This window comes from Mycolicibacterium lacusdiani, from assembly GCF_021916785.1.
In the GTDB taxonomy this organism is placed as follows: Bacteria; Actinomycetota; Actinomycetes; order Mycobacteriales; family Mycobacteriaceae; genus Mycobacterium; species Mycobacterium lacusdiani.
The window spans coordinates 172,207-286,084 of the sequence record NZ_JAKCFC010000006.1; the positions used below are offsets into that span (position 1 = coordinate 172,207).

113 protein-coding genes and 1 tRNA gene (2 of these 114 running past the window's edge) are annotated in these 113,878 nt (G+C 68.2%); 61 read left to right on the plus strand and 53 right to left on the minus strand.

Features of this window, described 5'->3' with window-relative positions; translation table 11 throughout:
* Both LOK44_RS19185 and LOK44_RS19190 read left to right on the plus strand, forming a co-directional pair.
* On the plus strand, window positions 1-214 hold the end of the coding sequence (locus LOK44_RS19185) for a PP2C family protein-serine/threonine phosphatase (protein ID WP_237571701.1). The gene continues 965 nt to the left of window position 1, outside the view; only the last 214 of its 1,179 coding nucleotides appear in the window; its start codon lies off the left edge, out of view; its stop codon occupies window positions 212-214.
* Window positions 215-332: 118 nt separating this feature from the next.
* Window positions 333-986, plus strand: coding sequence for a GAF domain-containing protein (locus LOK44_RS19190; protein WP_237571702.1), 654 nt, complete (start codon window positions 333-335; stop codon window positions 984-986).
* A gap of 154 nt (window positions 987-1,140) precedes the next feature.
* On the opposite strand, the gene LOK44_RS19195 is transcribed toward LOK44_RS19190, so the two are convergent.
* The 5 genes from LOK44_RS19195 to LOK44_RS19215 form a co-directional block, all read right to left on the minus strand.
* Window positions 1,141-1,554 (minus strand): hypothetical protein, encoded by a 414-nt coding sequence (locus LOK44_RS19195; RefSeq protein ID WP_237571703.1) that lies wholly within the window; start codon window positions 1,552-1,554, stop codon window positions 1,141-1,143.
* Between the two features lie 210 nt (window positions 1,555-1,764).
* The gene (locus tag LOK44_RS19200) at window positions 1,765-2,178 is read right to left on the minus strand and encodes a hypothetical protein (RefSeq protein ID WP_237571704.1); all 414 of its coding nucleotides are present in this window, start codon (window positions 2,176-2,178) and stop codon (window positions 1,765-1,767) included.
* Window positions 2,179-2,187: 9 nt separating this feature from the next.
* Window positions 2,188-4,602, minus strand: a complete 2,415-nt coding sequence (locus LOK44_RS19205; protein WP_237571705.1) for a WXG100-like domain-containing protein — start codon at window positions 4,600-4,602, stop codon at window positions 2,188-2,190.
* Between the two features lie 34 nt (window positions 4,603-4,636).
* The gene (locus LOK44_RS19210; protein ID WP_237571706.1) at window positions 4,637-4,918 is read right to left on the minus strand and encodes a WXG100 family type VII secretion target; all 282 of its coding nucleotides are present in this window, start codon (window positions 4,916-4,918) and stop codon (window positions 4,637-4,639) included.
* A gap of 2 nt (window positions 4,919-4,920) precedes the next feature.
* Window positions 4,921-5,280: a WXG100 family type VII secretion target gene (locus tag LOK44_RS19215; RefSeq protein WP_237571707.1), complete on the minus strand. Its 360-nt coding sequence runs from the start codon at window positions 5,278-5,280 to the stop codon at window positions 4,921-4,923.
* A gap of 141 nt (window positions 5,281-5,421) precedes the next feature.
* Here LOK44_RS19215 and LOK44_RS19220 point away from each other — a divergent pair, with 141 nt between their 5' ends.
* The 4 genes from LOK44_RS19220 to lpqB all read left to right on the plus strand — a co-directional run bounded on the left by LOK44_RS19220 (window position 5,422) and on the right by lpqB (window position 10,225).
* On the plus strand, window positions 5,422-6,051 hold the full coding sequence (locus tag LOK44_RS19220) for a dTMP kinase (RefSeq protein ID WP_237571708.1): 630 nt from the start codon (window positions 5,422-5,424) through the stop codon (window positions 6,049-6,051).
* A gap of 75 nt (window positions 6,052-6,126) precedes the next feature.
* Window positions 6,127-6,813 carry a two-component system response regulator MtrA gene (mtrA, locus tag LOK44_RS19225; RefSeq protein WP_163918640.1) on the plus strand — a complete coding sequence of 229 codons (687 nt, stop codon included), beginning with the start codon at window positions 6,127-6,129 and terminating at the stop codon, window positions 6,811-6,813.
* Window positions 6,810-8,462 carry an MtrAB system histidine kinase MtrB gene (mtrB, locus tag LOK44_RS19230; RefSeq protein WP_163918639.1) on the plus strand — a complete coding sequence of 551 codons (1,653 nt, stop codon included), beginning with the start codon at window positions 6,810-6,812 and terminating at the stop codon, window positions 8,460-8,462. Before mtrA ends, mtrB begins: the two co-directional genes overlap by 4 nt.
* Before the next feature lie 17 nt (window positions 8,463-8,479).
* Window positions 8,480-10,225 carry an MtrAB system accessory lipoprotein LpqB gene (lpqB, locus tag LOK44_RS19235; RefSeq protein WP_237571838.1) on the plus strand — a complete coding sequence of 582 codons (1,746 nt, stop codon included), beginning with the start codon at window positions 8,480-8,482 and terminating at the stop codon, window positions 10,223-10,225.
* On the opposite strand, the gene LOK44_RS19240 is transcribed toward lpqB, so the two are convergent.
* On the minus strand, window positions 10,214-10,999 hold the full coding sequence (locus tag LOK44_RS19240; protein WP_372481274.1) for an SDR family NAD(P)-dependent oxidoreductase: 786 nt from the start codon (window positions 10,997-10,999) through the stop codon (window positions 10,214-10,216). The two genes, lpqB and LOK44_RS19240, sit on opposite strands and share 12 nt — an antisense overlap.
* A 68-nt stretch (window positions 11,000-11,067) precedes the next feature.
* Entirely contained in the window at window positions 11,068-11,844 is a 777-nt protein-coding gene (locus LOK44_RS19245) for an SDR family NAD(P)-dependent oxidoreductase (RefSeq protein WP_237571710.1), read from the minus strand.
* 105 nt (window positions 11,845-11,949) lie between these two features.
* Here LOK44_RS19245 and LOK44_RS19250 point away from each other — a divergent pair, with 105 nt between their 5' ends.
* The 3 genes from LOK44_RS19250 (at window position 11,950) to secA (ending at window position 16,528) form a co-directional block, all read left to right on the plus strand.
* The gene (locus LOK44_RS19250) at window positions 11,950-12,573 is read left to right on the plus strand and encodes a ComF family protein (RefSeq protein WP_237571839.1); all 624 of its coding nucleotides are present in this window, start codon (window positions 11,950-11,952) and stop codon (window positions 12,571-12,573) included.
* 286 nt (window positions 12,574-12,859) lie between these two features.
* Window positions 12,860-13,540, plus strand: a complete 681-nt coding sequence (hpf, locus tag LOK44_RS19255; RefSeq protein ID WP_237571711.1) for a ribosome hibernation-promoting factor, HPF/YfiA family — start codon at window positions 12,860-12,862, stop codon at window positions 13,538-13,540.
* Between the two features lie 141 nt (window positions 13,541-13,681).
* Window positions 13,682-16,528: a preprotein translocase subunit SecA gene (gene secA, locus LOK44_RS19260; protein ID WP_237571712.1), complete on the plus strand. Its 2,847-nt coding sequence runs from the start codon at window positions 13,682-13,684 to the stop codon at window positions 16,526-16,528.
* A 21-nt stretch (window positions 16,529-16,549) separates the two neighbouring features.
* Here secA and LOK44_RS19265 read toward each other — a convergent pair whose 3' ends face one another.
* Complete coding sequence (locus LOK44_RS19265) at window positions 16,550-17,050, minus strand: Rv3235 family protein (RefSeq protein WP_237571713.1); 501 nt, start codon at window positions 17,048-17,050, stop codon at window positions 16,550-16,552.
* A 183-nt stretch (window positions 17,051-17,233) separates the two neighbouring features.
* On the opposite strand from LOK44_RS19265, the gene LOK44_RS19270 reads away from it, so the two are divergent.
* From LOK44_RS19270 to LOK44_RS19285, 4 genes are all read left to right on the plus strand, one after another.
* A complete protein-coding gene (locus LOK44_RS19270; RefSeq protein ID WP_237571714.1) occupies window positions 17,234-18,643 on the plus strand; it encodes a WS/DGAT/MGAT family O-acyltransferase in 1,410 nt (469 codons plus the stop codon).
* A 17-nt stretch (window positions 18,644-18,660) separates the two neighbouring features.
* On the plus strand, window positions 18,661-19,161 hold the full coding sequence (locus LOK44_RS19275; protein ID WP_372481270.1) for a DUF6912 family protein: 501 nt from the start codon (window positions 18,661-18,663) through the stop codon (window positions 19,159-19,161).
* Window positions 19,162-19,252: 91 nt separating this feature from the next.
* Window positions 19,253-20,476: a ferredoxin reductase gene (locus LOK44_RS19280; RefSeq protein WP_237571715.1), complete on the plus strand. Its 1,224-nt coding sequence runs from the start codon at window positions 19,253-19,255 to the stop codon at window positions 20,474-20,476.
* 66 nt (window positions 20,477-20,542) lie between these two features.
* A complete protein-coding gene (locus LOK44_RS19285; RefSeq protein ID WP_237571716.1) occupies window positions 20,543-21,775 on the plus strand; it encodes a fatty acid desaturase family protein in 1,233 nt (410 codons plus the stop codon).
* Between the two features lie 87 nt (window positions 21,776-21,862).
* On the opposite strand, the gene LOK44_RS19290 is transcribed toward LOK44_RS19285, so the two are convergent.
* From LOK44_RS19290 to aroA, 4 genes are read right to left on the minus strand one after another with little or no spacing between them, the layout of a single operon-like run.
* Window positions 21,863-22,726 (minus strand): aldo/keto reductase, encoded by an 864-nt coding sequence (locus tag LOK44_RS19290; protein WP_237571717.1) that lies wholly within the window; start codon window positions 22,724-22,726, stop codon window positions 21,863-21,865.
* A 38-nt stretch (window positions 22,727-22,764) separates the two neighbouring features.
* Entirely contained in the window at window positions 22,765-23,421 is a 657-nt protein-coding gene (locus tag LOK44_RS19295) for a class I SAM-dependent DNA methyltransferase (RefSeq protein WP_237571718.1), read from the minus strand.
* A gap of 1 nt (window position 23,422) precedes the next feature.
* Window positions 23,423-24,403, minus strand: a complete 981-nt coding sequence (gene rsgA / locus LOK44_RS19300) for a ribosome small subunit-dependent GTPase A (RefSeq protein ID WP_237571719.1) — start codon at window positions 24,401-24,403, stop codon at window positions 23,423-23,425.
* Complete coding sequence (gene aroA / locus LOK44_RS19305; protein ID WP_372481271.1) at window positions 24,400-25,713, minus strand: 3-phosphoshikimate 1-carboxyvinyltransferase; 1,314 nt, start codon at window positions 25,711-25,713, stop codon at window positions 24,400-24,402. The genes rsgA and aroA overlap by 4 nt, the downstream gene beginning before the upstream one ends.
* A gap of 44 nt (window positions 25,714-25,757) precedes the next feature.
* Between aroA and LOK44_RS19310 the strand changes: the two genes are divergently transcribed.
* Both LOK44_RS19310 and LOK44_RS19315 read left to right on the plus strand, forming a co-directional pair.
* Entirely contained in the window at window positions 25,758-26,510 is a 753-nt protein-coding gene (locus tag LOK44_RS19310) for an SOS response-associated peptidase (RefSeq protein WP_237571721.1), read from the plus strand.
* Complete coding sequence (locus LOK44_RS19315; protein WP_237571722.1) at window positions 26,507-28,024, plus strand: DUF7782 domain-containing protein; 1,518 nt, start codon at window positions 26,507-26,509, stop codon at window positions 28,022-28,024. The genes LOK44_RS19310 and LOK44_RS19315 overlap by 4 nt, the downstream gene beginning before the upstream one ends.
* A gap of 1 nt (window position 28,025) precedes the next feature.
* Here the strand turns inward: LOK44_RS19315 and LOK44_RS19320 are convergent, their stop codons facing one another.
* Genes LOK44_RS19320 through LOK44_RS19330 form a run of 3 tightly spaced genes read right to left on the minus strand, consistent with a single transcriptional unit; the run spans window position 28,026 to window position 30,180 of the window.
* Complete coding sequence (locus LOK44_RS19320) at window positions 28,026-28,802, minus strand: methyltransferase domain-containing protein (protein ID WP_237571723.1); 777 nt, start codon at window positions 28,800-28,802, stop codon at window positions 28,026-28,028.
* Between the two features lie 5 nt (window positions 28,803-28,807).
* Window positions 28,808-29,650, minus strand: coding sequence for an SDR family oxidoreductase (locus LOK44_RS19325; RefSeq protein WP_237571724.1), 843 nt, complete (start codon window positions 29,648-29,650; stop codon window positions 28,808-28,810).
* A 35-nt stretch (window positions 29,651-29,685) separates the two neighbouring features.
* The gene (locus LOK44_RS19330; RefSeq protein WP_237571725.1) at window positions 29,686-30,180 is read right to left on the minus strand and encodes a YbaK/EbsC family protein; all 495 of its coding nucleotides are present in this window, start codon (window positions 30,178-30,180) and stop codon (window positions 29,686-29,688) included.
* 226 nt (window positions 30,181-30,406) lie between these two features.
* On the opposite strand from LOK44_RS19330, the gene LOK44_RS19335 reads away from it, so the two are divergent.
* Both LOK44_RS19335 and rsrA read left to right on the plus strand, forming a co-directional pair.
* On the plus strand, window positions 30,407-31,075 hold the full coding sequence (locus LOK44_RS19335) for a sigma-70 family RNA polymerase sigma factor (protein ID WP_249783792.1): 669 nt from the start codon (window positions 30,407-30,409) through the stop codon (window positions 31,073-31,075).
* A complete protein-coding gene (rsrA, locus tag LOK44_RS19340) occupies window positions 31,072-31,383 on the plus strand; it encodes a mycothiol system anti-sigma-R factor (RefSeq protein WP_237571726.1) in 312 nt (103 codons plus the stop codon). Before LOK44_RS19335 ends, rsrA begins: the two co-directional genes overlap by 4 nt.
* Before the next feature lie 50 nt (window positions 31,384-31,433).
* Here the strand turns inward: rsrA and LOK44_RS30135 are convergent, their stop codons facing one another.
* Window positions 31,434-31,508: a 50S ribosomal protein bL37 gene (locus tag LOK44_RS30135; RefSeq protein WP_011728008.1), complete on the minus strand. Its 75-nt coding sequence runs from the start codon at window positions 31,506-31,508 to the stop codon at window positions 31,434-31,436.
* 167 nt (window positions 31,509-31,675) lie between these two features.
* Between LOK44_RS30135 and LOK44_RS19345 the strand changes: the two genes are divergently transcribed.
* Entirely contained in the window at window positions 31,676-31,891 is a 216-nt protein-coding gene (locus LOK44_RS19345) for a biotin/lipoyl-binding carrier protein (RefSeq protein WP_163918619.1), read from the plus strand.
* Between the two features lie 23 nt (window positions 31,892-31,914).
* Window positions 31,915-33,414, plus strand: a complete 1,500-nt coding sequence (locus LOK44_RS19350) for a two-component system sensor histidine kinase PdtaS (protein WP_237571727.1) — start codon at window positions 31,915-31,917, stop codon at window positions 33,412-33,414.
* A gap of 156 nt (window positions 33,415-33,570) precedes the next feature.
* On the opposite strand, the gene whiB1 is transcribed toward LOK44_RS19350, so the two are convergent.
* Together whiB1 and LOK44_RS19360 are read right to left on the minus strand one after the other, a co-directional pair.
* Window positions 33,571-33,825: a transcriptional regulator WhiB1 gene (whiB1, locus tag LOK44_RS19355; RefSeq protein WP_059165613.1), complete on the minus strand. Its 255-nt coding sequence runs from the start codon at window positions 33,823-33,825 to the stop codon at window positions 33,571-33,573.
* A gap of 269 nt (window positions 33,826-34,094) precedes the next feature.
* Window positions 34,095-35,063, minus strand: coding sequence for a diacylglycerol/lipid kinase family protein (locus LOK44_RS19360; RefSeq protein ID WP_237571728.1), 969 nt, complete (start codon window positions 35,061-35,063; stop codon window positions 34,095-34,097).
* A 74-nt stretch (window positions 35,064-35,137) separates the two neighbouring features.
* On the opposite strand from LOK44_RS19360, the gene LOK44_RS19365 reads away from it, so the two are divergent.
* Window positions 35,138-35,566 carry a hypothetical protein gene (locus LOK44_RS19365; RefSeq protein ID WP_237571729.1) on the plus strand — a complete coding sequence of 143 codons (429 nt, stop codon included), beginning with the start codon at window positions 35,138-35,140 and terminating at the stop codon, window positions 35,564-35,566.
* On the opposite strand, the gene LOK44_RS19370 is transcribed toward LOK44_RS19365, so the two are convergent.
* The 3 genes from LOK44_RS19370 to LOK44_RS19380 are packed head-to-tail and all read right to left on the minus strand — an operon-like array spanning window position 35,518 to window position 37,699.
* Window positions 35,518-36,000, minus strand: a complete 483-nt coding sequence (locus LOK44_RS19370) for a GNAT family N-acetyltransferase (protein ID WP_237571730.1) — start codon at window positions 35,998-36,000, stop codon at window positions 35,518-35,520. The two genes, LOK44_RS19365 and LOK44_RS19370, sit on opposite strands and share 49 nt — an antisense overlap.
* Entirely contained in the window at window positions 35,997-37,103 is a 1,107-nt protein-coding gene (locus LOK44_RS19375) for an isochorismate synthase (RefSeq protein WP_372481272.1), read from the minus strand. Before LOK44_RS19375 ends, LOK44_RS19370 begins: the two co-directional genes overlap by 4 nt.
* The gene (locus LOK44_RS19380) at window positions 37,088-37,699 is read right to left on the minus strand and encodes an acid phosphatase (RefSeq protein ID WP_237571731.1); all 612 of its coding nucleotides are present in this window, start codon (window positions 37,697-37,699) and stop codon (window positions 37,088-37,090) included. The genes LOK44_RS19375 and LOK44_RS19380 overlap by 16 nt, the downstream gene beginning before the upstream one ends.
* A gap of 53 nt (window positions 37,700-37,752) precedes the next feature.
* On the opposite strand from LOK44_RS19380, the gene LOK44_RS19385 reads away from it, so the two are divergent.
* Window positions 37,753-38,547, plus strand: a complete 795-nt coding sequence (locus tag LOK44_RS19385; RefSeq protein WP_237571732.1) for a ParA family protein — start codon at window positions 37,753-37,755, stop codon at window positions 38,545-38,547.
* 101 nt (window positions 38,548-38,648) lie between these two features.
* Here LOK44_RS19385 and LOK44_RS19390 read toward each other — a convergent pair whose 3' ends face one another.
* Together LOK44_RS19390 and LOK44_RS19395 are read right to left on the minus strand one after the other, a co-directional pair.
* Window positions 38,649-39,866: an Rv3212 family protein gene (locus LOK44_RS19390; protein ID WP_237571733.1), complete on the minus strand. Its 1,218-nt coding sequence runs from the start codon at window positions 39,864-39,866 to the stop codon at window positions 38,649-38,651.
* Between the two features lie 18 nt (window positions 39,867-39,884).
* On the minus strand, window positions 39,885-41,474 hold the full coding sequence (locus tag LOK44_RS19395; protein ID WP_237571734.1) for a DEAD/DEAH box helicase: 1,590 nt from the start codon (window positions 41,472-41,474) through the stop codon (window positions 39,885-39,887).
* Between the two features lie 232 nt (window positions 41,475-41,706).
* Between LOK44_RS19395 and LOK44_RS19400 the strand changes: the two genes are divergently transcribed.
* Window positions 41,707-42,408, plus strand: coding sequence for a ferritin-like fold-containing protein (locus LOK44_RS19400; protein WP_237571735.1), 702 nt, complete (start codon window positions 41,707-41,709; stop codon window positions 42,406-42,408).
* Window positions 42,409-42,411: 3 nt separating this feature from the next.
* On the opposite strand, the gene LOK44_RS19405 is transcribed toward LOK44_RS19400, so the two are convergent.
* Window positions 42,412-43,104, minus strand: a complete 693-nt coding sequence (locus LOK44_RS19405) for a hypothetical protein (RefSeq protein WP_237571842.1) — start codon at window positions 43,102-43,104, stop codon at window positions 42,412-42,414.
* Window positions 43,105-43,639: 535 nt separating this feature from the next.
* Between LOK44_RS19405 and LOK44_RS19410 the strand changes: the two genes are divergently transcribed.
* Entirely contained in the window at window positions 43,640-43,897 is a 258-nt protein-coding gene (locus LOK44_RS19410; RefSeq protein ID WP_163918608.1) for a DUF3107 domain-containing protein, read from the plus strand.
* On the opposite strand, the gene fasR is transcribed toward LOK44_RS19410, so the two are convergent.
* Window positions 43,884-44,567: an HTH-type transcriptional activator FasR gene (gene fasR / locus LOK44_RS19415; protein WP_163918607.1), complete on the minus strand. Its 684-nt coding sequence runs from the start codon at window positions 44,565-44,567 to the stop codon at window positions 43,884-43,886. The two genes, LOK44_RS19410 and fasR, sit on opposite strands and share 14 nt — an antisense overlap.
* A gap of 185 nt (window positions 44,568-44,752) precedes the next feature.
* Between fasR and LOK44_RS19420 the strand changes: the two genes are divergently transcribed.
* The 3 genes from LOK44_RS19420 to LOK44_RS19430 all read left to right on the plus strand — a co-directional run bounded on the left by LOK44_RS19420 (window position 44,753) and on the right by LOK44_RS19430 (window position 48,077).
* Window positions 44,753-45,814, plus strand: a complete 1,062-nt coding sequence (locus LOK44_RS19420; RefSeq protein ID WP_372481273.1) for a DUF3152 domain-containing protein — start codon at window positions 44,753-44,755, stop codon at window positions 45,812-45,814.
* A gap of 205 nt (window positions 45,815-46,019) precedes the next feature.
* The gene (moeZ, locus tag LOK44_RS19425) at window positions 46,020-47,186 is read left to right on the plus strand and encodes an adenylyltransferase/sulfurtransferase MoeZ (protein WP_237571843.1); all 1,167 of its coding nucleotides are present in this window, start codon (window positions 46,020-46,022) and stop codon (window positions 47,184-47,186) included.
* A 36-nt stretch (window positions 47,187-47,222) separates the two neighbouring features.
* Window positions 47,223-48,077: a TIGR02569 family protein gene (locus LOK44_RS19430; RefSeq protein ID WP_237571737.1), complete on the plus strand. Its 855-nt coding sequence runs from the start codon at window positions 47,223-47,225 to the stop codon at window positions 48,075-48,077.
* On the opposite strand, the gene LOK44_RS19435 is transcribed toward LOK44_RS19430, so the two are convergent.
* Entirely contained in the window at window positions 48,074-48,370 is a 297-nt protein-coding gene (locus LOK44_RS19435) for an MGMT family protein (protein WP_237571738.1), read from the minus strand. The two genes, LOK44_RS19430 and LOK44_RS19435, sit on opposite strands and share 4 nt — an antisense overlap.
* A gap of 2 nt (window positions 48,371-48,372) precedes the next feature.
* Entirely contained in the window at window positions 48,373-49,149 is a 777-nt protein-coding gene (locus LOK44_RS19440; RefSeq protein WP_237571739.1) for an alpha/beta hydrolase, read from the minus strand.
* A gap of 62 nt (window positions 49,150-49,211) precedes the next feature.
* On the opposite strand from LOK44_RS19440, the gene LOK44_RS19445 reads away from it, so the two are divergent.
* Both LOK44_RS19445 and LOK44_RS19450 read left to right on the plus strand, forming a co-directional pair.
* Window positions 49,212-52,346 (plus strand): ATP-dependent DNA helicase, encoded by a 3,135-nt coding sequence (locus LOK44_RS19445; RefSeq protein WP_237571740.1) that lies wholly within the window; start codon window positions 49,212-49,214, stop codon window positions 52,344-52,346.
* Window positions 52,343-55,612 (plus strand): ATP-dependent helicase, encoded by a 3,270-nt coding sequence (locus tag LOK44_RS19450; protein ID WP_237571741.1) that lies wholly within the window; start codon window positions 52,343-52,345, stop codon window positions 55,610-55,612. The genes LOK44_RS19445 and LOK44_RS19450 overlap by 4 nt, the downstream gene beginning before the upstream one ends.
* Here the strand turns inward: LOK44_RS19450 and LOK44_RS19455 are convergent.
* Window positions 55,609-56,010 carry a DoxX family protein gene (locus LOK44_RS19455; protein ID WP_237571742.1) on the minus strand — a complete coding sequence of 134 codons (402 nt, stop codon included), beginning with the start codon at window positions 56,008-56,010 and terminating at the stop codon, window positions 55,609-55,611. The genes LOK44_RS19450 and LOK44_RS19455 overlap by 4 nt on opposite strands.
* A 45-nt stretch (window positions 56,011-56,055) precedes the next feature.
* Between LOK44_RS19455 and LOK44_RS19460 the strand changes: the two genes are divergently transcribed.
* Both LOK44_RS19460 and nudC read left to right on the plus strand, forming a co-directional pair.
* Window positions 56,056-57,153, plus strand: a complete 1,098-nt coding sequence (locus LOK44_RS19460) for a potassium channel family protein (RefSeq protein ID WP_237571743.1) — start codon at window positions 56,056-56,058, stop codon at window positions 57,151-57,153.
* 7 nt (window positions 57,154-57,160) lie between these two features.
* Entirely contained in the window at window positions 57,161-58,087 is a 927-nt protein-coding gene (nudC, locus tag LOK44_RS19465; protein WP_237571744.1) for an NAD(+) diphosphatase, read from the plus strand.
* Between the two features lie 14 nt (window positions 58,088-58,101).
* On the opposite strand, the gene LOK44_RS19470 is transcribed toward nudC, so the two are convergent.
* Entirely contained in the window at window positions 58,102-58,356 is a 255-nt protein-coding gene (locus LOK44_RS19470; protein WP_237571745.1) for a mycoredoxin, read from the minus strand.
* A gap of 67 nt (window positions 58,357-58,423) precedes the next feature.
* On the opposite strand from LOK44_RS19470, the gene LOK44_RS19475 reads away from it, so the two are divergent.
* The 3 genes from LOK44_RS19475 (at window position 58,424) to LOK44_RS19485 (ending at window position 61,295) form a co-directional block, all read left to right on the plus strand.
* Complete coding sequence (locus LOK44_RS19475; RefSeq protein ID WP_237571844.1) at window positions 58,424-60,547, plus strand: ATP-dependent DNA helicase UvrD2; 2,124 nt, start codon at window positions 58,424-58,426, stop codon at window positions 60,545-60,547.
* 136 nt (window positions 60,548-60,683) lie between these two features.
* A complete protein-coding gene (locus tag LOK44_RS19480) occupies window positions 60,684-60,881 on the plus strand; it encodes a hypothetical protein (protein ID WP_237571746.1) in 198 nt (65 codons plus the stop codon).
* A 138-nt stretch (window positions 60,882-61,019) separates the two neighbouring features.
* Entirely contained in the window at window positions 61,020-61,295 is a 276-nt protein-coding gene (locus tag LOK44_RS19485) for a WhiB family transcriptional regulator (RefSeq protein WP_163918596.1), read from the plus strand.
* Window positions 61,296-61,354: 59 nt separating this feature from the next.
* Here the strand turns inward: LOK44_RS19485 and LOK44_RS19490 are convergent, their stop codons facing one another.
* From LOK44_RS19490 to LOK44_RS19500, 3 genes are read right to left on the minus strand one after another with little or no spacing between them, the layout of a single operon-like run.
* Complete coding sequence (locus LOK44_RS19490; protein ID WP_237571747.1) at window positions 61,355-62,680, minus strand: macrolide-binding ATPase MABP-1; 1,326 nt, start codon at window positions 62,678-62,680, stop codon at window positions 61,355-61,357.
* A gap of 58 nt (window positions 62,681-62,738) precedes the next feature.
* Window positions 62,739-63,581, minus strand: a complete 843-nt coding sequence (locus tag LOK44_RS19495; RefSeq protein ID WP_237571748.1) for a bacteriocin biosynthesis cyclodehydratase domain-containing protein — start codon at window positions 63,579-63,581, stop codon at window positions 62,739-62,741.
* Window positions 63,582-63,616: 35 nt separating this feature from the next.
* A complete protein-coding gene (locus LOK44_RS19500; protein WP_237571749.1) occupies window positions 63,617-64,981 on the minus strand; it encodes a zinc-dependent metalloprotease in 1,365 nt (454 codons plus the stop codon).
* Between the two features lie 88 nt (window positions 64,982-65,069).
* On the opposite strand from LOK44_RS19500, the gene LOK44_RS19505 reads away from it, so the two are divergent.
* From LOK44_RS19505 to LOK44_RS19515, 3 genes are all read left to right on the plus strand, one after another.
* The gene (locus LOK44_RS19505) at window positions 65,070-66,092 is read left to right on the plus strand and encodes a YlbL family protein (RefSeq protein WP_237571750.1); all 1,023 of its coding nucleotides are present in this window, start codon (window positions 65,070-65,072) and stop codon (window positions 66,090-66,092) included.
* Between the two features lie 88 nt (window positions 66,093-66,180).
* Window positions 66,181-69,210 (plus strand): UPF0182 family protein, encoded by a 3,030-nt coding sequence (locus LOK44_RS19510; RefSeq protein WP_237571751.1) that lies wholly within the window; start codon window positions 66,181-66,183, stop codon window positions 69,208-69,210.
* A gap of 319 nt (window positions 69,211-69,529) precedes the next feature.
* Window positions 69,530-69,603, plus strand: a tRNA-Met gene (locus tag LOK44_RS19515).
* Window positions 69,604-70,561: 958 nt separating this feature from the next.
* Here the strand turns inward: LOK44_RS19515 and LOK44_RS19520 are convergent.
* The gene (locus LOK44_RS19520; protein WP_237571752.1) at window positions 70,562-71,590 is read right to left on the minus strand and encodes an aldo/keto reductase; all 1,029 of its coding nucleotides are present in this window, start codon (window positions 71,588-71,590) and stop codon (window positions 70,562-70,564) included.
* A gap of 91 nt (window positions 71,591-71,681) precedes the next feature.
* Between LOK44_RS19520 and LOK44_RS19525 the strand changes: the two genes are divergently transcribed.
* Window positions 71,682-72,620, plus strand: a complete 939-nt coding sequence (locus tag LOK44_RS19525; protein ID WP_237571753.1) for an AraC family transcriptional regulator — start codon at window positions 71,682-71,684, stop codon at window positions 72,618-72,620.
* 605 nt (window positions 72,621-73,225) lie between these two features.
* Here the strand turns inward: LOK44_RS19525 and LOK44_RS19530 are convergent.
* Complete coding sequence (locus LOK44_RS19530) at window positions 73,226-73,861, minus strand: nitroreductase (protein ID WP_237571845.1); 636 nt, start codon at window positions 73,859-73,861, stop codon at window positions 73,226-73,228.
* Window positions 73,862-74,047: 186 nt separating this feature from the next.
* Complete coding sequence (locus LOK44_RS19535; protein ID WP_237571754.1) at window positions 74,048-74,887, minus strand: NAD-dependent epimerase/dehydratase family protein; 840 nt, start codon at window positions 74,885-74,887, stop codon at window positions 74,048-74,050.
* Between LOK44_RS19535 and LOK44_RS19540 the strand changes: the two genes are divergently transcribed.
* The 4 genes from LOK44_RS19540 (at window position 74,886) to LOK44_RS19555 (ending at window position 78,136) form a co-directional block, all read left to right on the plus strand.
* Window positions 74,886-75,833, plus strand: coding sequence for an alpha/beta hydrolase (locus LOK44_RS19540; protein WP_237571755.1), 948 nt, complete (start codon window positions 74,886-74,888; stop codon window positions 75,831-75,833). The genes LOK44_RS19535 and LOK44_RS19540 overlap by 2 nt on opposite strands.
* Window positions 75,830-76,033 (plus strand): hypothetical protein, encoded by a 204-nt coding sequence (locus LOK44_RS19545; RefSeq protein ID WP_237571756.1) that lies wholly within the window; start codon window positions 75,830-75,832, stop codon window positions 76,031-76,033. The genes LOK44_RS19540 and LOK44_RS19545 overlap by 4 nt, the downstream gene beginning before the upstream one ends.
* A complete protein-coding gene (locus LOK44_RS19550) occupies window positions 76,030-76,755 on the plus strand; it encodes an SDR family NAD(P)-dependent oxidoreductase (protein ID WP_237571757.1) in 726 nt (241 codons plus the stop codon). The genes LOK44_RS19545 and LOK44_RS19550 overlap by 4 nt, the downstream gene beginning before the upstream one ends.
* A gap of 355 nt (window positions 76,756-77,110) precedes the next feature.
* Window positions 77,111-78,136, plus strand: coding sequence for an NAD-dependent epimerase/dehydratase family protein (locus tag LOK44_RS19555; protein WP_237571758.1), 1,026 nt, complete (start codon window positions 77,111-77,113; stop codon window positions 78,134-78,136).
* A 295-nt stretch (window positions 78,137-78,431) separates the two neighbouring features.
* Here LOK44_RS19555 and LOK44_RS19560 read toward each other — a convergent pair whose 3' ends face one another.
* Window positions 78,432-81,206 (minus strand): helix-turn-helix transcriptional regulator, encoded by a 2,775-nt coding sequence (locus tag LOK44_RS19560; protein WP_237571759.1) that lies wholly within the window; start codon window positions 81,204-81,206, stop codon window positions 78,432-78,434.
* A gap of 214 nt (window positions 81,207-81,420) precedes the next feature.
* Between LOK44_RS19560 and LOK44_RS19565 the strand changes: the two genes are divergently transcribed.
* Entirely contained in the window at window positions 81,421-82,119 is a 699-nt protein-coding gene (locus LOK44_RS19565) for an SDR family NAD(P)-dependent oxidoreductase (protein WP_237571760.1), read from the plus strand.
* Window positions 82,120-82,325: 206 nt separating this feature from the next.
* Here the strand turns inward: LOK44_RS19565 and LOK44_RS19570 are convergent, their stop codons facing one another.
* From LOK44_RS19570 to LOK44_RS19605, 8 genes are all read right to left on the minus strand, one after another.
* Window positions 82,326-82,973 carry an FMN-dependent NADH-azoreductase gene (locus tag LOK44_RS19570; protein ID WP_237571761.1) on the minus strand — a complete coding sequence of 216 codons (648 nt, stop codon included), beginning with the start codon at window positions 82,971-82,973 and terminating at the stop codon, window positions 82,326-82,328.
* Window positions 82,974-83,001: 28 nt separating this feature from the next.
* The gene (locus LOK44_RS19575; RefSeq protein ID WP_237571762.1) at window positions 83,002-83,511 is read right to left on the minus strand and encodes a cupin domain-containing protein; all 510 of its coding nucleotides are present in this window, start codon (window positions 83,509-83,511) and stop codon (window positions 83,002-83,004) included.
* A 134-nt stretch (window positions 83,512-83,645) separates the two neighbouring features.
* Window positions 83,646-84,326 carry a cutinase family protein gene (locus LOK44_RS19580; protein ID WP_237571763.1) on the minus strand — a complete coding sequence of 227 codons (681 nt, stop codon included), beginning with the start codon at window positions 84,324-84,326 and terminating at the stop codon, window positions 83,646-83,648.
* On the minus strand, window positions 84,326-84,514 hold the full coding sequence (locus LOK44_RS19585; protein ID WP_237571764.1) for a hypothetical protein: 189 nt from the start codon (window positions 84,512-84,514) through the stop codon (window positions 84,326-84,328). The genes LOK44_RS19580 and LOK44_RS19585 overlap by 1 nt, the downstream gene beginning before the upstream one ends.
* 295 nt (window positions 84,515-84,809) lie before the next feature.
* Window positions 84,810-85,553, minus strand: coding sequence for an SDR family oxidoreductase (locus LOK44_RS19590; RefSeq protein WP_237571765.1), 744 nt, complete (start codon window positions 85,551-85,553; stop codon window positions 84,810-84,812).
* Window positions 85,554-85,564: 11 nt separating this feature from the next.
* A complete protein-coding gene (locus LOK44_RS19595; protein WP_237571766.1) occupies window positions 85,565-85,972 on the minus strand; it encodes a cupin domain-containing protein in 408 nt (135 codons plus the stop codon).
* Window positions 85,973-85,983: 11 nt separating this feature from the next.
* Window positions 85,984-87,144, minus strand: a complete 1,161-nt coding sequence (locus LOK44_RS19600; RefSeq protein WP_237571767.1) for an NAD(P)/FAD-dependent oxidoreductase — start codon at window positions 87,142-87,144, stop codon at window positions 85,984-85,986.
* 96 nt (window positions 87,145-87,240) lie between these two features.
* On the minus strand, window positions 87,241-87,405 hold the full coding sequence (locus LOK44_RS19605; protein WP_237571768.1) for a hypothetical protein: 165 nt from the start codon (window positions 87,403-87,405) through the stop codon (window positions 87,241-87,243).
* Window positions 87,406-87,664: 259 nt separating this feature from the next.
* Here LOK44_RS19605 and LOK44_RS19610 point away from each other — a divergent pair, with 259 nt between their 5' ends.
* Both LOK44_RS19610 and LOK44_RS19615 read left to right on the plus strand, forming a co-directional pair.
* A complete protein-coding gene (locus LOK44_RS19610; protein ID WP_237571769.1) occupies window positions 87,665-88,432 on the plus strand; it encodes an isocitrate lyase/PEP mutase family protein in 768 nt (255 codons plus the stop codon).
* Window positions 88,433-88,613: 181 nt separating this feature from the next.
* Window positions 88,614-88,754 (plus strand): hypothetical protein, encoded by a 141-nt coding sequence (locus LOK44_RS19615; protein ID WP_237571770.1) that lies wholly within the window; start codon window positions 88,614-88,616, stop codon window positions 88,752-88,754.
* Between the two features lie 477 nt (window positions 88,755-89,231).
* On the opposite strand, the gene LOK44_RS19620 is transcribed toward LOK44_RS19615, so the two are convergent.
* Window positions 89,232-89,936, minus strand: coding sequence for a TetR/AcrR family transcriptional regulator (locus LOK44_RS19620; RefSeq protein ID WP_237571771.1), 705 nt, complete (start codon window positions 89,934-89,936; stop codon window positions 89,232-89,234).
* A gap of 11 nt (window positions 89,937-89,947) precedes the next feature.
* Complete coding sequence (locus tag LOK44_RS19625) at window positions 89,948-91,231, minus strand: FAD-dependent monooxygenase (protein WP_237571772.1); 1,284 nt, start codon at window positions 91,229-91,231, stop codon at window positions 89,948-89,950.
* Window positions 91,232-91,326: 95 nt separating this feature from the next.
* Between LOK44_RS19625 and LOK44_RS19630 the strand changes: the two genes are divergently transcribed.
* From LOK44_RS19630 to LOK44_RS19650, 5 genes are all read left to right on the plus strand, one after another.
* Window positions 91,327-91,899, plus strand: a complete 573-nt coding sequence (locus tag LOK44_RS19630) for a DUF4334 domain-containing protein (protein ID WP_237571773.1) — start codon at window positions 91,327-91,329, stop codon at window positions 91,897-91,899.
* A 168-nt stretch (window positions 91,900-92,067) separates the two neighbouring features.
* Window positions 92,068-92,322 (plus strand): hypothetical protein, encoded by a 255-nt coding sequence (locus tag LOK44_RS19635; protein ID WP_237571774.1) that lies wholly within the window; start codon window positions 92,068-92,070, stop codon window positions 92,320-92,322.
* 483 nt (window positions 92,323-92,805) lie between these two features.
* Window positions 92,806-93,921: a GGDEF domain-containing protein gene (locus LOK44_RS19640; protein ID WP_237571775.1), complete on the plus strand. Its 1,116-nt coding sequence runs from the start codon at window positions 92,806-92,808 to the stop codon at window positions 93,919-93,921.
* 119 nt (window positions 93,922-94,040) lie between these two features.
* Complete coding sequence (locus LOK44_RS19645) at window positions 94,041-94,409, plus strand: nuclear transport factor 2 family protein (protein ID WP_237571776.1); 369 nt, start codon at window positions 94,041-94,043, stop codon at window positions 94,407-94,409.
* A 66-nt stretch (window positions 94,410-94,475) separates the two neighbouring features.
* On the plus strand, window positions 94,476-95,180 hold the full coding sequence (locus LOK44_RS19650; protein ID WP_237571777.1) for a dienelactone hydrolase family protein: 705 nt from the start codon (window positions 94,476-94,478) through the stop codon (window positions 95,178-95,180).
* 4 nt (window positions 95,181-95,184) lie between these two features.
* On the opposite strand, the gene LOK44_RS19655 is transcribed toward LOK44_RS19650, so the two are convergent.
* On the minus strand, window positions 95,185-95,667 hold the full coding sequence (locus tag LOK44_RS19655; RefSeq protein ID WP_237571778.1) for a cyclophilin-like fold protein: 483 nt from the start codon (window positions 95,665-95,667) through the stop codon (window positions 95,185-95,187).
* A complete protein-coding gene (locus tag LOK44_RS19660; RefSeq protein ID WP_237571779.1) occupies window positions 95,664-96,551 on the minus strand; it encodes a helix-turn-helix transcriptional regulator in 888 nt (295 codons plus the stop codon). Before LOK44_RS19660 ends, LOK44_RS19655 begins: the two co-directional genes overlap by 4 nt.
* A 163-nt stretch (window positions 96,552-96,714) precedes the next feature.
* Between LOK44_RS19660 and LOK44_RS19665 the strand changes: the two genes are divergently transcribed.
* From LOK44_RS19665 to LOK44_RS19690, 6 genes are all read left to right on the plus strand, one after another.
* A complete protein-coding gene (locus tag LOK44_RS19665; RefSeq protein WP_237571780.1) occupies window positions 96,715-97,959 on the plus strand; it encodes an MFS transporter in 1,245 nt (414 codons plus the stop codon).
* On the plus strand, window positions 97,956-99,083 hold the full coding sequence (locus tag LOK44_RS19670) for an alpha/beta hydrolase (RefSeq protein ID WP_237571781.1): 1,128 nt from the start codon (window positions 97,956-97,958) through the stop codon (window positions 99,081-99,083). Before LOK44_RS19665 ends, LOK44_RS19670 begins: the two co-directional genes overlap by 4 nt.
* Window positions 99,084-99,106: 23 nt before the next feature.
* Window positions 99,107-99,592: a (R)-mandelonitrile lyase gene (locus LOK44_RS19675; RefSeq protein ID WP_237571782.1), complete on the plus strand. Its 486-nt coding sequence runs from the start codon at window positions 99,107-99,109 to the stop codon at window positions 99,590-99,592.
* A gap of 155 nt (window positions 99,593-99,747) precedes the next feature.
* Window positions 99,748-99,996: a BatC protein gene (locus LOK44_RS19680; protein WP_163918582.1), complete on the plus strand. Its 249-nt coding sequence runs from the start codon at window positions 99,748-99,750 to the stop codon at window positions 99,994-99,996.
* A 6-nt stretch (window positions 99,997-100,002) separates the two neighbouring features.
* Window positions 100,003-101,223, plus strand: a complete 1,221-nt coding sequence (locus LOK44_RS19685; protein WP_237571783.1) for a cupin domain-containing protein — start codon at window positions 100,003-100,005, stop codon at window positions 101,221-101,223.
* Window positions 101,220-102,119, plus strand: coding sequence for a ferredoxin family protein (locus tag LOK44_RS19690; RefSeq protein ID WP_237571784.1), 900 nt, complete (start codon window positions 101,220-101,222; stop codon window positions 102,117-102,119). The genes LOK44_RS19685 and LOK44_RS19690 overlap by 4 nt, the downstream gene beginning before the upstream one ends.
* Here LOK44_RS19690 and LOK44_RS19695 read toward each other — a convergent pair.
* Window positions 102,104-102,895, minus strand: a complete 792-nt coding sequence (locus tag LOK44_RS19695; protein ID WP_237571785.1) for an enoyl-CoA hydratase/isomerase family protein — start codon at window positions 102,893-102,895, stop codon at window positions 102,104-102,106. The two genes, LOK44_RS19690 and LOK44_RS19695, sit on opposite strands and share 16 nt — an antisense overlap.
* Window positions 102,896-102,993: 98 nt before the next feature.
* On the opposite strand from LOK44_RS19695, the gene LOK44_RS19700 reads away from it, so the two are divergent.
* Window positions 102,994-104,139 (plus strand): acyl-CoA dehydrogenase family protein, encoded by a 1,146-nt coding sequence (locus tag LOK44_RS19700; protein WP_237571786.1) that lies wholly within the window; start codon window positions 102,994-102,996, stop codon window positions 104,137-104,139.
* Between the two features lie 7 nt (window positions 104,140-104,146).
* On the opposite strand, the gene LOK44_RS19705 is transcribed toward LOK44_RS19700, so the two are convergent.
* Window positions 104,147-104,482, minus strand: a complete 336-nt coding sequence (locus LOK44_RS19705; RefSeq protein WP_237571787.1) for an ANTAR domain-containing protein — start codon at window positions 104,480-104,482, stop codon at window positions 104,147-104,149.
* Between the two features lie 156 nt (window positions 104,483-104,638).
* Between LOK44_RS19705 and LOK44_RS19710 the strand changes: the two genes are divergently transcribed.
* On the plus strand, window positions 104,639-104,902 hold the full coding sequence (locus LOK44_RS19710; RefSeq protein ID WP_237571788.1) for a hypothetical protein: 264 nt from the start codon (window positions 104,639-104,641) through the stop codon (window positions 104,900-104,902).
* Window positions 104,903-104,955: 53 nt separating this feature from the next.
* Here the strand turns inward: LOK44_RS19710 and aceA are convergent, their stop codons facing one another.
* Entirely contained in the window at window positions 104,956-107,256 is a 2,301-nt protein-coding gene (aceA, locus tag LOK44_RS19715) for an isocitrate lyase ICL2 (protein WP_237571789.1), read from the minus strand.
* A 108-nt stretch (window positions 107,257-107,364) separates the two neighbouring features.
* The gene (locus LOK44_RS19720; RefSeq protein ID WP_237571790.1) at window positions 107,365-108,165 is read right to left on the minus strand and encodes an SDR family NAD(P)-dependent oxidoreductase; all 801 of its coding nucleotides are present in this window, start codon (window positions 108,163-108,165) and stop codon (window positions 107,365-107,367) included.
* Window positions 108,166-108,222: 57 nt separating this feature from the next.
* On the opposite strand from LOK44_RS19720, the gene LOK44_RS19725 reads away from it, so the two are divergent.
* Both LOK44_RS19725 and LOK44_RS19730 read left to right on the plus strand, forming a co-directional pair.
* Window positions 108,223-109,116: a LysR family transcriptional regulator gene (locus LOK44_RS19725; RefSeq protein WP_237571791.1), complete on the plus strand. Its 894-nt coding sequence runs from the start codon at window positions 108,223-108,225 to the stop codon at window positions 109,114-109,116.
* 56 nt (window positions 109,117-109,172) lie between these two features.
* Complete coding sequence (locus LOK44_RS19730; protein ID WP_237571792.1) at window positions 109,173-110,423, plus strand: MFS transporter; 1,251 nt, start codon at window positions 109,173-109,175, stop codon at window positions 110,421-110,423.
* Here LOK44_RS19730 and LOK44_RS19735 read toward each other — a convergent pair.
* Entirely contained in the window at window positions 110,410-111,378 is a 969-nt protein-coding gene (locus tag LOK44_RS19735; RefSeq protein WP_237571793.1) for an NADPH:quinone oxidoreductase family protein, read from the minus strand. The genes LOK44_RS19730 and LOK44_RS19735 overlap by 14 nt on opposite strands.
* A 22-nt stretch (window positions 111,379-111,400) precedes the next feature.
* Between LOK44_RS19735 and LOK44_RS19740 the strand changes: the two genes are divergently transcribed.
* Together LOK44_RS19740 and LOK44_RS19745 are read left to right on the plus strand one after the other, a co-directional pair.
* Window positions 111,401-112,501: an NAD(P)-dependent alcohol dehydrogenase gene (locus tag LOK44_RS19740; protein WP_237571794.1), complete on the plus strand. Its 1,101-nt coding sequence runs from the start codon at window positions 111,401-111,403 to the stop codon at window positions 112,499-112,501.
* 41 nt (window positions 112,502-112,542) lie between these two features.
* A protein-coding gene (locus LOK44_RS19745; protein ID WP_237571795.1) for an FAD-dependent oxidoreductase crosses the window boundary here: on the plus strand, window positions 112,543-113,878 show its 5' portion. The gene runs 302 nt beyond the window's last position; the window shows 1,336 of its 1,638 coding nt (coding positions 1-1,336); its start codon is at window positions 112,543-112,545; its stop codon lies off the right edge, out of view.

The following is a 113,878-nucleotide window of genomic DNA, read 5'->3' on the forward strand; positions in this document are numbered from 1 at the left end:
CAGGCTGGGCGAGGACGGTCTGCTGGAGATTGCCAGGGGCGTGTCCGCGCTCGAGGCCGGGGACTTCGTCGAGGCGCTGATCGGCGGTGCTGAGCGACGGGCTAGCCAGCACGGTGGTTTGACCGATGACGTTGCGGTGGTGCGCATTGCGCGCTCGGCCGAGCTGATGGCTGCCAGGCCCGCCGGTTTCGGCGCGGCACGGGACGGGTACTGACGCGTCGAACGTCGACGAAAACCTCATCACCCACGCGACCGTCCGCTCGGCAGTCGATCGCCTGCAGAGCGAACATCGGAATATCGACGCCGACAACGCCTTTCGTGCGCTGTACCACGTGGCGAAGCGTCACGACGTGAAGCTGCGGCACCTCGCGGCCGCGGTCGTCGACATGGAGCCACGGTCCAACGTCCGCCAGATGGACGAGCCGGAGCTGCCGTTTGCGCCTGGTCGCCGCGCAGGCCTACCCAGCCGCACCGACGTCATGGCCGACCTACTCGCCGAAGCCGTGGAGTTGACGTCGGCCGACGCCGCGGCTGTTCACCTGCGCCACGCCATGCGCGGGGGACTGTGCATCGAGCGCGACTCCGGGTTGGGCGAGGGGTTCCGGCGACAGTTCAGTTACGTCGACGACGGAGGCTCCGCCGCGGGCCGCTCCAGCGCGCGCTGCGAGGTGGTCCGCATCGACGACGTGAGCACGTCGCCGATCTACACCCGTGCCGACGTCGCCGTGCTGGCAGACGAGGGCATCCGGGCGCAGCTGGCAGTGCCGATGTGCGACGAGACCGGATTCAATTGGGGTGCAGTCGATGTGCTGTTCACCGAGCGGCATCCCCGCATCGATCCATTCGGAGTCGACATGCTGCACGGCCACGCGGATGCCTGCGCACAGTGGCTGCGGTGGTACGACCTGACCGTCATGCCGAAACTGGTCGCGGCCGTGCACCGGTCGGTGCAGGCGACGGGTTTGGTCGACGTCGCTTCGGCATAGCGGGTGACTGGTCACCGGGCCGACCCCGCTCGCCGATGAGGTGGCCCGGGCTGGGTTGGTGATGAGCCGAACCGTCCGCGGGCTCCTGACAGTCCGTGCATGAACTCAAGGGCGACTCCCGCACGGTGGGGGATCTCTGGTGAGCGCAACAGATTCAGGCGCGGCGCGTCTCCTCTACGCGAATGTCCTGCAGAACCGCAGGATCGACCAGGCCTGTCCATCCCATGTACTGATCGCCTTCTAGGCCCAAGTCCTTCGCCACCGAAGGAGGACCGATGAACTCCACCAGAATGCGCCCGTCCGGCAGAGTCCGCTGAAGCGAGACTTCGTGCCCCTCGAGAGTCCCCCTTGTGCGAAGGTGAAGCACACCGTCAAGAGCTGACCTCGGCACCTTCACCCAGGGGCCGCGCTGACCCATCGCAACCGGAGACTCTCCCGACTCGAATCCATGGGGCACGTCGGGTCCGGGCCGTGCACGAATGGCCACCCAGTCATCGCCACTGAAGACGATGTCGAACCGCTCACCTCGGTACTCGGCGACCGCACCAGTCATGGGTATGTCAGCCATCAGTATCCTGCGCTATCCATGGGTTGCCTGTGAGGGCAGCCGAGACTGGCGTCCCTCCAACTCGATGCTGCCGCGTTCAGAGCAATCTCGCACCAACACATCCTGTGCGAACAGCCGTCCGAGACAATCGGTTGACGATCCAGAGAGTTCATCCTTGGTCGATTGGCGCTGGCCGTCGCACTCGACCAAGCGCGACTTGGGGATGGTCGGCTAGGCCGGACCGAAACGCTTCTCCGCGGAGATCTTCTCTAGGGATGACATCTCGGAGCACGAACGGGCAACCCTGTCTTCTGCGAACAACGTCTCGATGCGTTCCAGATTGCTCTCCATCCATGCGGCCGACTCCTTGGCGGACGTTGCACTCGCTTCCGCCAGCCCCTCGAGGTACTGACGAACAATGGGTATGCGGAACCAATTCTTCTGCGAGTCAAGCTGGGTGGGTGCCACATCGCAAAATAGTCGGCCCCGCTCGTTACTGAACCAGAAGCTGGCCGACGGGCCCGTCAATCGCAGAGAGGCGTCACCCGTGGGTCTTCCGTCGGTGCTCGAGTCGGTGATCCGGTATCGCGGGTTCGTGTAGAGGAACTCGAAGTTGTTGTATAAGTGCGCCAGTAGAGTCTTCACGCATTTCTCCTATGGTGGTGGTAACAGAGTACGGTCGCCCGATCGCCTGTACCCATGTTCTTCGAGGTATCGGAGTTCGGCTTCGGTGTAACTGCCTTCTCGAATCTTCTCGAGGTCCACTGAGAACGTGATCACGTCCCCGTTGGCGATCGCGACGTCGAGAACGTGTTGGTTGGCTGCGAGTTGCTCGATCGGCGAGAACTCCTCCCACCTGTCTCCGAGGCTGAAGTAACTCGCACCGCGGTCCTCGGCCACGGCAATGTATGACGGCCCTCCGCCAGGTGGATTGAATGGGCCGAGCACCGTCTCGCCGCTGCCGGTGAGGAACTGCTCTGACAGCACGCGCAGTTCTGGCGACATATGGCTCAACGGTTCGTCGAGATTGAATCTCGGCCCATCGACAGCGGTGTCGTCGTCGGGCTCCGGGAGCCGGTCTGGGGGCTCGTCCGCGGGGTCGCCTAATAGACCGTCCCCTGTCGCCGAATGATGCTGATCTGCGTCGAGAGGGACGTCGTCGGGTGTGGTTGCTGGCGCGGTCGCGGCTGGCTCGGTTGCCTGCTGGTCGACGCCCTCGCCGGTACTGGCACCATCCGCCCGTGGCGGCTCCCCACCCGCGTGTGCGGCCGCTGACGTGCCGGGGTCGGATCTCGTTTCGCCAGAACCTTTTCCGCTCGCCGAGTCGGGGACTGGTGATCCACCGGGAGCGGCGGATGGGGCCGCGTCGGCCGGCGAGGGGCCGCTGCTGGCAGCAGGCGCACCCGAGTTCACCGGCGCAGAGCTGTCCCCACGTCCCGGTCCGGCAGCAGCGCCCGTTTCTGGGTCCGGTGATCCGGTGGTCGGCTCCGGCGATGCGACCGGTGGGCCATCCTCGCCGCCAGTACCCTGACCCCTGCCGCCAGGAGGCGTCGTCCCGGTCGAGTCACCCGACCTGGCGGGTCCACCGGGAGCGCTCGGACTCGTAGGCGTGCCAGCACCATTGGGCGCGAACGGTCCGATGACCGAGTCGGGCACGGTGCCAGGCCGGAACTCGGGCATCTCCGGGAGACCCCGTCCGCCGCCCGGTACGTCGTTCAGATCGGGCAGGCGGTCGCCGCCGCCAAGGCCTGGGACGTCCGACAGTCGGGGGAGCCGCCCTTCGTCGAAGAGTCGGGTCGTGTAGCTCAAGCCCTTCGCCACCGAGCCAGTCTTGGACAGCGCGCCGCCGGGAACGAACAGCGACCCGATGTTGAACGCCGCCTCTCCGGCGGCTCTGCCGGGGTGGTCGCCCGACCACTTGTCCCACGCCACGAACTCCTTACCCATGTTCGCAAGCACGCCGGGCAACGTCGACGGATCCTCTGCCACCGACTGGGCGAGTTCCGCCATGCCCTTCCAGGTGTCAACGTCGGCCATCGACACCACACCCGACACGGTGTTGATCAGGCCGGTGGTCAAACCCACCTGAAAGTCGGTGTAGAGGGTGACCGAGTCGGCGAGCGCATTGCCCACGTCATCGCCGAAGGTCTCGACCAGGATGGGTCGGATCCATCGTTGGAACGCGTCCGCTGCCAGGCCGAGGGCGATCGTGAGTTCCTCGAGCAGTCCGACGACACCCTTGACCTGGTTCTGGAAGTTCTCCAGCACCTCGCCGACGTCATGGGCGATCTCGCGCAGGATGTCATCGCCCTCGCCGGTGAGGAACCCGGTGACCGTGTCCCACAGCCCATCGAGTGAAATCCGATCCATCAGGCGGCGGATGGCGTCCTGGGTGTCCTGCACGCCGCCGGCGAAGTCGTCGACCGATTGACCGATCGTCTTGGCCATGTCCGCCAGCGTGGTCACGCCCTCGTCGAGGTCGGACAAGGCCTGGCCGATCTTCCCACCCTCGGGGATTTCCTGTTGTGCCACTGCGCTTTCGAGTGCCGCCATGTCGCCGTCGAACGCCGACAGTCCCGTTGCGAGGTTGCGCCACTGCGCCGCGGTGACGCGCAGGAGCGATGGGTTGCCCGACGGCCAGGACATCATCGGGCCGAGGAAGGGCTGGAGGATGGCCCACTTGGTCGGCGGGGGGACGACCGCACCGCTCGGACCCATCGGAACGTCTGCAGCCGTCGTCTTCCCTGGTTGGCCGCCCACGCCACCGGTTGGCCCCGGTCCGCCGATGGTCGATGCGGCGTCGGCGTTCTGGTAGTTGTAACCGGTCGCCTCCAACATGAAGCCGACCACCTCGTGGGCCTCGACGGCCTTCGCCAACGCGTCGGCGAACTGCTGAGCTTGGCGCCCGTACTTGATGCCGAAGTTCAGCCCGGCCGGATCCATGCCCGAGGCGATGCCACTGCCCACGGCCGCGCCCAGCGCGTCGGACAGCATGCCCAGTTGCGAGCCGATGGAGCCGAGCCGCCGCCCGGAGTCCGCCAGAACTTGCGGATCGACCTCTATCCGCACGATCGCGCCCCCGCCGCTCTACCGCCTGCGCCGACTACCCCCACATCTGGCCGTTCTTGCTCACCGCGTCCGAGTAGTTCTCCCGCGCGGCCCCGGCGATGGTCTTCAGCTGTTCGAGCGCCGCCTTCATCTGATCGGCGCCCTCGTCCCACTGCCGCTGCGCCTGGGCCTGCTGATCCGAGGCCTCGCCGTGCCACGTCGAGCGCAACGCGGCCATGGCCACGTCCACGTCGTCGAGGACCTCGGTCACCTCTTGCCCGAACTTCGCCATGTGATCGATGGCTGCCTGCAACTGCGCGAAATCCACCACCAGCATCGTCAGGCCTCCCGGCTTCGCGGCTGTTCGACGGAACGCGTCGGTGACCCGCCGGCGCCCTGCACGGTGGTCCCGAGAGCCCCCGACGCCGACTCGTCGGTCTTGGCGTACTCCCTGCCTGCGATCGTCAACAGCTCCGACATGCGCTGCAGGCCTTCGGCGACCTGCTGCGCCCCGTCGTGCCACTTCTCCCAGGCCGGTGCGTAGGCCGACGCCGCGCCGCCCATCCATCCCGACCCCAACAGCCGCGTGGTCTCGTCGTCGACACCCGACAGCCCATCCCGAAGCCGCTGCGCGGCGTCGTCCAGACGCGCTGCCGCCGAGTCCAACTCCGACACGACGACTTCGACGGACTGCCCCACCCGACGGACCTCCAGCCTCTCGACGGTCAGCTGAGAAAGAGCCTATCGGCGGTCGGAGGGGGTCGGATGCACCAGTTACTCTCGCCGCACGGCAGTCCACGCACCGTGGCTCCGGCGCAGCGACCCGGGAGAAGTGACAGCGTGCTCATCACGATCGAGGGCGTCGACGGCGCGGGCAAGCGCACCCTGACCGACGGGTTGCGCGCGTCGTTCGAGGCGGACGGCAAGACCGTCACCACCCTCGCGTTCCCGCGCTACAAGCAGTCGGTCCACGCCGACGTCGCCTCCGAGGCCCTGCATGGCCGCCACGGCGACCTCGCGGACTCGGTCTACGCGATGGCGATGCTGTTCGCGCTCGACCGGGCAGGCGCGCGCGACGACATCGAGCGGCTCCGCGCCGACGTCGACGTCGTGATCCTCGACCGCTACGTCGCCTCCAACGCCGCCTACAGCGCCGCGCGCCTGCACCAGGGCGTCGACGGCGAGGTCGTGAGCTGGATACGCGCGCTGGAGTTCGACCGGTTCGCGATGCCGATGCCCGACTGGCAGGTTCTGCTGGCCGTGCCGACCGAGTTGGCCGCCCAACGGGCGCAGCGACGCGCCGAGACCGACGCCGACCGCGCTCGCGACGCCTACGAGCGCGACGACGGTCTGCAGCGCCGCACCAACGAGGCGTACGCCGCGCTGGCTGCGCAGAACTGGTGCGGCCCTTGGCACGTCGCTGGCCCGGACACCACGGCCGCCGAGCTGGCGTCGGCGCTGCGGGCCTGAGCGCGGGGCGCGCTGCCCGCCCAACGGCAAAACGCCCGGTGTGGTAACCGGGGTTTATCGCGCATCGGTGACACCATGGTCACCATGAGGCAAAGGATTCTGGTCGTCGACGACGATCCATCGCTGGCCGAGATGCTGACGATCGTGCTGCGCGGTGAAGGATTCGACACGGCCGTGATCGGCGACGGCAGCCAGGCGCTGACCGCAGTGCGCGAACTGCGGCCCGATTTGGTGCTGCTGGACCTCATGCTGCCCGGCATGAACGGCATCGACGTGTGCCGCGTCCTGCGCGCCGACTCCGGTGTGCCGATCGTGATGCTGACCGCCAAGACCGACACCGTCGACGTGGTGCTCGGCCTGGAGTCCGGCGCCGACGACTACGTCATGAAGCCGTTCAAGCAGAAGGAACTCGTCGCCCGCGTGCGCGCCCGTCTGCGCCGCAACGACGACGGCCCCGCCGAGATGCTGTCGATCGCGGACATCGAGATCGACGTGCCCGCGCACAAGGTCACCCGTGCCGGGGAGCAGATCTCGCTGACGCCGCTGGAGTTCGACCTGCTCGTGGCGCTGGCACGCAAACCGCGCCAGGTGTTTACTCGAGATGTGCTGCTCGAGCAGGTCTGGGGCTACCGGCACCCCGCTGACACCCGGCTGGTGAACGTCCACGTGCAGCGGCTGCGCGCCAAGGTCGAGACCGATCCGGAGAACCCGCAGGTGGTGCTCACCGTTCGAGGAGTGGGATACAAGGCCGGACCCCCATGATCTTCGGCTCCAAGCGCATCCGGGGCGGCTGGGGGCAAGGCCCCGTGCTGCGCGGGCTTGGAGCGCTGACCCGGGCACTGTCCTTCGCGTGGCGTCGTTCCCTGCAATTGCGGGTGGTGTCGCTGACCCTCGGACTGTCGCTGGCCGTCATCCTCGTGCTGGGGTTCGTGCTCACCAGTCAGGTGACCGACCGCATCCTCGACGTCAAGGTGCGTGCCGCCACCGAGGAGATCGACCGCGCCCGCACCACCGTCAGCGGCATCGTCGGCGGCGAGGAGACCCGCTCGCTCGACAGCAGCCTGCAGCTCGCGCGCAACACGCTCATCGACCGCAAGGCCGACTCCGGCGCCGGTCTCGCAGGCGCGTTCGACGCCGTGCTGGTGGTGCCGGGCGACGGGCCGCGCGCCGCGACCGCCGCAGGCCCGGTCGGCCAGGTGCCGGATACGTTGCGCGACTTCGTGAAGGCCGGTCAGGTCAGCTACCAGTACGCGACCGTCCGCACCGACGGCTTCAACGGGCCCGCCCTGATCGTCGGCAGCCCCACGTCGTCGGCCGTCACGAATCTCGAGCTGTATCTGATCTTCCCGTTGAACAACGAGGAATCCACCATCGCGTTGGTGCGCGGGACGATGGCCACCGGCGGCATCGTGCTGCTGGGTCTGCTCGCCGCGATCGCACTCCTGGTGGCCCGGCAGATCGTGCTGCCGGTGCGCTCGGCGTCGCGGATCGCCGAGCGGTTCGCCGAAGGACACCTCACCGAGCGCATGCCGGTCCGCGGCGAGGACGACATGGCCCGCCTGGCGGTCTCGTTCAACGACATGGCGGAGAGCCTGTCCCGCCAGATCACCCAGCTCGAGGAATTCGGAAACCTGCAGCGCCGCTTCACCTCCGACGTCAGCCACGAGCTGCGGACGCCGCTGACCACGGTGCGCATGGCCGCCGACCTGATCTACGACCACAGCGACGACCTCGAGCCCGCGCTGCGCCGGTCGACCGAGTTGATGGTCAGTGAACTGGACCGGTTCGAGAGCCTGCTGAGCGACCTGCTCGAGATCTCGCGGCACGACGCCGGCGTCGCCGAACTGTCCGTCGAATCGGTCGACCTGCGGTCGACCGTCGAGAGCGCGCTCGACGACGTCGGGCACCTGGCCAAGGACGCCGACGTTGACCTCATCGTCGACCTGCCCGGCGAGCACGTCATCGCCGAGGTCGATCCCCGCCGCGTCGAACGCATCCTGCGCAACCTCATCGCCAACGCCATCGACCACGCCGAGCGCAAGCCCGTGCGCATCCGGATGGCCGCCGACGACGACACCGTCGCCGTCACCGTGCGCGACTACGGCGTCGGTCTGCGGCCCGGTGAAGAAAAGCTCGTCTTCAGCCGGTTCTGGCGCTCGGACCCGTCGCGCGTGCGGCGCTCGGGTGGCACCGGACTGGGCCTGGCCATCAGCATCGAAGACGCCCGACTGCACCAGGGCCGCCTCGAAGCCTGGGGCGAGCCGGGCAAGGGCGCGTGCTTCCGCCTGACCCTGCCGCTGGTGCGTGGTCACAAGGTGACGGCCAGCCCGCTGCCGTTGAAGCCGGCGGGACCCGACCGGCCGCCGCGCCGACCGGCGCGAGAGCGCGAACCGGCGGGGGACCGGGCGTGAGACGCGCCGTGGCCGCCATGGCCGCGATCGTGATCGGCGCCAGCCTGGTGGGCTGTGCCGGCGTGCCCAGTTCCTCTGCGCCACAGGCGATCGGCACCGTCGAACGCCCCGCGCCACCGAGCCTGCCCACGCCGAACCCCGGCATGGATCCCGACGTTCTGCTGCGGGAGTTCCTCAAGGCGACCGCCGACCCCGCCAACCGCCATCTGGCCGCGCGCCAGTTCCTGACGGAGTCGGCGTCGCAGGCGTGGGACGACGCGGGCAGTGCGCTCCTGATCGACCGTGTGGTGTTCGTCGAGACCCGCGGGCCCGAGCGTGTCACCGTCACGATGAAGGCCGACATCCTCGGCTCGCTGTCGGACATGGGCGTCTTCGAAACGGGGGAGGGCGCCCTGCCCGACCCCGGCCCGATCGAGCTGGTGAAGACCCCGGCCGGGTGGCGCATCGACAAGCTCCCCAACGGAGTGTTCCTCGACTGGGCGCAGTTCCAGGCCACCTACAAGCGCAACACGCTGTACTTCGTCGACCCGACGGGCCAGACCGTCGTGCCCGACCCGCGCTACGTCGCGGTGTCCGATCCCGAACTGCTCGCCACCGAACTCGTCACGAAGCTGGTGTCGGGACCGCGGCCGGAGATGGACGACACGGTCCGCAACCTGCTCGGCTCGCCGTTGCGGCTGCGCGGTCCGGTGACGCGCGCCGACGGCGGCAAGACCGGCGTCGGCCGAGGGTACGGCGGGGCGCGGGTCGAACTCGAGAACCTCTCGACCACCGATCCGCACAGCCGCACACTGCTTGCCGCGCAGTTGATCTGGACGTTGTCGCGGGCCGGTGTCAACGGGCCCTACGTCATCAACGCCGACGGCGCCGCGCTCGACGACCGGTTCGCCGAGGGCTGGAGCACCTCCGACGTCGCGGCCACCGACCCCGGCGCCGACCCCGGCGCCGCTGCCGGACTGCACGCCCTGGTGGGTGGCTCGCTGGTGGCGCTCGACGGACAGCGCGCCCCACGGGTGTCAGGATCGTTCGGGCAGTTGCCCGGCCAGACCGCGGCGACGCTGTCGCGCAGCGGGCAGGAGGCGGCAGCGGTCGTGACACAGCGTCCCGGTGCGCCGGACATGGCGTCGGTGCTGTGGGTCGGACCGCTGGGCGGCAACGCCGCACAAGCCATCGACGGACGAATGCTGACCCGGCCGACCTGGTCGCTGGACTCGGCGATCTGGGTGGTCGTGGACGGCGTCAACGTGGTGCGCGTCATCCAAGAGGCGGCATCGGGGCAGCCCGCCCGCATCCCGGTCGACTCGGCGGCCGTGGCGACGCGCTTTCCCGGCCCCATCACCGACCTGAAGTTGTCGCGCGACGGGACCCGCGCGGCGATCGTCGTCGAGGGCCAGGTGATCCTGGCGAGCGTCGTGCAGACCCAGGGCGGGCAGTACGCGCTCACCTACCCGCGGCGGTTGGGGTTCGGTCTGGGCGACACCGCGGTGTCGCTGGCGTGGCGCACCGGCGACGACATCGTCGTGACGCGGACCGACGCGCAGCATCCGGTGTCCTACGTCAACCTCGACGGGGTGAACTCCGACGGACCCAGCCGCAACCTGCTGGCCCCGGTGACCACCGTGGCGGCCAACCCGTCGTCGGTGTACGTCGCGGATCAGCGTGGCGTGCTGCAACTCTCGGGTGCCGCCGCCGAGGGCGACCCGGTCTGGACCGAGGTGCGGCCGTTGATGGTGGCCGGTGCGATGCCGGTGCTACCGGGCTGACTGCGCCGAGCGCTGGCGCTCGACGAACTCGATCGACATCCGCTGCATGAAGCCAGGGGCGAAACGCGCGACCCGCCAGGCGGTGCGGGCCTGCCGCGGCCACACCAGCAGCGCCCTGTTGCGTTCGATGGCGATCAACGTGTCACGGGCCAGGTCGTCGGGTGAGGCGAACGTCGCGCTGCGCTGACCCATTCGGTAGAAGTCCCTGCCGACGAACCCGCCGACCGCGCCCTTGTCGAGGATCGGTGTCTCGACCGCCGTCGGGCAGATGGCCAGCACGCCGACGCCGCGACCAGCTGCCTCCGAGCGCAGGGCGAGGGACAGCCCGACGACGGCGTGCTTGCTCATCACGTAACTGGTGATCTGGCCCGCCGCCGCCAGACCTGCCATAGACGCGGTGTTGACGATGTGGCCGTGGCCCTGGCGAACCATCTGCGGATAGGCGGCGGCCACCCCGTGGACGACGCCGCGGATGTTCACGTCGATCACGGCGTTCCACTGGTCGAGCGTCAACAGTTCCGTGTCGCCACCGAAGGTGATGCCCGCGTTGTTGAACATCAGGTCGAGTCGGCCCGCCGCGGCCACGACGTCGTCGACGCACGCCTGCACCGCGGCCGCGTCGGTGACGTCCAGTCGCGCGGAGCGGGCACCCAGCGCAGTGGCGGTGCGCTCCGCGGCGTCACCGTCGACGTCGGTGCACAGCACGCGGGCGCCCACGCCGGCGAGGGCCCGACACAGCGCGGCGCCGATGCCGGACCCCGCGCCGGTGACGATTGCCGTCTTGGCTGACCAAAATCCCCGGTCGCTTCGCTCCTGCCCGCCGGACCAGAACCCCCGGTCCCTCACGCCGTGCCCATCAACCGGTTCAGGTGACCCATCACGTCCGGGTAGCGCTTCATGTGGGCGCCGCCGTTGATGTCGAGCACCTCACCGGTGATCCACGATGCCTTCTCCGAGCAGAGGAACACCACGGCGTCGGCGATGTCCTCGGGCGTGCCCGCCCGGCCGAGCACGGTGTTCTCGACGTAGTCCTCGACGACGCCGGGCACCAGTGCTGCGCCCTCGGTGAGTGGGGTGCGGACGAAGCCCGGGGCGACGGCGTTGACCCGGATCCCTCGCGCCGACAGCTCCATGGCGGCCACCTGGGTGAGCATCGACAAGCCGGCCTTGGCCGAGCAGTAGGCGCTCATGCCCGCCGCGGGCTGGCGGCCGTTGAGCGACGAGATCCACAGCAGCGCACCGCCGTCGCGCAGATTGCGGCCCGCGTGCTTGGCGACGATGAGCGACCCCGTCAGGCAGACGTCGATGACGGAGCGGAACTGGTCGACGGGCATGTCGACGATGAGGCTGATGTTGCTGAAACCCGCCGTGGTGACCACGACGTCGAGGGGGCCCGACGCTTCGAACAGCGCGGCGACCGAGTCCTCGTCGGTGACGTTCACGGCAGCCGCCGCGTGCGGCTCGCCCAGTTCGGCAGCGCGCACCGACGCACCGTCGGCGTCGAGGTCGGCGACCAGGACCCGGTAGCCCTCGGCGGCCAAGGCCTTCGCCGATGCCCAGCCGATGCCCGACGCGCCCCCGATGACGAGTGCCGTCCGCCCGCCGTCGTCTTCAGTCACTGTGCCTCCAGATCTAAGGATCGGCCAACTGTAAGTGACTCGACACCGCGGGCGGCCGCCTTCGCGACCAGCGGTGTCGGAGGCCCGCCCCAGACTGGTCGCGTGCTGGCCGATCTCGTCCTCCCGCTCGAATGCGGCGGCTGCGGCGCACCGGGGGTCCGGTGGTGCGGGCCCTGCGCGGACGCGCTGATGACCAGGGCCGCCGAGCCGCTACTGGTCTCGCCGCGGCTCGACCCCGGCGCGCCGGTGTTCGTGCTCGGCCGCTACGTAGGCGCCCGCAGGCAGGCCATCGTCGCGGTCAAGGAACGGGGACGCGCCGACCTCGTCGTTCCGCTGGGGGCGGCGCTCGAGATCGGCCTGGGCAGGCTGGTGACCTGGGGCGTGGTGCCGCGAGGGCCGGTGCTGGTGCCCGCACCCACCCGTGCCACGTCTGCGCGCCGGCGCGGTGGCGACCCGGTGGCACGCATGGCCAAGCTCGCGGCGGGTCCCGATGGCGTCGTCGTCGAAGCGCTGCGCATGCGCGCGTTCACCAGGGATTCGGTCGGCTTGTCCGCCGCGGAGCGACAACGCAACGTCGCCGGTCGGGTCCGGCTGCGACGGCCGGTCGACGGTGAGGTGGTCCTGATCGACGACGTCGTGACGACCGGTGCCACCGCAGCCGAATCGGTCCGCGTCCTGCAAACAGCAGGCGCGCGCGTCAGCGCGGTCCTCGCGATCGCCCACGCATGACCGTCGGCCGGTGTCACGCCGAGGTGAACGGGAACGAACAGTTGGCGACCGGTCTGCGAAATTTGTGGCACGAACCGGTGAACTCGGACTACCTTCGAGGACAACCGATCGTGAGTTCCTCACGAGGGCGCTGATTCAACCAGCGCCACATCGCCTGGCAGCGGTAGGAGGTGAGTCCTCGACACCTTGCGCCGGTGGGTGGCGACTTGCAGGTCCCGTCGGCGCGTTTCCCGACCAGCCGGCACGCCTCGATGCGTGCGACGCGAAGAGAAACGAGATGCCAAGTATGTCAACAAAATCCGTGCAACCCGACCAGTCGACCATGGTCGTCGACGGGGAACGGCCAGCAGCGCCGAGCGCCGAGGTGGTCGTCAAGGGCCGCAACGTCGAAGTCCCCGACCACTTCCGCACCTACGTCTCAGAGAAGCTGGCTCGCCTCGAGCGCTTCGATCGCACCATCTACCTGTTCGACGTCGAACTCGACCACGAGCGCAACCGTCGTCAACGCAAGAACTGCCAGCACGTGGAGATCACGGCGCGCGGCCGCGGCCCGGTGGTTCGCGGAGAGGCCTGCGCCGACAGCTTCTACGCCGCGCTCGAGGGCGCGGTAAGCAAACTCGAGAACCGACTCCGTCGCAGCAAGGACCGACGCAAGATCCACTACGGCGACAAGACGCCGGTGTCGGTGGCCGAGGCGACCAAGGTCGTCGACCCCGATGCATTCCTTCCTCCCGTCCCCGCCACGGAGGAGGCCGCCGACCAGAACGGCGCGGCCACCGAACACGAACCCGGTCACATCGTGCGGACCAAGGAACACCCCGCCAACCCGATGACCGTCGACGACGCCCTCTACGAGATGGAACTCGTGGGTCATGACTTCTTCCTGTTCCACGACAAGGAGAGCGACAGGCCGAGCGTCGTCTACCGACGGCACGCCTACGACTACGGGCTGATCAGACTGTCCTGACCACCCCGGCCGGCACGGGGTCCCCGAACGGGGGCTCACGTGCCGGTTTGGGCGGTTGTCTCGGCGAGTCACCTACGATGGGTGTCGTTTGACGGAACACCGGTCAATCGAAAGATCCATCGAACCCGCAGGGGATGCAGCGTGCTGACGAGATTGCTCCGCATTGGCGAAGGCCGCATGGTCAAGCGCCTCAAGAAGGTCGCCGAATACGTCAACTCGTTGGCCGACGACACGGAGAAGCTCTCCGACGCCGAACTGCGCGCGAAGACCGACGAGTTCAAGAAGCGCATCGCCGACGGCGAGTCGCTCGACGACCTGCTGCCAGAAGCATTCGCGGTGGCCCGCGAGGCCGCGTGGCGCGTGCTGGGCCAGCGGCCCTTCGACGTGCAGCTCATGGGTGGCGCCGCGCTGCACTTCGGCAACGTCGCGGAGATGAAGACCGGTGAGGGCAAGACCCTGACCAGCGTGCTGCCCGCCTACCTCAACGCGTTGAGCGGCAAGGGCGTCCACATCGTCACCGTGAACGACTACCTGGCCAAGCGCGACCGCGAGTCCATGGGCCGCATCCACCGCTTCCTCGGGCTCGACGTCGGCGTGATCCTGTCGCAGATGACGCCCGACGAGCGCCGCGTCGCCTACGCCGCGGACATCACCTACGGCACGAACAACGAATTCGGCTTCGACTACCTGCGCGACAACATGGCGCACTCGACCGCCGACATGGTGCAGCGCGGCCACAACTTCGCGGTCGTCGACGAGGTCGACTCGATCCTGATCGACGAGGCCCGTACGCCGCTGATCATCTCCGGACCCGCCGACGGCGCGTCCAACTGGTACCTCGAGTTCGCCCGTCTGGCTCCGCTGATGGAGAAGGACAAGCACTACGAGGTCGACATCCGCAAGCGCACCATCGGCGTGCACGAGATCGGCGTCGAGTTCGTCGAGGACCAGCTCGGCATCGACAACCTCTACGAGGCCGCGAACTCCCCGCTGGTGAGCTACCTGAACAACGCCATCAAGGCCAAGGAACTGTTCCAGCGCGACAAGGACTACATCGTCCGCAACGGCGAGGTCCTGATCGTCGACGAGTTCACCGGCCGCGTGCTGCTGGGCCGCCGCTACAACGAGGGCATGCACCAGGCCATCGAGGCCAAGGAGCACGTCGAGATCAAGGCGGAGAACCAGACCCTCGCCACGATCACGCTGCAGAACTACTTCCGCCTCTACGACCGGCTCTCCGGCATGACGGGCACCGCGCAGACCGAGGCGGCCGAGCTGCACGAGATCTACGGCCTCGGCGTGGTCAGCATCCCCACCAACAAGCCGATGATCCGCGCCGACCAGTCGGACCTGATCTACAAGACCGAGGAAGCCAAGTACATCGCCGTCGTCGACGACGTCAGCGAGCGCTACGAGAAGGGCCAGCCGGTCCTGATCGGCACGACGAGCGTCGAGCGCTCGGAGTACCTGTCCAAGCAGTTCACCAAGCGCCGCATCCCGCACAACGTGCTGAACGCCAAGTTCCACGAGCAGGAGGCCGGCATCATCGCCGAGGCCGGCCGACGCGCGGCCATCACCGTCGCGACGAACATGGCCGGTCGCGGTACCGACATCGTGCTCGGTGGCAACCCCGACTACCTCGCCGACAAGCGGCTGCGCGACCGCGGGCTCGATCCCGTCGAGACGCCCGAGGACTACGAAGCCGCATGGGATCAGACGATCGCCGACGTCAAGGCCGAGGTGGCGAAGGAGGCCGAAGAGGTCATCGCCGCGGGCGGCCTCTACGTGCTGGGCACCGAGCGTCACGAATCGCGCCGCATCGACAACCAGCTGCGCGGTCGCTCCGGCCGTCAGGGCGACCCGGGTGAATCCCGCTTCTACCTGTCGCTGGGTGACGAACTCATGCGTCGTTTCAACGGCGAGACGCTGGAGTCGCTGCTCAACCGGTTGAACCTGCCCGACGACGTGCCCATCGAGGCCAAGATGGTGTCCCGCGCGATCAAGAGCGCGCAGACCCAGGTCGAGCAGCAGAACTTCGAGATCCGCAAGCAGGTGCTCAAGTACGACGAGGTGATGAATCAGCAGCGCAAGGTGATCTACGCCGAGCGCCGCATGATCCTCGAGGGCGAAGACGTGCAGGCCGAGGCGCGCAAGATGCTCGTCGACGTCGTCACCGCCTACGTCGACGGGGCCACGGCCGAGGGCTACTCGGAGGACTGGGACCTCGAGGCGCTGTGGACGGCGCTCAAGCTGCTCTACCCGGTCGGCATCGACCACCACGACCTGATCGACGGCGACGCCGTCGGCGAGCCCGGCGAACTGACCCGCGAGGAGCTGCTCGAGGCGCTGATCGCCGACGCCGAGCGGGCCTACGCCGAGCGCGAGGCGCAGCTCGTCGAGATCGGCGGCCCGGACGCCATGCGGTACCTGGAGCGCAGCGTGCTGCTGTCGACCATCGACCGCAAGTGGCGCGAACACCTCTACGAGATGGACTACCTCAAGGAGGGCATCGGGCTGCGCGCCATGGCGCAGCGCGACCCGCTGGTCGAGTACCAGCGCGAGGGCTATGACATGTTCATGGCGATGCTCGACGGCCTCAAGGAGGATGCGGTCGGCCTGCTGTTCAACGCACAGGTGCAGGCGGCTCAGGACCCGGCCAGCCAGGTCGCCCCGGTCGCTGCGCCCGCCAACCTCGCGCAGTTCGCCAAGGACGCTGCCGCCAAGGCCCAGGCCCAAGGCGGCGGAGTCGCGACCAAGGAAGCCCCGCAGGAGCCCGCGCCCGCGTTGCGGGTCAAGGGCATCGACGACGACGAAACACGTCGGCCCATGACCTACGTCGGACCGTCCGAGGACGGCTCGGCCGAGGTGCAGCGCCAGGGTGGCGCCGGTGGCAGGCACTCCGCAGGGTCGAACGGCGGGACCCGCAAGGAGCGTCGGGAGGCTGCGCGCAAGCAGAACCGTGGCGGTCCCAAGGCTCGCCGCGGCTAGCCGCGAGTTCAGCCTGGGCGGCTAGCCGATCTGCAGCGCCACCACCTGCCAGCGGCCGCCGACCACTTCGACGCGGCCGGCGATCGCTCGCACGCGCTTGCCCCTGGTGTAGGTGGCGAACACCTCGGCCGCACCCGGTTCTCCGGGGCACCCCGAGACGGCACGCAGTCGCACGCGCTTGAGCGCGGCGGCGCCCTCGGGTGACGGCGTACGCGTCAGCACGGACACCGCGTCGACCAAATTCGGCCGCAGCACCGCACGCAACTGGCCGGCGGGTCGACGCCGGTCGACCACCTCGAGCACGCGACGCAGCGCGGCGTCCGCGAACACCGCGGCTGCCCGCGGGACCGGTGCCTCGCGCCGAGGCCTCGTGGCGGGCGTCATGGGCCGCGGGGTACGCCGGTGCATCGTGGTTTGCGTCGGCATCGGACAGGGCACCGTGGTGCCGACCGGCGGCGGCTCGTAGTCGATGACCGGCGCGGTGAGGCTCTGACGTGCGGGGGCGATGAGTGATGCGCTCATGGTGGGTCTCCAGCGGTCGACACGGTGTGGTGGCATCTGCTGGAGAGGCGCAGATGCATTCATGATCGCACGGCGGGAAGACACCTCCATGCACCCGTGATGCGGGACCGCAGAATCGGCGGTTACCGTGACGGGGTCCGCGCACGTCGTGGCGATGGCTCGAAGGGGGAGGGGTGCGGCGTCATGGTGACTCGGCTGTCAGCAGCTGACGCGTCGTTCTACCACCTCGAGAACACCTCCACGCCGATGTACGTGGGGACGCTGTCCATCCTGCGCAAGCCGCGCAACGGGCTGAGCTACGAGACCCTGCTCGCCAACGTAGAGCGGCGGTTACCGCAGATCCCGCGCTACCGGCAGAAGGTGCGCGAGGTGTCGTTCGGCCTGGCCCGGCCGGTGTGGGTCGACGACCGCGACTTCGACATCACCTATCATATCCGGCGCTCGGCGCTGCCGTCCCCGGGCAGCGATGCCCAGCTACACGACCTGGTCGCCCGACTCGGGTCCCGGCCGCTCGACAGGTCGCGCCCGCTGTGGGAGATGTATCTTGTCGAGGGTCTGGCCAAGAACCGCATCGCGATCTACACCAAGTCCCATCAGGCGCTGGTGAACGGTATGACGGCCCTTGAGATCGGCCACGTGATCGCCGACCGCACGCAGAAGAGCCCGGAATTCGGCGAGGACATCTGGATTCCCGCCCGCGAACCCAGCGACAGGCAGCTGCTGCTCGGCGCGGCGCTCGAATGGATCGCGCGCCCCGGTGCGCAGCTCTCGGCCGCCCGCAACGCGGTCACCGAGGTCGTGACGAACACGTCGCAGGCCGTGGAGACCGCACGCCGGTTCGCCGACGTCGCCCGCACCGTCGCCAGGGGCACGGCGCCGAGCAGCCCGCTCAACACCACGGTGTCGCGCAACCGCAGGTTCACCGTCGCGTCCCACGATCTCGACGACTACCGCACGCTCCGGGCGCGCTACGACTGCGACGTGAACGACGTGGTGCTGGCCGTCGTGGCGGGCGCGCTGCGGAACTGGCTGATGTCGCGCGGCGAACCGGTGACGACGTCGTCCACGGTGCGCGCCATGGCCCCGATGTCGGTCTACCCGGACGGGGAACTCGACGCCGCCGGGCCGGGGCAGGCGATCAGCGAGGTGTCGCCGTTCCTGGTCGACCTGCCCGTCGGCGAGGGCAACGCCGTCGTCCGGTTGTCGCAGATCGCCCACGCGACCGAGTCGGCGTCGACGGCGGCGAGCCTGGTTGACGCCCGAACCATCGTCACGCTGTCGGGGTTCGCGCCACCGACGTTGCACGCCATGGGAATTCGAGTCGCGACGAGCTTCTCGGCGCGCCTGTTCAACCTCCTGATCACCAACGTTCCGGGTGCCCAGAAGCAGATGTACGTCGCGGGCACCAAGCTGCAGGAGACGTACGCGGTACCCCCGCTGCTGCACAACCAGGCGCTGGCGATCGGCGTCACCTCCTACAACGGCATGCTCTACTTCGGCATCAACGCCGACCGCGACGGCATGAGCGACGTCGACGTGATGCCGAGCCTGTTGCGCGAATCACTCGACGAATTGCTGGATTCCGCGCGCTGATCGCTACAGTCGCTGCTGTGCGCGTCTACGTTCCGGTGACCCTGGCCATGCTCGCCGGACTGGTTTCGGACCACACGTTGCACGCCCGCAGCGGGACGGCATTCGCGGTGACGCCGACGCTGCGCGAGTCCTACGCCGAGGGCGACGACGACGAACTCGCCGAGGTTGCTCTGCGCGAGGCGGCGATGGCGTCGCTACGGCTGCTCGCCGCCGAAGGCGAGGTCGAGGGCTTCCCGCGGCGCCGTGCGGTGCTGGTCGCAGACGTCGACGAGGTGACTGCGCGACCTGATCTCGACGACGCCGTGGTGCGGCTCGGGGGGCCGCTGGCGCTCACCGACGTCGTCGCTGCCTTCGTGGACAACGCCGGTGCCGAGGCTGCGGTGGCCGCTGCCGTGGACGTCGTCGACGATGCCGACCTGGGGGACGAGGACGCGGAGTTGACGGTCGGCGACGCCCAGGACCACGACCTGGCCTGGTATGCCGCCCAAGAGCTGCCCTTCCTGCTCGAACTGCTCTGACGCACTAGCTACGCGAGCGTAGGTTACGGTACCGTAGGTTGTAGATCCTGCGGTTGGACTCCGCACAGCCCGAACGCGAGCAGGAGCCGTCATGGCCAAGAACACCATCAAGGTATCGGCCCAGGTCGCCGACACCGTGCGCCCCGAGATCGCGGGCGCCAAGGAGCGGCCGGGCTGGCATGCAGTCCGCCGAATCGTCCAGCGCATCACTACGCCGCTGCTGCCCGACGACTATCTACAGCTGGCCAACCCACTGTGGTCGGCGCGCGAACTGCGCGGCCGGGTACTCGAGGTGCGGCGGGAGACCTCCGACTCGGCGACCCTGGTCATCAAGCCGGGCTGGGGCTTCTCCTTCGACTACGAACCGGGGCAGTACATCGGCATCGGCGTGCTCGTCGACGGACGGTGGCGGTGGCGGTCGTACTCGCTGACGTCGAGCCCGGTGTACGAGACGACATCGCGGCCCGGAGCCGCCCCGGCGGCGACATCGCGGCCCGGAGCCGCCCCGGCGGCGACATCCGGCAGGGGCGAGCGCAACATCGCCATCACCGTGAAGGCCATGCCCGAGGGCTTCCTGTCGACGCACCTGGTCGACGGCATCGCCGCGGGCACGATCGTGCGCCTGCAGGCACCGCAGGGCAACTTCGTGATGCCGGACCCGGCGCCCGCATCGGTGCTGTTCCTCACCGCTGGCTCCGGCGTCACTCCGGTGATGTCGATGCTGCGCACGCTGGTGCGGCGCGGGCAGATCGGCGGAGCCGGCCACATCGTCCACGTGCACTCGGCCCCCTCGGCGTCCGAGGTCATGTTCGCCGACGAGCTGGATCGGCTGGCCGAGGAGCACGAGGGTTACCGGCTTCGTCTGCGCGCCACGCGCACCGAGGGTCGCCTCGATCTGTCGAAGCTCGACGAGGTCGTGCCGGACTGGCGCGACCGGCAGGTCTGGGCGTGCGGCCCCGAGGGGATGCTCGACGACGCCGACCGCATCTGGGGTGAGGCCGGCCTCAAGGACAAACTGCACCTCGAGCGGTTCGCCGCCAAGAGGGCAGGCGCGCACGGCGCCGGCGGCACGGTCACGTTCGAGCGGGCAGGCAAGACCGTGACGGCGGACGGGGCGACGTCGCTCATGGACGCCGGCGAGAGCGTCGGCATCCAGATGCCCTTCGGCTGCCGAATGGGTATATGCCAGTCGTGTGTGGTCGGACTGGTCGACGGCTACGTGCGCGACCTGCGCAGCGGCGACGAGCACGAACCGGGAAGCCGGATTCAGACCTGCGTCTCGGCCGCCTCGGGCGACTGCACGCTCGACGTGTGAGGTTTACTGACTGGTAACCTACGGGTACGTAGGTTACGGTAGCGTAGGTAGAAAGGAGGCCGAGAAATGGCGATCACAGACGTACCGGAATTCACGCATCTCACTGATGCGGACATCGAGAATCTGGCGAACGAGCTGGATGCGATCCGACTCGACATCGAGGACTCCCGAGGTGAGCGCGACTCGCGCTACATCCGCCGCACCATTGCCGCGCAGCGCGCGCTCGAGGTGGCAGGCCGGCTGATGCTGACCGCCAGCTCGCGACGCTCCGCGTGGTGGGCAGGCACCGCGACTTTGGGCGTGGCCAAGATCATCGAGAACATGGAGATCGGCCACAACGTCATGCACGGCCAGTGGGACTGGATGAACGATCCCGAGATTCACTCCTCGACGTGGGAGTGGGACATGAGCGGGGCGTCCAAGCACTGGCGGTTCACCCACAACTTCATGCACCACAAGTACACCAACATCCTGGGCATGGACGACGACGTGGGCTACGGCGTCATCCGCGTCACCCGCGATGCGAAGTGGAAGCCGTTCAACCTCTACGGCAACCTGCTGTTCAACACGCTGCTCGCGATCGGCTTCGAGTGGGGCGTCGGCCTGCAGCACTTGGAACTCGGCAAGATCTTCATGGGTCGCGACGACCGCAAGGGGACGATGGTCCGCGTGCGCGAGTTCGGCATCAAGGCAGGCCAGCAGGTCGCCAAGGACTACGTTGCATGGCCGGCACTGACCTCGCTGTCCCCGGGGGCGACCTACCGGTCGACCCTGACGGCGAACGCGGTGGCCAACGTCATCCGCAACGTCTGGGCCAACGCCGTGATCTTCTGCGGCCACTTCCCCGATGGCGCCGAGAAGTTCACCAAGACCGACATGATCGGTGAGAGCAAGGGTCAGTGGTACCTGCGCCAGATGCTTGGCAGCGCCAACTTCAACGCAGGCCCGGCGCTGCGGTTCATGAGTGGCAACCTGTCCCACCAGATCGAACACCACCTCTTCCCGGATCTGCCGAGCAACCGGTATGAGGAGATCGGGGTGCGGGTGCGCCAGATCTGCGACAAGTACGACCTGCCGTACACCACGGGAAACTTCCTGCTGCAGTACGGCAAGACGTGGCGCACCATCGCGAAGCTGTCGCTTCCGGACAAGTTCCTCAAGCACACCCGCGACGATGCGCCGGAGACGCGCAGCGAGCGGATGTTCGACGAACTCGCGCCCAGTGAGCGTCGCGGCCTCAAGTCGTCGATCGCCGCAGTGCGGGCGCGCCGACGCGAGAAGCGAGCACTCGCAGCCTGATTCACGAAATTCACCAACGAGACTGCGGGCAGATCACGAATCCTCGAGGATTCACGATCTGCCCGCAGTTTCGCGTTGTGGGGAGTGTCAGTCCGGGATCATGTCGAACGTGTCGGGGTTCGGGCCGGTGCGGCCGTCGGCGCCCTTGTCGAGTTCGGTGAGCGCGTCGACGTCGTCGGGGCTCAGCTCGAAGTCGAAGATGTCGAAGTTGTCCTGAATGCGCTGCGGCGTCACCGACTTCGGGAAGATGACGTCACCGCGCTGGATGTGCCACCGCAGCACGACCTGCGCGGGCGACTTGCCGGTGGCCTTGGCGATGCCCTCGACCACCTGATCGTCGAGGACCTGGCCCTGTGCGATCGGCGACCACGCCTCGGTGACGATGCCGTGCTGGGCGCCGTACGCGCGCACGGCCTCGTTGACGAAGTACGGGTGCACCTCGATCTGGTTGACCGCGGGCACCGTGTCGGTCTCGGCGGCCAGCCGCTCGAGGTGCGGCACCTGGAAGTTCGAGACGCCGATGCTGCGGGCGCGGCCGTCGGCCTTGAAGCCCTCCAGCGCCTTCCACGTCGAGACGAAGTCACCGCCGTACTTCGTGGGCAGCGGCCAGTGGATGAGGAACAGGTCGACGTAGTCGTCCTCGGGGGCGTCGAAGCCCAGCTTGGACAGCGTCTCGTCGAAGGCCTTCCGCGCCGCGTCGGGTTCGTGGAAGCCGTTGTTCAGCTTGCTGGTGATGAAGACGTCACCGCGGGCCAGGCCCGCGTCGCGGATCCCTTGGCCGACGCCGGCTTCGTTGCCGTACATCTCCGCGGTGTCGATGTGCCGGTAGCCGATGTCGAGCGCGGTCTTCACCGCGGCCGCGGTCTCGTCGGGGTCGATTTGGTAGACGCCGAATCCGAGCTGCGGGATTCGGGCGCCGTCATTGAGGTCGATGTTGGGTACTGTGCTCACCGCCTCAGCGTGCCCGGTGCGAGGCGGGTGCAAACGGATCAGCGGGTGACGTCGGTGACCCGTCTGGCCAGTAGGAACGCCTGTGGTGTCGACTCGATGCCGCCGGGCTCGGCCGCCCGAACGGCTTCGGCGAACACCGTCAAACCGGCAGATTCGAGCGCAGCGGTGACGAAAGCCGGAGTGCGACGCCGGAATTCGAGGTCGACTGCCACGCCGAACGCCTCGGTGAGCAACCGGGAACCCGCGCCGGCCTGAAATGCCAGCAGCACGACCCCGCCCGGCACCAGTACGCGACGGAACTCGGCGAACACCTCGGGCAGGACGTCGTCTGGGACGTGAATCGTCGAATACCACGCGCAGACCCCACCGACCGAGGCATCGGGCGAGTCGACCGCGGTCATCGAGCCGACCGCGAAGCGAAGGTGAGGATTGAGTGCGCGAGCCTGCGCGATCATCCCGGGCGACAGGTCACTGCCGGTGGCGTCGATCCCGAGGTCGTGCAGGATCGCCGTGGTGGCGCCGGTTCCGCACCCGACGTCGGCGACCCGGTCGTTCCCGGTCGCCTGCACGTAGCCGGCGAACGCGGCGAGCATCGCTGGTTCGAACGGCTTGTCGTTCAGGTGGTGGTGGAACGCGTCGGCGTATTCGCGGGCGGTCGCGTCGTACCCGCGCCGCGTCGCATCGAGGAAGTCCACGTCAGCCCGCCCGCATCGCCGCCAGCAGCCGTCGGGCGGCGACCACGCGGTCGGCTGCCGAGCCGGTCAATCCGTCCAGCGCGCACTCGGGGTCGGCAGGCGGGCCGAGGTGGGTGCAGCCGCGCGGGCAGTCCTGGATTGCCTCGGCGAGGTCGGAGAACGCCATCATGACGTCGTCGGGGGCGATGTGGGCCAGGCCGAACGACCTCACGCCGGGGGTGTCGACCACCCAGCCGGAATCGGCCAGCGGCAAGGCTACCGACTGCGTGGACGTGTGCTTGCCCTTGCCCACGCCCGACACCACGCCGACCGCTCGATGCGCATCGGGGAGAAGACGGTTGACGAGAGTCGACTTGCCGACGCCGGAGTGGCCGAGCAGTACCGTGACCCGGTCCGCGAGCAGCGCCGCGACGGGTGCCACGTCACCGCCCTGGCCCGTCGCGATCACCGTCAGGTCGAGGCCCTTGAACTGTTCGGCGAAGGGCTCCGGCGGCGCGAGGTCGGTCTTGGTCAGGCACAGGATCGGCGTCAGCCCGCCCGCGTAGGCGGCGATCAGCGCGCGTTCCACGAAGCCGGTGCGGGGTGGGGGATCCACCAGCGCCACCACGATCAGCAGCTGATCGGCATTGGCCACGACGACGCGTTCGGTCGGATCGGTGTCGTCTGCGGTGCGGCGCAACACTGTTCGACGTTCACCCCGGCGAACGATGCGGGCGAGCGTGTCGGGCTTGCCGGACAGGTCCCCGACGATGTCGACCTCGTCGCCGACGACGATCGGGGTCCGGCCGAGTTCCCGCGCCCGCATGGTGGTGACCACCCGATCGGGGTCACCGCCGAGCGCGCAGCCCCACCGGCCGCGGTCCACGGTGACCACCATCGCCCGCTCGGCGTCGGCATGGTCGGGACGGATCTTGGTGCGCGGCCGCGAACCACGGCCCGAGCGCACCCGGACGTCCGATTCGTCTAGCTCGCGTCCGCTCAATGCCGCTCGCTCGTCCCGGACAGCATGTCCGCCCACATGCCGGGGAAGTCGGGCAGCGTCTTGGCGGTCGTGCCGATGTCCTCGACCTCCACGCCGGGCACCTTCAGACCGATGATCGCGCCCGCGGTCGCCATCCTGTGGTCGGCGTAGGACCGCCACGCCCCACCGTGCATCGGGCGCGCCACGATCGCCAGGCCGTCGTCGGTCTCCTCGCACTGGCCGCCGAGCCGGTTGATCTCGGCGGTGAGCGCGGCGAGCCGGTCGGTTTCGTGGCCCCGCAGGTGGGCGATGCCGCTCAGCCGCGATTCCGAACCCGGCTCGGCAAGGGCCGCCATGGCTGCGACCGACGGTGCGAGTTCGCCGATCTCGCCGAGGTCCGCGTCGAATCCGGCGTAGCCGTCGGGGCCGGCGACCTCGAGGTGGCCGACACCCAGATGCACCGAGGCGCCGATCTTCTGCAGTAGCTCGATGATGGCGGCGGCGGGTTGGACGCTCGTGGTCGGCCATCCGGCGATCCGGACGGCGCCGCCGGTCACCAGCGCCGCCGCGAGGAACGGCACCGAGTTCGACAGGTCGGGCTCGATCGGCCAGTGCCGCGCGGCCACCGGTCCGGGACTCACGTGCCAACGGTTGCCCTGGCCGTCGTCGACGTCGACGCCTGCCTCGCGCAGCATCGCCACCGTCATCGCGACGTGCGGCGCCGAGGGCACCGCGGCGCCGGTGTGCACCACGGTCAGTCCGTCGGCGAACGTCGCGCCCGACAGCAGCAGACCGGAGACGAACTGCGACGATGCCGACGCGTCGATCTCCACGGTGCCGCCCCGGACCGTCCCGGCGCCCCGCACCTGGAACGGCAGACCGTCGCCGTCCAGTGCCACGCCCAGGTGGCGCAGCGCAGCCAGCAGCGGCGCGATCGGCCGGGATCGGGCCTGCTCGTCGCCGTCGAAGGTGACCACTTCGGTTCCTAGTGCTGCCAGCGGCGGGACGAAGCGCAACACGGTGCCCGCGAGGCCGCAGTCGATCCTCGCATCGGCCGTGGGCTCGATGGCGCCGCTGACGGTGAGGTCGGTGCTGTCGCCTGTCACGGTGACGCCAAGTGCGCGCAGGGCGCCGATCATCAGATCGGTGTCGCGACTGCGCAGCGCGCCGGTGACCGTCGACGCACCCTGGGGCGTGGCCAGCGCGGCCAGGATCAGAGCGCGGTTGGTCTGCGACTTCGATCCCGGCACGGTGACGGTCGCCCGGATGGGCACCGGTGCGGTCGGTGCGGGCCAGAGCTGCCCTCGATCGTCGGGTGCACGGTCTGTCACGGTCACCATCCTGCCTTGTCGCCGGTTTCTGCCACCATGGACGTATGTGCGGGCGATTCGCGGTGACGACCGATCCGGCGCTGCTGGCCGAGAAGATCAAGGCGATCGACGAGGCGACCGAGAGCGCCAAGGACGCGCCGAGCGCCAACTACAACGTCGCGCCGACGACCACGATCGCCACCGTGGTCAAGCGGCACACCGAGCCCGACGACGAGTCGACGCGGCGGGTGCGGCTGATGCGCTGGGGCCTGGTTCCCGCGTGGACCAAGGCTGCCGACGGCGGCACACCGGACACGAAGGGGCCACTGCTGATCAACGCGCGCTCGGAGAAGATCACGTCGTCACCGGCCTTTCGCTCCTCGGCCAAGGGCAAGCGCTGCCTGGTCCCGATGGACGGCTGGTACGAGTGGCGCGGTGAGAAGGGCTCGAAGACGCCGTTCTTCATGTACGCCGGCGACGGTGAGCCGCTGTTCATGGCTGGCCTGTGGTCGACGTGGCGGCCCAAGGACGCCCCCAAGGACGCGCCGCCGCTACTGAGTTGCACCATCATCACGACCGACGCGGCCGCCAAGCTCGCCGACATCCACGACCGGATGCCGCTGACGATCAGCGAAGCCGATTGGGACCGCTGGCTCGACCCCGACGCGCCCGTCGACGAGGGATTGCTGCGCGGCCACGGCGATCTCGACCGCATCGAGATCCGGGAGGTCTCGCGTCTGGTCAACAGCGTGCGCAACAACGGCCCGGAACTCATCGAGCCTGCCGAGCCGCAGGCCGAGCAGGGCACGCTGCTTTGACCCACCCTCTGTCGGACCCCGCGGTGGTCGACGCCCTCGCCGATGACCTCCGCGCGGCGGCCTACACGACCGATGGCGTCGCCGGACTGCTCGGTGCCGAAGCCGGCGCGGCGTTCAGCAGGGGATCGTGGTGGTCGGCACTGCGCGCCACCGATCGCGCGACACCGGAACGGCAGGCGCTGGCCATCCTGGTCCGGTTGTTCCTGCTCGGTGCGGAGGAGCCGCGCGACCGCGCCGCCCACGCGATGCCCACTGCGGGCGTCGACGCGCTGGTCGCCAACGACGTTCTCGAGGTCACCCCGCACGGGACGCTGCGCGCTGCTCTCGACATCCGGCCGCACGGCGACGGGGTGCGCGACTTCCTCGTCGTGTCAGATCTGGACGCCGCGGTCCGGCCCGGGGCGGTGGCATTCGACCACGTGCTCGGCATCGGCAGTGCGTCGGTCACCCTGGCGCACGCCGTCGTCCGCGAACCCGTGCGCCGGGCGCTCGACCTCGGCACGGGCTGCGGCATCCAGGCACTGCACCTCGATGCGCATTGCGACGCCATCGTTGGCACGGATACCAATGCCCGTGCGCTCGCACTCGCCGCGGCCACCGCCCGTCTGAACGGCATGTCGTGGGACCTGCGGCCGGGCAGCCTGTTCGAGCCGGTGGCCGGTGAGCGCTTCGACCTGATCGTGTCGAACCCGCCGTTCGTGGTGGGCACTGGCGCGCTGGACTACGAGTACCGCGACTCTGGCATGGCCGGGGATTCGTTGTCGGAGAAGCTGATCCGGCAGGCTCGCGACCATCTCGAACCGGGTGGGACCGCCCAGATCATGGCCAATTGGATCGTGCGTCGAGGCGACGAGGACGGTGCCTGGCGCGACCGCGTCAGGGGCTGGCTCGCCGATACCGGCCTGCATGCGTGGGTGGTTCAGCGCGAGTTCGCCGATCCGATCAGCTACGTCTCACTGTGGACCTCGGATGCGGGGGAGCCGCCGGAGGAAGCGGCTCGCCGCGGCGGAGTGTGGCTGGACTGGTTCGCCGACCAGGACATCGCTGGGATCGGCATGGGCATGGTGACTCTGCGCGCCCCTCGCCGCGACGAGAGCCGCCCGCCCGACCAGGTGCTCGAAGAGATCACCGGAGCCGACGAGGGATTGACCGGCCCCGAGGTGGCGGCGTTCTTCGCCCGCCGCGAGTACCTCCACGACACCGGTGACGACCAGCTGTTGGCGGCCCGGCTGTCGACGGCGCCGGTCTTCCTCGAGGAACAGTCGCTGCCCGGTCCCGACGGCTGGCAGACCGTCGGGGCCGCAGTGCGCAGGCCCGGCGGACCCGGTGCGGTGCTCGGCGTCGACGAGGTGTCGCGGGCGCTGCTCGCAGGGTGCCGTGGCGAGGTGCCGCTGGGCATGCTCATCGACCTGCTCGCATCGGTGCACGGCGTCGACGGCGACGCCCTGGCCGAGGCGGCGCTGCCCGTCGTCCGCGAGGCCATCAGTCGCGGAATCCTCTACGAGGCGGAGTGATTCACGCCCGTCGCGTCGCGCTGGCCACCACGTAGGGCGCCTCGAACCGGACGCCGTCGGCGGTGGCGTGCTCGCTCAGCGCCTCGCGGAACGCGTCGCGCAGCCGGTCGCGCTGGCGGGCGTCCGCGCGACCGAAGGCTCCGACGTGCATCGGGGACTCCTCGGTGACGAATGCCAACGCCGCGTCCAGGGAAGCGAACTCCCACCCATGCCGGCCCTCGGTGATCTCGACGCCCTCGAAGTCGGCGGCCAAACGCTGGGCCACCACCTCGGAGTTGCCCCACTGGTCGGGCGAGTAGCCGGTGTCGGGTGGCGCACCGAGGACCGCGACGATCGGATCGAAGAACGGGTTCCGATCGCTGCGCACCCAGGACGAGAACACCAGCACGCCAGCGGGTTTGACCAGCCGCGCGATCTCGGCGACCTGGCGGCCCGGCTCGACGAAGATGATGCCCATGTTCGACACGACCACGTCGAAGGCGTCGGTCGGCAGCCCGGTGTCCGCGGCATCGGCCGCCACCCACGCCACGTCGAGGTTCTCGGCCGTGGCCTTCTCCCGGGCCTGGGCGATCAGTTCGGGGGTGAGGTCGACGGCCGTGACGCGTGCGCCACGCCGAGCTGCTGCCAGTGCGGCGCTACCGGTGCCGCAGGCCAGGTCGAGCAGCGTCGCATCCCGCAGTGGCCGACGCCGGTCGGCGAACTCGACCGTCTGCCAGGCGATGTCCGAGATGCGCTCCGCCACCGACTCGTATCGCCCGGCGGACCACGGTGAACCCATCGTGTTCAGCCCTGATATCCGGGCGGGTTGGGGGTGTCGACCCACAGGTCGACCCCGAGGTCGGAGCCGGGCACGCAGTCGTACACCGACAGGTCCGTGACGCCGTTGGCGAGCAGCACGTCCTCGCACAGCAGGCTGTGACCGGTGTACGTCGAGGGCTTGGTCAGGATGGCGTATGCCGCGTCGGCGTACACCGCGGGCTTGCGCGCCTTGGCCATCGCCTCGTCGCCGCCGAGCAGGTTCTGCACGGCAGCCGTCGCGACCAGGGTGCGCGGCCACAGGGTGTTCGACGCGATGCCCGCGTCCCGCATCTCCTCGGCGATGCCCAACGCGCACAGAGTCATTCCGAACTTCGCCATCATGTAGGCCGTCGGCTTGAGCCATTCCGACTCGAGCCGGATCGGCGGCGAGAGCGTCAGCACGTGCGGGTTCTCGCGGCCCTTCATGTGCGGGATGCAGGCCTGCGACACCGTGTAGGAGCCGCGCACCTGAATGCCGTTCATGAGGTCGAACCGCTTGAGTGGCACCTCCTCGATGGAGCCGAGGTTGATGGCGGAGGCGTTGTTGACGCACATGTCGATCCCGCCGAACGCCTCGACGGCCTTGGCCACCGCCGCGGTGACCGAGTCGCCGTCGCGGATGTCGCCGACGATCGGAAGGGCGTTGCCGCCGGCCTCCTCGATCTCCTTGGCTGCGGTGTAGACCGTGCCCTCGAGCTTCGGATGGGGTTCTGCGGTCTTGGCTACCAGCGCGACGTTGGCGCCGTCGGCGGCGACGCGCTTGGCGATCGCCAACCCGATGCCCCTGCTGGCGCCGGAGATGAACATGGTCTTCCCTGATAGCGACATGGGGCCACCCTAGGACGATCGGCGGCGGCAGGGGCCTATCCGGGTGCCCGTATGTCGGCGACGGCGGCGTCGGTGAGCCGGACGAGGTCGTCGGGCACGAGGGCCACGTCCCAGCCGCGCTTGCCTGCACTGCACAGCACCCGGTCCCACGCCAGCGCGGAGGCGTCGACGACGGTGGGCAGCGGCTTGCGCTGACCGAGGGGTGAGATGCCGCCCAGTACGTAGCCGGTGGACCGTTCGGCTGCCCGGCGGTCGGCCATTGCGGCCCGGGGTGCCGACAGCGCGGCCGCGGCGGCCTTGAGCGACAGCTTGGCCGGAACCGGGAGTACGGCGACCGCCAGACCCGTCGGCAGCTCGATGATCAGCGTCTTGAGGATCTGATCGGCCGCCACGCCCTCGGTCGCGGCGAGTTCGGCGACGGCCTCGTCGCCGAAGGACTCGACGCGCGGGTCGTGGTGGTAGCGCAGCACCTCGTGCGGCACGCCTGCCGTCACGAGCGCGGCGATCGCAGGGGTCGCAGCACGTGGCATTCGGCCACCCTAGCCAGCCGGCGTCACCGGCGGCCCGGCTCGGCCACCGGGAACAACCCCTGCGTACGGGCTGTTGTTCGAGGCGATCACGACGGTTCGGCGCGTTGTCGGACTCAGCAACTAGGATCGGTGGAAGGGGACCTTGGTGCCAACGGCCTGCCTGGAACGTCCAGTCGATGTGCTGGACCCGTTCGGTGCCGCAATCGAAGGGACGGTGTCCACCGACATGACCGACTCGACTCTGTCAGCCGGGACAGTTCCCGATGCGCTGACCGACGAACCGCCGAAGCCCGCGGAGACCGACGCCGAACTCACCGCACGGTTCGAGCGCGACGCCATTCCGCTGTTGGATCAGCTGTACGGCGGCGCGCTGCGGATGACCCGCAACCCCGCCGACGCCGAGGACCTGCTGCAGGAGACCATGGTCAAGGCCTATGCCGGATTCCGGTCGTTCCGCGAGGGCACCAACCTCAAGGCCTGGCTGTACCGGATCCTGACCAACACCTACATCAACAGCTACCGCAAGAAACAGCGGCAGCCGGCCGAGTATCCGACCGAGGAGATCACCGACTGGCAGCTCGCGGCCAACGCCGAGCACTCGTCGACCGGTCTGCGCTCGGCCGAGGTCGAGGCGCTGGAGGCGCTGCCCGACACGGAGGTCAAGGCTGCGCTGCAGGCGTTGCCCGAGGAATTCCGGATGGCGGTCTACTACGCCGACGTCGAAGGCTTCCCATACAAGGAGATCGCGCAGATCATGGACACTCCGATCGGCACGGTCATGTCGCGACTGCACCGCGGACGCAAGCAGCTTCGTGAGCTGCTGGCCGACGTGGCGCGTGATCGCGGGTTCATTCGAGGTCCGGAGTTCAGCAAAGTGGAGGAGGTCACCTCATGACCGCCGATTTCTCACGCCCAGAGGGTCACGACTTCGAGCCGCCGCTCGGCCCGGTCGATCCGGAGCATCCCGAATGCGCCTCGGTGATCGCCGAGGTATGGACGCTGCTCGACGGCGAGTGCACCACCGAGACCCGCGACAAGCTGCGTCACCACCTCGAGGAATGCCCCACCTGCCTGCGGCAGTACGGGGTCGAGGAGCGGGTCAAGAACCTGATCGCCAGCAAGTGCAGCGGCGAGCGTGCCCCCGACAGCCTGCGTCAGCGACTCCGCATCGAGATCAGCCGCACCACCATCATCCGAGGCTGAAACGCAAGACGGCGGCCCAATGGGCCGCCGTCGTTGTGTGGGGGTGAAGGTCAGGCGTTGGGACGCTTCCCGTGGTTGGCCTTCGAGTGCTTACGATCGCGCTTCTTGCGGCCTCGCTTGGCCATGGTCGGTCTCCCGTCGAGTCTTGTGAATCAGGTGCTTACTCCCCAGTGTCTCACGATCGTGCCGGTGAGTTCCAATGCGTTGTCAGCCTGCCGGTGTGGTTCGATGGTCCGGTACGTCAGACCCCCTGGGTCCCCATGAGGCAAGCGTCGAGACGAGCGGAGTGAAGATGGCCGAGGACGTTCGCGCCGAGATCGTGGCCAGTGTGCTCGAGGTCGTGGTGAGCGAAGGCGATCAGATCGGCGAAGGGGACACCCTGGTGCTGCTCGAATCGATGAAGATGGAGATCCCGGTGCTCGCCGAGGTCGCGGGCACCGTCTCGTCGGTCAACGTCTCCGTCGGCGACGTCATCCAGGCCGGCGACCTCATCGCCGTCATCAGCTAGGCGCCCACCGGAGGAACCCCACCGTGTCGACCCTCGGTGACCTGCTCGCCGAGCACACGATGCTGCCCGGCAGCGCAGTCGATCACCTGCACGCCGTCGTCGGCGAGTGGCAACTCCTGGCCGACCTCTCGTTCGCCGACTATCTGATGTGGGTCCGCCGCGAGGACCTCGGACTGGTCTGCGTGGCGCAGGTCCGGCCCAACACCGCTCCGACGGTGGTGCTCGCGGATGCCGTCGGCACGCAGAGCGAGGCCGACGCGATGCCCGTCGTCACCGCCGCGTTCGTCTCGGGCCACATCGGCAGGGAAAGCGATGTCTCGCCCAATGATTCGCACTACGAACACTGGCTCAACGTCGAAGCCGTACCGGTCCGGCACGCCGACCAGGTGGTGGCCGTGCTCACCCATCAGACGGCGCTCGCCGACCAGCGCAAGGCCAGCCCGCTCGAACGGGCCTACCTCGACTGCGCCCGGAATCTGCTGCACATGCTGTCCGAGGGGACGTTCCCCAACGTTGGCGACGTGGCGATGTCGCGGTCCAGCCCACGCGTCGGTGACGGCTTCATCCGGCTCGACGGTGACGGCGTGGTCGCCTTCGCCAGCCCCAATGCGCTGTCGGCATACCACCGCATGGGTCTGGCCGCGGAACTCGAAGGCCACAACCTGGTCAGCGTGACGCGACCGCTGATCTCGGACCCCTTCGAGGCCCAGGAGCTGGCCACCCACGTGCGCGACTCGCTGGTCGGCGGGTCCAGCATGCGGATGGAGGTCGACGCGAACGGCGCGGCCGTGCTGCTGCGTACGCTGCCGCTGATCGTGCATGGCGCCGCGGCGGGCGCTGCCGTGCTGGTGCGCGACGTCACGGAGGTCAAGCGCAGGGACAGGGCGCTGCTGTCCAAGGACGCGACCATCCGCGAGATCCATCACCGCGTGAAGAACAACCTGCAGACCGTGGCCGCCCTGCTGCGCTTGCAGGCCCGGCGCACGAACAACGCCGAGGGCCGCGAGGCCTTGAACGAGTCGGTGCGGCGGGTGTCGTCGATCGCCCTGGTGCACGATGCGCTGTCGATGTCGGTCGACGAGGAAGTCAACCTCGACGAGGTGGTCGACCGCATCGTGCCGATCATGAACGACGTCGCGTCGGTGGACAGCCCCATCCGCATCGTGCGGCAGGGCGACCTTGGCGTGCTCGACGCCGATCGAGCGACCGCGCTGGTCATGGTGGTCACCGAACTGGTGCAGAACGCCATCGAGCACGCCTACGACGGCGACACCGCCCAAGGCTGCGTGACGATCCGGGCCGAGCGGTCCGCACGCTGGCTCGACGTGGTGATCAGCGATGACGGCCGCGGGCTGCCGCCGGGTTTCAGTCTGGAGAAGTCCGACCGCCTCGGCCTTCAGATCGTACGCACGCTGGTCGCGGCCGAACTCGACGGCTCACTGGGCATGCACGACGGGCCAGGGGGCGGAACGGAAGTGGTGTTGCGGGTGCCGATCGGCCGCCGCGGGCGGAGCGCGCAGTAGACGTCAGCGGGCGGAGCGCGCAATAGACGTCAGCGGGGTCGCTATCGAAAACAACCCCGAACGTCCGCAACAATCGCGCATAGCCGTTTCATCGGCCCCGAAACGCGCTTACGGCCCCGGTTTTCACCGGGGCCGTAAGCGAAATGTCGAAGCGGGCTAGACGCCGGTACGCGCCTTCGTGCGGGCGTTGCGACGCTTGAGCGCGCGACGCTCGTCCTCGCTCATGCCGCCCCACACGCCGGCATCCTGACCGGACTCCAGCGCCCAGGTGAGGCACTCGGTGGTCACCGGGCAGCGGTTGCAGACGAGCTTCGCGTCGGCGATCTGGGCGAGCGCCGGACCGCTGTTCCCTACCGGGAAGAACAGTTCGGGATCCTCGTCACGACAGACTGCCTTGTGCCGCCAATCCATTTCTTAACTCCTAGTCAGATCACTCGCTGTGTGCGCAGCAAAGCGCACTAGCTTTTTGTTCGGCTGTTAACGCATGCACACGAAATGTTTCAGTGCTGTTGCATCCGATGCTTTCACAGGCTGAACAGATGTCAATAGAACCGAGTTCACACGTGGGCAATGTCACTGAGACGTTCGATTGAGACCGCGTTGACGATCCCCTCATACGTTCGTACTACACTCAACGTACCTGCGCCCTGAGTTCGTCGCAGTGATAACAACGTCACAGTTCAGAGGCTTTTGGCCGCCGGCGCCACTACGGCGAGCGCATCCGGAACCGACGTGAACGTCATCGTTTCCCTCGGTCCGACGAAATCCCCGTCGATCTGACACGCTGCCGGCGCGTCGGCCGTCACGGTGATCCACGACAGGTCGTCTTCGCGAATCAGGTGCTTGGCCTCGATGTTGGGCTTGCTCGACAGCATCCGTCGCACCAGACCCAGGTTGGCCCAGACGTTCATGCTGGTGATCGCGAACACGCCGAGACCGGTCTCGAACGTCGTGGCCGGGTTGGTCCACACCGGGCGGGTGTTTGCGTAGGTCCACGGGCTCGAGTTCGACACGAACGCGAAGTGGACGCCGGACACCGGTTCATTGCCGGGCGTGTGCAGCGTCAGCCCGGGTTCCCTGCGGGCACTGGCCAGCATCTCGCGGACCGCGACCCGGATGTAGCGGCTCGCCGTCACCTTCCGCCCGCGTGCGCGTTGCTCCTCGACCGCGGCGACGACGTCGCCGTCGACGCCCATCCCGGCGGTGAACACGGCCCAGCGCTCACCGCAGTCCATCAGCCCGATCCGCCGCCAGGCCGCACCGCTGCGGCGCACGCTGAGCAGGTCGATGAGCTGATTGGTGGCGTCGACCGGGTCGGGGCTGATGCCGAGTGCGCGGGCGAACACGTTCGCCGATCCGCCGGGCACGACGCCGACGGCCGGAGCGGTCGGACTGGGGATCGCCCGGTTGGGTCCGCACTCGCCGAGGATGCCGTTGACCACCTCGTTCACGGTGCCGTCACCGCCGTGCACGATGACGACGTCGATGCCGTCGCGGGTGGCGTCGCTGGCGATCTCGACCGCGTGGCCACGGTGGTCGGTGTGCACCACGGTGAGGTCTACGCGGCTCTCGAGCGCATGGGCGAGCAGGTCACGCCCGGCCGCGGTGGTGGATGTCGCATTGGGATTGACGATCAGCACGGCGCGCACGGAAACCCAGCCTAGCCATGCGCCGTGGCGATGCCTCTACGCTTGGTCTCCGTGATCGATCCCAGGATGGTCCGATGACGGTTCCCTCACCGACGCCGGTGCGCCAAGCCGGTGCGGCGGTGGCCTTCGAAGGCGTGGCGGCGCTGGTGGTCGCCGTCGTTCTGGTGGTGCTGTACCTGAGCGAGTCCCAGCACCTCGCCTGGCTGAACGGGCTGGGCACCGCCATCTGGTTCGCGATCATGGGTGCCGGCGTGCTGACCGCGGGCTGGGCCCTGTGGACGGGGCGCCGCTGGGGGCGCGGCATCGCGGTCTTCGCGCAGCTGCTGCTGCTGCCGGTGGCGTACTACATGGCCGTCGGTTCCGGGCAGTGGGCGCTCGGCGTGCCCGTCGGGCTCATCGCCGTGATCGTGTTGGCCCTGTTGTTCAGCCGGTCGGCCCTCGAGTGGGTCGCCGCTCAGCCCGGCCCCGCCAGCGCCGACAACTCCGGCCCCGACACGCGGTAGGTGATCCAATCGGTCTGCGGCCGTCCGCCGACCGAGTCGTAGAGCGCGATCGCGTTGGTGTTCCAGTCCAGTACCGCCCACGACAGCCGGCTATAGCCGTTGTCGACGCACACCCGCGCGAGGGTCGCCAGCAGTTCGCGCGCCAGGCCGCGTCTGCGGAAGGCGGGCCGGACGTAGAGGTCTTCGAGGTAGACCCCGGCCACCCCGTCCCACGTGGAGAAGCTCAGGAACCACAGCGCGCCGGCTGCCACCTGTCCGTCGACCTCGACGACGTGCCCGTTGACGGTCGGCGACTCGCCGAACAGTGCTGTGCGCAAGCCGCTTTCGGTGAGCAGGCATTCGTCGGCGGCGTGTTCGAACTCGGCGAGTTCGTGCACCATGGCGGTGAGTTCGGCCTCGTCGCCCGGCTCTGCACGGCGGATCAGCACGCTCATGGACGTACCCCCAATGCGGTCGTGATGGTCTTGAACTTCGTACTCGTCTCGGCGACTTCCTCGTCGGGGTCCGACTCGGCGACGATGCCGCCGCCGGCGCGTGCGTCCGCGGTGCGGCGGTCGGCCGACAGTTCCGCGCACCGGATCGACACGACCCAGGTGCCGTCACCGGAGTCGTCGCACCAGCCGACCGCGCCGGCGTAGAACCCGCGGTCGCCCTCCAACTCGTTGATCAGGTCGGTGGCCGCGGCGGCGGGTACGCCGCCGACGGCTGGGGTCGGATGTAGCGCTATCGCGAGATCCAAAGCAGTGGTCGTGGTTTGGCGGATCCGGCCGCTGATCGGGGTGTTGAGGTGCCACACCGCCGCGGTGCTGCTGAGCTGAGGCTCGGCGGCGATGCGGAGGTCGGTGCACAGCGGTGCCAGCGCATCGCGCATCTGATCGACGACGAGTTGGTGCTCGTGCCGGTTCTTCGCAGACGCCGCCAGCGCGGCACCGTTGGCGCGGTCGATGGCGGGGTCGGGGGAGCGGGCCGCGGAACCCGCGAACGGACGGCACGTCACGATGTCACCCCGGCGCGCGACCAGCAGTTCGGGGCTCGCACCGATCAGACCGGTGCCCACGTGGCGGCCTCCGGCGGGGCTCAGGTCGGCGAAGTACACGATGGCCGTGGGGTCTTCGGCCAGGCGACGCATCACCGCGGTGACGTCGAGCGGTTGGTCGGCGACCAGACGCAGAGCGCGCGCCAGTACGACCTTGTGCAGTGCCGAACGCGGATCGTTGAGCCTGCTCAGCGCTTCGCAGATGCGCGCGCGATGCACCTCGGGCGACGGGAGTTCGCCGTCCACCCGCACGCTGGGCAACTCGGTCACGGGTCCGACCGGCAGTGCGTCGACGAACCGGAACGCGCTGGGCCGCATCAGGGCGGCGGGCCGGGTGAGGTCGAACGGCAGGGCGCCCAACACCATCGGCGCGGCACCCGAGGCGAGCGCGGCGCGGGCGGCGGAGACCTCCGGATACGGGGTGTGGATCCCGTCGGCGACCAGAGTCCGGTCGGGCCCCGAGAGGACGAACGATGGTTCTGGCATCAGGCGGGCAGGCATGGGTTCGTGTGTCCGGTGAGACCCAGTGCGGTGATCTGGCGGACACCGTGTTCGAAACCGCACACCGCGATCGACGCCGCCACCATCGACACGCGGATGCCCTCGGACACGGGCAGTTCGATCCAGCGGGTCAGCATCGAGCGGGAGAAGTGGCCGTGGCCGATGAACACCACGTCGCGTTCCGCCATGTGCGACAGCGCCAAGGCCACGGCGCGGTCGGCCCGCACGGTCACCGCGTCGATGCTCTCACCGCCGGGACAGTCGTGCGTCCACACCGTCCAGCCGGGCACGTGTTCGCGGATCTCCGGGGTGGTGAGTCCCTCGTAGTCGCCGTAGTCCCACTCGGCCAGCAGCGGCGTCACCTCGTCGACCCGCAATCCGGCCAGTTCGGCGGTGGCCAGCGCGCGGTGGCGGGGGCTGGAGACGACCAGCGGGTCGTCCAGCTGCAGGTCGGCGATGGCTTCGGCGGCCAGTCTCGCCTGGTCCCGACCGTCGTCGGTGAGCTCGACGTCGGTGCGTCCGGTGTGACGTCCCGTTCGCGACCATTCGGTCTCGCCGTGACGCAGCAGCAGCAGGCGGTGCCGTTCGACAGTCACACCGCGATTGTGCCGCACGCCCGGTTCGGCGCGAGTCGTGCTTGGATGGGGGCGTGACGCGGGTACTGGCGGTCGCCAATCAAAAGGGCGGGGTGGCCAAGACGACGACGGTTGCGTCGTTGGGCGCCGCGATGACGGAACTGGGCAAGCAGGTGTTGCTCGTGGACCTCGATCCGCAGGGTTCGCTGACGTTCTCGCTCGGTCAGGATCCCGACAAGCTCCCGGTGTCCATCCACGAGGTGCTGCTCGGCGAGGTGGAACCCGACGCGGCGCTGGTGTCGACGCCGGAGGGCATGACGCTGCTGCCCGCCAACATCGACCTCGCCGGCGCCGAGGCCATGCTCCTGATGCGCGCCGGTCGCGAGTACGCGCTCAAGCGCGCGCTGGCCAAGATCACCTCTGGGTACGACGTCGCGATCATCGACTGCCCGCCGTCGCTGGGGGTGCTGACGCTCAACGGGCTCACCGCGGCCAACGAGGTCATCGTTCCCCTGCAGTGCGAGACCCTCGCTCACCGTGGCGTCGGTCAGTTCCTCCGCACGGTCGACGACGTCCAGCAGATCACCAACGCCGACCTGGTTCTGCTCGGTGCGCTGCCCACGCTGTACGACTCGCGCACGACGCACAGCCGTGACGTGATCTTCGACGTCGCCGACCGCTACCAACTGCCGGTGCTCGCTCCGCCGATCCCGCGCACCGTGCGGTTCGCCGAGGCGAGCGCCTCGGGGTCGTCGGTGCTGGCCGGGCGAAAGAACAAGGGCGCAAACGCCTATCGCGAGCTGGCGGAGGCTCTGCTCAAGCACTGGAAGAACGGCAAGGGGCTGCCGACGTTCACCCCCGAGGTCTAGCCACCGGCTCGATGGGCGGCTCAGTCGCCGCCGGCTCGATGGGCGGCTCAGTCGCCGCCGGCTCGATGGGCGGCTCAGCCGCCACCGGCTCGATGGGCGGCTCAGTCGCCGCCGAGCGCCACCAGGTTCGCACCCCGCTGCTCGAGCACCATCGACCCCGCAACCGCGGGCACCACGGGCCCCTGCCCGGCGTCGCGCGCCAGGTCGATGTGCCGCTCACCGGCCCCGGTCTGCGGATCGAACACGTCGTAGCCGCCGGTGACCGGCACCAGCAGGCGGCCCGCCATCACGACGCCCGGGCCCACCGGGGCCTGGCCGTCGACGGGATTGACCGTGAACCGGTAGCGCATGCCGTTGGCCTCGAAGACCAGCAGTTCGTCGCCCGTCCACCACGTGAGCAGGTCGCCTGAACTGGTTGCCGTGGCGTCCGGTGCGGCGCCGCGCGTCAGCATCGTGCTCGCGATCGTGGTGCCGGTGTCGTCGACGACGTTGACCACCGGCTTCGGCGTCGGCAGGTACACCGCGGTCAGCGTGTCCGACACCGCGATCACCCGCGCGTCGGACTCGGCGGACACGCCGGGCAGCTCGACGAACTTGGTCTCGGGCTGGTCCTCTTCGTCGGCGGGCTTGAGGAGGGTCAGGCGCATGTCGGCCTGGCCGGGGCAGGCTTCCATCACCGCAACCAGCGCGGTGCTGGCCGCGGCCGAGGTGAACGTGCAGAGCGGTTGGGCCGGCACGTCCGGTTTGATGGGTGCGTCCAGCGCCCCGTAGCTGATCATGCGGACCATGTCCGATCGCCACAGCTCGAGCCGGTTGGCTCCCGCCGAGAGCACGGTGGTGCCGTCGGAGGAGAGCTTGACGGTGGGATCGGCGTACGCACTGCGGGTGGCGCCGCGCTTGCCGGTCTTGCCGTCGATGGTCGTCACCTGGCCGCAGCCCCGCGGGTCCGGATAGACCGCGACGGCGTTCTGGTACACCGCCGTGACGCCGCACAGTTCGACGTCGCGGGCGTAGGTCCACAGGACGTCGCCGGTTGCGGGATCGCGGCCGTCCATCTGATCGCCGTCGCCGGTCACCACGCTGCCGCCCGCGATCACCGGCTGCCTGGTCTTCGGGCTGGGCGCGGTCCACAGTTCGCGCAGGGCGCCTGGCACGTCGCGCGCCGACTTCAGCGCGGGAACCGGTTCGGCAGCGGGACGGCTCACCGTCGCGCGGGCGTCACTGGTCCACCAGATCATGGCGGCGACCACGGCGACCACGGCGGCGATCGCAACGGCGACCAGGACGTCGCCCTTCGTGCGGCGTTCGGGTGTGACCATCGGGTGGCGGCGGTCCCGCTAACCGGTGGTGGGCGCTGCGTTGCTGTTAGTGCGACGACGGCGACGGCGACGGGGAGCCGAGCGGGCACCCGACGGTGCGTCTGACGACTCGTCGGCCGGTCCGTTCTGCGCCGGTGCCTCGGAACCCTCGACGTGGCCGGACGCCTCCTGGCCACCGCGCGTGCGCTGGCGGGTCCGGTTGCGGCTGCGGGGCGGCCGCTCACCGCTACCGTCGCCCTCGGTGTTGCGGGGACCACGGTCGCGATCACGGTCACGCGGTTCGCGCTTCGGCTTGTCGGTCGTGCGCGTCGCCTTGCCGATCGAGCCCTTCGCGTCGGTCGGGATGCGCATCTGCTCGTAGAGGTGATCCGAACTCGAGTACGTCTCGACGGGGTCGGGGTTGTCCAGGCCGAGCGCCTTGTCGATCATCGTCCAGCGGGGCAGCTCGTCCCAGTCGACGAGCGTGACGGCGATGCCGGTCTTGCCCGCGCGCCCCGTGCGGCCGATGCGGTGCACGTAGGCCTGCTCGTCCTCGGGAATCTGGTAGTTGATGACGTGGGTGATGTCGTCGATGTCGATGCCGCGGGCGGCGACGTCGGTGGCGACGAGGACGTCGACCTCACCGTTGCGGAAGGACTTGAGCGCCTTCTCGCGGGCTCCCTGACCGAGGTCGCCGTGCACGGCACCGACCTTGAAGCCGCGCTCTGCGAGTTCGTCGGCGACCTTCTGGGCGGTGCGCTTGGTGCGCGTGAAGATCATCGTCGCGCCGCGGCCCTCGGCCTGCAGGATCCGGGCGACCATCTCGACCTTGTCCAGCGCGTGGGCGCGGTAGGCGAACTGCTCGGTGGTGTCGTGGGTCTGCGACGACTGCGCGGACTCGGCGCGAATGTGCGTCGGCTGCGTCATGAACGTGCGGGCCAGGGTGATGATCGGATCCGGCATGGTCGCCGAGAACAGCATCGCCTGCCGCACGTCGGGGATCTGGCGCAGGATGCGCTCGATGTCGGGCAGGAAGCCCAGGTCGAGCATCTCGTCGGCCTCGTCGAGGACCAGCATGCTGAGCCCGCCGAGCTGCAGGTGACCCTGCTGGGCGAGGTCGAGCAGACGGCCGGGGGTGCCGATCACGACGTCGACGCCCTTCTGCAGAGCCTCGATCTGCGCCTCGTAGGGGCGGCCACCGTAAATCGAGGTGACCGACAGCTTGCGGTCGCCCGCGCGCAGGTATTTCGCGGCGCCTGCGATGTCCTCGAAGACCTGCAGGCACAGCTCGCGGGTGGGTACGACGACGAGCGCGCGGGGGATGCCGCTGAGTTCGCGGTCGGGGTCGGTGGTGATGCGCTGCAGCATCGGCACGCCGAAGGCCAGGGTCTTGCCCATGCCGGTGCGGGCCTGACCGATGAGGTCGTCGCCTGCCAACGCCATCGGCATGGTCAGTTCCTGGATGGCGAAGGGGTGTTCCTTGCCGTCCTCGGCCAGTGCCCGGACGATCTCCTCGCGGACGCCGAGGTCGGCGAACGAGATCTTCGCGGGTTCGGCCTCGACGATCTCGGTGATCTCGACGATCTCGGTCGTGGTGGTCTGTTGAGTCGATTCGGTGGATTCAGTCATGCGTTGTGGACGGTGCCTTTCGGGGTCGATCCTCGTAGTCATCGCGGATGTTCACGCGCGCACGAGTTTCGACGAAGTAGCACCGGGGCCCGGGCCTCATAGGTAAGGCAGACCGACTGCGTGCACGCACATTATCTCTGGTCACGACTGCCTGAGCAGGTAAACCACTAGCCATGCTACCCGCTGGCGTTCGGAAACCGACGGTCGCGGTGTCGCCGTCTAGAGTCGACGCATGACTCCGACCCAGCCCGCGGCCTCTCCCGAGCAGGCCGCAGCCCCCGGTGTTAACGGCGTGTCGGTGGACCACCCGGGGGTCACCGAACTGTTCGCCCTACTCGCATACGGGGAGGTCGCGGCGTTCTACCGGCTCACCGACGAGGCTCGCATGGCGCCGAATCTCGCGGGCCGGATCAACATGGCCAGCATGGCCGCGGCCGAGATGAACCACTACGAGGTGCTGCGCGAAGCACTCGAGAGTCGGGGTGTCGACGTGGTGCGCGCGATGACCCGGTACGCGTCGGCGCTGGAGAACTATCACCGCCTCACGACGCCGAGCACGTGGCTCGAGGCCTTGGTCAAGACCTACATCGGCGACGCTCTCGCCGCGGACTTCTACCTCGAGATCGCCGACGCGCTGCCCGACGACGCGGCAGGGGTGGTGCGCGCGGTGCTGTCGGAGACCGGTCACTCCCAGTTCGTGGTCGCCGAGGTGAAGGCCGCTGTGACGGCCAGTGACAAGCAGCGGCACCGACTGGCACTGTGGTCGCGTCGCCTGCTCGGCGAGGCCATCACCCAGGCCCAGTTCGTCCTTGCCGACCACGACGAACTCGTCGACCTGGTGATGTCCAGCGGTGGGCTCGCGCAGCTCACCGAATTCTTCGACCGGCTCCAGAAGACCCACGGCAGGCGGGTCGAGGAACTCGGACTCGTCTGATCGCTATCTGGTGCAGGTCGTGATCATCGAATTGGAGTTCTGAACGGCGATCGTGGCCCCCGCGCCATCGATGATCGAGCAGTTGAGCTGCCCCGTGACGCTCGTCGCCGTCACCGAACTCAACGTCACGCCGGGGTCGAGGACCACGGTCTTGTTCCACGGCAACGACACGTTGAGGTCGGTCTTCAGGGCGCCCTGGGCATCGGTGTAGATCACGGTCACCAGGTCGATCAGTGGGCGGGTGCCGGTGACCGAGTAGGTCACCGTGTTGGCTGCGGGTGCCGGCGGCGGTGCTGCCGCGACCGGTGGCGGCGCGACGGTGGCGCTCGGCGACGGGGACACGGTGGTGACGGTCTCGGGCGGCAGTGATGCGACCGGCGGGAGCACCCGCGGCGTGCTGGCCGCCGGTGGCTTGGAGGTCGTGGCCGGCGCTTGGCTGGTCGCGGGCGGAGGAACGACGGTCGCCGAGACCGAACCGCTGTCGCCGCCGCCGAGGATGACGACCGTGCAGATCACGGCGACCAGCAGCACCGCACCCGCGACGCCGCCGACCCAGACCCAGCGGCGGTCGAGCGGTTCGTAGTACTCGTAGATCTCGTCGTCATCGGCATAGTCGTCGGCCGCGTGGTCGTCGGCGCCGCGGTCGTCGGTGCCGTAGTCGTTGGTGCCGTGGTCGTCGATGCCGTGGTCGTCGATGCCGTAGTCGTCGCGGGCCGCGTAGCGGTCGTCGTCACGTGCGCCACGGCGGGAGCCGTACTGGGAGCCGTACTGGGACCTGTACCGGGAGCCGTAGCCGGCCTCGTCGCCGGCGCCGTACCCGCGGCGGTCATCGCCGTCGAGCACCTGCGTGCGGGGATCCGAGCCACCGTAGGTCGACGAATACGGAGGCTCGTAACCGGAGCCGTAGCCGTATCGGCGGTCCCGGCCGTAGTCCCCGTAGGTGCGGTCGGGTCGCCACGACTCCGCACGCGGCGACCGTCCGGATGACGGCGAATACGGTCGATTCTCCCTGCTCATCACGCTTCCCAAGGTCTCGGCGGCATGTCTTCTCCGATGCTAGCGAGACAGAAGTGACGGAAGTGGCTCAGACGCCTGCTGCGGGGTCACGGTCGGGACTCAGTTGGATCAAGCGCCCGTGTTCGCCGACCGCGTAGCCACCGGCGCACCGCCGGTGTCCCGCGTCCACTAGCCTCAGTGCAGTCAACGCTTTCGAATGAGAAGAGGGTCAGCGGTGGAGGTCAAGATCGGTGTCGCCGACAGCCCGCGCGAGTTGGTTTTCAACAGCGCGCAGGTTCCGAGCGAGGTGGAGCAGCTGATCGCCGACGCGCTGAACCAGGACTCGAAGCTGTTGAGCCTGACCGACGAGAAGGGCCGCCGCTTCCTGGTGCAGACCGCGAAGATCACCTACGTGGAGATCGGTGCCGCCGATACGCGCCGCGTGGGCTTCGGCATCGGCACCGTTGGCTCCGAGGCGGTCAAGAACGCGTAAGCGGCACGTGTGACAGTCCGCCCCAGGCGAACTGCACGGTGCCGTCGACCGCGGCCTCCTTGGAGATCGGCCGGTCGGCGTTCAGCCAGTACCGAGCGCTGTCGACGCTCACTGCCACCAGGCCGACGGCGATCATCCGGGCGCGGTGCGCCTCGAGGCCGGAGTCGATGCTGATCAGGTCGAACACCGCGTCCGTGCAGGAGTCGGTGGCCGCCTTGACCTGTTCTGCCACCTGCGGTTCGGTGACGTAGTCGTTCTCGAAGATCAGCCGGTAGCCCTGGCCGTCGTGCTCGATGAAGTCGAAGAACGCGCCGACGGCGGCGTGCAGTCGCTGCCGGTTGTCGGTGGTGGTGCGCAGTGCCTGCCGCACGCCCGAGACCAGGTTGTCGACGTGGCGCTGCAGCACCGCGAGATAGAGTTCGAGCTTCGACGAGAAGTGTTGGTAGAGAACCGGTTTGGACACGCCGGCACGATCGGCGATCTCGTCCATGCCAGCCGCGTGGTAGCCCCGGTCGACGAACACCTCGCTGGCGGCGATGAGCAGCTGGCCACGACGTTCGTCGCGTGGCAGCCGATTGCCCCGCCGATTGCCCGCCGGCCGCGCCGAGGGGCCGTCGCCGTTCGCCGGTTGCCCGCCTCTCCTCTCGGCGGCGTTGGCGAGTTCGCTCATCACGTCCTCAATCTCCGACCGCGAGGGACTGACCCCCCGAATGGTCACTGGTTGGCCGGACATGGTCCGGCAGTTCATCGGAACGACACTACTACTCTCGCTTGGGGCATCGCGTGATGCGCGGCCCGGGTGATCCGGTGGCGCGCCAAAGCCGATCACGCGCCGCGCTGTGCCATTCTGGTCCGGTGACCTACGACCCGGGGCGTCGAGGGGGTGATCGCGGCGACGGAGGATATAGAGGCGGCGGTCGCGCCCCCGTGCTGCGCAATGAGTGGCGTGAGCCGCTGCGCGCGCAACGGGATCCGGTCGCAGGCGACACGGGACGGCCGCGTTCCAACCGCGACGAGCACAGGCAGTGGCGCAAGCAGACGTGGCTGGGCCGCTTCGTCTCCACCTACGGCTGGCGTGCCTACGCCCTCCCGATCCTCGCCGTCCTCACGGCCATCGTGCTGTTCCAGACCGTCACGTCACCGTCGACGGTGGAACCGGTCGATGCCGCAGGCCCGGTGCAGGGCCCGCCGACGTTCGACGCGTCGAGCACCGCGATCATCGGTGCGCCGCCGAAGGGGTTGACCCAGTTCGACGCGAACCTGCCGACGGGCATCCTGCCCGAGGGCGGGGCGTTCACCGAGGCGGGCGCCAAGACGTGGCACGTCGTGCCCGGCACCTCGCCGAGGGTCGGGGAGGGCACCACCAAGACGTTCACCTACACCGTCGAGGTCGAGGACGGCATCGACACCGCGGCCATCGGTGGTGACGAGGCGTTTGCGCGAATGGTCACCGAGACGCTGGCCAACCCCAAGAGCTGGACGCACAACCCGCAGTTCGCGTTCGTCCGCACCGACGACCCCGCGCAGGCGCCCGACTTCCGGATCTCGCTGACCTCGCCGATCACGGTCCGCGAGGGCTGCGGGTACGACATCCAGCTCGAGGCGTCCTGCTTCAACCCGGCCTACCTCACCGACCAGCCGCGGGTGTTCGTCAACGAGGCACGCTGGGTGCGCGGCGCGGTGCCCTTCCAGGGCGACATCGGGTCCTACCGCCAGTACCTGATCAACCACGAGGTCGGCCACGCCATCGGCTACCAGCGCCACGAACCGTGCGCCGAGAACGGCGCCCTGGCGCCGATCATGATGCAGCAGACGTTCTCGACCAGCAACGACGACGACGCCAAGTTCGATCCCGAGTCGGTGCAGGCCGACGGCAAGACCTGCCGCTTCAACCCCTGGCCCTACCCGATCGCCTGATCACCCCTCTTCTCTTTCCGCGAGCGTGCGTGTCTGCGGGCGACACGCCGCGCCAAAACCCGAGTTCGCGCACGCTCGCAGGAGCCGGGACTGCGATCCCCGCTCCCGGGGAAGGTCAAGAAGGCGATTGTCGTTGAACCTCTGAGCCTGGTGTGATGGTCATCAGGAACAGACTTCGATCGAGGGAGTACCGGTGTCCTCACCGCTGCCGCCGCTGGTGGAACCCGCCGCGTCACTGACGCGCGAAGAGGTGGCGCGCTACAGCCGCCACCTGATCATCCCGGACCTCGGCGTCGACGGGCAGAAGCGCCTGAAGAACGCAAGGGTGCTGGTCATCGGCGCGGGTGGGCTCGGCTCGCCGACGCTGCTCTACCTCGCCGCCGCAGGCGTGGGCACCATCGGCATCGTCGAGTTCGACGTCGTCGACGAGTCGAACCTGCAGCGCCAGATCATCCACGGTCAGTCCGACATCGGCCGGTCGAAGGCGCAGAGCGCGCGTGACTCGATCAAGGAGATCAACCCGCTGGTCGACGTCCGGCTGCACGAGGTGCGCCTGGAACCGGACAACGCCGTCGAACTGTTCGAGCAGTACGACCTGATCCTGGACGGCACCGACAACTTCGCGACCCGGTACCTGGTCAACGACGCCGCCGTGCTGGCGGGCAAGCCCTACGTGTGGGGCTCGATCTACCGCTTCGAGGGCCAGGTGTCGGTGTTCTGGGAGGACGCGCCCAACGGGCTCGGCCTGAACTACCGCGACCTCTACCCCGAGCCGCCGCCACCGGGGATGGTGCCGTCGTGCGCCGAGGGCGGCGTGCTCGGCATCCTGTGCGCGTCGATCGCGTCGGTGATGGGCACCGAGGCCATCAAGTTGCTGACCGGCATCGGCGATCCGCTGCTCGGGCGGCTCATGGTGTACGACGCGCTGGACATGACGTACCGCACGATCAAGATCCGCAAGGACCCGGCGACGCCGAAGATCACCGAACTCATCGACTACGAGGCGTTCTGCGGCGTGGTGTCCGACGAGGCCGCCCAAGCCGCGTCCGGCGCCACCGTCACCCCGCGCGAGCTGCGCGAGATGCTCGACTCGGGCAAGAAGGTCGCGCTGATCGACGTGCGCGAACCGGTCGAGTGGGACATCAACCACATCGACGGCGCCGAGCTGATCCCGAAGTCCGCGCTGGAGGCCGGCGACGGGCTGGCACGTCTGCCGCACGACCGGGTTCCAGTGCTGTACTGCAAGACCGGTGTTCGCTCCGCGGAGGCGCTCGCAGCGGTGAAGAAGGCAGGTTTCGCCGACGCACTGCACCTGCAGGGCGGGATCGTGGCGTGGGCCAAGCAACTCGAACCCGACATGGTCATGTACTGACGCCGAATCTGCCGGTCAACGCCTTAGGCTGTGGCCGTGACTGTCGACGGGCCGCCTGAACACGTGCTTGCGGCGTTCGGCCTGACCGGACTGCGGCCGGTCGAACTCGGCCCCAGTTGGGAGGGTGGCTGGCGCTGCGGCGAGGTCGTGTTGTCGATGGTGGCCGATCCCGCCCGTGCTGCATGGTCGGCCAAGGTGCGCGAGACGCTGTTCGTCGACGGCGTGCGACTGGCCCGGCCGGTGCGGTCCACCGACGGCCGCTACGTCGTGGCCGGGTGGCGCGCCGACACCTTCGTCGCGGGCAGCCCCGAACCGCGGCACGACGAGGTGGTGTCGGCCGCCGTCCGGTTGCACGAGGCCACCGCGAAGCTGGAGCGGCCGCGGTTCCTGACGCAGCCGCCAGGTGTGCCGTGGAACGAGGTCGACGTGTTCACCGCCGCGGACCGCGCGGCGTGGGAGGACCGGCCGCTGCACTCGCTACCGCCCGGGGCGATGGTCGCACCGGGTGCCGCCGACGGGCAGCGCTCGATCGATCTGCTCAATCAGCTTGCCGGACTGCGCAAGCCCACCCGTGCCCCCAGCCAACTGGTGAACGGCGACATGTACGGCACGGTGCTGTTCGCAGGCACGGCCGCGCCCGGCATCACCGACATCACCCCATACTGGCGGCCCGGATCCTGGGCGGCGGGCGTCGTGGTCGTGGATGCCCTGGCCTGGGGTGAGGCCGACGACGGCCTGGTCGAGCGCTGGGCGTCGCTGCCGGAGTGGCCGCAGATGTTGTTGCGAGCGCTGATGTTCCGGCTCGCCGTCCACGCCCTGCACCCGCGGTCGACGGCCGCGGCCTTCCCCGGTCTGGCGCGCACCGCGGCGCTGGTCCGGCTGGTGCTCTAGAACTCGTGTCGCACGTCGCGCAGCGGCACTCGGCCGTCGACGGCCAATACGCCTTCGGCGCGAAGCCGTTCGAGCTGGACGGTCGCCAGATGCGGAGCCGGGCGGCCGGACGCGGTGATCACCCGGTGCCACGGCAGGTCCGAGGAGTCGGTGCGCATGATCCAGGCGACGATGCGTGGACTGGAAAGGTCTGCCGCGGCGGCGATGTCGCCATAGGTCGACACCCTACCCGCCGGGATGGCGGCGACCAGCGCGCGGACCCGCTCGACCTGGTCGTCGGTGATCGGGGCCATGGTCAGCCCAGTCGGTCGCGGATCACCAAGGCCGTGTCAGCCGGTTTCGCCAAGGGCACCATGTGGTCGCAGTCCCACTCCAGCAGCGTGAAGTCGGTGCTGGCGTCGAGGGCGGCGACCAACTCGTCGGTGGCATAGGGCGGTTGGGTGCGGGTCGCCCGGATCAGGGTCGTCGGGGTGCCGTCGCGCGGAACGGGCACCGGCCGGGTCAGTTCGCTCCAGTACGACAGCATCGCGGGCACGCTGATGCGCCACCCGACGCGTCCGTTCGGCAGGTCGATCAGGTGTTCGTCGAGTTCGCGTTCGAGTTCCGCGTCGTCGACCTCGCCCCAGGAGCCGTCGAGCTTCTCGGCCCTCGCCTCGGCGCGGTCGGCGTAGTCGGGCGAGGAGTACATCTGGTCGGCGATCTCCCGCATCCACGCTCCGTCGAGCCCGACGGCGGGATCGAGCAGCACCAGCGAGCCGATGAGATCCGGCCGTGCCGCAGCGAGATTGAGTGCGACGGCACCTCCGAACGAGTGACCGACCACCACCACCGGTGCGCCGCCCTCGGCGTCGAGCAGGGCGGCCAGCGCGGCCACGTTCGCCTCGATGGTCCACGGCGCATCCCACGACGAGCGGCCATGGCCGAGCAGGTCCGGAGCGAGCACGCCCACACCCGACAGGTGGTTCTTCGCCAGCGATTCCCACCGTCGGCCGTGTCCGGTCAGACCGTGGACGAGCAGGACGCGGGCGGGCTCGGGCGAGCCGAAGCGATACACGTGCAGCGGTGAGGTCACCCCCCGATGCTGCCAGCCCGAGGTAAGGGCCTCTTGTCGGACCCCCGTGGTGTCATTTCACCGTGCCCGCCTCACACACCGCGTTGACGCCCGAGTCGCTGACCGAACCCGGCCTGCGTGGCACCGTGCGGCTACTCGGCGGTCCCGGCACCGGCAAGTCGACGCTGCTGGTGCACACGGCGGCGGCGCACGTGGCTGCCGGGACCGATCCGGAATCCGTTCTCCTGCTGACGGGTTCCGCGACGCTCGGCGGCCGGGCGCGCGCCGCTGTGACGGCCGCGCTCCTGAGCACCGGCGGACCCGTCGCGGTGCGCGAACCGTTGGTGCGCACCGTGCACTCCTACGCCTTCGCCGTGCTGCGCCTCGCCGCCCAGCGCAACGGGGACCCGCCGCCGCGGCTCGTCACCAGCGCCGAGCAGGACGGCATCATCCGCGAGATGCTGGCAGGCGACGTGGAGGACGGCGCGGCATCGTCGGTGGACTGGCCGGCCTCGCTGCGTCCGGCGCTGAGCACGGTGGGCTTCGCCACCGAACTGCGCGACCTGCTGGCACGGTGCACCGAGCGTGGCGTCGATCCCGTTGCGCTGCAACGCCTCGGCAGGCGCATGAGTCGCCCGGAGTGGATCGCCGCGGGTCAGTTCGCGCAGTCCTACGAGCAGATCATGCTGCTGCGCTCCGCCGTGGGCATGGCGGCGCCGCAGGCCACGGTCCCGGCGCTGGGTGCGGCCGAACTCGTCGGCGCCGCGCTCGACGCGCTGGCCGCCGACCCCGACCTGCTCGCTGCCGAGCGAGCCAGGATCAAGCTGCTGCTCGTCGACGACGCGCAGCACCTCGACCCGCAGGCCGCCCTACTCGTCCGGGTGCTGGCCGCAGGCGCCGAACTCGCCGTCATTGCAGGCGATCCCCACCAGACGGTGTACGGCTACCGCGGCGCGGACCCGGCACTGCTCGAGCCCGGCGACGAACCGGCGATCGTGCTGACCCGGTCGCACCGCTGCGCCCCGGCCGTGGCCCGCGCCGTCGCGGGCGTGGCGAGTCGGCTGCCCGGCGTGGACGAGGTCAGGCACCTCGCCGCGGTCGACGACCGACCCGGGTCGGTGGCGGTGCGCATCGCGGCCACCTCGCACGCGGAGTCCGCCCTCATCGCCGACGCGCTGCGACGCGCACACCTCGTCGACGGCGTGCCGTGGTCGCAGATGGCGGTCATCGTCCGGTCGGTGCCGAGGGCGGGCACGGCACTCGCCCGCGCGTTGACGGCTGCGGGCGTGCCGGTGGAGCAGCCGTCCCCCTCCTCGCCGCTGGCCGAGCACCCGGTCGTCGCGAGTCTGCTGCTGGTGCTCGACGCCGTGGCGGACGGCCTGACCGGTGCGGCCGCGACGGCGTTGCTCACCGGCCCGCTGGGCGGGGTCGACCCGGTCTCGCTGCGCCAGTTGCGTCGTACGCTGCGCCGCGCGGACGGCAGCACACCGCCGCGGGAATTCGCCGACCTGCTGCTCGACGCGCTGGAGGGCCGCGGGCCGGAGCTGCCAGACCACCTCGCCCGGCCCGTTCGGCGCGTCCGGTCGGTGCTGACGGCGGCCCGCCGCAGCCAGCGCGACGACCTCGATCCGCGCTTCGTGCTGTGGCAGGCGTGGCACCAGTGCGGTCTGCAGCGTCGGTGGCTCACCGCCGTCGAGCGTGGCGGTTCCTCGGCCGGGCAGGCCGGCCGCGACCTCGACGCCGTCACCGCCCTCTTCGACGTCGCCGAGCAGTACGTCACCCGCACCACCGGTGCGTCGCTTGCCGGCTTGGTTGACCACGTGCGTGCCATGACGCTGCCCGCTCCGGCGCGCGGTGAGGTGGCGCCGGGGGAGACGGTGGCAGTGCTCAGCGCGCACTCCGCGCTCGGCCGCGAGTGGGAGTTCGTGATCGTCGCGGGCGTGCAGGAAGGGTTGTGGCCCAACACCGTTCCGCGTGGCGGCATTCTCGGCACGCAGCGGCTGGTCGACGTCCTCGACGGTGTCGTCGACGGACCGGACACCCCCGTCTCGAGCACGGCGCCGCTGCTGGCCGAGGAGCGCCGTCTGCTGGTCGCCGCGCTCGGACGGGCACGCAGCCACGTCCTGGTCACCGCGGTCGACAGCGACGAAGGCGACGAGGCGATGCTGCCGTCGACGTTCTGCGACGAGGTCGCGGCGCTGGCCACCGAGCGGCCCGACGCCGACGCCGCGCCGCTGCTGGCTCCCCGCGTGCTCGCACCCACCGCTGTGGTCGGCCGCCTGCGCGCGGTGGTGTGTGCACCCGCCGAGGCTGTCGACCCGCGCTCACGTGCCTGTGCGGCAACGCAGTTGGCACGCCTCGCCGCGGCGGGCGTGGCGGGGGCGACCCCGGACCAGTGGCATGCCACCACCACGCCGTCCACCGAGGCGCCGCTGTGGGAGGGTGACGACCACGTCGTCACGATGTCGCCGTCGACGTTGCAGACGCTCACCGATTGCCCGCTGAGGTGGCTGCTGGAGCGCCACGGTGGTCAGGACGGCCGCGACGTGCGGTCGGCGCTGGGCTCCGTCGTGCACGCGCTGGTGTCGGACTCGTCCAAGAGCGAGGACCAGATGCTGGCCGACCTCGAAACGCTCTGGACTGCACTGCCCTTCGACGCCGAGTGGTACTCCGCCAACGAGCTGGGCAGACACCGGACCATGCTGTCGGCGTTCACCAAGTGGCGCGCCCAGACCCGTGGCGAACTGACCGAGGTGGGTACCGAGATCGAGGTCGACGGGGTCGTCGCGCCCGTCGACGGGAACGGTCCGGCCGTGCGGGTGCGCGGGCGCGTCGACCGGCTCGAGCGCGATGCCGAGGACCGGCTGGTGGTCGTCGACCTCAAGACCGGCAAATCACCGGTCAGCAAGGACGATGCGCAACGGCACGCCCAGCTCGCGACCTACCAGCTGGCGGTGGCCGAGGGACTGGTGCCCCATGGCGATCAGGCGGGCGGCGGTCGGCTCGTGTACCTGGGCAAGATCGGCTCGGCGGGCCCGGCCGAGCGCGAGCAGGATCCGATGACCGACGACGCCCAGGCGCAGTGGCGCCAGACCGTGGGGGAGGCCGCCTCCGCCACGCAGGGCCCGCACTTCACCGCGCGGGTCAACGACGGCTGCGCGCACTGCCCGGTGCGCGCGATGTGCCCGGCGCAGGCCGCGATGGAGGGACGCCCGTGACACCGCGTTACAGCCCAGCAGAACTCGCCGACGCGCTCGGCATCTTCGCGCCCACCGAGGAGCAGGCGGCCGTCATCGCCGCGCCGCCTGGGCCGCTGGTCGTGATCGCCGGTGCCGGCGCGGGCAAGACCGAGACGATGGCCGCCCGGGTGGTGTGGCTGGTCGCCAACGGGTATGCCACGCCGGGGCAGGTGCTGGGGCTGACGTTCACGCGCAAGGCCGCAGGCCAACTGCTGCGCAGGGTGCGCACCCGGCTGTCGCGGCTGGCGGGCGTGGGCCTGGCTGCCGGCGCGCCGAGCATCGAGGAGCACGCCACCGTGAGCACGTATCACGCGTTCGCCGGAACGCTGCTGCGCGACCACGGGCTGCTGCTTCCCGTCGAGCCCTCCACCCGGCTGATCACCGAGACGGAGCTGTGGCAGTTGGCCTTTCGGGTGGTGTGCGAACACCCCGGCGCGCTGGACACCGAGAAGTCTCCCGCTGCGATCACGGCGATGGTGCTGCGGCTGTCGGGTCAGCTCGCCGAGCACCTCGTCGACACGGGGCAGCTGCGTGACACCCACCTGGAGCTGGAACGGCTGGTGCACACGCTGCCTCCCGGTCCGCGGCAACGCGACACCGGCCCGAATCAGTCGCTGCTCAAGATGCTCGGCACGCAGACCGAGCGCACCGTTCTGATCCCGATGATCGACGCGCTGCACGAGCGCATGGGGGCCGAGAACGTCATGGACTTCGGCATGCAGATGTCGTCGGCCGCGCGACTGGCGGAGCGCTTCCCGCGGGTCGGGGCGGAATTGCGCGCCCGGTACCGCGTCGTCCTGCTCGACGAGTACCAGGACACCGGGCATGCGCAGCGCGTCGCGCTCTCGTCGCTGTTCGGTGGGGGCGTCGACGACGATCTGGCGCTGACCGCAGTGGGCGACCCGATCCAGTCGATCTACGGGTGGCGGGGGGCCTCGGCCACGAACCTGCCCCGGTTCACGACCGACTTCCCGCTGTCCGACGGAACCCCTGCCCCCACCCTCGAATTGCGCACCAGTTGGCGCAATCCGCCCAGCGCCCTGCACCTGGCCAACGCCGTGTCCGCGGAGGCCCGTCGCCGATCGGTCGAGGTGCGCGAACTGCTGCCGAGGCCCGACGCGCAGCCCGGCACGATCCGCGCCACGCTGCACTCCGACGTATCGGTCGAACGCGACTGGGTGGCAGACCAATTGGCGCGTGCCCACCACGCCGCGCTCGAGGCGGGCGAGGCTGTGCCGACCGCCGCGGTGCTGGTGCGCCGCAACGCCGACGCGGTGCCCATGGCCGACGCGCTCACCGAGCGCGGCGTGCCGGTCGAGGTCGTCGGTCTCGCGGGGCTGCTCGCGATACCCGAGGTGGCCGACGTGGTCGCGACGCTGCGGCTCGCCGCCGAGCCCATGGCGGGCGCCGCGGCGGTGCGCGTGCTGACCGGGCCGCGGTGGCGTCTCGGCGCCGCCGACCTGGCAGCGCTGTGGCGGCGCGCGGTCGAACTGGACCGGCTCGACACCGCTCGGGATCGCAGCTCGATCGGCGACATCGTCGCGTCGGCCGCCCCTGACGCCGACGCCGCGTGCCTCGCGGACGCCATCTGCGATCCCGGCCCGGCCGACCGCTACTCCACCGAGGGCTACCGCCGGATCGTCGCGCTGAGCCGTGAGCTGACGATGCTGCGCGGCCAGTTGCATCACCCACTGCCGGAACTCGTCGCGGAGGTGCGCCGGACGATGGGCGTCGACACCGAAGTCCGAGCGGCGCAAGCCGTTTCGGCCGATTGGACGGGGTCCGAGCACCTCGACGCGTTCGCCGACGTGGTGGCCGACTACGCCGCGCGCCCCTCGGCGACGGTCGCAGGACTGCTCGCGTACCTCGACGCCGCGGCCGAGGTGGAGAACGGTCTGGCCCCGGCCGACGTCTCGGTGTCGCGCGACCGCGTGCAGATCCTCACCGTGCACGCCGCCAAGGGCCTGGAGTGGCAGATCGTCGCGGTCCCGCACCTCAGCGGCCGGGTGTTCCCGTCTTCGGCGATGGCGCGCACCTGGCTCAGCGACGCGGGCGACCTCCCGCCCCTGCTGCGCGGTGACCGGGCCACGCTGTCCGAACACGGCGTCCCGGTGCTCGACACGTCCGACGTCAACGACCGCAAGGCACTGTCGGACAAGATCACCGAGCACAAGCGCACCCTCGATCAGCGCCGGGGCGACGAGGAGCGACGGCTGCTGTACGTGGCCCTCACCCGCGCCGAGGACACCCTGCTGCTGTCCGGTCACCACTGGGGCGCCACGGAGTCCAAGCCCCGCGGGCCGTCGGAGTTCCTGCTGGAGATCAAGGACGTCATCGACGAGGCGGCCGCCGCGGGTCAGCCGTGCGGCGTCGTCGAGCACTGGGCACCGGCACCCGCCGACGGGGAACCCAATCCGCTGCGCGACGAGGTGATCGAACGGCAGTGGCCCGGCGGCCGGTCCGGCGCCCACGACGTCGAAGCGGGCGCCGCACTCGTCGCGCGCGCACTCGCGGGGGATCTTGCGCAGCCGGTCCCCACCGAGCCCAGAGGGGAGATTCCGGACGTCGACGACGCCCAGGCGTGGGAGGCCGACGTCGACGCGCTGCTCGCCGAGCGGCAGAAGGCCGCGCACCGGCCGCCGCCCGCCCTGCCCGCCCACCTGTCGGTCAGCGCGCTCGTCGACGTGGGACGCGATCCCGACGGCGCCCTGCGTCGGCTGCAGCGCAGGCTGCCCGCGCGTCCCGACCCACATGCCCTGCTGGGTACGGCGTTCCACGACTGGGTGCAGCGCTTCTTCCACGCCGAGCGGTTGTTCGACCTCGAGGACCTGCCCGGTGCGGTCGACGGCGAACTCGGTCGCGTCGAGTCCGACCGGCTGGCCGAACTGCAGGCCGCGTTCGCGACGTCCGCGTGGGCGTCGCGAACGCCCACCGACGTCGAGGTGCCGTTCGACATGGTCGTCGGCGCCACGGTCGTGCGGGGTCGCATCGACGCGGTGTTCGCCGACGACGACGGCGGGTTCACCGTCGTCGACTGGAAGACCGGCGACCCCCCGGCCGACGACGAGGACCTGCGCCACAACGCCGTTCAGCTGGCCGTGTACCGGTTGGCGTGGGCCGCCACCCACGGCATCGAGCCCGCGATGGTCAGGGCGGCGTTCCACTATGTGCGCAGCGGTGTCACCGTGACGCCCGACGAACTGCCCGACGCCGCGGAACTCGCGACGCTGCTCGAGGTCGCCTAGCGCGGGGTGTTGCGGTAGACCTTCAGCGCCTGCATCACCATCGGCACCTGCAGCGGCAGACGGGCGATGGCGCCGATGCGTGCCGGCCAGCCCTTGCTCCACCACAGGCGGACCATGTTGACGTTGGCGGGGAAGACGGCGAGGTACAGCGCGATCGCGGCCAGTGCGCCGAGGCGGCGCGTCCTGGGCACCAGCAGCAGTGCGCCGGTCGCGACCTCCGCGACGCCCGAGGCGTGCGTGTAGACCCGTGCGCTGCCGGGCAGTTCGGCGGGAACGATGGTGTCGAACGGCTTGGGAGCCACGAAGTGCAGGGCGCCCATGCCGACCAGCATCGCTCCCATTCGCTGCGCGGTGGCCTGGCTACTGGTGTCGACGCGCGATGGCGTGAGGGAGGTCATGGTTACATTGTGCTGTGCAGCGCCTTCGGCTAGTGATGGGGCCTCGTGGCGAGGGGTAAGTTGCGTCGCCGCCTCCAGCGGCTCGACCAGGAGAACCTGGACGCACGACATGACGCAGCCCTTGGCGACGTGCTGTCGATCCCCGAGGACTTCGTCAGCCCGGCGCGCAGGATCGCGATGCGGGTCCTGTACGCGCTGGCGGCATTGGTAGCGGCGGTCCTGATCGTGTACTTCGACCGGCACGGTTACCGCGACATCGCGTCGACGCCGGAGGAGAGCGATCCGCTGTCGTTCCTGGACTGCCTGTACTACGCCACCGTGTCACTGTCGACGACGGGTTATGGCGACATCACCCCGTACACGGAATCGGCGCGGCTCATCAACGTCCTGGTGATCACACCGCTGCGGGTGGCGTTCCTGATCGTGCTCATCGGCACCACCGTCGAAACGCTGACCACCCAGTCGCGGCAGGCGTTGAAGATTCAGCGTTGGAGGAAGAGCGTGCGCAATCACACCGTCGTCGTCGGATACGGCACCAAGGGCCGCACCGCCGTGGCCGCGATGATCAGCGACGGCGTCGCGCCGGGAAACATCGTGGTGGTCGAACAGGACGACTACCCGCTCGAGCGGGCGAAGGCCGCAGGCCTCGTCACCGTGCGAGGCAACGCGACGAAGGCGGAGGCGCTACGACTGGCGAGCGTTCAGCACGCCGACACCATCATCGTGGCGGCCAACAGTGACTCCGACGCCGTGCTGGTCACCCTTACCGCCCGCGAACTCGCACCGAAGGCCAAGATCATCACCGCCGTTCGTGAGTCCGAGAATCAGCACCTGCTCAAGCAGTCCGGCGCCGACACCACCGTCGTGACCTCGGAGACGGCGGGCCGGCTGCTGGGCATCGCCAAGCAGACCCCCAGCGTGGTCGAGGTCATGGAAGACCTGCTGACCCCTGATGCCGGCTTCGCGATCGCCGAGCGTCCGGTGACCGCCAAGGAGGTCGGGGCGTCGCCGCGGCACATGAAGGAGATCGTGCTCGGCGTGGTCCGGAACGGGAAACTACTGCGGGTTGATCTGCCGGAGGCCGACGCGGTCGAACTCGGCGACAAGCTGCTGGTCATCAAGACCGCCAATTCGGAGGACTGACCGCCGCATGACCGACTTCACCCTGCGCAACGTCCCGCTGCTCTCACGCATCGGTGCCGACCGCGCAGACGTCCTACGCACCGACGTCGACGCCGCCATCGCGGGCTGGCCGGATGCGCTGCTGTTGCGCGTCGACCGGCGCAACCAGGTGCTGATCTCCGACGGCCGCGTGGTGCTGACCGCCGCCGCCAAGTTCGCCGACCACCCCGACGAGCACGCGGTGTTCCTCGGCCGCATGCCCGACGGCAGGCACGTCTGGGGCGTGCGGGCTGCGCTGGAGGCGCCCGAGGACCCGACCGCGGAGACCGAGGTGCTCGACCTGCGCCGCGCGGGCACCGTCTTCGACGACGTCAGCGCGCAGCTGGTCTCGACGGCCACCGCACTGCTCAACTGGCACGACCACGCCCGCTTCAGCCCGGTCGACGGGTCGCCGACGAAGGCGATCAAGAGCGGCTGGGGCCGGATCAACCCCGGCAACGGCCACGAGGAGTTCCCGCGCATCGACCCGGCGATCATCTGCCTGGTGCACGACGGTCACGACCGCGCGGTGCTGGCCCGCCAGACGGTGTGGCCCGAGCGGTTGTTCTCACTGCTCGCCGGTTTCGTCGAGGCGGGCGAGTCGTTTGAGGCCTGCGTGGTCCGCGAGATCAACGAGGAGGTCGGGCTGTCGGTCACCGACGTCCGCTACCTCGGCAGCCAGCCGTGGCCGTTCCCACGCTCGCTGATGGTCGGGTTCCACGCCATCGGTGACCCGGAGCAGGAGTTCTCGTTCAACGACGGCGAGATCGCCGAAGCAGGCTGGTTCACCAGGGCCGAGGTCCGCGACGCCCTCGAGAACGGCGACTGGAGCAGCGACTCGGCGTCACGACTGCTGCTGCCCGGGTCGATCTCGATCGCCAGGGAGATCGTCGAGTCCTGGGCCGCGCTGGACTAACGCCTCGTCGGACCTCAGGCGCCGAGCTTGGCCTTGACCTGCTTGGCGCTCGGGTTCGTCAGCGTGGATCCGTCGGGGAACTTCACGGTCGGCACGACGTGGTTGCCGTTGTTGACCGATCCGACGAAGTCGGCGGCCTTGGGGTCGGCCTCGATGTCGACCTCGGTCCAGGAGATGCCTTCGGACTTCAGCGCGGTCTTGAGGCGGGAGCAGAAGCCGCACCACGACGTCGTGTACATGGTCAGGCCCGAAGAAGTTGAAGTGCTCATGGGTTTCACAACGTATCGGAGCTCCCGAAGATGCCCGATGTCCGATCGCCCTGCCAAGATGGTCGGCATGCCCAGTCCAGGTTCTGCGGCGCCGACCGAAGGGCTCCTCGACGATCTCGACGAGGAGCAGCGCGAGGCCGTCCAGGCGCCGCGTGGTCCGGTGTGCGTGCTCGCCGGCGCGGGCACCGGCAAGACCAGGACCATCACGCGACGCATCGCGCACCTGGTCGCCTCCGGCCACGTCGCGCCCAGCCAGGTCCTGGCCGTCACCTTCACCTCGCGCGCTGCGGGGGAGATGCGCCTGCGGTTGCGATCGCTGGATCAGCAGGCCGGTGGCGTGGGCACCGGCTCGGTGCAGGCCATGACCTTCCACGCCGCCGCCCGCCGCCAGTTGCAGTACTTCTGGCCGCGTCTGGTCGGCGACACGGGCTGGGAACTGCTTGACAGCAAGTTCTCGGTCGTCGCCCAGGCCGCCAACCGGGCAGGCATGCAGACCGGGACCGATGACGTCCGCGACCTCGCGGGCGAGATCGAGTGGGCCAAGTCGTCGCTGATCAGCCCGGAGACCTATCCCGCCGAGGTCGCCAAGGCGGGCCGCGACATCCCGTTCGACGCCGCCAAGGTCGCCGCGGTCTACGCAGGCTACGAGGCCGCCAAGGCGCGCCGCGAGGGTACGACGCTGTTGGACTTCGACGACCTGCTGCTGCACACGGCCGCCGCGATCGAGAACGACGCGGCGGTGGCGCAGGAATTCCGCGACCGCTACCGCTGCTTCGTCGTCGACGAGTACCAGGACGTAACGCCACTGCAGCAGCGCGTGCTCGATGCCTGGCTCGGCGAGCGCGACGACCTGACCGTCGTCGGTGACGCCAACCAGACCATCTACTCGTTCACCGGCGCGACTCCGAACTACCTGCTCGACTTCTCGCGCCGGTTCCCCGAGGCCACGGTCGTCCGCCTCGAGCGTGACTACCGGTCCACCCCGCAGGTGGTGTCGCTGGCCAACCGCGTCATCGGAGCGGCGCGCGGCCGGATGGCCGGCAGCCGGCTGCACCTGGTGGGTCAGCGCCCGCCGGGTCCGGAGCCGTCGTTCAGCGAGAACACCGACGAGGTCGCCGAGGCCACCGCGGTGGCGAAGAGCATCAAGAAGCTGATCGAGGGGGGCACGCCGCCTGCCGAGATCGCGGTCCTCTACCGGATCAACGCCCAGTCCGAGGTGTACGAGGAGGCGCTGACCGCGGCGGGGGTGGCGTTCCAGGTGCGCGGCGGCGAGGGCTTCTTCAGCAGGCAGGAGATCCGGCAGTCCCTGCTCGCACTGCAGCGAGCGGCCGAGCGGGGCGCCGACGTGTCCGGCCCCGAGTTGGCGGCGGGCGTGCGCGAACTGCTCGAACCGCTGGGGCTGACGGCCGAGGCGCCTGCGGGCACCCGGGCCCGCGAACGCTGGGAGGCACTGACCGCGCTCGCCGAACTCGTCGACGAGGACGTCGCCCAGCGTCCCGAACTCACCCTGCCCGCCCTGGTGACCGAGCTGCGCCAACGCGCCGACTCCCGGCATCCACCGGTGGTCCAGGGCGTGACGCTGGCGTCGCTGCACGCCGCGAAGGGCCTGGAGTGGGACGCGGTGTTCCTGGTGGGCCTGGCCGACGGGACGCTACCCATCTCGCATGCGCTGTCCCACGGCGCCGACAGCGAGGCCGTGGAAGAAGAACGTCGGCTGTTCTACGTCGGAATAACAAGGGCGCGTGTGCATCTCGCGCTGAGCTGGGCGCTGGCCCGTGCGCCCGGCGGGCGGCAGGGGCGCAAGCCGTCGCGGTTCCTGAACGGCGTCGCACCGCACACCGCAGCCGACACCGGCGGTGCCAAGCCGCGTCGGCAGCGCGGCCCCGCCCCGCGGTGCCGGGTCTGCAACGCAGCGCTGTCCACGCCGGCGTCGATCATGCTGCGACGGTGCGAGAACTGCCCGTCGGACATCAACGAGGACCTGCTGGCCGAGTTGAAGGACTGGCGCTCGCGCACCGCCAAGGAGATGAGCGTGCCGGCCTACGTGGTGTTCACCGACAACACGTTGATTGCGATCGCCGAGACCCTGCCGACCGACGATGCGGCGCTCGTCGCGATTCCGGGCATCGGGGCACGCAAGCTGGAGCAGTTCGGGCCCGACGTCCTGGAGTTGGTCCGCAGCCGTTCGTGAAACTGCCACGAATCGCAAAGATCACGCCAAAAGTGCTGGTCAGAAAATCGCTTGTGGCTTTTTCGTGTTAGCGTCTAGCCTCGTAGACGCCTTCACGGGCGCCCCAATGACAGGCATGGAGAGGAGGTCCGGCGACATGATCAGCATTCCATTTACCGGCGTAGTCGCTTCTGGCGGCCTCCTCGGCGTCGCATGGGCCGACCGTACCCACCGGGCCCACCATGCCATTCCGAATGCCGCCGTCGCGGCCTACGCCGCTGCCGCGCCCGCAATCATGCGCAAGCGCCGCACCGCCGCTGCGACCCTCGCGTCCGTGAATCGGGGCACCTGCTAGGACAGCTCACGACACGCCTCATGGCCACGGACCCGACATCGGATCCGTGGCCATTTTCATCGGGAGAGCCCGAGAACCTGGTCGAAGGATCCATCTAAGACAGATGACCGAGCAACACGACCAGGAAGCAGGAGAGACATGTCGGACCGGACATGCCGCGAGAGGCTGACGGTGCCCTGTCACGAGGAATCGCCGGATCTGTGGTTCGCCGAGAGCCCCACGGAGCTGGAGCGCGCGAAGGAACTGTGCGCGGATTGCCCGATCCGCCGCGAGTGCCTGGACTCCGCGCTGGAACGTCAAGAGCCGTGGGGGGTCTGGGGTGGAGAGATCCTCGACCGCGGAACCATCGTGGCGCGCAAGCGGCCACGTGGTCGCCCCCGCAAGAACCCGCAGCCGAGCCCTGCGGCAGCATGAGGCGAGGCCGCCCGGCGTGATCCGCTGGGCGGCCTCGTCGTGCTCAGCCGAGTGCCGGGTCAGTCGGCGAAGCCCGGAATCAGTTCCGTCGCAAGCGCTCTGGTGGGGATGTGCGCGTCGAGCTGACACGAGATCGCGACGTTGGAGGCGATGACCCGCATCGGGATCGCGAGCTTGGCCGGGATGTCCATCTGACGCGCGGTCTTGATCTGGTCGACCGAGAGGTCCATGTTCCTGGCGGCCATCTTCTGCAGCCACTTGCGGGTGTAGTGGAAGACCTCGACCTCGAGCGGTTCGACGTACTGGCGCAGCATGTCGTCGAGTTCGCGGGTCGACACCTGCTCGCCCTGCTGGATGAAACCCAGCCGCTCCATCGCGGGAAGTAGGTGGTCGTAGTCCTTTTCGAGTGAATAGCGCACCACGCGACCGAGTTCGACGGGGATGCCGCCCGGCAGCGGCGCCACGGCACCGAAGTCCAGGACGCCCATCTTGCCCTCGGGCAGCAGCATGAAGTTCCCGGGATGCGCGTCGCCGTGCATCATCTCGAGCCGCCGCGGCGCGTCGTAGGTGAGTTCGAAGAGCCGCGTGCCCATCAAGTCGCGCTGCTCGGCAGTGCCCTCGCGGATGATCTTCGCCATCGGGATGCCTTCCATCCACTCGGCGACGACCACCTTGGGGGCGCTCGCGACGATGGCGGGCACCACGAAGTGCGGGTGGTCGCGGTAGGCCTTGGCGAACGCCCGCTGATTGTCGGCTTCGAGCCGGTAGTCCAGTTCCATCTCGGTGCGCTCGATCAGTTCGTCGACCACGCCCTGCACATCGGCACCGGGGGACAGCTGCTTGAACACCGAGACCATGCGCTTCATGGTCTTGAGGTCGGCGCGCAGCGCTTCGTCGGCACCGGGGTACTGGATCTTCACGGCGACCACGCGGCCGTCGGCCCACACCGCCTTGTGCACCTGACCGATGCTGGCCGAGGCGATCGGTGCGTCGTCGAACGACTGGAAGCGTTGCCGCCACTTGGTGCCCAGCTGTGCGTTGAGCACGCGGTGCACCTTCTCGGCGGGCAGGGGCGGTGCGTCCTTCTGCAGCTTGGTCAGCGCTTCGCGATACGGCTCGCCGAACTGCTCGGGGACGGCGGCCTCCATCACCGACAGCGCCTGGCCCACCTTCATTGCGCCGCCCTTGAGTTCGCCGAGAACGGTGAACAGCTGATTGGCGGCCTTCTCCATGAGCTCGGCGTTGACCTCGTCCCGCGACGAGCCGGTGAGTCGCTTGCCGAAGCCGAGCGCAGCACGTCCGGCGAACCCGACGGGAAGCGAAGCCAACTTCGCGTTGCGCGCTGCCCGACCACGCTTGATGTCTGCCACCACTCCATCATCCACGACTGCGCCACACCGGTTCCTGTGACGTCCCGAACACCGCGGGAAGTGGCAGCAACCGTCAGCAACCGCACCGTGGATGGCGCGACCAGCGTCGGCTGATCGTCGATCCGGTGTGCACGTCGAACTCGAGCGTGGTGTCCAGGGTGGGCGGTGGTGCGTCGCGCAAACCGGGACCGCCGCAACCCTGCACGGCCTTGACGACGCGCTCGACCTGATCGAGCGCGAGTGCGGCGGTGGCCAGCACCGTGGCGCGGTCGGCGTTGCCGACGGTGCGGCGCAACTGCGCGGCGACCGCAGGCCAGGCGGCGTCGCGGTCGCTGCGGTGGAGGTCTGCGCACCGCAGGCAGCTGGTTTGGCCCGGCACCACCAGCGGGCCGACGAGTCCGGTGCCGTCGCGCACCCGGACCTGTAGGTGCGGCACACCCGCGTCGTGCAGGTCGTGCACCACCTGCGGGTCGGTGACGAGGTAGTCCGAGAGCACCACCAGGTCGGTGTTGCGCGGGTTCACGCCGGCGTGGCTGAGCCTGCTGATTGCGATCCGGTTGCCCGAGCACCGCAGCGCACCGGTCAGCAGGTCCGACAGCGGACCGCGGCCGTGCACCCGCACCGAGGCCGACCGGGTACGGGGAACGTCGATGCTCAGGACCTTCGATCGGGTGAGGCACTCGACGAGTTCGGCCGCCGCTGCGGCGTCGTGGGCGCCGCGGTTGAGCAGCAGCGAGGTGAAGACGGGCAGCGTCATTCCCGATTGCAGCGCCCGGAGCAGATCGGCGAGCGCGTCAGGCGTCAGCCCGGCGGGCGGGGTGACGAGTACGGCGCGGCGCGGATCCCAGCCCACCTGCACGGTGTCGTCGGGCCGCATCAGCACCGGCATCGCCGGGTCCAGCGTGTAGCGGGTCACGCGCCGACTCAATCACGGTCGGCGGATGTGGCGCTCTAGTTATCCACAGGGGGACGGCCGGGGTCGTCGCCGCCGTTGGCGTCCCTCTCGAGGTCGGCGATCGCCTGGTCCATGCCGTCGGTGTCGCCGCCGATCATCCGGTCGATGAATCCGGCGGGCTCGTCGAGGTCGCCGGCCGAGGGCAGCAGGTCGGGGTGCTGCCAGACGCCGTCGCGGGCATCGGCGCCGATTGCGTCGGTCAGCTTCTCCCACAGGGCGGCCGCCTCGCGCAGCTTGCGCGGGCGCAGTTCCAGGCCGACCAGCGTGGCGAAGGTCTGCTCGGCGGGCCCACCGGTCGCACGGCGCCGCCGCAGCGTCTCGCTCAGCGCCGACGTCCCTGGGATGCGGTCGCCGAGAGCGGCGGTGACGACGGTCTGCACCCAGCCCTCGATCAGGGCCAGCAGGGTTTCGAGCCGTTCGAGCGCGGCGGTCTGCTCGGGGGTGGCCTGGGGTTCGAACATGCCCTGGCTGAGCAGCTGCTCCATCTTCGCCGGGTCGGTCAACGCCGACGGGTCGATGCCGCGGGCGAGTTCCTCGATGCCGCTGGAGTCGACCTTCATGCCCCTGGCGAACGCCTCGACGGCGCTCATCAGCTGGCTGGACAGCCACGGCACGTGGGAGAAGAGGCGGTGGTGGGCGGCCTCGCGCGCGGCGAGGAACGTCATGATCTCGCTGCGGGGCTGCTCGAGTCCCTCGGCGAGGGCTTCGATGGCGTCGGGCATCAGCGCGGCGACCCCCTTGGGTCCCAGGGGCAGGCCGATGTCGGTGGAGGTCAGCACCTCCTTGGACAGCGTGCCCAGCGCCTGGCCCAGCTGCGAGCCGAAGGCCATGCCGCCCATCTGCTGCATCATCGCCATCAGAGGGCCGGCCATCGCGCGGGCTTCCTCGGGGAGCGCCGAGGTCCACACCGACGACATCTGCTCGGCCACCGGGTCGCACAGCCGCTTCCAGGTGTCGAGGGTGTTGTCGATCCAGTCGCTCGGCGTCCACGCCGCCGTCCTGGTCGTGCCGGCGGGCAGCGGCGTCACGCCGTCCAGCCACGTCTCGGCGAGCCGCACGGCGTCGGCGATGGCCGACGTGGTCTGTTCGGGGACGGGCTTGACGAAGCCGATCGAGCTGGACGCCAGCTGGCGCGCCAGGTCGTAGTTCACGGGCCCGGTCTGCTTGCCGCTGCCCATGTTGCCTGCGCCGCTGAACATCTCGCCCAGCTTGGAGAAGATCTGGCCGAGGTCACCCATGTCGAACCCACCGCCGCCGAAGCCGAACGGGTCGGATCCGGGCGGACCGGAATTGGGGTCCTTCTTGGACTTGTCGCGGTCGGGGTCGTCTCCGGAGGAGAAGCCGAAGGGCAGGTCGGACATGCTTCAACGGTACTCACCTCAGGCGTTCACCGTGGGTCGGCGGGTCACGCTGAGAGCTAAGCCGACCCGGAGCCCTACTGTGGGCGGCGTGAACAGGCGGATTCTGACCCTGCTGGTGGCGTTGGTACCCATCGTGGCGTTCGGCCTACTGCTCTCGGCGGTCACCGTGCCGTTCGTGGGGCTGGGTCCGGGACCGACGTTCGACACCCTCGGCGAGGTGGAGGGCAAGGAGGTCGTCGACATCGAGGGCACCGAGGTGCACCCCACGACGGGTCACCTCAACATGACCACCGTCGCCCAGAGTGACGGCATCACGCTTGGCCAGGCCCTTGCACTATGGATCTCCGGGCGCGACCAGCTCGTCCCGAGGGCGCTGGTCTACCCGCCCGACAAGTCCAAGGACGAGATCGACGAGTCCAACACCAAGGACTTCAAGCGGTCCGAGGACAGCGCCGAGTACGCCGCGTTGGCGTACCTGAAGTACCCGAAGTCGGTGACGGTCGAATCGGTGACCGAACCCGGCCCGTCGGCGGGCAAGCTCGAGGACGGCGACGCCATCGACATGGTGAACGACAAGCCGGTGGCGAGCCTCGAAGAGTTCACCGCGATGCTCAAGACCACGAAGCCGGGCGACCAGCTCGTCGTCGACTACCGCCGCAAGGGCGGTGACCTGGGGACCACGACGATCACGCTCGGCGACAATCCCGACCGCGATTACGGATTCCTCGGCGTCGGCGTGCTGGAGGCGCCGTGGGCCGACTTCACCATCGACTTCAACCTGGCCAACGTCGGCGGACCGTCGGCCGGGCTGATGTTCAGCCTCGCCGTGGTGGACAAGCTGACCACCGGCGACGTCAACGGCGGGAAGTTCGTCGCGGGCACCGGCACGATCGACGACGCGGGCAAGGTCGGGCCGATCGGCGGCATCACCCACAAGATGGTCGCGGCGCGCGAGGCGGGTGCAACGGTGTTCCTGGTGCCCGCGGAGAACTGCGTGGAGGCGAACACCGGGGACACCGACGGCCTGACCTTGCTCAAGGTGGACACGCTCGCCACAGCGGTGGAGTCGTTGAAGACCTATTCCGCCGGTGGCGAAGCTCCCGGTTGCTGAGAGATCTCTTGGGGCCTGGTGCGTAGAGTTGGGGCACGTCGACTCGTCGACGTCACCGAAGAACGAGCACTCAGACTGGAGTTGACGAGTGGCAATGCGGCCTGCGGCACGGATGCCGAAGCTGACTCGACGTAGCCGAATCTTGGTTGCCATCGCGGTGGCCTTCGTGCTGCTGTTGCTGATTGGGCCCCGGTTCATCGACACGTACGTCGACTGGCTCTGGTTCGGCGAACTCGGCTACCGGTCGGTGTTCACGACCGTGCTGACGACCCGGCTGGTCGTGTTCCTCGTTGCGGCCCTGGTGGTGGGTGCGGTCGTCTTCGGCGCTCTGACGCTGGCCTATCGCACGCGGCCAGTCTTCGTCCCCTCGGTGGGGCCGAACGACCCGGTGGCGCGCTACCGCACCGCCGTGATGTCGCGGATGAAGCTGTTCACCATCGGCGTGCCCGCGTTCATCGGCGTGCTCGCAGGCATCGTTGCGCAGACCTACTGGGTGCGGATTCAGATGTTCCTGCACGGCGGCGAGTTCGGCGTGACCGATCCGCAGTTCGGCCTGGACCTCGGCTTCTACGCCTTCGACCTGCCGTTCTACCGGCTGATCCTGAGCTACCTGTTCGTGGCGACGTTCCTGGCGTTCGTGGCGAACCTGCTGGGCCACTACCTGTTCGGCGGCATCCGGCTGGCGGGTCGCACGGGGGCGTTGAGCCGCGCGGCACGCATCCAGCTGATCTCCCTGGGCGGCACGCTGATCCTGCTGAAGGCATTCGCCTACTGGCTCGACCGCTACGAGCTGCTGAGCCACACCCGCGGCGGCAAGCCGTTCACGGGCGCCGGCTACACCGACATCAACGCGGTGCTGCCCGCCAAGCTCATCCTGCTGGCCATCGCCGTCATCTGTGCGGTCGCCGTCTTCTCCGCGATCTTCCTGCGCGACCTGCGCATCCCCGCCATCGGCGTCGTGCTGCTGCTGCTGTCGTCGCTCATCATCGGCGCGGGCTGGCCGATGATCGTCGAGCAGTTCAGCGTCAAGCCGAACGCGGCGGCCAAGGAATCCGAGTACATCGGCCGCAGCATCACCGCGACCAGGCAGGCCTACGGGCTGACCGACGAGACGGTGACCTACCGCGACTACAGCGGCAACTCCCAGGCCACCGCGCAGCAGGTCGCGGCCGACCGAGCGACCACGTCCAACATCCGTCTGCTCGATCCGACGATCGTGGGGCCTGCGTTCACGCAGTTCCAGCAGGGCAAGAACTTCTACTTCTTCCCCGAGCAGCTGTCGATCGACCGGTACGACGGGCCGGATGGCCGCCTGCGCGACTACGTCGTCGCCGCGCGCGAGCTGAACCCCGACCGCCTGATCGACAACCAGCGCGACTGGATCAACCGCCACACCGTGTACACCCACGGCAACGGCTTCATCGCCTCGCCGGCCAACACGGTGCGCGGCGTGGCCAACGACCCGAACCAGAACGGCGGCTACCCCGAGTTCCTCGCCAGCGTCGTGGGCGCCAACGGCGAGATCGTGTCGCCCGGTCCGGCGCCACTGGACCAGCCGCGCATCTACTACGGCCCCGTGATCGCGAACACCGCCGAGGACTACGCGATCGTCGGCCGCAACGGCAACGACCGCGAGTACGACGTCGAGACCAACACCGAGACGAAGAACTACACCTACACCGGCTCCGGTGGCGTTCCGGTCGGCAACTGGCTCGCACGCAGCGTGTTCGCCGCGAAGTACGCCGAGCGGAACTTCCTGTTCTCCAACGTGATCGGCTCGAACAGCAGGATCCTGTTCAACCGGGATCCCGCCAAGCGCGTGCAGGCCGTGGCGCCGTGGTTGACCACCGACAACGGTGCCTACCCGGCGATCGTCAACAAGCGCATCGTGTGGATCGTCGACGGCTACACCACGCTGGACAACTACCCGTACTCCGAGCTGACCTCGCTGTCGGATGCGACGGCCGACTCCAACGAGGTGGCGCTCAACCGGCTCGCGCCCGACAAGCAGGTGTCCTACATCCGCAACTCGGTCAAGGCCACCGTGGACGCCTACGACGGCACGGTGACGCTGTACGCCCAGGACGAGGCCGACCCCGTGCTCAAGGCGTGGATGGCGGTGTTCCCCGACACCGTGAAGCCGAAGTCGGACATCTCGGCCGAACTGCAGGAGCACCTGCGGTACCCCGAGGACCTGTTCAAGGTGCAGCGTGCGCTGCTCGCCAAGTACCACGTCGACGACCCGGTGACGTTCTTCTCGACGTCGGACTTCTGGGACGTGCCGCTGGACCCGAACCCGACGGCCAGCAGCTACCAGCCGCCGTACTACATCGTGGCGAAGAACCTTGCCGCGAACGACAATTCGGCCTCGTTCCAGCTGACCACCGCGATGAACCGGTTCCGGCGTGACTTCCTGGCCGCGTACATCAGCGCTAGTTCGGATCCGGACTCCTACGGCAAGATCACGGTGCTGACCATTCCCGGTCAGGTCAACGGTCCGAAGCTGGCGTTCAACGCGATCAGCACCGACACCGCGGTCAGCCAGGACCTCGGCGTCATCGGCCGCGACAACCAGAACCGGATCAGGTGGGGCAACCTGCTCACGCTGCCGGTGAGCGACGGCGGACTGCTCTACGTCGCTCCGGTGTACGCGTCGCCGGGTGCCAGTGACGCCGCGTCGTCCTACCCACGCCTGATCCGCGTGGCGATGCTCTACAACGACAGGGTGGGCTACGGGCCGACGGTGCGCGACGCGCTCGACGAACTGTTCGGCGCGGGTGCGGGTGCGACTGCCACGGGGCCGGCGCCCACTGCGGGCCAGCCGGCAGCCAACGGCAACGGCAATCCGCCTGCGGCACAGCCGCAGCCGGGTGGCACGCCGCCCGCGGCGACGCCGCCTCCTGGCCAGAACCGGGCAGCCGAGGTGCCGACGCCACCGGTTGCGGTGCCGCCTGGCGGGCCGGTGCAGTTGTCGCCGACCAAGGCCGCCGCGCTGCAGGAGGTCAACACCGCGCTCGACGGGATGCAGCAGGCTCAGCAGAGCGGCGACTTCGCCGAGTTCGGCGAGGCGCTGCAGCGGCTCGACGATGCGATGAACAGGTATCGCGAGGCGCAGTAGCTTGCGGATGCGCCCATCGGGCTGGCGCAGTAGCTTGCGGATGCGCCCATTGGGTGAGGCGCAGTAGGCCCGGGCAGGCGCAGTAGCTCGTCGCTCGGCAGGTCCCCAGACGTCGTCTCGGGGATCTGCCGAGCGATTACTCGTTGCGGCGAACGCCGATGATCTGCGATACCTCGTGCGGGTCCCCAGGCGGCCGTAGCGGCCTCTTCGGGTACCGATCGCGGGTAGTCGGTCGTCCGTGACGAGGACCGCCCGCATGCCGCCTGAGCAGCCGATTTGGTTTTAGCCCAACGCCTTCGGTAACGTTGCGTTCACCCGACGCGGGGTGGAGCAGCTCGGTAGCTCGCTGGGCTCATAACCCAGAGGTCGCAGGTTCGAATCCTGTCCCCGCTACTAGGTAGGACGGCCCTCGGAGATCTCTCCGGGGGCCGTTTTCATGCCTCTTGTGAACGGATTTGTGAACGTCGGGATTCCTGGCTCGTGAGAGCTTGACGCGTAACGAGCCCTCCCTGACGCTCAGGGCATCGCGCGCTTCTGTACGGCGTCGCCTCGGGGTAGACCGACGCCCGTATGCGGGGCTCCAAATCCTTCTTGGTCCACGGGTGCTTCGACAAAAGGCGGCTTCTTAGTAGGGCGCGAAGCAGCAAAGGCGCCATGTCGGGGCTGCTCACCGTGTGACCACGGTAGTTAAACGAGGGATTCGTTTTCACCTTTCCGTGCGCAATGTCCGAGCGGTGGTCGTAGATTTTCTTTGCAAGGTTGAAGACTCCCTCAGGGTCATGGTCATCGGAAAAGGGCTGCTGCTGCACGGAGTGCCGTGCGATATTTCAATTCGGCATTCTCATCGAGCAGTAGAGCCTCAATGCCGATGGTTGCGTCCAAGGTGCGGTCCTCGTCGTTGGTTCGCATCAGCGCACGTACGGCTCTTCGAGCGGACAGCTTCACATCGTCCGGAGCCGACGTTAGCGCCAAAAAGGCCGCTCCTATCTCGCGACCATGGTCGGGATCTATGGGTTGGGGGGAGGAATGCCAGGGCGCGACGGGACGGACTCGCAGGTGGGCAGACTGCGACATGTCACGGAGTTTGGCAATCAACACGTCGGCTTCGGTTGTTGCTGCCGTTGTTGGCGTTGCGTCGTTTATTGCGGGCTGTGTCGGTTGGTTGTGTTGCCGTGGCCTGTGTTAGGGAGCGTCGCTGAAACTCACTTGATTAGCGTATGCTGCAGCTGCACAACACAACTCGGCGGACATCATCGTTGCAGCTGCTGACCGCCGCGCAACGGACGCAGGTCGGCTGGAGCTGGCCGAACTGTTGTCCGGGTCAGGTTGGCTGGTATTTCAGCGCCTCCTGTCAGGCCGGGACTCGACCACCCCCGGCGAAGTCCCACACCCACTGCGGGTAGGACCCACCCGGGTCACTGACCGCCTCGAGTTCGGTGACGTCCTGCGCCGACAACGTCAGATCGGCGGCGCCGGCGCTGTCGGCCAGCTGATCCGGACGCTTTGCGCCGACGACAACGCTGGTCACCGCCGGCCGGGACAGCACCCACGCCAAGGCGACCTGCGCCGGGCTGACCCCGTGCCGGTTGGCTACGGCGCGCAAAGCATCCACTACGTCCCAGGCGCTGCCAGGGTCGACCGGGGGGAAATCCGGGTAGTCCGCGGCGGTCCGGCGGGATCCAGGTTCGTCGGACCCGGAGCGCCCGTACTTGCCAGACAGGATGCCTCCCGCCAAAGGGGCCCACACTAGTAGTGAGAGATTCTGGTCGAGTGCCATCGGCACGATCTCCCGCTCGACATCACGGCCTAGCAGTGAATAGTAGGACTGTGAAGCCACGAACCTGGTCCAGCCGTGGCGCTCAGATGCGGCCTTCGCCTTCATCATCTGCCACGCGGCCAGGTTGGAACAGCCCACGTAACGGACTTTGCCCTGGCGCACCGCGTCGTCGAGGGCGGCCAGCGTCTCCTCGATGGGGGTCACCGGGTCGATGCTGTGTAACTGATACAGATCGATGTGGTCGGTCCCCAGACGGCGCAGGCTGTCCTCCAACGCCCGCATCAGGTGCAGGCGCGAGGAACCGATCTGGTTGGGCCCCGGTCCTGTGCGCGCGCTGAACTTAGTCGCCAGGATCACGTCGTCTCGGCGGGCCCCCAGCGCTCTGCCCAGCAATTCCTCGGACTCGCCGCCGGAGTACACATCGGCGGTATCGACCAGGTTGACACCGAGGTCGAGTGCCTGTCCGACAACGGCTTCGGTAGCACTCAGGTCAAGGCCACCCAAAGCATCGCCGAGGGTGGTGCCTGCGCCGCCGAACGTCATCGCTCCCAGGCTGACGGTGGATACATAGACACCGGTGTTTCCGAGCATGCGATATTTCATGGATTCGACGTTAGGACGCCTGGGTCGGCGTTTCTATAGCAGGATGCCCGATTTTTGTGCTTGATCGTCTACATTTCAGCATACTGGTGTGATGGATCCGCTTTCAGACATCGTTTCGATGGTTACCGTCGACGCGGCCATCACCTCGCGGCTGGAGGCCTCGGGCAGCTGGGGCCTGCGCTTCGCCGGGGTGCCCTACGCGAAGTTCGGTGTGGTGCACCGGGGTGAGTGCTGGATCTCTGCGCCAGGACACGCGTCCGTGCGTCTGGCGGCCGGGGACTGCTATATGTTCATCGCCGGCGGCGAGTACACCATGGCCAGTGCCGCCGACACGCCCGGCGAGGCAATGGATGACGCCGAGGCGCGTTACGCAGCCGACGCGATCGACGGTTGGCTTCAGCTCGGACAGGCCAAGGATGCCCCGGACGTGATCGTCACAGGCGGCCGGTTCGTGCTCGACGCCGATCACGCGGCGCTGCTGCTGGACCTGTTGCCGCCGGTGCTACCCGTCTACGCCGGATCACAGCCGGCGCCGGCGTTGCGGGCGGCAATGGACCTGCTGGTGGCCGAAACCGCCGCGGGAGCGCGGCAGCCCGGTGGTGACCTCATGCGCACGCACCTGGCGCACATCGTCGTGACTGCGGCACTCCGCGCTCACGCCGCCGGACCCGCCGTCAACGGGTGGCTTGCCGCACTGACGGACCCGCAGCTGGGTCCCGTTCTGCGCGCCGTGCATGACGACCCTGCACATCCGTGGACCGTGCGAGAACTCGCCCAGCGCGCCCACCTCGCCCGCTCCACCTTCGCCGCCCGATTCCGCGAACTCGTCGGAGTGCCCCCGCTGGAGTATCTGCTCCGTCTGAGAATGCATCACGCGGTCGAACTGTTGCGCCGGCCGGACGCCTCTGTCACCGCAGTCGCAGAACGGGTGGGCTATGCCTCGCACAGCTCGTTCTCCCACGCCTTCACCCGCGTGATGGGTGCGCCGCCGGGCCGGTTTCGATGCAGGGCCGCCGACCAACCGGGTTAGCCGGTCAGCGCTCTTCAGGAACTGCAGCACACGCTTACGCGCTTCGTATGCTGGGTGTCCGTCCACCTCGGGGACGTGATCGATAAGCGCCGGTTGCGCCGTCCTGAAAAGCCACCGCAATGCCTTGAGCCCGAGGTGATCTCAACACTGACCAGAGCATCACGGCGTGTTCTCCGGTGACCATGGCGTCCATCGCGCCCGCCAACTCCAAACCTACGTACGGATTGCGCATGTCAGCACCGGTCTCGGAGCCCGATCGGTGTCCGGGCTGCCCTGTGTTGCAGCCGTTCGGCACGGCAGGGTGCGTAAGCCCGGATTCGACCGGCAGCGTTCTGTCGCCGGGTCGTGAAGGCGTGCGGCGCTCACCAGGAAACCGGCTACCGGAGCCACTGAGGTCAGAGAACGAGGCAGCGCCGATCAGGACCCGCGGTCCAGAGAGACCGCACGCGCAGAGGATCGTCGACGCCTGCACGACCGGTCGTCACGCTCGCGCACTATCGAAGAACGGGGGCGAGCGCCGGCACCACCGCTCGGCATTTGCACCGACCAAGTACCCGGCCCGCCGGAGTTGAACGGAATTGTCAGGTTCTGCACCGGGCGGCACGTCAGCGGTCCAGAAAAACGACGTTCTGCGAGACGGGGTTCCGGGGCACGTGCAGGTTGTTTGCCGGGAAATCCTTATCGGCATAGCCGATACACACTCCGCACAGAACCCTGAGGTGATCGGGAATTTCTAGGTGTTCGCGGACGACTTCGGGGTAGAGAGCTGTGGATACCTGGACGCAACTGTCCAGGCCTCGCGATGTCAGAGCCAGCAGCAGCGTCTGCAGGAACATGCCGACCCCGAGGGCGTCAGCGAGACCCAGATCGCGGTGCATGCAGACGATCCCGGCCATCGGTGCGGAGAAGAAATCCCAGTTACGCAGTTGCGCTTGCCAACGTCCTTCGCGGTCCTCCCGAGCGACGCCCATCGACCCGTAGAGAAGCGCCCCGAGTTCGGCCCGCAAATACTGGTGCGACTCGGGCAGCCCCATATCGACTGGCGGGTGGAGGCGAACCTCCGCCGCGAAGGCTGCCGCTAACCGGTCGCGGCGGGCACCGGTAGCCAGGAACACCCGCCACGGTTGGACATTCGAATTAGACGGTGCCCGCATCGCCAAGGTCAGCGCCTGCTGCACCGGTTCATGGGGTACTGGTCTATCTGGTAGAAACCTTCGGCAGGAGTGCCGGTGCAGGACCACATCGTCAAGTAGCTGCGAGTCTCCATCTAGGGGGTTGGCAGCCTGATTGCGCCTGGAAGGCCCCGGAAGCGCATCCATTCGAGTCACGTCGGACATGTGCATTCCTTTCGTTGTTGTGCGCCGATACTGCGGTCAGGTAACGGCTTTCGGTGGCCGGGTCAGCGGGGTTGCGGGGCGCCTGACCCCTCATTGGGGGAGGGGGCAGCACCAGAAGAATGTAAGAGATCTCGGGTTCGGGAGATACGCCGCGAACGCTGACATCGGCCGACGATCGCGCTGTTTTTCGACCCACAGCGACAAACGGATGCGGCTCCGGGCAACCCTGCGGGGATGCTCGACGTCGGCACGGACGCGGCGGCAATACACCTGCCCCATTCGATGACGGTGGGCGCTGAGGTGACCGAAATCCGCTGGTGTCTGCTTCAACCGGTCCTGGGGCCGCTGGTGCAGAATCTGACGTGGCCAGCCTTCGTCAGCAGTGAGATCGGCGACTGCGAATTCCACGTCGTGCGGATCAAGGCCTTGCGACGCAACGGTGTCCAGAACCTCCTGCGCACGTCGCTCGCTGCGGGTTGCGGCACGCACGGTATAGCCGCTGCGGAGTAGCTGGTTGACAACATGGCTGCCTACGTAGCCGGCCGCGCCGGTCACAAGAATTCTCGGTTGGTCAGCATGTGAGGTCACTAATGCACTCTCGCACCGCCGTGCCCGCCCAGGCACCCTGGAGAATCCGTAGTCTCGAACAGTCCGGACCGCGAGTGACGGTCCGGCACCATGAGGTGGCGACGGGTTCAGTGGGGTTGCAGCAGCTTTGAGACGATGGTGCGGCAGCCGGGTAGGACCAGCCGCACGCACCGTTTGGAGTTGTGCGAGGGAACAGAGCTGATGCGGCGACCGGCTGGCCCTTCGCGTGTGGCTGCGCAGCGCCGATCTTCCGTCTGATAGCCGGCTAATTGCATATTGCGCGCCGGACCACGGACTTTCCGGGGTCCTTTCCTCGCCAGGAGAAACGAGGCTGGAACTCATGCCCGATCACGTGCTCGAACCTGCCGCACAAGCGTTCGCCGACGCCACCGCTACCCCACCGTTCCTCTATGAACTGGGCCCCGAGGGCGCCAGGAAAGTTCTCGACGACGTGCAGGCCACACCCGTCGCCAAGCTCGACGTCGAGGAACGCTGGGTCACCGTGGCGTGTGACCACGGCGACGTCGCCGTGCGCATCGTCACCCCACCCCAGGCGAGTGGCCCGCTACCGGTGGTGCTCTACATCCATGGCGGCGGCTGGGTGCTGGGCAACGCCGCCACTCATGACCGCCTGGTGCGCGAGCTGGCTGTCGGCGCCCACGCCGCCGTCGCGTTCGTCGAATATGACCGCTCCCCGGAAGCCCACTATCCGGTGGCTATCGAACAGGCCTACGCCACCGCCCAGTGGATCACCCGCCACGGCGCCGGCGAGGGGTTGGACGCGACCCGAATGGCCGTCGCCGGCGATTCGGTCGGTGGCGACATGACCGCCGCAGTGGCGATCATGGCCAAGCAGCGCGGCGACGTCACCTTCGTCCACCAGTCGATGTACTACCCGGTCACCGATGCCGCGCAAAACACCGACAGCTACACCGAATTCGCCAACGGACCCTTCCTGACCGCCAAGGCGATGGCCTGGTTCTGGGACTGCTACCTACCCGAGGTGGCCCTGCGGTCCGAAATCACCGCGTCACCGCTGAGAGCCAGCATCGAAGAACTCCAGGGGCTGCCGCCGGCACTGGTGATCGTCGACGAAAACGATGTACTGCGCGACGAGGGCGAAGCGTATGCCCGCAAGCTCACCGCCGCCGGAGTGCCCACCACCAGTCTGCGAGTCAATGGCATCATTCACGACTTCATGATGCTCAACCCGGTTCGAGAAACTGCCGCTGCCACCGCGGCAATCGAGTTCGCCATTCACACCCTGCGAAAGGTATTCGGACAATGACGATCACCGTTGTCGCCGAGAAGTCGACTTTGGTCCATCTGTGCTTGATTGTGACGACGGCTCAAGGTCTGGACACCGGCATCGTCACCGATCCTGGCGCGACGTGCCATGGAACCACCGTCGCCCAGAATAGTCCTGTAATTAGGCATGTTTCGGTGATTCCCGACGTGAAGTTCGGAGACAGGGTGGCAGCCCAGTGAGCAATGAACTGATCGGCTATCGAGCCCTGGTCACCGGTGGCACCGCCGGCATCGGCCTGGCGTGCACGCGCCTGCTCGCTCAGGCAGGGGCCAGTGTGGTTTTCACCGGCAGAGACCGCCGACGTGGGGAATCCGTTGCCGCGCAACTCGGAGCGGCGCAGTTCCGGGCTGCTGATATGGCCGATCTCGACGAGGTGAGAGCCATGGCGCAAGAAGTCGGTCCGGTCGACATCCTGGTGAACAACGCGGCCTACTTCCCAGGTTCGCTCACCGTAGATCAGGACCCTGCGGCTTTCGATACAGCGTTCGCAACCAACGTTCGTGGCGCCTATTTCTTGGTTGCCGCCCTCGTCCCTCACATGCTCGCCCAAGGCGGCGGCAGCATCGTCAACATCACGTCGATGGTGGCGTTCAAAGGTGTGCCGGGCGCCTCCACCTACAGCGCCTCCAAAGCTGCGCTGGAATCACTGACGCGGTCATGGTCAGCCGAATTCGGCGGCTCGGGTGTCCGCGTCAACAGCGTCGCACCCGGCCCCACCAACACCGAGGGTGTCCGGGCGGAATGGGGAGACACTAACGACGAACTTGGGCGCGCGCTGCCGCTGGGGCGTACCGCTGAGCCTGACGAGATTGCCGAGGCCGTTCTGTTCCTGTCCTCCCCGCGTGCGAAGTTCATCACGGGGTCGACCCTGCACGTTGATGGTGGAGGCAGCGCTGTATGACGAATCGAAATACGCCGGGCTGACGAACACCCTCACGGTGGGGCAGAGCGTAACTTCACCACAAACCCCCGGAGATGCCGACGTTATGACCGTGGTCATCAAGTGACCGCCAGGAGGCTGCCGCGCTCCTCCACACCGACTCCGCGGAGCAACGGCGCTGACGTCCTAAACGGGAGAGGGCTTCAAGAAACGCTCAAAGCACCGACGTACCGGCCGCAATGGATGCTCCATCGCGTCGTGCGCGGCGCAGTGCCCAACCCGGCATCTGACAGCCAGGTAGCACAACGATGTAGTCGTCCGTATCGCCACCGTTCAATACCGCTGCCATGTGTCGGCGTCGTACGAAGGGGTTTCAATGATTGACCAACCAACGGTTCTTGTCACCGGTGCTGCCGGCTACGTGGGAAGCCACGTAGTCAGTCAGTTACTCCGTCAAGGGCACACCGTTCGTGCTGCCGTCCGTAGCGAGCGACGCGCGCAGGACGTCCGCGACATCCTTGCCGCTGAGCACCTCGACGCTCGCCGCGTCCAGTTCGCGCTGGCCGATCTTACGAGCGACGAAGGCTGGGGTGCGGCGTCAGATGGGGCACGTTACGTGCTGCACATCGCCTCGCCGTTCCCGGCCGAAGCGCCGCAAAGCGACGACGAAATCATTGTGCCGGCGCGCGACGGAACGCTGCGGGTCTTGCGGCATGCACGTGACGCTGGCTGCGAGAAGGTCGTGCTCACCTCATCATTCGCGGCAGTCGGCTACTCCCCGAAAGCCGGCGACCAGTGGTCTGAGCAAGACTGGACCGATCCCGCGAGCGAAAACACCGCCTATATCCGCTCTAAAGCGATCGCTGAACGCGCAGCGTGGGATTTCATTGCTCACGAAGGGGGTGGCCTGCGGCTCACCACACTCGCTCCGGTCGGCATCTTCGGCCCCACTATCGGAACTCACCTTTCGACCTCAGTGAAATTCATCCAGTCCATGCTCACCGGAGAACTTAAACGTGTGGTGCCCCAATACTTCGGCGTGGTTGATGTCCGTGATGTCGCCTCGGCGCACCTGCAGGCGATGATCAACGACGGTGCATCCGGGGAACGGATCCTCCTTGTCGCAGATGGGCCGCCGCAGAGCTTCCTTGGACTCGCCCACATTCTGCGCGACGGTTTGGGCGAAGCTGCGTCGCAGGTCACCACGGATGAGTACAGCGACGAGGAAGTACGCCAACTCGCCACGACGGTGCCGGCACTTCGTGAGGCGCTCACGCAGCTGGGACGGCGCCCACAGATCACAAACGCGAAAGCCAAGTCCGTGCTCGGATGGTCTCCACGCCCGGTGAGCGAGACGATCATCGACACTGCTCGTTCGCTGTTCGAAAGAGATTTTGTTTAGCACGCCCCAGATCGCCGACGGCGCAACCCTGCTTCGGTCCGGTGCGCACCGATGGTTTTCTTGGTGAGCCAAACGAGCACTAGTCATGCGGTGATTGCATGTCCCGGGGATCACCTCAGATACTCCGACTAGGGGAGATGGCGAGTCGGCGCTGGAATCAAACCAGAGGGCTCCGGACCAAGCCGGAGCTGGACCTGGCGTGCACAATTGCTGTGGGCCGGCCGGGCCATGTCTTGGCGAAAGCCCTGCTGTTGGCGCGCGCTGCTTTGCGAGCCGTCTCCGCGTCGAAGGTCGGCTAACTGAGCTTCTGGCGTAGTGCGCGCCGCGAGCGAATCCCCAACTTGGTGAATACCTTTCGCAGATGCCATTCCACTGTATGGGCGCTGAGGAATAACTGGCCGGCAATCTCCTGGTTGGTCAGGCCTTGCTTCGCCAGTTCCGCGATCTGCTGTTCCTGTGGACTCAGCTGGTCCCCTTTGGTGGTGGGCTGTTTGCGGGCTTTCTGACCGGCGGCCTGCAATTCCCGGCGGGCCCGCTCTGCGAAGGCCATTGAACCGAACTGGACGAACTGTTCATGGGCGATCCGCAGCGGTTCACGTGCAGCGGTCGCAGGACCGTTACGGCGCAGCCACTCCCCGTACAGCAGGCGTGCACGGGCCAGAGCCACCGCATGCGAAGTTGCTTCGAAGTGCCGGATCGCTTCCTCGTATAGCGATTTCGCCTGCTCCCCGTTGCACAGCAATGCCTGCGATCGCGCAAGCGAGCCCAGAGCGCGCGGTGTGCCGGCCGCCCGTGTCCGGTCCTGGAGGGATTCGAGAGCCTGCTCGGCAAGCAGTCGGTCATCGGTTCGCACTGCGGCCTCGATGATCTCGGTCAGTAACTCAGGATGGAAGCCCAGATCGTCGTACTCGAAGGCGCTGCGTGCTGCGGCCAGAGCCTGCGGGTAGCGGGCCAGTCCGTTGTTCACCACTGCGGTGGCGTAGTGCGCCAGCCCGACGAACCGCCCCTCGCCCCGTGCCCGTCCGGACGCGATCGCCGCCGCAGCCAGTCGTGCGACCTCGGGTTCGTCGCCCTTCCATGCCGTCACGATCATCCGGTGATACTTCAACGGCGCATAGCCGATGGCGATCGACAGGTCGTTGGCTTCGGCGACAAGGCCACTGGCCGTGGCTAGTTCACCCATTTCGAAGTGTGCGCCGGCACGGGACAGCAGCGCCGCAGGCATCAGCGCTAGCGCACCGGCGTCGGTGGCCACCTCTACGGCGTGCAAGGAGATCTCGCTCCAGCCGTCGTCCCAGGTTTCGTGGATCAATGATTCGTGGACGATAGGAAACGCCCGCCAGAACCATCCCGATTCGGTCGCCTTTGCGCGGGTCGACTCCTTGAGCGCATCCACCGCACGGCGCATGGCGGGCATCGCTTGCACCGCACCGACGGCCAATCGTTGGGCCAGCGCGTGGGTGACCAGCTCCAGCGGGCCGTGTGGTGTCAGCTCGTTGAGTGCCGCCCAGGCCGCCGTGGCGACCTCAGTCGTCAAGCCATCTGCGCTGCGACCGACATACATCGCGGTGCTCAGCGCCTCCAGGTAGGCCTCGACGGCCAGGGTTCTGTCGTGTGGCGCCAACTGCTCGGCTACTGCGATGAATTGCGTGACGGCCTCGGCAAGGGCGGCAGGGTCGCCGTCTGCGCGAGCTGAGGCGAAGGACAGCCGGGTATGCAGCTGGGCCAACCGTGCCCGCTGAAAGCAGGTTAACGGGCCGCGCTCGGCCGTCGACAGCAGGCGATGAGCGGCGGCGAAGGAGGCCAGTTCGCGGTGCGCCTCGGCGGCGGCCAGCGCCCGCTCACTGCGGATGGAAGGATCCGGAGTTAATTCGACGGCGCGTGTCAGAAACGCTGCCACCGCGGCGGTTCCACCGCGCTGCCGGGCCCGCTCTGCAGACACGACCAGTTCAAGGGCGACCTGCTCGTCCCCGGAATCGGTAGCCAGCGCGCGATGCCAGGCCCGCCGATCGGGGTCGATGGCAGGGTCGGTTACCGCAGCCAGCGCGCCATGGGCGGTGCGCCGTTGCTCGACGGACGCCACCCCGTAGGCCGCAGATCGTGCCAGCGGGTGATGAAACTGCACCCGGGTGTCGAACTCGACGAGACCAGCGTCTTGGGCGGGAGTCATGCTCGTCGGTTTCAGATCCAGATGCGCCAGCGCACGCAGCAGCAGCGCTGGGTCTCCCACCGGTTCGGCGGCCGCGACCAGGAGGAATGTCCGCGTCTCGTCGGGCAGGTTCTCGATCAATCGTCGGTAGCGCTGCTCGACTCCGAGCCCGGGCGAACGCATCCGGCTGCGCTGCACGCCGACGGTGGCGTCGAAGGCATCGACACTCTTCGGACTCTCCAGAAGCGCCAAAGGATTTCCTCGCGACTCGGCGACGATTCGATCGCGCATCGCCGAATCCAGACGCCCCGGGAACGTCGACTCCAGCAGCCTACGAGCATCGGCGTCGTCGAGCCCTCCTACTCTTAGAGTGGGCAGATCCGCAGTGCCGTCGATTGGTGTGCGCAGCGCGAACACCAACCCGACAGACTCTGCATGTAGTCGACGCGCGACGAAGAACAACGTCTGCGTGGACACCTGATCTAGCCACTGCACATCGTCGACCATGCACAGCACCGGCCGGTCCTGTGCCGCGGCGGCCAGGAGTCCCAGGATCGCCAGCCCCACCAGGAAACGGTCCGGCGGTGCACCGGTGTCGCTGAGACCGAAAGCCCTCTCCAATGCCTTCCGCTGAGGGTGCGGCAGGCCCGATCGGAACTCCATCACCGGTGTGCACAGCTGCTGGAGCCCGGCGAATGCCAACTCCATGTCCGATTCCACACCGACCGCGCTCAACACAGTGCAGTCCAATGCAGATTCCCGGAGGTGGTGTAGCAACGCCGTCTTGCCGATACCGGCCTCACCGAGCAGCACCAGCACCTCACTGCGCCCCGACCGAAGCGAGACCAGCATGTCCTGCAGTGTGTGGCTCTCAGCGGCGCGACCGGGCAACGCGGCACTGCTGGGATCGGAGATCGCCACGATCGAGTTGGCCGCCTCATCGGAACGTCGGATGCGGCCAACGCCGCTGGCCGCGGTACGAGCAAATTATTTCATGCCGAGTCTGGGGCTGCAGAGCTACCCGCGCTCGGCAGGGACTACGGGTTTTCCGTGGTCCCTGCCGTTGACGTACCTGTCACTGTCGACACGCGGTGCATGAGCCCGACGCAACCGATCCACAGATTGAGGGCACGTGATGAGCGAATTAGAACTCTCGGGACTAACCGCGCTGGTAACCGGCGGGACCTCAGGCATCGGATTGGCCACCGCGCGGTTGCTGCGGCAGGCCGGCGCCCACGTCATCATCAGCGGCCGCGACGCCCGTCGTGGAAGTGTCGCCGCCTCCGATATCGGAGGCGGCACCCGATTCATTGCTGCGGACATGGCCGACCTGGAATCCGTCGACTATCTGGCGGGCCAGGCCCCCATCGACATCCTGGTCAATACCGCGGCCGCCGCGCCCCGGGCACTGTCGGTCGACCATGACATCGACTGCTTCACCAAAACCTACGACACCAACGTGCGCGGCCTTTACTACCTGGTGGCCGAGGTCGCTTTGGGGATGATCCGCCACGGCGGCGGAGTGATCGTCAACGTCACCTCGGCGCCCGCGTCCAAAGGGACACCGGGCGCATCCACCTACAGCTCCACCAAGGCAGCCGTTGAATCCCTGACACGCACCTGGGCCGTAGAGTTCGGTAGCCACCGCATCAGAGTCAACAGCGTGGCACCGGGGCCCACGGCCACCGACATCGTGCTGAGTCCGGAGATACCGCTGGGCCGCCTCGCGCACCCCGCCGAAGTCGCCGAAGCCATACTTTTTCTCGCTTCACCGCGCGCGAGCTTCATCACCGGGGTCACCCTGTTTGTCGACGGCGGAGCAACTGTGGCCTAAGTCCGGCACGACCAACGTCTCCAAGCAGACTTGGCTAGATAAATCGCCCGGCCATGTGCCGGTACTGCCGCCCGGTTGCGTCGGTAGGCGCACACTCCGACAAGACCCTCATCCCGCACTGCGTAGTCGGTATACCCGCGGAGCTACGCCGGAACTGGCGGGGACAGTCGGGGCGCCTCATCGCGCTGATTCGCTCGGATCGGCAGTCAGGCTGCGCTCTCATCGTCGATCGTCCATAAAGCGTCGATCTCGGCGTGGGCGCGCAGCAGGCTTTCCTTGGCCAGCGGCTGCAGGTGTGCCATCGCCGGTTCGGTGGCGGACAGGGTGAGTTCGGCGGTGATGATGCGCGGAACGAGGCCGGTCATCGAAACACCGTGGGCGAGCCAGGATTCGGCGTGGTCCCAGCCGTGCCGCGGGGTGCCGGGCCCGTAGCCTCCACCGCGGCTTTCCAAGACGATGAACTCGGTGTCACCGAGCAGACTGGTGCCATCGGGGGCGTATGACACTCCGATGGCGATGATGTGGTCGACCCAGGTCTTGATCAGGCTCGGTGCGCCCCAGTTGTAGACGGGCATGCCCAGGATCACGGTGTCGGCGGCCTTGATCTCGTCGATCAGCGTCTTGCTCAATGCGTAGGTGCGGGCCTGGGCTGGGGTGTGCTGTTCGGGCGGTGTCATCAACGCCAACCCGTTCTCGGCGTCCAAGTGCGGCACCGGGTTCGCCGCCAAATCTCGATAGGTGACGGTGCCTTCGGGGTGGGCCGCACGCCACTGCCCGGCGGCGCGGGCGGTGAGTGCACGGCTCACCGAGTTCTCGGCGCGGACGGAGGAATCGATGTGGAGGAGGTGGTTCATAGTCGTCCTGTCGGCTGAGGGTTGCTGATCAGAGGAAGAAGCTGTCATGACGTTGGTTCCATTCGATGCGCTGTTCGTCGGTCAGCTCCGCAAGATGCTTGAGGCCCTCGAAATAGGCCTCACGTGGTGCGCCCGGCGCAAACAGAATCAGGAACTCAGCAGCGTCGTCGGTTTCATTGCGGAAGCCGTGGATGCCACCGGGCGGGACGAAGAGGAAGTCGCCCTGTGTGGCATCGATCCATTTGTCGCCGTCGTACAACCGCATGCCGCCGGTCAGGACGTAGAACGCCTCAGAAATAGCTTTGTGGTAGTGCGCGGCGGCACCGGCAGCACGTGGGCCCAGTTCGACGCGGTACAGACCGTAATCACCCGCTGAGGTTTTCTGATCGACCAGATAGTGGAATTTCGATGTTCCTACGGCGTAATCCTCGGGGGCATCGCCGCGGCGCACGATCGCGCTGATCTCCCGATCCCCGTCAAACCTCGCCGGCGGGTATGGCGGGACGTCCATGATGGTTTTCGGGCTCCATAGTGACATGACTTCTCCTTCAAGTCTTTTCGTGGGTATCGGTCATTCGCTTGGACCCGCCCCGGTCAGGCTGAAAGCAAAGGGCACCGACCGCGAGACTGCGCAGCTGCTCCGGACAGGGATCGCGTGTCATCTGGCCTTCCTCAGGCCGGCAACTGTCGGGCCGCGAAGGTGGCCGCCTGCTCGGCCATGCCGTTGACCGCGTACAGACTGTGCGCGGCCCGGTCGAGGCTGCCGGCCTCACATACTGGGTCCTGCGGCGCGCATAGATCGAGCGTCTTGTCCACGAAGGCGGCGCCCATGGTGATCGGCGGGGCGGTTCGGTTGACCAGGCCGACGACGGCCGCCGATGGCTTGCCGAACAGCACGACCGCCACAATGCGGTCGCGTTGAGATGCGCCAAGGGTTTCCGTGATACCAGGGGGTAGAACGACCCCCTCGGGGATCGAGTCCATGGTCACATAGGCGTTGACCGCTGCGCCTTGAGAGTAACCGCCCAGGATGATCTGGGTACTCGGGCACGAGTCGACCACGGCGCGGATCCTGTTGCTGGAGTCGACAATTCCATCGACGGCACGCGCGAAGTCCAGTGATGCGGGGTAATTCACCGCGTAAACACCGAGCGTTCGATCACCGATTCGCGGACGTAGTGAGTTCACGAATGCGTCCCCGGTTCGGCCAATGCCCGGGGCTTCGAAAGTGCCGCGCGCGAAGATCACTTCGACGTCCTCGCACGAGGCGGCCGCAGCGGGCGCGACAGCCGGGCCGACCGGCACCAGCGCCAGCACGCCCGCGGCAACCGCGGCGCCGATATTCCGCCGCATCAGCGCCAGCCTCCCAACGTCCGGTGGGTCTTGGCCGTCAGAGCGTTGTCGTGGGCAATCAGCCCGCAGCTCGATTCGGCACGGGGCCGGCCCTGCACGTTGCCTGCCGTGGTCATCTGCAAGTCCCGATCGAGCCTGCGCGCAGACGAATTGGCCTTCGTGCCGGTTCTACCGACGAGGTGGGCCATGGGCAGACCTCCGACCGCAAGCACCCGCGATCGGGCATCATCGTTGCACGGGCCCGGCCCGGCTCGCCAGACTGTGTGACGCGCCGCCGAGTCACCGAGCCTGTGTAACTCAACCAGCGTCTCCGCTCGGCCCGCGCAATCACCCGATAAAGCTACGAGCATTGCGTTCTCCTAGGTTCGTAGCGTCGTGGATCAGGTCGGTAAGAGGGCTGTGCGAGAACGGGTCTGATGCGCGACGAGAGTGACGTGCATCGGAGGAGTCACCGGCGGCGAGGAACAACGTGGCTGCAGTTGCTCACCGATGTTGTAACCACTCCGCGAGGCGCGTGCCGCCCAGCTCAGCGTCATCTGAGGTGACCAAGCTTTTCTGCTGCACCGCGACACCGAAGTAAGTGGCCTCGGGGTCAACCACGATGGGCAGCTCTTTGCCTTGATGTGTGAAGACGGTACGGGCCAGGTCTGCGAATGACATCTGTTCCGGGCCAACGAGGTTCAGCACATCGTTGCGTGGTGTCTCGGTGGCGACACGGGCAATCACTGCGGCGACCTCGGCGGCGGCAATCGGCTGAATCAACGCATCCGGTGCGTGGACTTCGCCGTCGACGAGCAGCGATCCGGCGATGCCCTCGGTGAATTCGTGGAACTGGGTGGCCCGAACGATGGTGTACGGGACGCCGGAGTTCGCGACCAGTTCTTCCTGCAGGTGCTTACCGTTCAGGTATCCCTCGGCCTCGACGCTGCCGACACCCACGATGGACAACATGAGGTAGTGCTTCACGGCGGCCTTCTTGGCCGCGGCGAGCAGCGTGGTCGCCGAGCCGGTGAAGAAGTCCACGGCGGGACCGGGTTCCATAGTGGGGGAATTGAGGACATCGACCACGACGTCCGCCCCGTCGAGGGCTGCGGCCACGCCGTCACCCGTAACCGCATCCACCCCGCTGGCACGCGAGGCGGCGGTGACCTCATGGCCTGCAGCAGTGAGCAAGTCGACTACGCGGGCGCCTATCTGTCCGGTGGCGCCGACAACGGTGATCTTCATCGATGTTCCTTTCAGTTCTTCGGTACGCGACGATCTTTGCGCTGTTCGAGTTCAGCGTCGTCGACCAGAACGAACATGTCGACACCGGGCTGGCAGAGCATGGTCACCAGGAATCGCAGCGTGCTGTCGTCGCGGTTGTTGCCGTCGGAGTAGTGGATGACATCGCCGCCGGGCTCCCAGAACGCTTCGCCGGCCTTGATCACCCGTGGTGCTTCGCCTTCGAGTTCGAAGAGCATCTCGCCCTCCAGGACATAGCCGAAGCACGGCCCGCCGGGGTGGCGGTGCGGTGGTGCGCCGCGGTCCCCGGGGCCCCATTCGATGATCGCGGTCATCGCGTGGGCGCCATCGGGAATCCGCGGCGGTTCGACGGACTGGATCACCGTCATGGCCTTCATCAGCCGTTGCATCACATCAGACATCAGTGTCCCTCTCAGACTGGGGTTTTGGTGAGATTCTTCTGGCGCTTGCCGCCCTGAGGCCAGAAGTAGCTGCCCGGTTTACGGGCCTCCTTGGCCAGGAATGACAGTGTGCCCTTGCAGACGGACTCCTTGATGGAGGCGGCGAGGTTGCCGCCGATGTGCATCGGCAGGGCCTGGTCGTTGAAGTGCGACATCTGGATGGTGCCGGCGTGGCGGCCCAGACTGATGCACTGCCCTACCGAGGCCGGGTTCAGGTTCTTGGGTTCCTTGCCGTCCAGGCGCGCCAGCAGGGTGTCGGCGGCGTGCGACGCCAGTGGCATGGCGAGCTGGCAGCTCATCCGCAGCGGCTGCGCTGAGGGGGAGGCCGAGTCGCCCGCAGCGATGATCGAGCGGTGGTCGACGCTGGTGAGCGTCTCGTCGGTAAGCAGTCTGCCGAGCCGATCGGTGGACAGTCCGCTGTCGGAGGCCAGGGTGGGCACTGCGAACCCGGCCGTCCACACCGTGACCGAGCTGGGCAGTGCGGTGCCATCGCCCAAGGTGATGCTGTCAGCTTGCACCTGCGTGACGGTGGCGTTCTCGACGACCGTGACACCCAGTTTCTTCAGGCGCTTGGCGACCGACCGGCGTCCCCCCTTGGCCAGCGAGGGACCAAGTGCGCCCGTGACCAGGGTGACCGACCGTCCGGCCTCGCCGAATTCGGAGGCAGCTTCGATACCCGTCAGCCCGCCGCCGACCACCACAATCGGCGCCTGCAGCGCCGTGTCGGCCATGCGGGCGGTCAGCCGCTGCGCTGCTTCCAACTCGCCCAACGGGTAGGCGAATTCAACTGCGCCCGGCACGCTGATTGGTACCGAGGCGGTGCTGCCGACGGCATAGATCAGATAGTCGTAGTCCAGGGTGGTGCCCGAGGCCAGACGCAGCACCTTGGCGTCGGCGTCGATACGTTGCGCGGTGTCGACCACCAGCTTCGCGCGGTCGGTCAGAATCGCCGAGTAGTCCTCAACGGCATCGTCATTGCCGGCGACGAGTTGATGTAGACGAATGCGTTCCACGAATTGAGGCCGCGGGTTGATCAAGGTGATGTCGATGTCGGTGCGCTGGCTCAACCGGTTGGCGGCCAGGACGCCGGCATATCCGCCGCCGACGACCACGACGCGGGTGGTGGATGTCATGTGCTGCTCCTCAATTCAGGCGCCGTTACTGCCGGCGTTGGCCAGATGCACTTCGGCTGAGTCGGTGGGCGGGTAGACCCTCTGGATATTGATGGACTAGTCGATACCATTGTTCGGCTGGGCATCGCCCACGCAGCGGGCCAGACGGACCGAGCCCGCTGCGCTCCACGAACCGGCAAAGCCGCCGCCGAGGACGAGAACATTCGTCATTCCGCCCTTCGCGTCACCATCGTTGTTGGCCGTCTCGATGGTTGCATTCACGGCACCATCCAGGGACCACGGAAAACCCGTAGTCCGCGGACAGCCACGCGGGCGGGGTACGACGTCGACGTTTGCCGGTGGACTCGATTCAGTAGGCTTGCGCAGACGCCATGGGCACACGGCCGATCGTTACGCTGTGGGGTCACGGAGTCGATTCCAATAGATCGACGCAGGTCATCGATGCCCGATTGAGGCGACTTCGCCGAAGTGCCGGATTCGTCTGCGCTAGTGCATTCCAATGGTCAGGGAAGAGGGGAAGATGAACCAGTCGCTTCGCAGCGATCTCGCCGGCCGCGCCGAGGTGCTGCTAGGACTGCACCGGCCGGGCGACCCGGTGGCGATGCCCACCGTGTGGGATGTGTGGTCAGCCCAGGTGGCTGCCGACGCCGGATTCGCGGCGCTGACGGTGGGAAGCAAACCCCTCGCGCATTCGATGGGCAAGACCGACCACGAGGGGATGCAGTTCGAAGACGTGCTCGATCGCGTCGCGCAGATCACTGCCGCGGTCGATGTTCCGGTGTCGGTCGATGTTGAGTCGTGCTACGGCGTCAGTGCCGACAGGATGATCGGCCGTCTACTCGAGGTCGGGGCGGTGGGCCTGAATGTCGAGGACACGGTGCACAGCGAGGCTGGCCGACTTCGCACTTCCGCTGAACAGGCTCAACTGGTGGCTGCGCTGCGCACCGCCTCGGACAAGTCCGGCGTGCATATGGTGCTCAACGCCCGGACCGACGTGATTCTGCATGAACTCGGCGACGCGTCCGACAGGATTGAGCGCGCGATCGCCCGGTTGCGCGATGCCGCCGACGCCGGGGCCGACTGCCTCTACCCCATCGGACTCCATGATGAGAACACCCACCGGCGTCTGGCGGACGAATTGCCCTTGCCTGTCAATGCCGTGGCGAGACCAGACGAACATGATCCGGGCGTGCTGGCGGCGCTGGGGATAGCGCGGATCAGTTTCGGTCCCTTCTTGCAAACGGCATTGACTGCAAATATGCAGGACATTCTCAAGCGCTGGGGTTGAAATCGACTGACAGTTGCGAACCGCCGGTTCGTCATGTCCGTTCCGGCCCAAAAAAAATCGGCCAGTAAGCCACTGACCGCTAGCCGGCACGAAGAAAGGCAATAGCCAATGGCCGTAACAGCTTTCACCGTCACCATCCCCGCCGACCGCATCGACGGCTTCCGGTGAACTCCTTGCCGAAGTGGAGAAGGACGTCTTCGGACTGGCTGAGCGAGCACGAGCGGTGGGCTATTACCGAGAGCGGATGTTATTGCAGCCGCGTCCTGACGGTGACGCGCAACTGATCGTGTTCCTGGAGTTCGACGACGCGATCATCGCCTAGGAGTTGATCGGCGCGGTGGTGGCGTACGAAAGCGAGTTCACCAAATGGTGGAATCCGCGATACTACGAATTTATCGGGTCCCCGCCGCTGATCGCAGAGACAGTATTCTCCTGGGACGACAACGCACGCTGAACCCGACAGGGGACTTACCTGGCTTCGACAACCTTCGGCGCACATGCAGCGCCAGCTGAGCGGCGAGCGTCGAGGGGGGAGCATTTAAGGGTCCACGTCCCTCTGGGTTACCTGCGAGCGGCGAGGTGAGGGACACGACCGTCGCGGCGACTGGTGATCACTGTTTCCCGTCAGGCCGGTCGCATCGTGAGATACCAAGTACTGCAACGTATCGGGAGGCCCCTGCCCCAGGCGCGCAGCGACTTCCTGGCCTTCGTCGGCAGACGGCTGATCCTGCCCTCCGATGCGAAGCCCTCGGCGCTGACCCCCCTACCCGTCCTTCCCATGAGGTTATTTCGGGGACTCTTATGGCGCAGAAGCTGTGATGATCCCCAGGACGACAGCCGATCCGCGGGCCAAAAACTCGGTGCCCTGGGCGGCGACGTCGTGCATCTGAGTTCTGGCGGGGCGTTCGGGCCCGAGCAAGGCGGTCACCGCGCGGGCCAGGACGCTCGATGAGTCTGGCGAGGCTGCCTTGCCCGATGTCTCACTCCCGAGCACAAGAAAGCCACGGTAAAGGGCCATGAGTGCGTAGGCCTGCTCGTCGAGCAGCCAGTCTGTGCGCGCTAGAGCATTCTTGCGCCAAGCGGGCAGCATGGTGTTCATCAGGGCATCGGGGCCGAGCGCGTCGACCAGTGCAGCCGAACGGGGGTCGCCGGCGAGTGTTCCCAGCAGTCCGTCGTCGTTGCGGAGTATCGCTCTGACGAACGGTCGGTGGGCCGCTCTGCGCATCAGGCTTGGAAAGAGCTGCGAGGGCCGGGCCAGATCCGGGTCTGCCTGTAGGTCGGTGGTGAATTGTTCGGCCAGGTCGAGGAAATCCCGGCCTATCAGCCCCAGGAGAAGATCGGACTTACTGGTCCAGTACAGGTACACCGTGCCTTTGCCCACCCCCGCCTTTTCCGCCACGGCAGCCACCGTGACCGCCTTGCTGCCGCGGGCCTGCAACAGCTCGTCGGCGGCGGCCAGGATGCGCGCTGCTGTTGCAGACTGGCGTTCGGGGAGTTCACTCATCACGCCTCCTTTCATACCCTGGCTGCGGGCAGCGGATGGGAGGACCGTAGACGCTGCAACGCCTTGGCGGTGATGTCGGTGGTTCGCGCCTCCACCGCACCTTCGAGCGCCTTGCTCAGCAGGCGTCGGCCCAGGGCGAAGCGCGTGACCACCGACATGGCGCGGCGCACCCGGATCTGCCGCAGCGCATCTGGGACGAAGAATGCGCGCTGTTTGAGGCCCACCGCTTGGTACTCCTCGATGTAGGGGCGCAAGCCTTGCTCCCATTCGCTCAGGGCTGTGGGCACATCCCCAGGGTGGCGTTCGAGCAACTCGCCGAGAAGGTCCGCGCCGATGAGGCCGGCCGACACGCCCATGCCCGCGTACAGGGTGACAGACCAGGCGGAATCGCCGAGCAGCAGTACCCGTCCCTGGTGCCACGTGTTCAGGTGAACTTGCTCGGCGGAATCGAACAGCACGTGTTCGGCGTGATCGAGTGCATCGAGGACATCGCTGAGCGTGGCGCCCAGCGGCTGGTCGGCGAAGACCTCCCGAATGCGGTCCGCCGCGCGGTAGGTGAACTCGGCGTCCACGTCGTCGGTCCGGTAGGAGATCATGATCGTCGGGTCGTGGTCGGCGAACGCGAACACCCACATCGCCCGGTCGGGTTCGACCAGCTGTACGCTCACGCCCGGTTCGAGACCAGCTGGCGTGCCAGGGAATTCGAACGCGGCCACCATGTAGCCCAGGCGATGAAGGTACTGCTTGTGCGGGCCGAAGACCAGAGACCGCACTGTCGAGCGCAACCCGTCGGCCCCGACCACGAGGTCGAACCGTTCGGTCACCGATTGCCCAGTGACCGAGTTCGCCAAGGTGACATCCACCCCGTCGTCGTCCTGCACGATCGAGGTGGGCACCGTGGAGTAGCGCACCTCGACATCCGCGGGAAGGGCCGCGAAGGTGGCTTGTTCGACGTCGCCGCGCAGCATCAGCCACGGCCGGCCCGGCAGATCTTTCATGGAGAAGGTGCGGAAGTTGCGGCCGCTGCGGTCGACGAGATAACTGAGTGAGTATGGATTGCGGTCGTGTAGGTGGCTGAGGATCCCCAGGCGGTCGGCGGCGATCAATCCGGCTTCGAACAGTCCGACGAAATAGCCACCGCGGCGCCGCTCGGCGGAGCGTTCGACGATGACCGGTGTCCAGCCGGCTGCGTGCAGACGAGTCGCCGTGGCGATGCCGCTGACGCCCATTCCGACCACCAAAACCCGCCCTGCGTCGGCTACCCGACCTTGCTGTAATGCCTCTTTGTTGTTCATACTGACCATAACTGAAAAGCGGTCAGTTTGATTCCGCAGTTCGAGATGCCGACTCTGGCAAATAGTGACCGTTTGGGACTATCTAGTCAGTACGAGTGGTTGCAGGGAACAGCACCGCTCCGCGCGGGAAGACAACGAAAGGAACGTTGATGAATATCAAACGGATGTGCCGTGACGGATCGCTCACCCAGGCCGACATGGCGGTCACCTTCGACACCCTGAATCCGGTGAGCATCGACATGCTGATAGGGACCTGGAAGGTCGACCCCAGTTACGCCGAAACCCTCGGCGGCAAGATGCTTATCGAAAGTGGCTGGTGGGGAGCCCGATTCGTCGATGCCGAAACTGTTGACCCGCTGCTCTACCCGAAACCCGACGGGAACGGGGTGTTCGCCGCCGACCTTCCATCGGTGCTCGCAGTGCTCAGCACAGGCGAACGGGACATCTCGGCGAGGAGAAACGAGGTAGAGACCTCCGCGCCGATCGGGCGACTCCGCATGGTCGAGTATCGCGGCGTCCTCACGGCCACGTTGGTCTACGACCAAGTGCCGGTGCTCGACTATCTTCGCGCCATCGACAGCGGCACCATCGTCGCTGCGGTGGAGCACCGCGGTCTGGTGCATCACCCCGACTACGCGCTGCTGCGTCGCTGCCCTGCACCGCAGTGAATGATGGATTCTTCAGGATTAAATACAGCTCATCGACGCCTGTGGAAACAGTCGCCTTTGTTCAACCGGCCCAGCGTCGAGTCCACTCAGCATTCCGGTGCCCTCGCGCTCAACCTATTCGAAGTCGGCCGTGGTCGATGCTGAGTCGGCCTTCTCGCGGAGAGCTACATGGTGGCGGAGTTTAACGATCCCGCCTTCACGAACGCGATCGATGGAAACCAAACACAGAAGCTCTTCCAAGCGTTCAAGAGCAGAGGACACGGAACGCCGGGAAGCCGCGACACACTTGATGGGGTCGTGCTCATGACCCCCGAGAACATCCATGTGAATTCGTTCATGTATGAACCGATTATTGACATGTCCGACGCGGCGCTTCGAAGCCTGTACGCCGATATCAAGAGCCTCAGTCCAGGGTTGAGCTGACCGCGTTCTGTCGCCCTCCAGCTGTACGTCCATCCTCGACGATGACGATGAGTCGGAGCCTCGGCCTGCTTTGTACCCGCAGGCGCCGAGGTGATCCCATGCGCCAGCATTCCGCGAACGTTGTGAACGGATTTGTGAACGAAACCGTGCGCAACGGGGCCGACCACTTCGACACCGCGTGACACGCAAGACGTAAGAACGTAGCCGACCTGCACGTTAGCGACGTAGGTAGAAGGGCGAGAACGCAACCGGCCGGCTCATAACCCAGAGGTCGCAGGTTCGAATCCTGTCCCCGCTACTAGGTAGGACGGCCCTCGGAGATCTCTCCGGGGGCCGTTCTCTATTCCTGGACGAACTCGCAACCCCCCGGCGCGGCCACGCACCCGCTATGGTCACAACGTCTTGACACCTGCGTCAATCGCGGCAGGTCTGGACTCGGCACCCCGGCGACTCGATGCAGGGGACGTGAACGGGGAGTGCGGGATGCTGGCGAATGCGGGGAGCGTCGCCGTATTCGGCCGTCTCGTCCGCCAGTGGTGGGGTGAGCCAGTCGACTACGCGGCGCAAGTGCAGTACTTCGCCAAGCGCTCGATGTCCGGGGCCGTCCAGTACCTGATCGGGTTGGGCACCGGATTCGACGGCGTGATCTCCCTGATCCTCCTCCTGCCGTCGGCCAACTCGCGCGCGTCTCAGGTCGCCGTGGTCGGTTTCGCGGCCCTGCAACTCGCGTGGGGGTGGGCGTGGTGTGCACGGCCGTGGCCGTCGCGGAGGATGTCGCTCGCGTTCGTGGTGTCGGCCGACATCGCGATCACCGTGATGGTGCTGCTGGACCCGAGCTGGGTGCTCGGGTCGTTCGGGTTCAGCTTCTTCACCATGCTGTCGGTCTATCTCGTGTTCTTCGACGGCCCGAAAGCCCTCGTGTGTCATGTGCTGTGGATCCTGTTGACGACGGCGGCATTCGCCGTGCACGTCAGCACCGCCGCGCAATTCGACGTCGTCGAGTTCACCGCGAAGACCTTGATGTCGGTGGCGCTGGTGGTCGGCACTCCGTTGGGCATTCAGGCCGCGATCTGGGCGCTGCGCAACGACGCCAACGAGTCCATCACCGATCCGCTCACCGGCCTGCTGAATCGGCGCGGTCTGCACCTCCACGTCGGCGACCTGCTGCGCTCGAACGTGAACGATGCCGCCATCGTGATGGTCGTCGACCTCGACCGGTTCAAGGACGTCAACGACACCTTCGGCCACACGGTCGGCGACGAGGTGTTGATCCGCACCGCACGACGGATCAAGTCCGCGGTGCGCGGCACGGCCCTCGTGGCGCGGGTGGGTGGCGAGGAGTTCGTGGTCGTCGACCCGGGCCGTGCCCACCGCGACGTCGACCGCGTCCGGTACGCGATCGCCGCACCCGCCGAACCCCCGATCACTGCGAGCGTGGGCGTTTCCAGCGTTGCCCTCGGCGGAACCGCCCTAACCGGAATGGAGCCGGCGACCTGGCTCGACCGGATCATCGAACGGGCCGACCACGCGATGTTCGACGCGAAGCGCCAAGGTGGCAACGCGACGATCCACGTACCGCCAATCGATGGGCATGGATGACGGCGGTGTCGACGGCCGCCCGCGTTCTATTCACCCCGTTACAAAACTGCTAGGGTCCCGGTCGTGGCGTGTTGCCAGGCCCGCTGTGCAACGTCGTCCGAGACCAAGAGGGAAGTGCCATGGCAGACGCGATCGACCAGTTGATGGTCGCCAACCTGATCGAGGTGTTCAACGAGCGCGACGGCGACACGCGCGCGGCGGCGATCGAGCGGACGTATGCGAAGGACGTGCGCTGGACCGACGACGAGGGCGTCACGACCGGGCATGCGGCCCTTGACGCGAAGTGCGTTGGGCTGCAAGAGAACCTGGGTGATATGCAGTTCGTCGCGGATGGCCCGGTCCGACGCCTGCAGGGTTTCGGATATCTCGCCTGGCAGCTCGTCGACCCGGCAAACGGTCAACCGTCGATGTCGGGCTTCGACGTCGCACTCATCGCAGACGGTCTGATCACCGATTTGTGGACGGTCCTGATCCCGCCCAACGGATGACCTGATGTCCCGCGGCGCAGTGCCGCATCGGGCAACATGGCCACCGTCACGCCACGAAGGAGCGCCATGCCCGAGATCCGCTTCTCCGCCCCGGCCGGGCCACTGCCCGGACACCTCGCCGCACCTCCGTCGTCGGAGCCGGCGCCCGGCGTCGTCGTGATCCAAGACGCCTTCGGGCTCACCAAGGACATTCGCGCCATCACCGACCGGTTCGCCGCACAGGGGTACCTGTCGCTGGCCCCCGCGTTGTTCCGCCGCGGCTTCAAGCCCGGCTGCGTGGTGTCGACGATGCGGGCGCTGTCGACCGGTCGCGGCGCCGCGATCGACGACATCATCGCCGCGCGGGACCACCTGGCAGCCGATGAACGCTGCACCGGCAAGGTCGGGATCGTCGGGTTCTGCATGGGTGGCGGATTCTGCCTGTTGCTCGCGCCGCGCGGGGTATTCGACGCCGCCGCACCCAATTACGGCGTGCTGCCCAGCGAGGACCTGTCTGCGTTGACCCAATCCTGCCCGCTGGTCGGCAGTTACGGCGCCAAGGATCGGATGCTGCCCGGTGCCGCCGCCCGACTCGAGACCGTCCTCACGGAGGGCAACGTGCCGCACGACGTCAAGGAGTACCCGAACGTCGGCCATTCCTTCATGAACGACTGGGGTACACCGTCACCGGTGCGCGTCGTCGAACGGGTGACGGGCTTCCACTACTCGGAACCGGAGTCCGAGGACGCGTGGCGCCGCATCCTCGCGTTCTTCGCGACGCATCTGAGCTGACCGATTACGCGGACTCCACGGTCGCGGTGAACTCACCGGTGTCCCGAAGGACGGCTGGGATGTCGCCATCGACCTCGCCGATCCGCGAGATGCCCCTCCAGTAGCCGACGTCGCCGTAGTAGATCACCAGATCGCCGTCGGGCGACCAATATCCGAGGTCGCCGACGCGGGGGTCGTCGCCGTCCGGCATGCCGTCGACCGCCAGCTTCCGGGGCAGCGGTGCCGTCTTCTCCACGCCGTTGAGGTCGGCGAACGTCAACGTCACGGGCAACAGTGTTCTCAGGTCACGGGCGGTCGAGTTGTCGAACAGTCGACCCGTCAACTCGACCTCACCGACGACGATGCGTATGCGGGTGGAGTCGCTCGGTGACTTGTTGGAGGCCACTGGTGTCGGATCGCCGGACTGCGCGGCGGGCGACGGTGCGGAACTGCAGCCCGTCACCAGCACCCCGGCCAGCGCGGCGACCAATGCGTTGAGCGGTCTCACGTCGAATGCTGCCCGGACTCGGCCTCGACCGGCTGATTCGCCGTCCACGACGCCAGCAGGTCGAGCGCATGCGCAGTGGGGGAGGCGGGTTCGGCGACGTAGAGCGTCAGGGTGAGTCCTGGGTCGGAGATCATGTCGACGCTCTCGTAGAACAGTTCGAGATCGCCGACGACGTCGTGGTGGAACGTCTTCGCCCCGGCCCCGTGCGTCCGGACGTCGTGGGCTCCCCACCGCCGCCTGAACTCCTTGCTGCGGGTGGACAATTCGCCGACCAGATCTTGGAGCGCAGTATCGTGCGGGTCGCGGCCTGCCTCCGTGCGGAGGATGGCGACGCAGATGTCGGCCGCCTCGTCCCAGTGCGGATAGAACGTGTGCGAATCCTCGTGCAGGAACGTGAACCGGGCGAAGTTGGGCGGTCGGCCGGGATCGCTGTCGTACAGCGCCGCGTGCATGCCCCTGCCGAGGTGATTGACGGCAAGCAGATCCATCCGACCGTTGCGGACGATCGCCGGAGCGGTGAAGTGATCGAGCGCCCACTGCAGGCTCGGGCGCGGGACCCAGCGCTTGGCAGGTCGTCGTCGCGGCCGCATGCCTGCGCTGGTGCCGTCCGCCGCGTGCGCGAGGTGGAACAGGTGAGCGCGTTCGGCGTCGTCGAGCTGCAGGGCCCTGGCGATCGCATCGAGGATCGACGCGGAGACGCCGGCCAACCCGCCGCGCTCGAGCTTGCTGTAGTACTCGATGCTGACCCCGGCAAGCGAAGCGACCTCGCCGCGGCGCAGCCCCGGGACGCGGCGCTTGCCGTATTCGGGAATGCCCGCCTGCTGCGGTGTGATCTTGGCCCGCCGCGACATCAAGAATTCGCGAACCTCGGCACGGTTGTCCATGCCGACCACGGTACGAGGGCTCCACCCGAGATGGGACGTACTACCGATACACCCTTCGTCAGGGACTCCCAGGCGGCGTGGCGCCGGTGTTTCCTCGAATGAGCAAGCGCGGTCGCCGATTGCATCGCACCGCCCCCATCACTTCCCCCGAAAGGAGGCTCGAATGACCAGCGCCACAACGGATGCCGACACCCGCCGACTGCCGTTCGTCACCTACGTCTTGGCGATCGGCACGTTCCTGATGGGAACCACCGAGTTCATCATCGCCGGACTGCTGCCGGAGATCGCCAACGACCTCGACGTCACGCCCGCCCGCGCGGGCGGGCTCATCACGGTCTTCGCCGTCGGCATGATCGTCGGAACGCCAGGCATGGCGATCCTGACCTTGCGGCTACCCCGCCGGACGACGCTGGCCCTCGCACTGTGCGTGTTCGCCGTCGGGCACCTGGTGGTCGCCTTCGGCTCGGGCTTCACGCTGCTCCTCGGTGCCCGCTTCGTCACCGCACTGGCCACCGGGGCGTTCTGGGCGGTGGCCGCCGTCGTCGCGAGCCGCGCCGCAGGCCCGGCGGCGAGTTCACGGGCACTGGGCATCGTGCTCGGCGGCGGCATGCTCGCCAACGTCATCGGCGTCCCACTGGGTGCCTTCGCGGGCCAGCTCATCGGCTGGCGCGGGCCCTTCTGGGTGCTCGCTGTACTCGCCGCTCTCGCCTTCGTCCTGGTCATCCGGTACGTCCCCCACGACGATCCGACGCAGCCCCGGGCTTCCGTGCGGTCGGAGTTCGCCAGCCTGCGTTCCGCGCGGCTGTGGCTCGTGCTGGCGTCGGCCACGATGATCATGGGCGGCACGCTCGCCACCTACAGCTACATCGCGCCGCTGCTGACCGGTCGCGCCGGGCTGCCGGCGAATCTGGTTCCGCTGGCGCTGGTGGGGTTCGGCGTCGGTGCCCTCGCCGGTTCCTTTCTCGGCGGCCGTCTGGGCGACACCAGCCCGTATGCCACCACGCTCGTGGCGGCCGGTGCCACGGCGGCCATCCTGATTGCCATCTGTCTCGTCTCTCGCCACACGTTGCCGACCGTGGTCCTCGTTGCGCTGCTGGGACTGACGTCGATGACCGTGAACCCCATCCTGATCGCCCTGGCGGTCCGCTTCGCCAAGCAGGCGCCCACGCTGGCGTCGGCGCTGAGCACCTCCGCGTTCAACCTCGGCACCGCGGTCGGATCGTGGATGGCCGGGCGTGCCCTGGAGTCCCCGCTCTCAGAGCTGGGGCCTCCGGTCATCGGCACGGTGATCGCCGCGCTGACGCTCGTTCCGCTCGCTGCACTGGCGCACGCACATCTGAAGCGCAAGGCCATTGAAAGTTCATTCCAACAATCGATTTCACGTCACACGAAGGAGTACTCGTCATGACCGCACTCGACACCACGGGATCCAGCAGGCGCCGCCTGATGAAGCTGGCCGGGGGCGCAGCCGCGCTAGGCGTGCTGGCCACGGCGGGCTGCGCTCCGTCCGCACCCGAGGCCGCCCCGTCCGCGCCGTCATCGGCGCCCCCGTCGTCGACCCTGGCCGCGGGTGACACGTCCAACGGAGCGGACAACTTCTACACCAGCGACCGGGTGACCGTGCAGAAGGTGACGTTCAAGAACCAGTACCAGATGAACGTGACCGGGAACCTGTTCGTGCCCAACGATCTCGATCGCAACGTCAAGAACGCCGCGATGGTCGTAGGACACCCGATGGGTGCGGTCAAGGAGCAGAGCGCCAACCTGTACGCGACCAAGATGGCCGAACAGGGGTTCGTCACGATGTCGCTGGATCTGTCGTACTGGGGTGAGAGCGACGGTCAACCGCGCAATCTCGTCGCCCCCGACGTCTACACCGAGGACTTCAGCGCCGCGGTGGACTATCTGCGCACCCAGTCGTTCGTCGACACCGAGCGGATCGGAGCGCTGGGCGTCTGCGGCAGCGGCAGCTTCGTCATTAGTGCCGCGAAGATCGATCCGCGGATCAAAGCCGTTGCCACCGTGAGCATGTACGACATGGGCGGCGCCAATCGCAATGGACTGCGCAACTCGGTGACCCCGGAACAGCGCCAGCAGATACTCGCCGCGGCCGCTGCCCAGCGCGACGTCGAGTTCGCCGGCGGGGACGTCGAATACACCGGTGGGACGCCGGAGGAACTCACCGACCAGTCGACGGCCATCGACCGGGAGTTCTACGACTTCTACCGCACCGCACGGGGAAACAGTCCGGCGACCACGACGCATCCCACCCTCAGCAGCAACGTGCGGTTCATGAACTTCTACCCGTTCGAGGGCATCGAAACGATCTCGCCCCGCCCCATGCTGTTCATCACCGGCGACCAGGCCCACTCGCGGGAATTCAGCGAGCAGGCCTACCAGCTCGCCGCTGAGCCCAAGCAACTCGTCACGGTGCCCGGTGCCGGCCACGTCGACCTCTACGACCGCGTCGACCTCATCCCGTTCGACACGCTCACCACGTTCTTCGAGAACAGCCTGAACAGCCAGGAATGATCCCCGCCCCGAGAGGAATCACGATGAAGAAGATCCTGTCCGTCACCGCCGCGTTGGCGGCCGTCGTCCCGCTCGGCCTGTGGAAGGCCACGCCTGCCGGTGCCGAACCGACCATGGAGGTCTCGCGCAGCGACGCCCGGCCGGCCGGGAAGGGCCCTGCGGACACCTTCACCGGCGCCGTCAGCGTCACACCCCTGTTCGACCCCAACGACGCCCGGCAGTCCGGGGCGGCCGAGGTCGGCTTCAGCCCGGGTGCGCGCTCCGCATGGCACAGCCATCCCGGCGGCCAGACGTTGATCGTCACCGAGGGCACCGGCTGGGTCCAGCAGTGGGGTGGCGGCAAGCAGCAGATCAATCCTGGCGACGTCATCTGGACGCCGCCCGGGGTCAAGCACTGGCACGGTGCCGTCGACACCGCGGCCATGACGCACATAGCGATCCAGCAGGTCGTCGACGGGGAGGTGGTCGACTGGATGCAACACGTCACCGACGAGCAGTATCTGGGCTAGGCCGAGGTGCCGTCGCCCCCGGTGTGACGGCAGTATGAAGGCAAGGCGTGCCTTCCGTTTACCGATCGCCTTCGGTGGCAATCCACGCGGCACCGCGCCCGGAGCAGGTCACTCCTGCTCAACTAGCCCGGTGCGGCCCGACGAAGGAGATTTTCATGGCGATCAACGACGACGACATCACCACCTCGGCCGGCGGCGGCGAGGGCACGGCTGACGGCGGCTCGAATCCCGAGGGTCATGACGGCGGTGCCGACGGTTCTGCCGGTGGCGAGGGCACCGCGGACGGCGGCTCCAACCCCGAGGGTCACGACGGTGGTGCCGACGGATCTGCCGGTGGCGAGGGCACGGCTGACGGCGGCTCCAACCCCGAGGGTCATGACGGCGGTGCCGACGGTTCCGCGTAACGCTCGATGCTGAGCCGCTGCATCTCGATCGACCCCCAGGAGTTCGCCCGAACTCACTGGGGGCGTTCGCCGTTGCTCAGCCGCTCGGACGCGCTGCCCCGCGACTTCGACGATCTGCTCTCGGCCACTGCCGTCGACGAGTTGCTCGCCGAACGCGGGGTGCGCGCGCCGTTCATCCGCGTCGCCAAGGAGGGCGGCGTCGTGGCCAAAGACGGCTATCTCGCGCCGGCGGGCTTCGGCGCCGAGATGCCCGACCAGGTCGACTCGGCGAAGGTGCTCGCCCAGTTCGCCGCTGGCGCGACCATCGTCCTACAGGGCCTGCACCGGCTGTGGCCGCCCGTCATCGACTTCGTCCGCGGCATGGTCGACGACCTCGGCCACCCCGTCCAGGCCAACGCGTACGTCACGCCGCCGCAGAACCGCGGCTTCGACCCGCACTACGACGTGCACGACGTCTTCGTGCTGCAGAGCACCGGCCACAAGCACTGGACCGTGCACGAGCCCGTGCACCTCGATCCACTGGCCGACCAACCGTGGACCGACCACCGCGCCGCGGTCGCTGAGCGCGCCAAGGACGATCCGGTCATCGACACCGTGCTCGGACCGGGGGACGCGCTCTACCTACCGCGCGGCTGGATCCACTCCGCGCAGGCGCTGGGCGGGGTGTCGATCCACCTGACCATCGGCGTCGCCGCGATGACCGGGATCGACGTCGTGCGGGCACTGGTCGACCAGCTGGCCGATACGGCGGACCTGAGAAGATCGCTTCCCATGGGGATGAACGCGACCGACCGCGACGAGATGACGGCCACCGCCACCAAGGTCATCGCCCAGCTCGCCTCGACGCTGCGCGACGGCCCGCCCGGTCTGGACGAGGGCGTGGCCGCCCGACTCACCCGGCAGCATGCGCAGCGCACGCGGCCCGTCGCCGTCCGGCCGCTGGCATCACTGGATGCCGCCGCGCGCGCTGCCGCGGTGAGCGTGCGGTGGCGGCACGGGTTGATCGCGTCCGTCGAACGCGGCGCCGGGAAGGTACGGCTTCGTCTCACCGACCGCACGATCACCTTTCCGGAGTCGTGCGCCGACGCTCTGGCCGCGCTGCACCGTGGCGCCACGCTCAGTGCCACCGACCTGCCCGGCCTGGACGCCGCCGACGGCGAGGTGGTGCTCCGCCGACTACTGCGCGAGGCCGTCGTCATGCCGGTGACAGCGACGGCAGGCGAATGACCGCAGTGGTCAAGCGGGTGCCGTGCAGCGACCAGAGTCTGGCCCGCAACGACCCGATGTACGGCACCGCCTCGGCGGGCTTCTCCTGGCTGATGCTCGAATTGTCCGGCCCCTGGGGCCATTCGGCGTTCCTGCAGTCGCCGACGGTGATCGACCCCGTCCTGGGACGCGCCATCGTCCGCCGTGCCGAGATGGCAGGCATGCGCATCGCGGCCATCCGCAGGCACGGACGCAGACCCGGCGCGCCGCGATGGCGATGGTTCGTCGCGCGCGCCCGCCCCGGCGAGGAGGCGCTGTACGGCGGCGAGGTGGACGGCCCGACGGGTTATCTCGACCTCGCGCTCGACGGTTCCGACGGCGTCGCGGTCGCCGGCCCACTCGTCACCGTGTGCGCACACGGCAAGCACGATCAGTGCTGTGCGGTGCGTGGTCGCAGTGCGGTCGCGGCCATCGCCGCCCGGTATCCCGAATTGGTCTGGGAGTGTTCGCATCTCGGCGGCGACCGCTTCGCCGCCACGATGCTCGTCCTCCCCGAGGGCCTCTGCTACGGGCGGGTCGACACGACGGATGCGGCCGGCCTGGTGCGGCGATACCTCGACGGCCGTCTCGTCGACTCGCACCTGCGCGGGCGCACGTCGCTCCCGCACGTCGTGCAGGCCGCGCAGCACTTCGCGCGTGAGGCGTTCGGCGACGATCGCATCGATGCCCTGCCACCGCTTCGCGTGGAGCGCGACCACGCCACCACGCGCGTGACGCTGGGCACCGACGCGGGCAGCATCGAGGTCAGGCTGGGGGAGCAGATGTCGGCTCCGCTGCTATCTCAGTGCAGCGCCACCGTCGAGGGGCAGGTGCGCACGTTCGTGCTCGAGGCCATCGAGGCTCAGCGGCCGGTGTAGGTCGCGTTCCCCGGGCCGGTCTCGAGGAAGCTGACCACGGCGCGCTGCAGGTCATCGGTGTCGAAGAGGGCTCCGGACACCTCTGGCGTCACCGAGTCGGCGTGACGTACGCCACCGGAACGCCACGCGCCGACGATTTCCTTGGTCGCGGCGTGCGCCTTCGTCGGCCCGTCCGCGAGGCGGTGGGTCATCGCCCGGGCGGCGTCGGCGAGGTCGTCGTGCACGGCGTTGACCACACCCCACTGGTGCAGTGTCGCGGCGTCGTACAGGTCGCCGGTCATCACCAGTTCGCGAGCGCGGCCCGAGCCGGCCCGCTCGGCGAGTCGCTGCGGCCCGCCCATGGACGGGGTGAGGCCGACGACGGTCTCGACCAGGCCGAACTTCGCCTTCGGCGCGGCGAGGATCACGTCGCACGCCAGCGAGATCTCGAACGCCGCGGTAAGCGTCAGCCCGTGCGCCGCGAACACCACCGGGCACGGCAACGCCTCCAGCGGATCGATGATCTTGGTGAACAGCCTGCGCCAGAGGTCGGCGCCCTGTGCGGCGGTGAGCCCTTGGAAGACGTGAACGTCGACGCCTGCGGAGACCACCTTGCCCTCGGCCCGCAGCAGCAGCGCGCGCGGCGGGTTCGCGGCCAGGTCGACGAGGTCGTCGATCAGGGAGTCGAACATCGCCTGGTCGAAGAGGTTCAGTGGCCCGTTGTGGAAGGTGAGGACGGCGACGTCGGCTCCCGCATCGGTGGTGGAACGCTCGATGGTGGTCGGTTCGGCTGGCACGGACCTCAGGGTGCCATACCGCGTGACCGGCCGTGCCGACCGTTGTTACTGGCCGGTATATATGCTGGACGGCGAGCACGCCGGCATGGAGGAAGACGATGAAGCGCACCCTGTACGAAGCCGACCACGAGGCATTTCGCGAGTCGGTTCGCGAGTTCGTCACCCGCACGATCGAACCGGCCGAAGAGAAGATGATCGAGCAGCGGTTCGTCGACCGGGACAGCTGGCTCGAGGCAGGCCGCAACGGCTTCCTCGGTCTCGAGGTCCCCGAGGAGTACGGCGGCAGCGCGGCCGAGGACTACCGGTTCAACGCGATCTTCAACGAGGAGTTGTCCCGCTCGAGCGCAGCGATCGCCTCGGCGTTCAGCATTCAGTTCGACATCGTCGCGCCGTACCTGGTGAAGTTGACCACCGAGGAGCAGCGGCAACGGTGGTTGCCGAAATTCTGTGCGGGTGAGCTGATCACGGCGATCGCGATGACCGAGCCTTCCGGCGGTTCCGATCTGGCCGCGCTGAAGACCACGGCGGTCAAGGACGGCGACGACTACGTCATCAACGGCTCCAAGACCTTCATCACCAACGGCACGCAGGCCGATCTGATCATCGTCGCCACTCGAACGTCGCCGGAGAAGAAGGCCAGGGGCATCACGCTGTTCGCCGTCGAGGCCACCGACAAGGGGTTCTCGCGAGGTCGCAAACTCGACAAGGTGGGGCAGCCCGAGGCCGATACGGCCGAGCTGTTCTTCGAGGACCTGCGGGTGCCGTCGTCGCGGATGATCGGCGAACTCGACGGTGGATTCATCCACATGATGCAGCTGCTGCCGCAGGAGCGGATCAGCGGTGCCGTGCAGAACATCGCCCACGCCCGACGCAACCTCGAGGACACCCTGCAGTACGTCCAGGAGCGCAAGGCATTCGGCCAGCAGATCGGGTCGCTGCAGTACAACAAGTTCCTGCTGGCCGAATTGGTCACGAAACTCGATGTGGCACAGGCATTCATCGACAACTGCGTCGTGGCGCACACCCACGGCGAACTGTCCGCGATCGATGCCGCCAAGGCCAAGTGGTGGAGTTCGCAGGTGCAGAACGAGATCCTGGACCACTGCGTGCAGCTCTACGGCGGATACGGCTTCATGAACGAGTACCGGGTGGCCCGCGCGTGGAAGGACGCCCGCGTCACCAAGATCTGGGCCGGCTCCAACGAGATCATGAAGGAACTGATCGGCCGCGATCTCGGCCTCTGAACCGGATTCAGGCGGTTGCGTCGCGTGAGCGTTCGTGGGCGTCCATGAAGCACCGGTCGTAGACGTCACGGGGCAGCGGTACCGCGGCGCTCAACCGCCGGAACTCCGCCACGACCTGTTCGGCGAGCACGCGCAGTTTGACGTTGCGGTCCTGAGACCGCCAGCGCAACAACTCGAACGCGGCGTCTGCATCGAGATCGTGCAGCAGCATCAACATGCCCTTGGCCTGTTCGATCACGGCCCGGTGGTTCGAAACCTCTTGCACTGCTTCGGATAACTGATCTTGAAAGTCGCGATCGGTGGCGCGGTCGTCACCCCGAATGTCATCGCGCGCTTGCAGCATGACCCAGAAGTATACGAACTAACTGAACATTCTGTCCAACACTGGCGTATTCGGCCAGCAAGGCGCGGGTTGTTGGGATCGGTAGCCGTCGTCGCGGACTTTCATCAACGCATGCCGGTGCCGCAGGGGCAGCGCATCACGAGAGGAAGACCACGCATGAAGATCCTGCCGACCCCCGTCGAGGAATTCGTCAACCGCACCGACCGCAACCGCAGCCTGGCGTTCGGCATCTCCGGTGCGGTGCTCGCGTTCTGGAGCCTGTACCGGGTGTTCTGGGCGCTGTACGTCTCCATGACGTTCTCGGGCATCGGGTGGTCGCCGGTGTCGCTGATGGTTCCGATCGTCCTGTGGGGCGCCATTGGCGTGGTGTCGGCGGTCGCGGCGTTCGCCTTCCTCACCCGGTACGCCAAGCAGACCTGACGCCAGACGACGAACGGCTCCCGGAGTGTCTCCGGGAGCCGTTCGGTCGTCCGTCAGCCCTCCTTGCGGATCAATCGCTGCAGCGCCGCGCCGTCGGAGGCCAGCAGTTCGTCGATCCGGTCGTGGTTCACGTCGGCCACGACGATCTCGCCGACGTCCTGGTGGACGTCGCGGAAGATGCCGTGCGACTTCATCTTCTGCGTCTGGTAGACGTTGTCCTCGGTCGGCGTCACGTAGTAGACGGCGTCGGCCTTGAAGCGGTGGATCAACCACAGGTGGATCAACGTCATGAGGCGCTTCTGACGTAGCCGCTCGTCGAACGTGTTCTGGTCGCGCACCGTCAGGATGCTGCGCCCGTTGCGATCCTTGATCGGGTCGACGAGCACGTTGGCGAGCTTCTCCTCGTCATCGCCCCGCTTGCCGTAGATGCCGAGTTCGAGCACCTCGCCGCCCGGTCGCAGCGGCCGGAACTGGATGCGGAACTTCTCGCCCAGCTCGTAGTACTCGCCCCACATCGCCAGCCAATCCTGCAGCAGCTTCTTGGGCACCTCGGTCTGGACCAGGTGCTGGTGCTGCGTCGACCCCTTGCCCATCGACTTCGTGGTCGCCGTCCGGCCCGACGACGCAGCCAGCGCGGCATCGCTGCGGGGGCCGCCGACGAGGGTCTGCGGCGTCCGGTAGGGCGATTCGACCAGCCGCATCTTGCGCTGCAGGCGGGCCAGAGCCAGCATGCCGTCCTGACGCAGAGCACCGGCGAACTCCTCGGCGGCGACGCCGTCGATCTGGTGCCCGCCGTAGGTCATGAAGTTGAAGACGAACCCCATCTTCCCGATCTCCTCGGGGAAGGCGCGCATCTGATCGTCGCTCATGCCGGTGGTGTCCCAGTTGAACGAGGGGGACAGGTTGTAGGCCAGCATCTTGTCGGGGTAGACGCTGTGGATGGCGTCGGCGAACTGCCGGGCGTCCTCGAGGTCGGCGGTCTTGGTCTCCATCCACAGGATGTCGGCGAAGGGTGCTGCGGCAAGCGACTTCGCGATCGCGTAGGGGATGCCGCCGCGAACCTGGTAGTAGCCCTCCGGCGTCTTCGCCCGCTCGCAGTCCCACGGGGCGTCGACGCCGAGTTCCCTCGCCTTCTCCCGTGCGGCGTACAACGACGCCCGCTCGGCGAACCGGCGCCACTCCGCGGCGGTCATGTCGTGCGGTTCGCCCTCGCGCTCACGGAACTCGAGGAGTTCGCCGACCGCCTCGCCGTAGGTCTGCAGCCCGGCGTCGACTTGCCAGACGTCGACGAACTGCGACTCCACGTCGTCGAACAACTCGTCGACCGACCGCGCCGTCGGGTCCTTCCGCCACGACGCCACCGTGTCGGACACCGTCTGCGCGACACCGTGCCGCTGCAGCCACGCGTCGGCCGCGGCGTACTCGCCGTCGGGCAACGCGTACAGCAGGTGTCCGTTCAGCTCGGTGAGCCCCGCGTCGTAGAAGCTGCGCACCATGGCCAGGAAGCACGACTTGTAGGGCGGGATCTTCAGATTGGTGACGCCGAGCAGGAAGGGCTGGTCCCGCTCGTCGGCCCGGCTGTCGATCAGGCTGGCGGCCTCGGCGTCGGTGCGCGCCACGATGATGCCGGGTACGCGCATGATGTCGAGCTGGAACCGGGCGGTGTTGAGCCGCTTGATCTGTTCGTCGGATGGCACCAGGACCTTGCCGCCCTGATGGCCGCACTTCTTGGTGCCCGGACGCTGGTCCTCGATGTGATAGCCCGGCACACCGGCCTCGACGAATCGCCGAATGAGGTTGCGCACGTGCGGATCTCCGCCATGGCCGGTATCGGCGTCGGCGATGATGAACGGCCGGAAGTCGACCGCCGGGGTGGCGGCCCGCTCGGCTTCGGTCATCTTCAGGCGCAGGTACTGCTGATTGCGGTCCGCGGTGAGCAGCGCGCGCACCAGGCCTGCGGCCTCGTCGGGCACCTGGCTGAGGGGGTAGCTGGCGAGGTCGGGGCCGGGATCCTCGTCGAGCGATCCCTTGGCCGACGTCGCCCAGCCGCCGAGGTAGATCCCCTCGATGCCCATCCGCTTGATGGTGACCGCCTGACCTGGCGAATACGGACCGAACGTCGTGATGCTCTTCTTGGCGGCGAACAGTTCCCGGAGGCGGTCGAAGAACGCTGCGGCTACTTCGCGCGCAACGGTGTAGTCGACCGGGATGGTGCCGCGCTGCTCGGCGACCTGGCGTGCGGAGTACAGCCGGATGATGCCGTCGAATCGCGGTCCGTCGAAGTACTGCTGGGTGTCGTTCACGTCCTGTTCGATGGGGCCGTGAACCGGGACGTCCGCTTCGGTGATCGACATGGTGCGCTCCTCGCTGAGCATGGTCGTCGCTGATGTGCCAAGTGGCTCGAGTGTATGACCGCAGCGGAGGGCGGAGGTTGGGATTGCCCCAAGGGTCCTGGAGGCGCGCTACCGCTCGCCGAGGCCCATCATCTCGGTGACGTGGTGGTCGCGGCCTGCGAGGTAGCCGCCGTCGACCGCGATGGCCTGACCGCTGACGAACGAGGCGTCCCCGGAGACTAGGAAGGCCGCGACGGCTGCGACCTCCTCGGCGCGGCCGAACCGGCGCAGCTTGTGTTCGTGACGCAGACCCTCGCGAGCCTGCTCCATCCCGGGAAGGCCGACCACCGAGTCGAACAGCGGGGTCTCGATGAACCCGGGGCAGATGGCGTTGGCGCGAATGCCGCTCGGCCCGTAGTCGATGGCGGTGTTCTTGGTGAGCAGCACGACACCGCCCTTGGACGCGTTGTACGAGCTGCCGCCCGCCGTGCCCTCGAGTCCTTCGATGCTCGACAGGTTCACGATGGCGCCGCGTTCGCCGTCCACGCGATCCTGCTCGAGCATCTGAAGGAGCGCCGCGCGGGTCACGGTGAACGTGCCCTTGAGGTTGACGTCGACCACCCGGTCCCACTCCTCGTCGGGCAGCAGGTGCACGGGTCCGCCGCCGGCGACTCCCGCGGAGTGCACCACGCCGTCGAGTCGGCCTGCTGCTGCGACGACGTCGGCCACCGCGGCGGCGATGGCCGCGGCGTCGAGCACGTCGGCACGTCGGTAGTCGAATCCTGCGCCGCCGAGCCCCGCGGGTGCGTCGTCGGCGAGGTCCACCCCGACGACGTTGGCGCCCTCGGCCAGCAGCCGCGCCACGGTGGCCGCGCCGATACCCGAGGCCGCTCCGGTGACCAGGACGCCCTTGTCCCTCAACCCATTCATGTTCTGCTTCTCTCAGCCGGGATTTCGCGGAATCTAACACTGGCTATCGTCTGACCCGTGCACCTCGAGGATCTGCAGTGGTTCGTCGTGCTCGCCGAGACCGAGCACGTCACTGACGCCGCTGCCGTGCTGGGCGTCAGTCAGCCGACGCTGTCGCGGGCGCTCGCCCGGTTCGAGGACGAGGCAGGCACGGAGCTGTTCGACCGCGTCAACCGCCGGTTGCGGCTCAACGCGTATGGCCGGATCATGCTCGAGCACGCGCGGCGCAGCATCGCCGACATGGCCCTCGCGATGGAGCGGATCGGGGCGTTGCGCGACCCCGACTCCGGTCGGGTTCGCCTCGCCTTCCTGCATTCACTTGCCAACTGGTATGTGCCAGAACAACTCCGACGCTTTCGCCAAGCCGCTCCCGCCATCGGTTTCGACCTCTTCCAGGGCCCGGCGCACGAGATCGCCGAGCGTGTGCGTACCGGCGGCTTCGACATCGGCGTCACCTCGCCGCGTCCCGAACCCGCGGACTTCGTCTGGCACCGGCTGTACGTCGAGCGCCTGTGCCTGGCGGTGCCGCGCGGGCACCGGCTTGCCGCGCGGACGCGCATCCGCCTCTCCGCAGCCGCCGAGGAGCCCTTCGTGGCGCTCGAGGACCCATTCGGACTGCGGCAGCTCACCAACGACCTGTGGGCCGAGGACGACATCGACCCCGACATCGTGTTCGAGGCCACCGAGATCCCCACGATGGAGGGCCTCGTCGCCGCCGGATTCGGCGTCGCCGTGGTCCCGGTTCCGCGCGAGGGCACCGACGCGAAGGTCGTCCACGTCCCGCTGACGAACACCCGGGCCAAACGCGAGGTCGGCCTGATCTGGGACGGGCACCGGGCCCTGTCGCCGCCCGCGCAGAGGTTTGCCGACTTCCTCGCCGATAGTCGCAATGCTCATGCGCTAGGTGAATGACGCAGCAGCAGATCATGCATTGGACACATTGAACCGACGCTCCTAGCGTCGTCGCGGTGTCCATCGACCAGTCCTACGCCGCTCCCTGGAGGGGCCACGCACGCGGGTCGACGGCGTACCGCAGGCTGCTCGCGGCACTGTTCTGCGCAGGCGTCGCCACGTTCGCCCAGCTCTACTCGCCGCAGGCGGTTCTGCCGCTGATCTCGGCCGACCTCGGCGTCGGCGCGGCGAGCGCGGCGCTCACGATCTCCGCGTCCACGGTCGGCCTGGCCATCGGCGTCATCCCGTGGTCGATGCTCGCCGACCGAATCGGCCGTGTCCAGGCCATCTCGCTGTCGGTCACGATCGCCACCTCCGTCGGGCTGTTCGTCCCGTTCGCACCAACCTACGACGTCCTGCTGCTCGGACGCTTCGTCGAAGGCCTGATGGTGGGCGGAGTGCCCGCCATCGCCGTCGCCTACCTGACCGAGGAGGTCGAGCCCACCCACGCCGCACGCGCAGCGGGCACGTTCGTCGCGGGCACGACCATCGGCGGTCTGCTCGGCAGGTTGGTGGCAAGCCCCGTCGCCGAGGTCGTCGGATGGCGGATCGGCGTCTTCACCGTCGCAGCAGTGTGCGGGATGGCTGCGCTGGCCTTCGTCAAATTGGCGCCTGCACCCCGGGGCTTCACACCGTCACGTCACCGCGGCGCCAACCCCGAGGGCAGCGTGGCCCACCGGTTGGCTGCCAACCTGCGTTCGCCACGTCAGCTGACCCTGTTCGCCCAGGCATTCCTGCTCATGGGCGGCTTCGTCGCGCTGTACAACTTCCTCGGCTTCCGGCTCACCGGTGCGCCCTTCGACCTGGCGCCCTCGGTGGTCAGCCTGGTGTTCCTCGCCTACCTCGCCGGGACGTGGGCGTCATCGCGCGCGGGCGCGGAGACCACCCGCTTCGGCCGCAAGCCGGTGCTGCTCGCCTCGATCGTCGTGATGGCGGTCGGCGTCGCGATCACGTTGAGCGACAACGTCGTCGCGGTGCTCGCCGGGCTGGTGATCGCAACGGCAGGCTTCTTCGGTGCGCACTCCGTCGCCTCGGGTTGGACCGGGCAGTCAGCCCCGGCGGGCAAGGCCCAGGCGTCGTCGCTGTACAACCTCTTCTACTACGGGGGATCCAGCGCCGTCGGGTGGTTCGGCGGCGTCGCGTTCGACGCCCACGGGTGGACCGCCGTCGCGGTGACGATCCTGTCGCTGACCGCCGTCGCCGCGGTGCTGGCGGCCCTGTTCCTGCACGACGACCAGGGGCCGCGGCGCCGCGTCAGCGGATCTTGACGACGACCTTGCCGCGCGCCGAGCGGTCCTCGAGCGAAGCGATGGCGTCCCCGGCCCGCTCCAGCGGGTACACCACCGGCTCGGGCGGGACCACCAGGCCGGATGCGAGCAGCGGTTCCAGTTCGGCCCACTGCTCCTGCAGGTAGCCGGGGTGGGTGGCCGCCCAGGCGCCCCAGCCGACGCCCACGGCGTCGACGTTGTTGAGCAGCAGACGGTTGACCTTCACGGTCGGGATGTCGCCTCCGGTGAACCCGATGACCAGCAGGCGACCTCCGGGGGCCAGCGAGCGCAGCGAGTCGGTGAACCGGTCGCCGCCGACGGGGTCGACCACGACGTCGACGCCCCGGCCGCCGGTCAGTTCCTTCACCGCGTCCTTGAAGCCCCCGGCGAGCACGACGTCGGTGGCCCCGGCGGCGCGCGCGACGGCGGCCTTGTCCTCGGTGCTCACGACGGCGATCGCGCGCGATGCGCCCCACGCGGCGGCCAGGCGCAGGGTCGAGGTGCCGATACCGCCTGCGGCGCCGTGGACGAGCAACGTCTCGCCGGGAGCGAGCCTGCCGCGGGTCCGCAGAGCGCAGTGCACCGTCAGGTCGTTGAACAGCAGCCCCGCGCCCGCCTCGAACGACACGTTCTCGGGCAGGGTGAACACCCGATCGGCAGGCAGCGCAACGACTTCGGCCATCGCACCCGAGAGCATGGTGAGAGCGGCAACCCGGTCGCCGGTCTTCACGTGGGCGCCCGCGGGCGCACTGCGCACCACGCCGGCCACCTCGGCGCCGGGGATGTACGGCAGCTCTGGCCTGTGCTGGTACAGCCCGCGGGTCTGCAGGGCGTCGGGGAAGGCCACGCCCGCGGCGTGGACGTCGATCACGACGCCGCCGTCGGTGGGCTCGTCGATCTCCACCAGCTCCGCGGACTGCGGACCGTCGAGCCGGGCTACGTGAATGGCGCGCATCCGAACCATTTAACATCCCCGCGTGATCGATGCCCGTGCCGCGGTGCTGCTCGACGAGGGCTCCACCCCCCGAGTGGTCGACGTCCAGATCCGGCCGCCGGTCGACGACGAGGTGCTGGTCCGCATCGACGCCGTCGGCATCTGCCACACCGACGTGAGCGTCTCGCGGCGCTGGCCCGCCGCCCGGCTGCCCGTGACGTTCGGGCACGAGGGCGTCGGTACGGTCGTCGCCACGGGGCCCGCCGCCCGCGCCCGCGAGGGTGAGCAGGTGGTGCTGACCTTCGACAGCTGCGAGCGGTGTGCCGAGTGCGCGGCGGGCGCTCCGGCGTACTGCGTCCGCTCGACGGCGCTCAACCTGCGTGGTGACGGCGGCGACGACGCCAGTGCGCTGCGCCTCGACGGCCGACCCGTGGTCGGCGGCTTCTTCGGACAGTCCAGTTTCGCCACCTACGCTCTCGCCGGCTCGGCGAACACAGTGGTGTTGCGCGAGCCGATCGACCCGGCGCTGGCCGCGCCACTCGGGTGCAGCGTGCAGACCGGGGTCGGCACGGTGTTCAACGCGCTGGCCGCCGGACCCGGTGATGCGCTGGTGGTATTCGGCGTGGGCGGTGTCGGCTCCTCGGCCGTGATGGGCGGTCGGGTGGCCGGCTGCCGGGCCATCGTCGCGGTCGATCCGGTGGCCGAGCGCCGTTCGCTCGCAACCGAACTGGGCGCCACCGCCGTGATCGACCCGGCCGATGGCGACGTCGCGGCGGCCGTCGTCGAGGCCACGTCCGGGGGAGCGACGATCGGGATCGACACCACCGCGGTGGCCGACGTCATCTCCACCGCACTCGCATCGCTGCGCGCTCGGGGGATGCTCGCCCTGGTGGGGCTTGGCGCGATGACCGCAGACCTGCCCGTCGGTCTGATCATGGGCCGGGGTCTGCGGGTGGTGGGAGTGGTCGAGGGCGACAGCGACCCGCACGTGTTCATCCCACGCCTGGCCGACCTGTATCGGCGGGGCGACCTGCCGCTGGAGAAACTCGTCACCCGCTTCGACTTCGACGCCTTCGACGTGGCGTGGACGGCCGCGCAGTCCGGCACGGCGGTCAAGCCCGTCGTGACGATGTCGTCTGGCTGAATCGCGACCGTCCTGGATCAAGATCATCTAGAGTCACTGGCGTGGATGCGCAGGTAATCGTGGTCGGAGCAGGGCCGGTCGGTCTCACGGCCGCAATCGAATTGCGGCGCAGGGGAATCGACGTCCTCATCATCGACAAGCGGGACGGCGTCGCGCCCTGGGCGAAGGCCGTCGGAGTGCAGCCGCGCACCTTGGAGATCTGGGACCAGATCGGCGTCCTTGGCGCTGCGCTCGACGAGTCGATGCTCATGCGCGGTCAGCTCACCTACGTCAACGGCGAGCCGGCAGGTCGACTCGAACTGAGCCTCCCGCAACAGGTTCCGTACGGCTTCGTCTGCATCCCGCAGTACGCCACCGAAGAGGTCCTGGGATCGCACCTGGTCGGCCTCGGCACGAAGGTGCGGCGCGGGGTGGAACTGACCGGCTTCGCTCAGGACGACGCAGGCGTAACTGCCACGCTGCGGGACGCCGACGGTGAGCGTCAGGTCACCGCGCAATACCTCGTCGCCGCCGAGGGCGCACACAGCCTGGTGCGCAAATCGCTGGGTCTGACGTTCGAGGGCGACGCCTTCCCCGAGGAGTACATGCTCGCCGACGTCGAGGTGGACTGGAATTTGCCACCGGGCTACGCGCTGCGCAGTTCGCGCGTCACCGACGGCACCGTCGACGACCTCGCGGTGTGCATACCGTTGCCCGGCCGCGGCCGGTACCGGATCTCGATGCTCGTGCCGCCCGAGTTGTCACAGGCCGACGCCGGTTCGGACGACGGCGTCACCCACGGCATCGCAACCGAGGCGGCCAAGCCGCAGATGCATCACGTCCAAGCCGTGCTCGACCGTCTCGCCCCCGAACCGACGACGGCGCGGAACATGCGGTGGTCATCGGTGTTCCGCATCAGCCATCGGCTGGTCAACCGCTACTCCAGTGGTCGCGCCTTCCTCGCAGGCGACTCGGCGCACATCCACCCGCCGACCGGTGCGCAAGGCATGAACACCGGCATCCAGGACGCCTACAACCTGGGCTGGAAGCTGGCGCTCGCGGTACGTGGCGCGGCTGCACCCGGGCTGCTCGACAGCTATCACGCCGAACGTCATCCGGTCGGAGAGGAGGTCGTCGGCAGGACCGTCCGCGCCGCGCGCGAAGGGCTCACCGCGGGTGACGACTTCGAGACGACGATGCTGCGCCAGGCGCAGCTGCTGGTGAACTACGTCGGTAGTCCGATCGTCGCGTCCGATGGGGGTGACGCGCCTGCCGGACCTCTACCGGGGGAGCGGGCTCCCGATGCGACGGGGTTGCGGCGCAGGGCCATCGCGGGGCCGGTGCGGTTCCACGAGTCACTGCGGCACACCGGGCACACGCTGCTGCTCTGGGCCACCT

Coding starts and splice junctions, on each gene's coding strand:
- mtrA (WP_163918640.1), top strand. CDS start 6,127: ATGGTCACCATGAGGCAAAGGATTCTGGTCGTCGACGACGATCCATCG.
- LOK44_RS19500 (WP_237571749.1), bottom strand. CDS start 64,981: ATGTCCGACCTGCCCTTCGGCTTCTCCTCCGGAGACGACCCCGACCGC.
- LOK44_RS19310 (WP_237571721.1), top strand. CDS start 25,758: ATGTGCGGGCGATTCGCGGTGACGACCGATCCGGCGCTGCTGGCCGAG.
- hpf (WP_237571711.1), top strand. CDS start 12,860: ATGTCAACAAAATCCGTGCAACCCGACCAGTCGACCATGGTCGTCGAC.
- LOK44_RS19685 (WP_237571783.1), top strand. CDS start 100,003: ATGCTGAGCCGCTGCATCTCGATCGACCCCCAGGAGTTCGCCCGAACT.
- LOK44_RS19555 (WP_237571758.1), top strand. CDS start 77,111: ATGATTGACCAACCAACGGTTCTTGTCACCGGTGCTGCCGGCTACGTG.
- LOK44_RS19675 (WP_237571782.1), top strand. CDS start 99,107: ATGAAGAAGATCCTGTCCGTCACCGCCGCGTTGGCGGCCGTCGTCCCG.
- LOK44_RS19735 (WP_237571793.1), bottom strand. CDS start 111,378: ATGCGCGCCATTCACGTAGCCCGGCTCGACGGTCCGCAGTCCGCGGAG.
- LOK44_RS19540 (WP_237571755.1), top strand. CDS start 74,886: ATGCCCGATCACGTGCTCGAACCTGCCGCACAAGCGTTCGCCGACGCC.
- LOK44_RS19320 (WP_237571723.1), bottom strand. CDS start 28,802: ATGGGTTCACCGTGGTCCGCCGGGCGATACGAGTCGGTGGCGGAGCGC.
- LOK44_RS19485 (WP_163918596.1), top strand. CDS start 61,020: ATGTCGGACCGGACATGCCGCGAGAGGCTGACGGTGCCCTGTCACGAG.
- LOK44_RS19365 (WP_237571729.1), top strand. CDS start 35,138: ATGACGGTTCCCTCACCGACGCCGGTGCGCCAAGCCGGTGCGGCGGTG.
- LOK44_RS19390 (WP_237571733.1), bottom strand. CDS start 39,866: ATGGTCACACCCGAACGCCGCACGAAGGGCGACGTCCTGGTCGCCGTT.
- LOK44_RS19545 (WP_237571756.1), top strand. CDS start 75,830: ATGACGATCACCGTTGTCGCCGAGAAGTCGACTTTGGTCCATCTGTGC.
- whiB1 (WP_059165613.1), bottom strand. CDS start 33,825: ATGGATTGGCGGCACAAGGCAGTCTGTCGTGACGAGGATCCCGAACTG.
- LOK44_RS19195 (WP_237571703.1), bottom strand. CDS start 1,554: ATGGCTGACATACCCATGACTGGTGCGGTCGCCGAGTACCGAGGTGAG.
- LOK44_RS19475 (WP_237571844.1), top strand. CDS start 58,424: ATGCCCAGTCCAGGTTCTGCGGCGCCGACCGAAGGGCTCCTCGACGAT.
- LOK44_RS19345 (WP_163918619.1), top strand. CDS start 31,676: ATGGCCGAGGACGTTCGCGCCGAGATCGTGGCCAGTGTGCTCGAGGTC.
- LOK44_RS19285 (WP_237571716.1), top strand. CDS start 20,543: ATGGCGATCACAGACGTACCGGAATTCACGCATCTCACTGATGCGGAC.
- LOK44_RS19570 (WP_237571761.1), bottom strand. CDS start 82,973: ATGAACCACCTCCTCCACATCGATTCCTCCGTCCGCGCCGAGAACTCG.
- mtrB (WP_163918639.1), top strand. CDS start 6,810: ATGATCTTCGGCTCCAAGCGCATCCGGGGCGGCTGGGGGCAAGGCCCC.
- LOK44_RS19585 (WP_237571764.1), bottom strand. CDS start 84,514: ATGGCCCACCTCGTCGGTAGAACCGGCACGAAGGCCAATTCGTCTGCG.
- rsrA (WP_237571726.1), top strand. CDS start 31,072: ATGACCGCCGATTTCTCACGCCCAGAGGGTCACGACTTCGAGCCGCCG.
- aceA (WP_237571789.1), bottom strand. CDS start 107,256: ATGTCGATCACCGAAGCGGACGTCCCGGTTCACGGCCCCATCGAACAG.
- LOK44_RS19535 (WP_237571754.1), bottom strand. CDS start 74,887: ATGAGTTCCAGCCTCGTTTCTCCTGGCGAGGAAAGGACCCCGGAAAGT.
- LOK44_RS19520 (WP_237571752.1), bottom strand. CDS start 71,590: ATGAAATATCGCATGCTCGGAAACACCGGTGTCTATGTATCCACCGTC.
- LOK44_RS19395 (WP_237571734.1), bottom strand. CDS start 41,474: ATGACTGAATCCACCGAATCGACTCAACAGACCACCACGACCGAGATC.
- LOK44_RS19640 (WP_237571775.1), top strand. CDS start 92,806: ATGCTGGCGAATGCGGGGAGCGTCGCCGTATTCGGCCGTCTCGTCCGC.
- LOK44_RS19525 (WP_237571753.1), top strand. CDS start 71,682: ATGGATCCGCTTTCAGACATCGTTTCGATGGTTACCGTCGACGCGGCC.
- LOK44_RS19335 (WP_249783792.1), top strand. CDS start 30,407: ATGACCGACTCGACTCTGTCAGCCGGGACAGTTCCCGATGCGCTGACC.
- LOK44_RS19375 (WP_372481272.1), bottom strand. CDS start 37,103: ATGCCTGCCCGCCTGATGCCAGAACCATCGTTCGTCCTCTCGGGGCCC.
- LOK44_RS19650 (WP_237571777.1), top strand. CDS start 94,476: ATGCCCGAGATCCGCTTCTCCGCCCCGGCCGGGCCACTGCCCGGACAC.
- LOK44_RS19565 (WP_237571760.1), top strand. CDS start 81,421: ATGAGCGAATTAGAACTCTCGGGACTAACCGCGCTGGTAACCGGCGGG.
- LOK44_RS19660 (WP_237571779.1), bottom strand. CDS start 96,551: ATGGACAACCGTGCCGAGGTTCGCGAATTCTTGATGTCGCGGCGGGCC.
- LOK44_RS19400 (WP_237571735.1), top strand. CDS start 41,707: ATGACTCCGACCCAGCCCGCGGCCTCTCCCGAGCAGGCCGCAGCCCCC.
- LOK44_RS19595 (WP_237571766.1), bottom strand. CDS start 85,972: ATGTCTGATGTGATGCAACGGCTGATGAAGGCCATGACGGTGATCCAG.
- LOK44_RS19625 (WP_237571772.1), bottom strand. CDS start 91,231: ATGAACAACAAAGAGGCATTACAGCAAGGTCGGGTAGCCGACGCAGGG.
- LOK44_RS19720 (WP_237571790.1), bottom strand. CDS start 108,165: ATGAATGGGTTGAGGGACAAGGGCGTCCTGGTCACCGGAGCGGCCTCG.
- LOK44_RS19635 (WP_237571774.1), top strand. CDS start 92,068: ATGGTGGCGGAGTTTAACGATCCCGCCTTCACGAACGCGATCGATGGA.
- LOK44_RS19270 (WP_237571714.1), top strand. CDS start 17,234: ATGGTGACTCGGCTGTCAGCAGCTGACGCGTCGTTCTACCACCTCGAG.
- LOK44_RS19575 (WP_237571762.1), bottom strand. CDS start 83,511: ATGTCACTATGGAGCCCGAAAACCATCATGGACGTCCCGCCATACCCG.
- LOK44_RS19580 (WP_237571763.1), bottom strand. CDS start 84,326: ATGCGGCGGAATATCGGCGCCGCGGTTGCCGCGGGCGTGCTGGCGCTG.
- LOK44_RS19590 (WP_237571765.1), bottom strand. CDS start 85,553: ATGAAGATCACCGTTGTCGGCGCCACCGGACAGATAGGCGCCCGCGTA.
- LOK44_RS19435 (WP_237571738.1), bottom strand. CDS start 48,370: ATGGCCCCGATCACCGACGACCAGGTCGAGCGGGTCCGCGCGCTGGTC.
- LOK44_RS19610 (WP_237571769.1), top strand. CDS start 87,665: ATGAACCAGTCGCTTCGCAGCGATCTCGCCGGCCGCGCCGAGGTGCTG.
- nudC (WP_237571744.1), top strand. CDS start 57,161: ATGACCGACTTCACCCTGCGCAACGTCCCGCTGCTCTCACGCATCGGT.
- LOK44_RS19700 (WP_237571786.1), top strand. CDS start 102,994: ATGAAGCGCACCCTGTACGAAGCCGACCACGAGGCATTTCGCGAGTCG.
- LOK44_RS19620 (WP_237571771.1), bottom strand. CDS start 89,936: ATGAGTGAACTCCCCGAACGCCAGTCTGCAACAGCAGCGCGCATCCTG.
- LOK44_RS19690 (WP_237571784.1), top strand. CDS start 101,220: ATGACCGCAGTGGTCAAGCGGGTGCCGTGCAGCGACCAGAGTCTGGCC.
- LOK44_RS19370 (WP_237571730.1), bottom strand. CDS start 36,000: ATGAGCGTGCTGATCCGCCGTGCAGAGCCGGGCGACGAGGCCGAACTC.
- LOK44_RS19330 (WP_237571725.1), bottom strand. CDS start 30,180: ATGCCACGTGCTGCGACCCCTGCGATCGCCGCGCTCGTGACGGCAGGC.
- lpqB (WP_237571838.1), top strand. CDS start 8,480: ATGGCCGCGATCGTGATCGGCGCCAGCCTGGTGGGCTGTGCCGGCGTG.
- LOK44_RS19705 (WP_237571787.1), bottom strand. CDS start 104,482: ATGCTGCAAGCGCGCGATGACATTCGGGGTGACGACCGCGCCACCGAT.
- LOK44_RS19680 (WP_163918582.1), top strand. CDS start 99,748: ATGGCGATCAACGACGACGACATCACCACCTCGGCCGGCGGCGGCGAG.
- LOK44_RS19470 (WP_237571745.1), bottom strand. CDS start 58,356: ATGAGCACTTCAACTTCTTCGGGCCTGACCATGTACACGACGTCGTGG.
- LOK44_RS19600 (WP_237571767.1), bottom strand. CDS start 87,144: ATGACATCCACCACCCGCGTCGTGGTCGTCGGCGGCGGATATGCCGGC.
- LOK44_RS19455 (WP_237571742.1), bottom strand. CDS start 56,010: ATGACCTCCCTCACGCCATCGCGCGTCGACACCAGTAGCCAGGCCACC.
- LOK44_RS19210 (WP_237571706.1), bottom strand. CDS start 4,918: ATGCTGGTGGTGGATTTCGCGCAGTTGCAGGCAGCCATCGATCACATG.
- LOK44_RS19265 (WP_237571713.1), bottom strand. CDS start 17,050: ATGAGCGCATCACTCATCGCCCCCGCACGTCAGAGCCTCACCGCGCCG.
- fasR (WP_163918607.1), bottom strand. CDS start 44,567: ATGAGCGAACTCGCCAACGCCGCCGAGAGGAGAGGCGGGCAACCGGCG.
- LOK44_RS19710 (WP_237571788.1), top strand. CDS start 104,639: ATGAAGATCCTGCCGACCCCCGTCGAGGAATTCGTCAACCGCACCGAC.
- LOK44_RS19325 (WP_237571724.1), bottom strand. CDS start 29,650: ATGTCGCTATCAGGGAAGACCATGTTCATCTCCGGCGCCAGCAGGGGC.
- LOK44_RS19670 (WP_237571781.1), top strand. CDS start 97,956: ATGACCGCACTCGACACCACGGGATCCAGCAGGCGCCGCCTGATGAAG.
- LOK44_RS19645 (WP_237571776.1), top strand. CDS start 94,041: ATGGCAGACGCGATCGACCAGTTGATGGTCGCCAACCTGATCGAGGTG.
- LOK44_RS19480 (WP_237571746.1), top strand. CDS start 60,684: ATGATCAGCATTCCATTTACCGGCGTAGTCGCTTCTGGCGGCCTCCTC.
- LOK44_RS19665 (WP_237571780.1), top strand. CDS start 96,715: ATGACCAGCGCCACAACGGATGCCGACACCCGCCGACTGCCGTTCGTC.
- LOK44_RS19280 (WP_237571715.1), top strand. CDS start 19,253: ATGGCCAAGAACACCATCAAGGTATCGGCCCAGGTCGCCGACACCGTG.